This is a genomic window from Bacillus sp. JZ39 (assembly GCF_053903145.1).
The window spans coordinates 3,135,515-3,249,612 of sequence record NZ_CP096389.1 but is presented as its reverse complement, the minus strand read 5'-3'; the positions used below and the strand labels follow the sequence as shown (position 1 = coordinate 3,249,612).

The following is a 114,098-nucleotide window of genomic DNA, read 5'->3' as shown; positions in this document are numbered from 1 at the left end:
TTTTCCGCGATTCTTTCTATAAAATGGTCCTCGGCCTGTTCAATGATCGTTAACGGATCTTTCTCCAACGGTTTCATCCTTTCAGCTAACAATTCCGATGTCAATATACCACATTTTTGATACGGCGAAAATGCTGTCAAAAGAGAATTTGGCAGGAAATTGGAGCAATAAGGAGATCAACACACGTCAATGCGGGTAAATCAGCGTTTACACATACTTTATAAATAATATGAACAAATTGTAAACTTTTTATTTTATAAACTTTATTCTATAATGGGAAGCATTCAATTGTCTGAAAAATTAAATTTAAACTGAACAAATTGAATAAACTTAATTTTGGAGGTGCGATGTTTGCTGACATTAGAAAATGTCTCGAAAACATACAAGGGCGGCAAAAAAGCCGTGAACAACGTAAATCTTAAGATTGCAAAAGGCGAATTTATCTGCTTTATCGGGCCGAGCGGCTGCGGAAAAACGACAACAATGAAAATGATTAACCGATTAATTGAGCCTTCCGCCGGAAAGATTTTCATTGACGGCGAAAACATCATGGATCAGGATCCTGTAGAGCTCAGGCGCAAAATTGGCTATGTGATTCAGCAGATCGGCCTGTTTCCCCATATGACCATTCAGCAGAATATCTCACTCGTCCCAAAACTGCTGAAATGGCCGGAGCAGCAGCGTAAAGAACGGGCCCGTGAGCTTTTAAAATTGGTCGATATGGGGCCAGAATATGTAGACCGTTACCCTCATGAATTAAGCGGGGGGCAGCAGCAGCGAATTGGTGTATTACGGGCACTTGCCGCGGAGCCGCCGCTTATCTTAATGGATGAACCGTTTGGGGCACTCGACCCGATTACGAGGGATTCCCTCCAGGAAGAATTTAAAAAACTGCAAAAAACCTTACATAAAACCATCGTATTTGTTACCCACGATATGGATGAAGCGATTAAGCTGGCAGACCGGATTGTGATTTTAAAAGCGGGAGAAATCGTTCAAGTTGGAACGCCCGATGACATTTTAAGAAATCCGGCAGACGAATTTGTTGAGGAATTTATCGGCAAGGAGCGGCTGATTCAATCATCCAGCCCGGATGTTGAACGGGTTGACCAGATTATGAACACACAGCCTGTAACGATCACCGCGGATAAAACGCTTTCTGAGGCCATTCAGCTGATGAGGCAGGAACGGGTCGATTCATTGCTGGTCGTCGATGACAAGCACGTTCTGCAAGGCTATGTCGATGTTGAAATCATTGATCAATGCCGGAAAAAGGCCAATCTCATAGGTGAGGTTTTACATGAAGATATATACACAGTACTGGGCGGCACACTGCTGCGCGACACGGTCCGCAAAATTTTAAAACGGGGTGTCAAATATGTTCCCGTTGTGGATGAAGACCGACGCGTGATCGGAATTGTGACGAGGGCAAGTCTGGTCGACATCGTGTATGACTCCCTCTGGGGAGAAGAAAAGCAGCTCGCAGCATTGTCATAGGGAGGGGCGATAAGTCATGCATCATATTGTTCAATTTTTGCAAACCAATGGGGGCGAGCTTCTTTATAAAACATACGAGCATATTACGATATCGCTCATTGCTGTGATCTTAGGTGTGCTGGTTGCCGTCCCCCTCGGGGTTTTGCTTACCAGAATGAAAAAAGGAGCCGGCACCATTATCGGCATTGTCAATATCATTCAGACGCTGCCGAGTCTGGCCATCCTCGCTTTTTTTATCCCGCTCCTTGGTGTAGGAAAGGTTCCGGCCATTGTGGCTTTGTTTTTCTATTCCGTATTGCCGATTCTTCGCAACACGTATACCGGCATTCGCGGCGTCAACAAAAATCTGCTCGAGTCTGGCAAAGGCATCGGAATGACGCCGGCTGAACAAGTCCGCTTGGTGGAGCTGCCGCTTGCCGCGCCAGTGATCATGGCGGGAATCAGAACATCGACGATTTACTTAATCGGCTGGGCCACGCTTGCTTCCTTTATCGGAGGCGGCGGATTGGGTGATTACATTTTTATCGGACTGAATTTATATCAGCCGGAATATATCATCGGGGGCGCGGTACCTGTCACGATATTGGCAATTGTGATTGATTATGTGCTGGCAGTTGCTGAACGAAAACTGACACCTGCCGGCATGCAGAGATTGAAGGAATTGTCATAAGGAGGCGGCTCATGAAAAGAAAATATCTCAAATTAATGATAGGTTTAGCACTTGTGGCAACGCTGACGCTGAGCGGATGTTCGCTTCCTGGTCTCAGCGCTGCTGCAGACCAGACCATTAAAATCGGCGCGCAAAGCATGAGCGAATCAGAAATCATCGCCAGCATGCTTGGCCAGTTGATCGAACACCATACAGATCTCAAAACAACAACGATTAAAAATCTTGGCTCCAACGCGGTGCAGCAGCAGGCTTTAATGAACGGGGAAATCGACATTGCCGCCACAAGATATACGGGAGACGCGCTGACAGGCACGCTGAGAATGGAACCTGAAAAAGATCCGGACAAAGCGCTGGCGCTTACTCAGCGGGAGTTTAAAAAAAGATATGATTTAAAGTGGTATGACTCCTACGGGTTTGATAATACATATGCCTTTACAGTCAGCAAGGAGCTGGCCGACCAATACCATTTAGAGACCGTATCAGACGTTAAAAAATGGGCGCCGCAATTAAAGCTGGGCGTTGATAACTATTGGATGAAGCTCAAAGGAAACGGCTATCAGGATTTTACGAAAACCTACGGCATGACATTTGGCGGCACGTATCCGATGCAGATCGGCCTTGTGTACGACGCGGTGAAAAGCGGAAAAATGGACATTGTGCTTGCGTATTCAACCGATGGAAGAATCAAGTCCTATGGTCTCAAAATGCTAAAGGATGATAAACAATTTTTCCCGCCGTACGACTGTTCTCCGGTTGTTCCGGAAAAGGTGCTCAAAGAACATCCTGAGCTTGAAGGCATCATCAAGAAAATGCTCGGAAAAATCGACACAGCCACGATGCAGGAGCTTAACTATGAAGTCGACGGCAATCTCAAAGAACCGTCTGTCGTTGCCAAGGAATATTTAGAAAAACATCACTACTTCGAATCGTGAAAGGGGGAAGAGGTCAATGAACGTGCTTGAACAGTTAATGACGTATTACGCGCACAATGGCAGTTACGTCATGGATGAATTCGGCCGCCACTTTCTCATGTCGGCTTACGGCGTTTTATTTGCCGCTGTCGTCGGGGTTCCGGCCGGAATCCTCATCGCGCATTTTCGCCGTTTGTCAGCCTGGGTGTTTGCCGTAACAAACGTTATTCAAACAATCCCGGCGCTCGCTATGCTGGCCGTCTTAATGCTTGTTATGGGGCTCGGCGCAAATACCGTGATTCTATCATTATTTCTGTATTCCCTGCTGCCGATTATTCGAAACACGTACACAGGCATTATCAGTATTGAGCATGCCTACTTAGAATCGGGAAAAGCAATGGGCATGACGAAATTCCAAGTGCTCAGAATGGTTGAGCTCCCGCTCGCACTTTCTGTCATTATGGCGGGCCTTCGCACGGCTCTCGTCATTGCCATTGGAATTACAGCGATCGGCACATTTGTCGGTGCCGGAGGCCTTGGGGACATGATCGTCCGCGGCTCAAACGCGACAAACGGAACTGCGATTATTCTAGCCGGAGCGATACCAACTGCGGTGATGGCGGTAGGGGCGGATTTGCTCATGGCCTGGCTGGAGCGGGCATTAAGTCCGGTGAAGAAAAAAAGAACCGGGGCGAAACACGTTCCATCAGCTGCATAGAATAGAAAAAAGAGGCTGGAGTCCAGCCTCTTTTTTCTATTTAAATCGTAAACTGCCCCATCTTCTCATTAAGCTCCTTCGCCAGCTGCTCAAGCTCTTCAGCATTTTGAAGCACTTGATCCATCGAATGGGCGGATTGCTCGGTTATTGAAAATGTTTCTTCAATGCCGGCGGCCGACTCTTCGGATACAGAAGCGATATTTTCAATCGATTGATTGATAGTAATCGATTGGTTTGTTAACTGCTTCAGGCCATCCGTTACTTCCTTAATGCTGTCTGCAACATGAGTGACGGATTGCTTGATATGCCGCATAGCCTGTCCGGTGTCTGTCAGGTTTTCCGTTCCTTTTTCGACTTCTGTAAAGCTGCTTTCCAAGTACGTAATGACAGTGTGGATCTCCTGCTGTGTCCCGCCTACAATCCGGGTAATATCCTGCACGGAATCAGAAACGCCGTCAGCCAGCTTTCTGACCTCCTCTGCCACAACGGCGAAGCCTTTGCCGCTTTCTCCTGCGCGGGCAGCTTCAATCGCGGCGTTAAGGGACAGCAAATTCGTCTGCTCGGCAATCCCGTTGATGACTTGAACGAGCTTGTTGATATCCTGAGAATGCTGTTCCAGTGATCTCACTTTATGCACGGCTTCTTCAACAATATGATGGATGGTTTTCATTTGCTGTAATGACGTAGCCATATTTTCGTTTCCGCTTACCGCGAGTTCGAGAACGTTTTGAGACGTATCGCTGATGGTGATGCCGTGATTATAGGCTTTATCAATGCTTTCAGTGAACTCATTCATCGATTCGGCAATCGTCACGGCGTCTTGGGCCTGCTGTTCAGAGCCCTCAGCCATTTCGTTCATCGTCTCGGTAATATGTTTGCTGCCGGATCTTGTTTCATTCGTTGCGGTTGCAAGCACCTGTGAAGAAGAAAGAACCCGGCTTGATATGTCTTTAGAATATCCGACAATATCTCTCAGATTCCCTACCATTTTTTGCAGCGCTTCATTCAGATCACCTAGCTCGTCTTTTGAGTTGAGCGGCTCCATATCGTTCGACAGATCGCCTTCGGCAATATGATTGGCAGATTCCTTCATGCGAATGATAGGCTTTACAATGTTTCGCGTGATATAAAGCCAGATGAAAATGCTGATGAGGATCGATGCTGCCACAAGCAAAGCAGTGTAAATGAGCCCTTTATGATAGACGGCCTTCGTTTCTTTTACCGCTGTGTTGCTGCCTTCTTGATTTAAGTCAACAAGCTGAGTGATTGTTTTTTTCATATCCTCAAAGCTGGCCTCAGTCTGGACCAATAAACCTCTTGCTTTGTCCATGTCATTCGTGCGGCCGCTTTCGATAATTTGCGCATGAATATCCATATAGGTATTCACTTCAGTTTGAAGCTGCTCGAACAGTTTCTGCTCTTTATCAGTGGAGATCGTTTTTTCGTAGTTATCGAGCTTTTGGTTAATGTCTTCCATGATTTGATTCATTTCTTGATCAAGTGTATCCATTTTGCTTTTGTCTGTATAAATCAGAAAGTCCTTTTCTTTAGAAGACAGGTGCTCGGTTACATAATTAATTGAAGTGATTCCTTTGATGCCGTCAATCCATTTTGTGTTGATTTCATCTGTTTTTTGAATGATATGCTGCATATTAAGAACGCCTATTCCGCCTACAAGTAAATTGATCAGGATCAGTGTCAAAAATACCAGGCTGAATTTGCGGGAAATCGTCAGTCGCATATAGTGGTCTCCTTTAAAAACGTAATGTGTGGATGTACTATATATCGGCTGAGAAATCGTTTTTTTACCTGGAAAAAAATAAAAAACGGCTCTTTTCTCGTCTTTGAGATCAGAACCGTTTTAGCAATTAGTCAAGAAAGGAAGGGTCAATCCATTCAGTCGCCCATTTAGAAATCTCACCTAGAATGGGGGCGAGTGCCTTTCCTTTATCAGTCAATGAATATTCGATGCGAACCGGAGTTTCAGGGATGACATCCCGCTTCACTACTCCTTCAAGCTCAAGTTCTTTCAGCCGTTCTGACAGAACTCTGCCGCTTAGATTTGGAAGTGCTGCTTCAATTTCGCTAAATCGCTGCGACCCGTTCAAGAGCTGAAATACGATTAAAGCGACCCAGCGTTTACTTAAGATGTCGACTGCTTTTTCAAATCTAGGACACATTTCTGATTGGTTCATACTTTTCACCTCGTCTGTCACTATTATAACGCAAATAACGAGGGAGGGTATGCAAGCGTGATTGATAAAATATAGAAAGAGAAACAGGGGATTATGAGGAAGAGGCCCGTTTTTTTGCTTCTGAAGACAAAAAATCGAAGTATTTGCTGAGATTTTCAATATCCTGCTTTGAGAGATGTTCCCATTTTTGACTATTGAAAATCGGGAGGTGCTCCGCTCCGCGCGTGACAGCCGTCTGGTAAATTTCATAAACGGATTGATAGCTTTCAGATGCTTCGCGGATTTCTTCAGGAAAGGCCTGAATATGGCCTGCGGCGGCCATTAGGTTTTCGTACGGCACTTTCAGGACGGCTGCCAGTTTTTTAATCGTGGCGGGTTTTGGCGTCCCGCGTTTGCCGTTTTCAATTTTTGAAATGGTGGCAGAGCTGATGCCTGAGTACACCGCAAGCTGATTCACTGTCAGTTTGCGGGCGCGGCGCAGCTCCCGTAATTGCTGTCCGAACGGTGACATGGTCTATCGCCTCACATTTCTATCAAGAGTCAGTCATCAGCAGACCGTTTTTTGGCTTCGTCTGAAATAAACGAAAAATAATGATCCAGCATGAGCAAATCTTCTTTATTGAGATATTGCCATTTTTCGTTCTCAAGAAGCGCAAGGTTTTTCAGGTCATAGGCCTCCGCTTTTTCGAGCAGCTTGCACTTCGTTTCATAAGGAGCCTTGGCTTCATGCACTTCTTCGATGTAACCAGCCTTGTACATAAGCCCCTCATAAGGAATTTTTAAGGCCTCTGCCAGTTTTTTGATGGTGGCAGGTTTGGGAACGCCCCGTTTTCCGTTTTCGATTCTGGAGATGCCGGCCGCGCTTACGCCTGAATAAGTCGCCAGCTGGTTGACTGTTAACTTTCTCTCTTCACGCAATGCCCGTAATTGTTCGCCAAAGCTTTCCATATATCTCACCCCGTCCCTCACTGTTACTCATATTTTAGTATGTTTATTGACTAAAGGGAATAGGTAGACTGGAAATGTATTGACAAAAGTTAACATAAGCCGTAATGTAAAAGTATAGAAAAAAGTTTTTCAGGAATGGAAGGTGAGGAAAGTGCCAGTAGAAAAGATACAGATTAGACGTGATTATGTCTTGCAGTATATGGTTAATAACGATTATTCCCTTAATCAGCTTGCGCTGGAAATCGGAGTCTCACCCGCCACACTGAGCCGCGTGCTGAATGGAGAAAGACGGCCGGGGCAGCTTGTGATCGGTAAAATGCTTCACTATTTTAATTTGAAATTTGAGGATCTTTTTTACTATGACTTTATTGACAAAAGTCAATAAAGTAACAAAAAACGCAAGGAAGCCAAGCGTTTTCTATTCCTATGAATGATGTGTCAGCACAAACCCTGTCACCAGCTCATTGCACGTTTTCCATTGTTTTGTCGGCAATTGATGTCCCTGATATTCCAATCTGAAAAATTCGGCATGTCTGCACGATCTTCGGTAATAGCCTGCGTTTGTAAAGGTCCAGTCCCGCAGGCCGCCATACATAAACAGCATTGGCATGTCTAGGCGGGGCAGCTGTTCAATGCAGTTGTAGCCAAGCGAATCCAGATAATACTGATGCCAATGGGCCTGGTCTGCTTTTTTCATATGGTCTGTTAATATGCTGCGAAGCTGTCTGTCTTTTGTGTGGCTGCCAGCGAGGATTTTCATGAGCAAACCGGGGTTTTTTTCAAGCAGATACATTCCCAGTTTGTGCAGCTTCTGGCCGATTACGTTATGAACAGCTGGGTAGGCGCCGGACAGAATAAGGTGTGACACTTTGTCCGGGCGGTTAAAGCCGATATGCTGCGCGATTAAGCCTCCGGCAGAATACCCGAATAACACAGCTTTATCAATGTGCAAAGCGTCCATGAATTGCGCGATCTCGTTTGCGTAATAGGAAATAGACGCTGGCTGATCGATGTGATCACTATCACCGTGGCCGCTTAAATCGGGAAAAATCACCCTGAAATGCTTGGATAGAAGGCGCTGATAATAAAAAACCTTGCGTCCCATGCCCGGCGGGTGGATAAAAATGATAGGGATTCCCTGTCCATATTCTTCATAAAAAAGATGTTTCCTGCTGTCTATGCTGATAAGCGGCATCGCTTTTCTCCTTTGACCTTTTCATATGAATAGGGTAACCAAGATAAAACGTCTTATCCGGCCTTTTGGCGTCTGATACAGCGTGACATGCCAACCCTTTTCATGTAAAATAGAAGTAATGTAGCCAGTGAGTCTGGAGGTGTATGGGATGCACGCAGTTTTGATTACCTTGTTGGTTATCGTCAGCATTGCACTTATTATTGTCGTTTTGCTTCAATCCAGTAAAAGCGCCGGATTATCTGGTGCGATTTCAGGCGGAGCGGAGCAGCTCTTCGGGAAACAAAAAGCAAGAGGTCTTGATTTAATTTTGCACCGCATTACGGTAGTGCTGGCAGTCTTGTTTTTCGTGTTAACGATTGCGCTTGCTTATATCCTATAGGGCAATGTTTGTATAAGGTCTGATGTGAAGTCAGGCCTTTTTCACGTTTCTGGCTGATATTCAAAACGTTTTTTTCTGATTAAACTGTGGAAAACTATAATGATCGTGCAGATAGAAAGGGAGACATGAGCATGAAAGTTGTGACACCAAAACCATTTACATTTAAAGGCGGAGACAAAGCGGTGCTTTTGCTGCACGGCTTTACAGGCAATACAGCGGATGTAAGGATGCTGGGACGATATTTGAATGAACGCGGCTATACGTGCCACGCGCCTCAATATGAAGGACATGGCGTCCCGCCTGAAGAACTTGTACATACGGGGCCCGAAGACTGGTGGAAAAACGTAATGGATGGCTATGAATACTTAAAATCTGAAGGCTATGAGAGCATTGCTGCCTGCGGACTGTCGCTTGGCGGGGTTTTTTCGCTGAAATTGGGTTACACTGTACCCATAAAGGGAATTGTCCCAATGTGCGCACCGATGCATATTAAGAGTGAAGAGGTCATGTATCAAGGCGTTCTTTCATACGCTCGCAATTACAAAAAGTTTGAGGGGAAAAGCCCGGAGCAAATTGAAGAGGAAATGAAGGAATTCGAAAAAACGCCGATGAATACCCTCAAGGCGCTGCAAGACTTAATTGCTGATGTGCGGAATAATGTCGATATGATTTATTCACCGACATTTGTGGTGCAGGCCCGTCATGACCACATGATTAATACCGAAAGCGCCAATATTATTTACAACGAAGTGGAAACTGATGATAAACAGCTGAAATGGTACGAGGAATCAGGGCATGTCATTACACTCGACAAAGAACGTGACCTCGTCCATCAGGATGTGTATGAATTTTTAGAGAAGCTCGATTGGTAATCAACAGGAGGTCGGATAATGGAAAAAGAAGCATTTATGGAAAAGCTTCTCTCGTTTATGAAGGAAGAGGCGTACAAACCTCTGACCGTTCAGGAACTTGAGGAGATGTTAAATATTACGGAAGCCGAGGAGTTTAAAGAGCTCGTCAAAGCGTTAGTCGCCTTGGAAGAAAAAGGGCTTATCGTACGGACGAGAAGCGACCGCTACGGCATTCCGGAGAAGATGAATTTAATAAAAGGAAAGATTTCAGCCCATGCGAAAGGATTCGCCTTTTTGCTGCCTGAGGATTCGTCGTTAAGTGATGTGTTTATTCCGCCTAATGAGCTAAATACGGCAATGAACGGCGATATCGTCATGGTGCGTCTGAATTCACAGTCAAGCGGCTCCAGGCAGGAAGGAACCGTCATACGGATTTTAGAAAGAGCGATTCAGCGGGTTGTCGGCACGTATACAGAAACGAGAAACTTCGGCTTTGTCATTCCGGACGACAAAAAAATCACGAGTGACATCTTCATTCCGAAAAATGGGAAAAATGGAGCTGCGGAAGGGCATAAGGTTGTTGTCAAGCTGACGAGCTATCCTGAAGGCCGCATGAACGCAGAGGGTGAGGTTGAAACCATTCTCGGCCACAAAAACGACCCGGGCATTGATATTTTATCGGTCATTCATAAGCACGGCCTGCCGGGAGAATTTCCAGCTGACGCGATGGAACAGGCATCAAGTACGCCTGACACGATTGATGAAAAAGATCTGAAAGACCGCCGTGATCTCCGTGACCAGGTGATTGTCACCATTGATGGTGCGGATGCGAAGGATTTGGATGATGCAGTTACCGTGACGAAACTTGATGATGGAAGCTACAAGCTTGGCGTTCACATAGCTGATGTCAGCCATTACGTAACCGAAAACTCGCCGATTGACAAAGAAGCGCTTGAAAGAGGGACAAGTGTGTATCTGGTTGACCGTGTCATCCCGATGATTCCGCACAGATTGTCAAACGGCATCTGCTCCTTAAATCCAAAGGTTGACCGCCTGACGCTTTCTTGTGAAATGACAATTAACAGTCAGGGACAGGTGACAGAGCACGAGATCTTCCAAAGTGTCATCAAAACAACGGAAAGAATGACATATTCAGATGTGAATAAAATTCTTGTTGACGATGATGAAGAGCTGAAGCAAAAATACGAGCCTCTTGTTCCGATGTTCAAAGACATGGAGCGCCTGGCTCAAATTCTTCGCGATAAGCGGATGGACCGCGGCGCCGTTGACTTTGATTTCAAAGAAGCAAAGGTGCTTGTTGATGACGAAGGAGCGGTTAAAGACGTTGTGATCAGAGAACGCTCTGTCGCCGAGAAGCTGATTGAAGAATTTATGCTTGTAGCAAACGAAACAGTGGCAGAGCATTTCCATTGGATGAACGTCCCGTTTATATACCGGATTCACGAAGAGCCGAATGCTGAAAAGCTGCAAAAGTTTTTAGAATTTGTGACGACATTTGGCTATGTGGTGAAAGGAACGGCGGGGAATATTCATCCGCGCGCGCTGCAAAGCATTCTGGACGCTGTGCGTGACAGACCAGAGGAAACGGTTATATCTACTGTTATGCTCCGTTCGATGAAACAGGCGAAATACGACCCGCAAAGCTTGGGGCACTTCGGTCTGTCAACGGAATTCTATACGCATTTCACATCGCCGATCCGCCGTTATCCGGACTTAATCGTTCACCGCCTGATCCGAACGTATTTGATCAACGGCAAAGTCGATGAAGCGACTCAGGAAAAGTGGGCTGAACGCCTGCCGGATATCGCCGAACATACATCATCAATGGAGCGCCGTGCAGTTGACGCCGAGCGTGAGACGGATGATCTGAAAAAAGCGGAATACATGCTTGATAAAATCGGTGAAGAGTTTGACGGCATGATCAGCTCTGTGACAAACTTCGGAATGTTCGTCGAGCTGCCGAATACAATTGAAGGACTCGTCCACGTCAGCTTTATGACAGATGACTACTACCGCTTTGACGAACAGCATTTCGCAATGATCGGCGAGCGGACAGGCAACGTCTTCCGCATCGGGGATGAAATCACAGTCAAGGTTGTCGATGTCAATAAAGATGAGCGCAATATCGACTTTGAAATTGTCGGCATGAAGGGCACTCCGCGGCGTCCGAGAGAATTGGACAGCAGCCGGAGCAGAAAACGCGGAAAGCCTGCCAGAAAACGTGTTCAAAGCACCAATACACCTGTTTCTCCAGCTCCGTCTGAGGAAAAAGGGGAGTGGTTCACTAAGCCGAAGAAGAAAAAGAAAAAACGCGGCTTCCAGAATGCTCCGAAACAGAAACGGAAAAAGAAGAAATAGCAGCTCAACCAGCAAATAGGGCCGCAGCGCTCTATTTGCTTTCTTTCGGAAACAGCTTTTCATTGTAGCAGTACGTGACATTTGGTAAAATAGAGCGTATCGCAAAAGGTGGACAGTTTTTCCTTAGAGAGAGGAGGTTCTGGCATGCCAAAAGGGTCAGGAAAAGTATTATCTCAAAATAAGAAAGCCAATCACGATTATTTTATAGAAGAAACCTATGAAACAGGCATCGTTCTGCAAGGAACCGAAATCAAATCGATTCGCGCCGGCCGCGTAAACCTTAAGGATTCCTTCGCCAAAATCGAACGGGGAGAAGTGTTTCTCCACAATATGCACGTCAGCCCATATGAGCAGGGAAACCGCTATAACCATGATCCGCTTCGGACAAGAAAGCTGTTAATGCACCGCAAGGAGATTAATAAGCTGATCGGGTTAACAAAGGAAAAAGGCTATTCTCTCGTTCCGCTGAAGCTGTATTTAAAAAACGGCTTTGCCAAAGTGCTTCTCGGCCTTGGAAAAGGGAAGAAGAACTATGACAAACGGGAAGATCTGAAGCGCAAGGACGCGAAGCGGGAAATCGAAAGAGCGTTCAGAGACAGTCAAAAAGGCTTCTAAGGCATAGTGCTTGATTCGAAAATCAGGCCTGTGCTATACTGTGTTCACGATCAGATCACGACGCCATTCATTTGAAGGATTTGACAATTGAAAAGAGCCGTGATCATGTTATAATAAGACTATAGCCAGTTTGAGTGAGAGCTTGATATTTTCTCCCGTATTTCCCTTATACCAAGGGGACGTTACGGATTCGACAGGGATGGATCGAGCTTGAGCTGCGAGCCGAGAGGCGATCTCGTAAACACGCACTTAAATATAACTGGCAAAACTAACAGTTTTAACCAAAACGTAGCATTAGCTGCCTAATAAGCGCAGCGAGCTCTTCCTGACATTGCCTATGTGTCTGTGAAGAGCACATCCAAGTAGGCTACGCTTGCGTTCCTGTCTGAGAACGTAAGAAGAGATGAACAGACTAGCTCTCGGAAGGCCCGCCCGCAGGCAAGAAGATGAGTGAAACCATAAATATGCAGGCTACGCTCGTAGACGCTTAAGTAATCGATGTTTCTGGACGTGGGTTCGACTCCCACCGTCTCCATACATACTGACAATAAAGCAGAACCTCTTAAGAGGTTCTGCTTTATTTTTTCTCCAAACCACAGGCACCAAAAAGTGCGTACTTCCATTTCGATCCCAGCTGTTTCATACTGATTGCAGAGCAGATGTTTCACCAATCAGATTTCTGTCAATAAATAAGAGGAATCAAAAACGGAGGGATGAATAATGAAGCTGAATTTACAAGGAAAAACCGCACTGGTGACCGGTTCGACATCAGGGATCGGAAAAGCTATTGCCTCTTCGTTAGCTGAAGAAGGTGCGGCAGTGATCATTAACGGACGCCGGGAAGAGAAAGTGAATCAGACGATAGATGAACTGAAAACACAACATGCTGAAGCGGTTCTTTATCCGGCCGCATTTGATTTGGGAACTGAAGAAGGCTGCAATGAGCTGTTTCAGGCATATCCAGAGGTTGATATTTTGGTCAACAATTTAGGGATTTTTGAACCGGCGGAGTACTTTGATATTCCCGACGATGAATGGTTTCGTTTTTTTGAAGTGAATATTATGAGCGGTGTAAGGCTGACACGCAGGTATTTGCATAACATGATAGAGAAAAAAGAAGGGCGTGTGATTTTCATTGCCAGTGAAGCGGCGATTATGCCGTCACAGGAAATGGCCCATTACAGTGCGACAAAAACGATGCAACTGTCCATTTCCCGCAGTTTGGCGGAGCTGGCAACCGGCACGAATGTCACAGTCAACACCGTCATGCCGGGCTCTACCTTAACAGAGGGTGTGGAAACCATGCTGAACTCGCTGTATCCTGGTGAAAACCTGACTGTTCAAGAAGCTGAGGCACGTTTTATGAAAGAAAACCGGCCGACATCTATTATTCAAAGACTGATCCGTCCGGAAGAAATCGCCCACTTCGTTACATTTTTAAGCAGCCCGCTTTCCTCTGCGATCAATGGCGCGGCACTTCGGGCAGACGGCGGTTTGGTCCGCAGTGTCTTTTAAACCTCTCCCAACAGGAGAGGTTTTTTTATGTATTGTTGATTTCCATAAATTTCTGCCGTATAATATTGGTACCGAAATAGTTTTCTTGGTACCGAAAGCGGGGGATTAATATGGATAAAAGAATTCTGGCGGAAACTTTCCGGCTGATCAAGCAAAAAGGATTTTCATTTACGATGAATGATTTGGCTGCAGCGCTGGGAACGAGCAAACGGACGCTCTATGCATATTATTCATCTAAAGATCAGCTTGTTGAGGCGGTTGTCGAACAATTTTTAGCCGAAATGAAGCAAATGGAAAGAGACATCTATGAAAATGAAAGTTTAAATGTGCTTGAAAAGGTGAAAAAAATGCTGATCAGCCTTCCGCAGGGGATGGAACTGCTGAACATGGGATTATTAAATGAACTAAAGAAATACCATTACGATGCGTGGCTTACATTAGACACGTTTATTAAGGCAGAATGGGCCATTGTCCTAGAATTATTAAACGAGTGCAAACAGCAAAAGAGAATCAGAAACATCAATCCGGACCTGTTTATTCACATGTATATAGGGAGCATCAATCAAGTGTATGACCCTGAATATCCACTGAAACATCAGTTCACGACAGGAGAGGTTCTTGAATCAATTGTAGATGTTTTGTTTAACGGTATAACAGCTGATGAGGAGGCTGATGCCACGTGAATTGGGTGTTTCTATGCTTGGCGATTTTGTTTGAGGTTGCGGGAACGGTCAGCATGAAGCTATCGTCTGGTTTTACAAAGCTTATTCCCAGTTTGCTGTTGATTTTCTTTTATGGAGGGAGTCTTTTCTTTCTGACGCTTACGCTTAAATCCATTGATGTATCAGTTGCTTATGCTGTATGGTCAGGGATGGGAATTGTCCTGATTACAGTCGTTGGTTTTTTGTTTTTTCAAGAACATGTTAGTGTCATGAAAGTCATTTCAATTGGATTGATTATTGCCGGTGTTGTGTCTTTAAACCTGATCGAGCATGCTGCGGTGTCTGAGCCGGTACATAAAAGCGGGCAGTACAAATGAGATATATGAAGCTGTTTTTTCTCGTGACTGATATCGGTTTTATCTTGTACTGGTTGTCAGCCGGGTTTTCGCTCATACCGGAAAGCTGGGCTTTTAAACATCATGACCATCCGTTTATGATCGCTTGGAACTGGTCTTTTTTTCCGCTGGATATCCTGATTTCTGTCACAGGGTTGTACAGCTTGTACCTACAGCGGGTGAATCGTGCTGACTGGAAGCTGATGGCGCTGATTTCTCTTGTGCTGACCTGTTGTTCAGGTCTGCAGGCGCTATCATTCTGGACATTCAGCAGTGACTTTGATCTTGTGTGGTGGCTGTTTAATGGGTATCTATTGATTTATCCTTTATTTTTTATTCACCTGCTCTTGAAGGAAGGCAGAAGGACAAAACAGTCCTGACAGGTGCCGCTTTTATAATAAACTGATGTAATGAAGCAGAGACGGTATAAGTCTCTGTTTTTTTATCGGGCGCACCAATTGAGAAGCTAACCGCGTTTTTGGGCATACTAAAGCGAAGAAACGGGAAAAGTTCTACACATTCATTGAAAAGGATTTTGTCAAATGAACAAAACTGCTGCGAACAATCAAAGAATCATGCCTATCGTGAAGGATGCCTTTCGCATTCATGCAAATCCATTTCCTTGGAAAAAGGCTATCGGATCAGGTTTCGCTTCAGGGTTTCCTGTGCTGGTCGGTGCATTGGCAGGTCACACGGATTACGGATTAATTGCAAGTATCGGAGGCTTTGTTTATTTATATGCGGGCGGTGAAGCGTACAAAAAGCGCGCCATGAAGCTGCTCTTGGTTTCCTTTGGGATCGCCCTCTCATTTGGTTTAGGGACGCTTTTGTCCGGGACGCTTTGGATGATGTCGGCTGTTTTGGGGCTGATCGGTGCAGCGGCGATGTTTATTTTTAGCGCGCTCGGCATTCAAGGCCCTGCGCCAATGTTTTTTGTCCTTGCCTTTTTAGTCAGTTCCGGGCTGCCGGCCGATCCTTCACAAGCGCTGTTCAGAGCGGGACTGACGTTTCTCGGAGGCATTTTCGCCATGGGTATCGCTTTAATCGGCTGGTTATGGAACAAACATGGACCGGAGGAAGCGGTGCTGCAAAAAACATATCATCAGCTGGCTGCATGTCTTTCAGCCGTCGGAACGCCAGGTTTTCATAATGCACAGCATCAGACGGTGCTCATGCTTAGAACAGCTCGCCAAACGGTTCTTGGGAAAGGGAATAAACGGAAAAAATCGCGGCATGATGAACGATTTTTTCGCCTCCTTGAGAAAGCTGACGACATATTTATTGCCATTATTCATTTTTCAGCTGAAACGCCGGACAGAGAGACCGCGCAGATTGAAAAGGCACTTCGCCAAACCGGAGATATGCTTGCACATGCACGGGTTTCCTGTACGTATCAGATTAATGAGAACGAATATGAGCCTAGGCGGAAGCTGTTTGAAGAAATCAATGAGGTTTTGCATATCGCTTCAGGACGTTTTGATAAGCAGCTTGACGGGGAACCAAGCCGCCTGCCATCCTCTTTTTACTTTTTGAGAAATGCCTTTGACTGGAAGTCTCCGGTTTTGATTAGAGCGTTAAAGTACGGAATTGTTCTGTTTGCCGCCGATATGTTTGCCCTCGCATTCGGCTTTGCACGCTCCTATTGGATTCCGCTTTCGGCAGCAGCGGTCATGCTTGGCACTACTGTTGTTTTTACGCTTCACAGGGCTATTCAGCGTTCGGCCGGAACGGTGATCGGTGTTATGCTGGCAGGCGCAATCCTGTTTTTTAAGCCGGGCGGTGTTTATATTGCGTTATGTATTGCAGCGCTGCAATGTCTTCTTGAGATGCTGATTGTCCGCAATTATGCGCTGGCTGTTCCCTTTTTAACAGCAAACGCGCTTGTTATCACAGAAAGTATGCATGGCGGCGCGGGAGCCGGTTATTTTATGATAGCGAGGCTGACGGACGTAGCTGTCGGCAGCGTGATCGGGCTATTGGGAACAATGCTTTTGTGGCGGCGGTTTTCAACGAAGCGGCTGCCTGAACTGATGAGGAACGTCATCCGGTTGGAAGGGCAGTTTATGGAGAAACTGTTAACCGGGCAGAATGCCGACGAACACAAGTTAAGGGTGAGCCTTGTCAGGCTTCGGGATGCGTATGACAAGGCGCTTGGCGAGTTTCCTCATGCGAATGCGGATGCGCTCTGGCCTGCCATTTCCGGTGCTCAGCACTTAGGGTACTATTTGCTCTCGGCCCAAGCTCACCGCCGTCCGCCTGCTCCGTTTTCTGATGAAGAGATCAACCAGCTGCGGGCGTTTTTTGAACAGGCTCAGCAATCCTTTATCATGAAAAGGATGCCTGCGGATATTCAAGTGCCGCATGTTCCTCATTATCCTCGAATCAGTAAAGAATTGTCCGCGCTGTATTCAGGCTTGAGAACAGCTTTTGAAAAGTAAGCTGTTTGGAAAGTTAAATAATCTTTAATTCGAGATGTTTTACTTGAAAGTAAATTTCTTTGTCTCTATAATAAAGTCTAAGAGAGACAGAATAATCATTATGCATCTGTATGATAATAATTGGTGTGTGATTTTTAAAAACGAAAGGGCTGGTAAAAATGGCAAAAGTATTATATATCACTGCTCATCCGCATGACGAAGCAACTTCGTACAGTATGGCAACAGGTAAAGCATTTATCGAATCTTACAAAGAAGCAAATCCAAATGATGAAGTTGTACATATCGATTTGTACAAAGAAAACATCCCGCACATTGACGCAGATGTATTCAGCGGATGGGGAAAGCTTCAGTCAGGTACAGGCTTTGAAGAGCTTTCTGAAAGCGAAAAAGCGAAAGTAGGCCGTTTGGGAGAGCTTAGCGATCAATTTGCATCAGCTGATAAGTACGTATTTGTTACACCTTTATGGAACTTCTCATTCCCGCCAGTGATGAAAGCGTATCTTGATTCTGTTGCCGTTGCAGGAAAGTCATTCAAATACACAGAACAAGGTCCTGTCGGCTTGTTGACTGATAAAAAAGCAATTCATATCCAAGCTCGCGGCGGCTACTATTCAGAAGGCCCTGCGGCTGAGATGGAAATGGGACACCGCTACATCGGCATCATGATGAACTTCTTCGGCGTACCATCATTCGAAGGCATTTTCGTAGAGGGACATAATGCGGAGCCTGATAAAGCACAGCAAATCAAAGAAGACGCGATTGCGCGTGCGAAAGAAGCAGGAAAAACATTCTAATGAAAAAGCCTCCCCTTATTTGGGGAGGCTTTTGTTTTAGTGCTCCAGCATAATGGTTCGTTTCTCTTTACTGCTTTTCATCGCGGCTTCAATGATGCGGATGACATTAATACCTTCCTCAGCAGTGACTGGCAGCGCAGCACCTTCCCGTATGCTTTCCGCTATTTTGCGGTAATAAGTAAGGTAGGAGCCATTTACTGATGGGATCGTTTCTGTTTTTTTGTCGGAGCCACGAATGGTTGTAAGCTGTCCGTAAAACTCCGGATCATCTGCACCCCAGTTGTCATCCTCTGGTTTTCTTCCCGCTCTGAGTGCGTCTTCCTGTCCGTCAATTCCGTATTTGATAAAGCTGGAATCTTTTCCATGGATTTGATAACGAGGTCCGTTTGCCGGAACGATTGATCCTCCGTATAGAATGGCTTGAAGCTTGCCATAGTCCAGGGTTAAATGAAAATAGTCAACCGTTTCGGCATTTTCCCGCTGGGCCATCACGTTTGCAGTCACGGCTTTAGGCATCCCAAACAAATGCAGGGTTTGGTCTATGATGTGGGAGCCGAGATCATACAGCGTACCAGTGGCAATGCCTTCTTTTTCCCGCCACCGCGCTTGAACTTCAGGTCTGTAGCGGTCATAGGAAACTTGATATGTATTGATGTCTTCAAGAGATCCCTCAGAGATCAGCTTTTTAATCGTTAAAAAGTCGTTATCCCAGCGTCGGTTATGATATACGCTTAATAATACGCCTTTTTCATCGGCAGCCCTTTTTAATGTTTCCCCCTCTTCGGCCGTTGCTGTCATTGGTTTTTCCATCACAACATGTTTTCCGGCCTGTATGCATGCCATAGCATGCTCGTAATGAAGGGCGCTCGGGGTGGTGACAATGACAAGCTCAATGGCAGGGTCATTTGTGATTTCCTCAAGCTCATGTACAACCTCAGCATCTGGAAAGTCCCGTTTCACTTCTTCTGTCCGAGATGTCATGATTTTACTGATTTGATATTCATCCAGAACATCCAGCAGCGGCCCGTGAAAAACAGAACCGGACAATCCGTATCCTAATATTCCAACCTTGATCGTATCCACTTTTCTTCTCCCCTTTAAAAGCGTTATCAACAGAAGTATATACCCTCCTGATCAAATGGTAAAACCTAACTGATTCATTTTTTGCGTCGGCATGCTTAGACAACCGTTTGGACAATCAGTATAATGGGAATTAATATCATTAAACAGAGGTGTACGCATGGAAAAGCATAACGAACATAAAACATTAAACCATAAAAGCTCGAAAGAAAAAGATCAGATTACAAACCGGCTTAAGCGGATTGAGGGTCAAGTCCGAGGCATTCAAAACATGGTGGAAAACGACAGATATTGTGTAGATATTCTTGTGCAAATTTCAGCTGTTCAGGCGGCAATGAAAAATGTGGCGCTTCATTTGCTTGAGGATCATGCCCATCATTGTGTAGCAGATGCCATCAAAAGCGGAGACGGGGAACAGGCCATTTCTGAGCTTTTGGACGTATTTAAAAAGTTCACAAAATCATAAAGCGTTTTTTTATTGTAATACCCTACGGGGGTATGGTAGGATGAAAATAGAAAGAATAAACAGGAGGAATTGATTATGGAACAAAAAACATTGCAAGTTGAAGGAATGTCTTGTCAGCACTGCGTCAAAGCAGTAGAAACAAGCGTAGGAGAACTGGACGGCGTCAGTGCCGTTCATGTCAATCTGGAAGCGGGTAAAGTCGATGTTTCGTTTGATGCTGACAAAGTATCAGTCAAAGATATTGCGGATGCGATAGAAGATCAGGGCTATGACGTAGCTGAGTGATTCAAGGTATCGCGCCTTTAGGGAGGCGCGATATTTCTTTCATTTTTATATACCCCCCAGGTGTATATAAAGGAGTGAGTATGTTGAGTGAACAAAAGGAAATCGCGATGCAGGTCTCTGGTATGACCTGTGCGGCATGTGCTGCCAGAATTGAAAAAGGCCTGAAGCGGATGCCCGGTGTCACGGATGCAAATGTTAATCTGGCAACGGAAACATCAAATGTAATCTACGATCCTGCTGAAACAGGGACTGCAGCGATTCAAGAAAAAATAGAAAAGCTGGGCTATCACGTTGTTACAGAAAAAGCTGAATTCGATATTGAAGGCATGACCTGTGCGGCTTGCGCCAATCGGATTGAAAAACGGCTTAACAAAATAGAAGGCGTCGCAAATGCACCAGTAAACTTCGCTTTAGAAACAGTTACGGTCGAATACAATCCAAAAGAAGCGTCTGTCGGCGATTTGAAAGAAGCGGTAGATAAGCTTGGATATAAGCTAAAGTTGAAGGGGGAACAGGACAGTGAGGCTGCTGCTGCTAAAAAGAAAGAAGAACGGAAGCAAACAGCGAGACTGATTTTTTCAGCTGTCCTGTCATTTCCATTGCTTTGGGCGATGGTGAGCCATTTTACATTTACATCATTCATTTGGGTACCCGATATATTTCTCAATCCGTGGATGCAATTTGCGCTGGCGACACCAGTCCAATTTCTGATCGGCTGGCCGTTTTATGTGGGTGCGTATAAGGCGCTCAGAAATAAAAGCGCCAATATGGATGTATTGGTCGCCCTCGGTACGACGGCTGCTTACGCTTATAGCCTTTATCTTACTTTTCAAAGCCTTGGCTCTCACGGGCATACAGATGGCCTTTACTATGAAACAAGCGCGATTTTGCTGACGCTGATTTTATTAGGCAAGTTGTTTGAAACAAAAGCTAAAGGCCGTTCCTCGGATGCGATTAAAAAGCTGATGAAGCTTCAAGCGAAAACAGCGACTGTTGTAAGAGACGGACAGGAGCAAATCATCCCGATCGACGAAGTGCTTGTTAATGACATTGTTTACGTCAAACCTGGCGAACGAATTCCTGTCGACGGAGAAGTGGTTGAAGGCGGTTCAGCGGTTGACGAATCGATGATTACAGGAGAAAGTCTTCCTGTTGACAAAAATCCTGGTGACAGCGTGACAGGTTCAACCGTTAACGCAAACGGTTTCCTGAAAATTAAAGCTGTCAACGTCGGAAAGGATACTGCGCTTTCTCATATCATCAAAATTGTTGAGGAAGCACAAGGGTCAAAAGCGCCGATCCAGCGTCTCGCTGACCAGATTTCAGGCATTTTTGTGCCCATTGTATTGGGGATAGCCGTTCTCACTTTTCTCATTTGGTACCTTTGGGCGGCTCCTGGCGATTTTGCTGAAGCGATCAGCAAGTTCATTGCGGTTCTTGTCATTGCCTGTCCTTGCGCCCTCGGTCTTGCCACTCCGACAAGCATAATGGCTGGATCTGGACGCGCTGCTGAATTCGGGATTTTATTTAAAGGCGGCGAGCATTTAGAAAAAACACATCGTCTCGATACCATTGTTCTTGATAAAACCGGAACCGTGACAAACGGGAAGCCGCGTCTGACGGATGCCATTCCATTCGGCCGTTTTGAAGAAAAAGATTTGCTTCAATTTGCAGCGGCAGCCGAAACGGGATCAGAGCATCCGCTTGGCGAAGCGATTATTGCTGGCGTGAAAGATAAAGGGCTTGAGATACCGAAGCTTACCCGCTTTGAAGCAAAAGTCGGCGCAGGCATTTTGGCTGAAGCCGGAGGAAAAAGCATTCTCGTCGGCACAAGAAAATTAATGGAGAGCGAACAGGTTGAGCATGGTGCTCTTCTCGCCCAAATGGAAGAGCTAGAGGCCGAAGGGAAAACAGTTATGCTTGTATCCATTGATGGAGAAGCAACGGGGCTAGTAGCGGTTGCAGATACGATTAAGGATACGTCACGGAAGGCTGTTGCCCGTCTGAAAGAGTTGGGACTTGATGTCATCATGATGACAGGAGACAATCGCAGAACCGCAGAAGCCATCGCGAAGGAAGCGGGAATTACGAATATCATTGCGGAAGTCCTTCCTGAACAAAAGGCAGCAGAAATTGCCCGCTTGCAAAAAGAAGGCCGCCAGACAGCAATGGTAGGCGACGGAATTAACGATGCGCCGGCGCTTGCCACAGCTGACATCGGCATGGCGATTGGAACTGGCACGGACATTGCCATGGAAACAGCAGACATTACACTGATTCGCGGCGATCTGAACAGTATTGCCGACGCAATCCGCATGAGCAGATTGACAATGAAAAACATTAAACAAAATTTATTCTGGGCGCTTGGCTATAACAGCCTCGGCATCCCAATCGCAGCACTTGGATTTTTAGCACCGTGGATAGCAGGAGCAGCAATGGCATTCAGCTCCGTTTCCGTTGTTCTGAATGCTCTTCGTCTGCAAAAAGTAAAATGAAAAACCGGCTATATGCCGGTTTTTGTTTTTCATTGACACTTTCTTGGAAAACAACATATAATAGGTGTAACTTATATATGAGTATATGCTCATATATATTAAAATGAATGCAATACTCATTGATACGCTTTGAAAAGGGAACCCTAAATCGGAAGGTAAGGTGAGACTAGTGAAACAGGAATACGTTCTGGACGGTTTGGATTGCAGCAATTGTGCCCAAAAAATCGAAAATGGAGTCAAAGGCATAAAAGGCATTGACGGATGCGCGGTAAATTTTGCGGCAAGCACCTTAACTGTCTCAGCCGATGGGAAAGAAGAGCAATGGGTCACGAATAAAGTAGAGAAAAAAGTGAAATCAATTGATCCGCATGTAACGGTTCGCCAAAAGCATATAAAGAAATCAGCTGATGATGGCTATCGTAATCGAATGGTCAATATGCTGATCAGAATGGCGGCGGCTGTCATTCTCGGCGCAGCGGCATATTTGGTTCATTCGGGAACCATTGAACTTTTCCTTTTCCTCGCTGCTTATTTGATCATCGGCGGTGACATTATGATCCGCGCAGTCAAAAACATCATCCGCGGTCAGGTGTTTGATGAGCATTTCTTAATGGCTCTTGCTACAATCGGCGCCTTTCTGATTCAGCAATACCCTGAGGGCGTCGCCGTTATGTTGTTTTATCAAATCGGTGAGCTTTTTCAAGGTGCCGCGGTCAGCCGTTCCAGAAAATCAATTAGTGCGTTAATGGACATACGGCCTGATTACGCCAATCTCAAAACAAAGAACGGCATCGAACAGGTTTCCCCGGAGGACGTTCAGACAGGAGACATCATTGTGGTTAATCCGGGAGAAAGCATACCCCTGGACGGTAAGGTCGTGCAAGGGTCAGCGATGGTTGATACATCTGCTTTAACAGGTGAGTCCGTTCCGAGAAAAGCTGCGGTAGGACAAGATGTAATGTCAGGCTTTATCAATCAAAACGGCGTTCTGCATATTGAAGTCACAAAGAGCTATCAAGAATCAGCAGTATCAAAAATATTAGACTTGGTTCAGAATGCGAGCAGCCGTAAAGCCCGGACAGAAAACTTTATCACGAAGTTTGCCAAGTATTATACACCTGCTGTTGTGATCATCGCGGTATTGCTGGCCTTTGTTCCGCCGCTTGTTCTTTCTGGCGCCGCGCTTTCCGATTGGGTGTACCGCGCGCTTATCTTTTTAGTGATTTCTTGTCCTTGTGCGCTTGTTGTCTCCATTCCGCTCGGTTTCTTCGGCGGAATCGGAGCGGCCTCAAAGGCCGGAGTGCTTGTAAAGGGAAGCAATTATTTAGAAGCTTTGAATCAAGTCAAATACGCGGTGTTTGATAAAACGGGAACACTAACAAAAGGAAGCTTTGAAGTGACAGAAATCAAACCCGCGGAAGGTTTTACAAAGGATAGATTACTTGAAGCGGCGGCATACGCTGAGCTTCATTCACAGCATCCGATTGCTGAATCTGTGCGTAAAGCTTACGGGAAAATGCTTTCCTCCGATGAGATTGAGTCATACGAAGAAATCTCCGGTCACGGCATTTTTGCAAAGGTAAATGGAACTGAGATCCTTGCTGGGAATAAAAAGCTCATGGAAAGAGAACAAATTGAGGATGTCCCGGATGAAAATGCTGGAACAATCGTACACGTTGCTGTTGATCAAAGCTATGTCGGAGCAATCATCATAGCGGATGAAGTAAAGGAAGACGCAGCACAGGCGGTTGCTGATCTGAAGTCGCTTGGGATCAAACAGACAGCTATGCTGACGGGTGATTCGAAACAAACGGGAGAAGCCGTCGGAAAACAGCTTGGGATTGGTGAGGTATATGCAGAGCTGCTGCCGCAAGATAAAGTCGCGCAGGTCGAAGCATTAGAAGCTAAGCTTTTGCCTAGTGAAAAACTCATTTTTGTCGGTGACGGCATCAATGATACGCCGGTGCTTGCACGCGCAGATATAGGGGTTGCGATGGGAGGCCTTGGCTCAGACGCCGCGGTAGAAGCCGCAGACATCGTGCTGATGACAGATCAGCCGTCAAAAATAGCAGAAGCGATTCGGATTGCGAAACGGACACGGCGAATCGTGTGGCAAAACATCGGCTTTGCTTTAGGTGTGAAAGCGATCTTTCTCATTCTTGGTGCATTTGGAATTGCGACCATGTGGGAAGCGGTTTTCTCAGATGTCGGCGTTACACTGCTTGCTGTGGCGAACGCCATGCGCGTCATGCGTCTCAAAAACAAATAAATTGTCGGAGAGAATTCATTTTTTCGGGGTTTTCTTATCAGCGCTTGTCTTGTTAAAATAAAGAAGTGGGTCAATTGCGATCCGCTTCTTTTTTAATTTTAAAACGATGAGGTGTCGGAGTGAAAAAGAAACAGCAGTCTTCTGCGAAATTCGCGGTCATCCTTACGGTTGTGGTTGTTGTATTGCTAGCAGCCATTGTCATCATTAATAACAAAACGGAACAAGGTAATGATGCGGTGTCCGGGCAGCCGTCTATCAAAGGGCAGCCTGTGCTTGGCAAGGACGATGCACCGGTAACTGTAGTAGAATTCGGAGATTACAAATGTCCGTCTTGCAAGGTGTTTAACAGTGACATCTTTCCAAAAATACAAAAAGACTTTATTGATAAGGGCGATGTGAAATTTTCTTTCGTGAACGTCATGTTCCATGGAAAAGGTTCAAGGTTAGCGGCTCTTGCATCTGAAGAAGTATGGAAGGAAGACCCTGACTCTTTTTGGGATTTCCATGAAAAGCTGTTCGAAAAACAGCCGGATACGGAACAGGAATGGGTAACCCCAGGCCTCCTTGGTGATCTTGCAAAAAGCACCACAAAGATAAAACCTGAGACGCTCAAGGAAAATCTTGATAAGGAAACATTCGCTTCTCAAGTGGAAAAGGATTCTGACCTTAATCAAAAAATGAACATACAGGCAACACCGACGATTTACGTCAATGATAAAGTGATCAAAAATTTTGCGGATTATGATGAAATCAAAGAGACAATAGAAAAAGAGCTGAAAGGGAAGTAACGATATGAAAAATAGAATCGTATTTTTATATGCTTCCTGGGTTGTGGCTCTTATCGCTATGCTGGGCAGCCTGTATTTCAGTGAAATCAGAAAGTTTATTCCATGTGAACTGTGCTGGTACCAGCGTATCCTCATGTATCCGCTCGTCCTGATTTTAGGCATCGCCACCTTTCAAGGGGACACACGAGTGAAAAAATATGTGCTCCCGATGGCGATTATAGGGGCATTCATTTCGATCATGCATTACTTAGAGCAAAAAGTGCCCGGCTTTAGCGGCATTAAGCCATGTGTCAGCGGCGTGCCGTGCTCGGGCCAATATATTAACTGGTTTGGTTTTATTACGATTCCATTCTTGGCCCTGATTGCTTTTATCCTGATTATCATTTTTATGTGCCTGCTGAAAGGCGAAAAATCTGAATAACAAAAAAAGCGCCCGCGTATGCCGGGCGCTTTTTTAATTTCGCAAACTCATGCCATTCATCAATGCGGCATTCCCTCTAAATTTATCTTTTTTTCTCATAAAAATGTTATTGATTTTACGCTTGAGCGATTATAAAATCTAGAGGTCGTCAGAAAATTTAACAAACATAAAAGGGAGTCATCAGAATGGCTTGGGAGCTGCTCAGTGTGATTGGCATCATTGCGTTTGCAGTCAGCGGCGCAATTGTTGCGATGGAAGAGGAATATGATATTTTAGGAGTTTATATATTAGGGATTGTCACCGCTTTTGGAGGAGGAGCGATCCGCAATTTGCTGATCGGAGTTCCGGTGTCAGCGCTATGGGAGCAGGGAGCGTACTTTCAAATCGCGCTTTTATCTATTACAATTGTGTTTCTGTTTCCGAAGCTGCTGCTGAAGCATTGGAATAAGTGGGGCAATTTATCAGATGCGATCGGCCTCGCTGCCTTTGCTATCCAAGGCGCACTGTATGCTGTCAAAATGGGCCATCCGCTTAGTGCCGTGATCGTGGCTGCGGTGCTGACGGGAAGCGGGGGCGGAATCATCCGCGACCTTCTTGCCGGGCGCAAACCGCTTGTGCTGAAGGCAGAAATTTATGCAGTCTGGGCGGCTCTCGGCGGTTTAATCGTCGGCTTGGGCTGGCTGGGGAACTCGTTCGGCTTGTACGTTCTGTTTTTCGTGCTCGTTGTTTGCCGGGTTTGTTCCTATATGTTTAATTGGAAGCTGCCAAACCGTTCTTTTCGCTTAGATAGTCAGTAAAATAAAAGAAACCTCTCCGTCATGGAGAGGTTTCTTTTATGGTAGCCTGCCGGGATCAAATAAAAAGTCCTTTTCGAATGCTGACCGCGCAGAGCAAAGCTATTGAAAATTAATAGGTAGCCCAAAAGGTATAGCTGATGGTTTTTTTAGTTCCTGTGTTAGTGAATTTGAATCTGTATTTTGTTTTGTAGCTTTTAGAAGCTTGTTTGTAACTTAAATTTGTAGAGCCTTTTTTCGTTGCATAAAAAGTTTTAACATTTTTCCAGCCTTTATTTGTCTTTTGTTGCAGAGTTGCTGTAATTTTCCCGCTGCCTGATCCGTTTGCTGTCATGTTGGCCCAAGTTCCTCGTCCTGGATAATAAATCTGAAATGTTGGCGAGTAAGTATAGTTTTTAAATGAGCCCGAATGGTAATGAGTACTCCATATTTGACCTTTTTTAACCCAATCTTTAGCTTCCGCTTTGTTGTTTACTAGGTCAATTGCCGTAAAACTTGTTACGGCTACGACGAATGCCAGCAACATCATAGATAGCTTTTTCTTCACTGAGTATTTCCTCCTAACTAATTCTGGTTCTTTCTTCATGTTCTTATCATAAACCGAGAGAAATAATGTAACATCGTCCTATTCTCCCAAATGAAAAACTTCAATTTGTTGAAATATGTCGAAATTGGATGAAAAATGACTATTTTACTGCGACTATAGATACGATAGCAAGGATGTAGTTGCTTTATGGAAGATGACAATAACAGCCAGTTTAGTCATTCTTCACGTTAGATGAACAGACAAACACGGTAAAGCTCTGCGGTGTTTTTAAAATGAAAAAGAAATATTATATCGAAGATTGAATGGAATAAGGAATCGATACTGATGAAAGAGAAGATTCGCAACCTAAGAAAAGCACCTCCAACAGTGATCAATGTGAAATCATAAGAGAAAAAACCGATTTCGAGTTGAAATCGGTTTTTTCTGCATATAAATAACCCAAACCTTGATTGGTATTGGGTGAATGTGCTAAGATAAATTGTATTTGCCAGTTTCGTCATACAATCGATATATGTATCCAATTATATTTTACAGTATTTCATCTATGTTTGTCAACTATTTTCTGGAGGTGCCGTTCATGAATCAGCAGGATAAGGAATGGAAGGAAGAGCAGTCGAGAATAGATGAGGTGCTGCAGGAGCTCGAAAAAAAAGAGCGGTTTCTGGAAACGTCTGCGGGCGGGTTGAAGCATGATATCATCGGATTAAGAAAAAGCTTTTGGGAGGATGTTAAGGTTAATTTTGATGATGCCCATGAAGCGATTGAAACGATGGCAAGCATTAAGCAGCAGGCAGAGCTGCTGTCTGATCGGGAACACAATCATCGGTGCATGGATCAGCAGCTCAAACGAATTCATCAATTAAAAAAATCGCCTTATTTCGGCCGGATTGATTTTATTGAAAACGGCGAGGAGCAGGCAGAGCGAATTTATATCGGTTTAGCTTCCTGTTTGGATGAGAAGGAGGAACACTTTCTGATTTATGACTGGAGGGCGCCGATATCAAGTTTGTACTACAATTATTCCCCAGGTAAAGCGGAGTACGAGGTGCCCGGTGAAACGATAGAAGGGGAAATGGTGCTGAAACGCCAGTTTATGATCAAAAACGGCACTCTCAAGGCGATGTTTAATACCGATATGACGATTGGTGATGAAATGCTGCAAGAGGTATTAAGCCATCACTCCGATACCCAAATGAAAAACATCGTGTCTACGATTCAGAAAGAACAAAATCAGATTATCCGTAATGAAAAAAGCAAGATCCTGATCGTGCAGGGAGCGGCTGGCAGCGGGAAAACATCGGCTGCGCTTCAGCGTGTCGCTTATTTGTTATACAGGCACCGTGGCGTCATTGATGCCGGACAAATCGTTTTGTTTTCTCCCAACTTCTTATTTAACAGCTATGTCTCCTCTGTTTTGCCGGAGTTAGGAGAAGAGAATATGGAGCAGGCGACGTTTCAGGAATATATCGAGCATCGTCTTGGCCGCAGGTTCAAATGTGAAAGCCCCTTTGATCAGCTCGAATATTGCCTGACCGAAACAAAGGGAGGCGATTTTCCAACAAGGCTTGCGGGAATCACATGGAAGGCGGGTTTATCCTTTCAGCAATTCATTAATGAATACGTCACACGGCTTTCCTCTGACGGGATGATTTTTAAAAATATTATATTCCGCGGACAAAAGCTGATCACAAAGGAGCAAATTCAATCCTATTTTTACTCATTGGATCAAAATCACTCCATTCCGAATCGGATGGAGCAAACCGCGAAGTGGCTGCTGAGTGAGCTTAACAAGCTTGAGAAAAAGGAACGGCGAAAGGATTGGGTTGTTCATGAAGCTGAGCTGCTTGACAAAGAGGACTACCTGGACGTGTACAAAAAACTGCAGGAAAGGAAACGGTTCAGCGAGAGTACGTTTAACGATTATCAAAGAGAGCAGCAGCTGCTTGCCGCCATCATTGTGAAAAAAGCTTTCAAACCGCTCAAACAGGCAGTCAGGCTCCTTGCATTTCTTGATGTTACACAACTTTATTTGCAATTGTTTTCTGGCTGGGGAGGAAAATTTCAGCATGAGAAGATGGCCGCGATAGCTGAGCTGACCCGTTCGGCATTTTCGGATAATAAATTGCTCTATGAGGACGCGGCACCGTTTCTTTATATGCAGGATCTGATTGAGGGCAGAAAGAAAAATACGAAGATCAAACATCTATTTATTGACGAAGCCCAGGACTATTCACCGTTTCAGATGGCTTACATGAGAAGTATTTTTCCGGCTGCCAGCATGACAGTGCTCGGTGATATCAATCAGTCCATCTACGCGCATACCATACATGGGGATCAGCGTATGGATGCGTGCTTTGAGGATGAGCCTGCTGAGTATGTTCGTTTAAAGAGAACATACAGATCAACAAGGCAGATTGTCGAATTTACCAAAGCGATGCTTCAAGATGGAGCGGATATTGAGCCGTTTAATAGAAGCGGGGAAATGCCGCTCGTTGTCAAAACTGAAGGACATGAGAGCCTTTGCCAAAAGCTCGCGCAAGAAATTGGCCGGCTCAAGAAAAAAGGGCACGAAACAATAGCCGTCATCTGCAAGACAGCGCAGCAATGCATACAGGCACACGCCCACATGAGTGAATATACAGATGTTCGCCTGATTCATAAGGAAAATCAACCATTTCAAAAGGGTGTTTGCGTGATTCCGGTGTATTTAGCGAAGGGAATTGAATTTGACGCAGTGCTTGTCTATGATGCATCTGAAGAACACTATCATACAGAGCACGACCGCAGGCTTTTATATACTGCGTGCACCCGTGCGATGCACATGCTGGCGGTATTTTATACAGGTGAAGCCAGTCCGTTTGCAACCGCTGTGCCGCCTCACTTATATCAGATGGCTGAATGAAGAGAAGGGAGTCCTTCTCTTTTTTCTATTTACATGAAGCATAGCCGTTTTATCATTAGGATTCTTAATAGTTATCATCATGTAAATATATTTTACTTAAGCCTAGTATTCCGGTAAAGTTCAATTAGATGCAATTTTCGATCAGTTTATAACTTTGTGAGGTGGATACGTTGCAACTTCAGGTAATGAACAGTCCGTTTAATCAGGAGCAGGCAGAGCTCCTTAACCGCCTTCTGCCGACCTTGACCGAATCCCAGAAAATCTGGCTGAGCGGATATTTATCCGCTCAATCTGTTTCCGCCCAAGAAGCTGCGGGTGCGCCGGCGGCAGCTGTGTCTGCGGAAGCACCGGCACCGGCCGTTTCAAAAGAAGTGACCGTTCTTTATGGTTCACAGACGGGAAACGCACAGGGGCTTGCAGAAAATGCCGGCAAGCAGCTTGAACAGAGCGGTTTTCAAGTGACCGTCTCATCCATGAGCGATTTTAAGCCGAATCAGCTGAAGAAGGTAACCAATCTTTTAATCGTCGTCAGTACGCATGGAGAAGGCGAGCCGCCTGATAACGCGCTGTCGTTTCACGAATTTCTGCACGGAAGACGGGCGCCTAAGCTTGAAGACCTGCGCTTTTCCGTTTTGGCGCTTGGTGACAGTTCGTACGAGTTTTTCTGCCAGACAGGGAAAGAATTTGATCAGCGCTTAGAAGAACTCGGCGGAAAACGGATTTCTCCGCGCGTTGATTGCGATCTTGACTATGATGAACCGGCAGCCGAATGGCTTGAGGGTGTATTGAAGGGATTAAATGAAGCTGGGGTCGGAAGCGCCGCGCCTGCGCCGGCGGCTGCGTCACAAACCGGTGAGTCTTCGTATTCCAGAACAAACCCGTTTCGGGCTGAAGTGTTAGAAAATTTAAATTTAAACGGCAGAGGATCAAATAAAGAAACACGCCATGTGGAGCTGTCTCTTGAAGGATCTGGCCTGACTTACGAGCCTGGTGACAGCCTCGGCGTCTATCCGGAAAACGATCCGGAACTTGTCGAGCTGCTCCTAAAGGAAATGAATTGGGACCCGGAAGAAATTGTGACGCTTAATAAGCAAGGTGATGTCCGTCCGCTGAAAGAAGCGCTGATTTATCACTATGAGATTACCGTTCTCACAAAACCGCTTCTTGAACAGGCAGCCCAGCTGACAGGGAACGATGAGCTTAGAGAGCTTTTAGCCCCGGGAAATGAGGAGAATGTAAAAGCCTATATTGAAGGGCGCGATTTGCTTGATCTCGTCCGTGACTATGGCCCATTTAGTGTATCTGCGCAGGAGTTTGTCTCTATTTTGCGAAAAATGCCTGCCCGCCTTTATTCGATTGCAAGCAGTTTATCCGCAAATCCGGATGAAGTGCATTTAACAATCGGCGCAGTCCGCTACGATGCGCACGGCCGTGAACGAAAAGGCGTCTGCTCGATTTTGTGCGCGGAACGTCTGCAGCCGGGTGACACACTGCCGGTTTATGTACAGCACAATCAAAACTTTAAGCTTCCGAAAGACCCTGAAACACCGATTATCATGGTGGGCCCTGGGACAGGCGTCGCACCTTTCCGTTCCTTTATGCAGGAGCGTGAGGAGACGGGAGCGGAAGGAAAGGCATGGATGTTCTTTGGCGATCAGCACTTTGTCACGGATTTCCTTTACCAGACAGAGTGGCAGAATTGGCTCAAAGACGGTGTGCTGACAAAAATGGATGTGGCGTTCTCACGTGATACGGAAGAAAAAGTATATGTGCAGCACCGCATGCTTGAACATAGCGCAGAATTGTTTGAATGGCTTCAAGAAGGAGCGGCTGTTTATATTTGCGGAGATGAAAAGCATATGGCGCATGACGTCCATCACACATTACTTGAAATTATCGAAAAAGAAGGCAATATGAGCCGCGAAGAAGCGGAGGCTTATCTTGCCGATATGCAGCAGCAAAAACGCTATCAGCGTGATGTATATTGATTTGACTTGAAAGGAGTTTTTCAACATGGTGACCAAAATTCTAAAAGCACCGGACGGCTCTCCAAGTGATGTTGAACGCATTAAAAAAGAAAGTGATTATTTGCGCGGCACGCTGAAAGAAGTGATGCTCGATCGAATCAGTGCCGGAATTCCGGATGATGATAACCGCCTGATGAAACACCACGGCAGTTATTTGCAGGATGATCGGGACCTCCGAAATGAACGCCAAAAGCAGAAGCTTGAGCCCGCATATCAGTTTATGCTGCGCGTGCGTATGCCAGGGGGCGTCTCGACGCCTGAACAATGGCTTGTCATGGATGACCTGTCCCAGAAATACGGGAACGGCACATTAAAATTGACGACACGTGAAACGTTCCAAATGCACGGGATTCTGAAATGGAACATGAAGAAAACCATTCAGACGATCCACTCAGCACTTTTGGATACGATCGCAGCCTGCGGAGACGTAAACCGTAACGTCATGTGTGCATCAAACCCTTATCAATCTGAAATCCACTCAGAGGTATACGAGTGGTCTAAAAAGTTAAGTGATGATCTGCTGCCGCGGACGAGAGCATATCATGAAATTTGGCTTGATGAGGAAAAAGTTGCCGGCACGCCGGAGGAAGAAGTCGAGCCAATGTACGGACCGCTCTATCTGCCGCGGAAGTTTAAAATCGGTATTGCCGTTCCGCCGTCTAATGATATTGACGTCTTTTCACAAGATCTGGGATTCATTGCGATTGTCGAGGATGGCAAGCTGATCGGTTTTAACGTGGCAATCGGCGGCGGTATGGGAATGACGCATGGCGATACTGCGACATATCCGCAATTAGCCAAGGTGATCGGATTCTGCCGGCCTGAGCAAATGTATGACGTTGCTGAAAAAACGATTACGATTCAGCGTGATTACGGCAACCGTTCTGTCCGTAAAAATGCGCGGTTCAAATACACAGTTGACCGCCTCGGTTTAGAAAACGTAAAAGAAGAATTGGAAAACCGTCTCGGCTGGAGCCTGGAAGAAGCGAAGCCGTATCATTTCGATCATAACGGCGACCGTTACGGCTGGGTGGAAGGCATTGAGGATAAATGGCATTTTACGCTGTTTGTCGAAGGCGGCCGTGTAACAGATTACGATGACTATAAACTGATGACAGGCTTGCGGGAAATCGCCAAAGTTCATACAGGCGAGTTCCGGCTGACGGCCAATCAGAACTTAATGATTGCGAACGTTTCAAGCGATAAAAAAGAAGAAATCAGTGCTTTAATTGAACAATACGGATTAACTGACGGCAAGCATTATTCAGCGCTTCGCCGCAGCTCGATGGCATGCGTCGCTCTTCCGACCTGCGGATTGGCAATGGCCGAAGCAGAACGTTATTTGCCGACCCTGTTAGATAAGATTGAAGAGATTATTGACGAAAACGGCCTTCGTGATCAGGAAATCACCATTCGTATGACAGGGTGTCCGAACGGCTGTGCACGTCATGCACTCGGTGAGATCGGATTTATCGGAAAGGCGCCGGGCAAATATAATATGTATCTTGGCGCTGCGTTTGACGGAAGCCGTTTAAGCAAAATGTACCGTGAAAACATCGGTGAAGCAGACATTTTAAGCGAGCTGCGTGTCCTTCTTTCCCGCTATGCGAAAGAACGCGAGGAAGGCGAGCATTTCGGTGACTTTGTCATCCGTGCGGGCATTATTAAAGCAACAACTGACGGTACGAATTTTCATGATTGAGAAAACTAAGAAGAGAGACAGGGAATAGCTTCCTGTCTCTTTTTTCTGTAATTTGCTCTGCTGCAAAAAAGTTCACTATGAGCATATCATGAGAAAAAATACCCTAAAAAGGGTACTATAAAAGAAGACAAGTGTGGAGAGAACTCCTGCGAAACCACATAGCGTATGCAAGGCCACCCTAGCTCAAGGGCTTTTAGACAAACAGATTTTTTGGCTCATCATGCCGACACACAACAGACGAAGGAGGTCATGCATTTGGACATATTTTTAGTTGTGCTCGTATTATTAACGATTATTGCGATTTCTAATATCGTGAACCGGTTTATTCCGTTTATTCCGGTGCCGCTGATTCAAGTGGCTCTTGGGATTCTTGCCGCCTCATTTCCACAGGGACTTCATTTTGAATTAAACACCGAATTGTTTTTTGTTCTGTTTATCGCGCCTCTGCTATTTAATGATGGAAAGAGGACACCGCGGGCAGAGCTTTGGAATTTAAGGGCTCCGATTTTATTGCTTGCACTTGGCCTTGTATTTGCGACTGTGATTGTAGGCGGCTACACGATTCACTGGATGATTCCTGCTATTCCGCTGGCAGCGGCCTTTGGACTTGCGGCCATTCTTTCACCGACTGATGTCGTCGCTGTCAGCGCATTATCAGGAAGAGTGAAAATGCCAAAAGGGATTCTTCGCCTGCTGGAAGGTGAGGGGCTGATGAATGATGCATCAGGTCTGGTGGCCTTTAAGTTTGCGATTGCAGCGGCAGTGACTGGTGCATTTTCATTAGCGCAAGCGGCTGTCAGCTTTGTCTTTATTTCTCTCGGAGGCTTGCTGTGCGGGGTTGTCATTTCATTTTTGATTATTCGTTTTCGCCTATTTCTGCGCCGCCTTGGCATGCAGGATGTCACGATGCATATGCTGATTCAAATTCTGACGCCGTTTGTGATTTATTTAGCAGCTGAAGAAATCGGCGTTTCCGGCATTTTAGCTGTTGTGGCTGGCGGTATTACCCATGCGGTTGAACAGGATCGTCTGGAATCTACGATGATCAAGCTGCAAATCGTCTCCTCAAGTACGTGGAACATTATTTTATTTATTTTGAACGGCCTGGTCTTCGTTATTCTCGGCACGCAAATCCCTGATGTTATTTCTGTTATCTTTAACGACACTGCCATCAGCAACATGAAGGTGATCGGCTATATCCTAGTCATCACATTTACGTTAATGCTCCTGAGATTCCTGTGGGTGCTGTTCTTCTGGAACGGCAAATGGTTCTTTAATAAAGATCAGAACATCTATAAACCGGGTCTTCGTTCGACGCTGTTAATTTCGATTTCTGGTGTGCGTGGAGCAGTAACGCTTGCAGGTTCTTTTTCCATTCCGTATTTCCTGGAGGACGGCACGCCGTTTCCGGAAAGAAATCTGATTCTCTTTTTAGCAGCCGGCGTCATTTTATGCACGCTTGTCATTGCTACCGTTGTGCTGCCGATTCTGACTGAAAAAGAAGAAGAGGACGAGGAACGAAACAAGAAGCTCCTGACGGCGAGACGCAAATTGATCAAAACAGCCCTTCAAACGATTAAAGAGGACATGAATGAGACAAACAAAACGGCCTCTCTTGCGGTGATAGCTGAATACAATGAGAAAATGAAAAATCTTCGTTTTCAGCAATATACATCGTCTAATCGCATCAAAAAGCACGAGCGTAAAGTCCGTGCCCAAGGGGTTAAGGCAGAGCAAGAGGCGCTGATGAAGATGCTGGAGCGGGGAGACATCCCGGAAGAAACAGCAAATGTGCTGCAAGAACGATTTAACGAGTTGGAAATTTTGTATGCGAACCCGTTTAAAGTCGGATTATCAAAAACAAGGCTCAAGAGGCTGATGTATTGGATTTTCTTCGGTGAACATAAAAAGCCGGAGATGTCGATTTTAAATGAAGCGGGATTGATACGGGCAACAAGAGTGAAAACGGCAAAAGCAGCGATGGAATATCTGGAAAAACACAAGACGGAAGAGCATAAAGAAGTGTTTTTATCTGTCATTACATTCTATAAACAGTTAATTTTCAGGCTGGAGCACAGCCATCATGAGCTGAAATCAAGCGCCCATTTTGAAAATCAAAAGCTGGAAGTGAAGCTGAAGGCTGTACAGGCGATCAGAAATGAAATTCAAACACTTTTCGAGGAAAGAGAAATTTCCCGGGACATCTCCCATGAGCTTCGCCAATACATTAATGATGTCGAAGCCGCCATGCTTGAAGGCGGCGAATAAATGCAGCAAAAAAGCTGGCGTTAGAGCGCCAGCTTTTTTTATATTAAGGGCGATGAAATGCGACAGTGCTGCCATCCCGGTCGAACCAGCCTCTGAAGGCCCAGTTGATCCAGCCGCCATCGCCTTTGTTTGTAAAGGTTCCGTCTTCAAATACCCAAATGCCATACGTAATGCCGTCGTAAACGGCTGAGCCGTAAAATTGCACACCGTTCAAATGATCTTCATATTCCTGGCTTAAATTAAAGACCATGACGTTATATTTTTGGCCGGACGCGTAGAAGGAAGACTCCATGAGGTTTTTCACAAAGCCATCCCTATTCTGTGCGGATTTGATGGCATCAGCGATTTGGTTGGCAATTCCAAGTACATCCAGGTTGACGTTTAAACCTACATCAGCGGCAGTTGTTCCAGCAGTAGTTGTCTGCGACATCTTCGGAGCAGGATTTTCTTCAGCGGAAGCAAAGGACAAAGGGGCAATTGTCAAAGCGGCACCAAGAGCAAGTGTCATTGGGATACGAATACGTTTCAAGTTGTTTCCTCCTTTGTTTTCATTTGGTTACACTACACGCATACCCTGCTCAATGTATTTGTAATCTCAATATTGTTAAAATAGGAAAAAAATAGTGTTTGAATTTGCCTGTGCTGTGAAAAAAGAAGCAAAAAGAGGGTCTTAAGCGTATTATTGGTATCGGCTGAGAGGAATGTGAGATAATATAGACGCTTATATTTCAGTGAAAGGGTGGATGTTCAAGTGCCAACAAGTTTAAAAGATACTGTAAAGTTACATAACGGAGTTGAAATGCCTTGGTTCGGTCTGGGTGTTTTTAAAGTAGAAAATGGTAATGAAGCGACTGAATCAGTGAAAGCGGCAATTAAAAATGGCTATCGCAGTATTGATACAGCAGCGATCTACAAAAATGAAGAAGGCGTTGGCATCGGAATTAAAGAATCCGGTGTGGCAAGAGAAGAGCTCTTCATCACATCAAAAGTGTGGAATGAAGATCAAGGCTACGAAACAACGCTTGCTGCCTTTGAAAAAAGCCTGGAAAGATTACAGCTTGATTACTTAGATTTATATTTGATCCATTGGCCTGGCAAAGATAAATATAAAGATACATGGCGCGCGCTTGAAAAGCTGTACAAAGATGGCAAAATTCGCGCGATCGGCGTCAGCAACTTCCAAGTTCATCATTTAGAAGAGCTGTTGAAAGATGCTGAAATCAAACCGATGGTGAACCAAGTTGAATTTCACCCTCGTTTGACGCAAAAAGAATTAAGAGATTACTGCAAAGCGCAAGGCATTCAGCTGGAAGCGTGGTCTCCGCTCATGCAGGGACAGCTTTTGGATAACGAAGTGCTGACACAGATTGCTGAAAAACACAATAAATCTGTGGCTCAAGTGATTTTGCGCTGGGATCTGCAGCATGAAGTTGTAACCATTCCAAAATCCATTAAAGAACACCGTATCATCGAAAACGCTGATATTTTTGATTTCGAATTGTCTCAAGAAGACATGGACAAAATTGACGCATTAAATAAAGATGAGCGTGTCGGCCCAAATCCTGATGAGCTTCTGTTTTAATCAAAAAACTCCCCGTTATGGGGAGTTTTTTTAGTGCGTTTTTTTCTGTTGAATGAAAAACAGCATCAAAAAGGAAATGACAACAATACAGACGACCCACGCCCAAGCAAGGGTATTGTTGCCGGAATCCAATGCGACATATATCGCCGTCGGCAGTGTTTGCGTAACACCGGGGATGTTTCCTGCAAACATGAGTGTTGCGCCAAATTCTCCGAGCGCCCGCGCAAGGCTGAGGATGCTTCCGGTCAGTAACGAAGGATAGGCAAGCGGGACGGAGATATGGATAAACACTTTCCATCTGCTAGCGCCGTCTACCATTGCCGCACCTTGTATATCGGGATCAATGTCAGCAAATCCGGTTTTGGCTGATTGATACATAAGCGGAAAGGCTACAACAGCCGAGGCGATCACAGCGGCCCACCAGGTGAAAATGACAGGCTGCTGGAAAATCCACTCGATGGCTTGTCCGATGAAGCTGTGCTTTCCGAAAATGACGATCAAAATAAAACCGACAACAGTAGGCGGAAGAACGAGCGGAAGCATAAAACATGTTTCGAGTGCCGTTTTTCCGAAAAATGATGCCCGTGACATCCATGCTCCAGCAAGTGTTCCGAGAATAATGACAACAATTCCGGCAACTGCCGCCACCTGAAAGGAAAGCGCAACGGGTGTGAAAAATTCTGAAGCGCTTATGCTACTAGGCAGTAAAGCCATATTTCTCAAATACTTTCATTGCTTCATCAGATTGCAGGTATTCGTAAAATTCCTTCGCTTCCTTACGGTGTTTTGTATCTTTTACGATTCCTAACGGATAGACAATTGGGCTGTGTGTATCTGCTTCTGCCTCGTCAATAATGTTGACCTTTTTCGAGACCAGGGCATCTGTTTTATAAACAATACCTGCGTCTACATTGCCGGTTTCAACATAAGAAAGAACTTGGCGAACGTCTTTTCCATACACAATTTTATCCTTCACTTTTTCCCATAAAGACAGCTTTGTCAGTGATTCTTTCCCATAAGCTCCTGCCGGTACGGATTCCGGAGTGCCAAGGGCGATTTTTTCTGATTCAGCCAGATTGCTGAAGCTTGTCACAGGTGAATCTCCGTTTTTCGGTACGACCAGCACAATTTCATTACCGACTAAATCAGTGCTGTCTTTTTTTGCGATATCTCCATCATCCACCAGCTTTTTAAATTTATCCTCAGCAGCTGAGAAGAACAGATCTGCTCCTGCTCCTTGAGAAATCTGTTTTTGCAAGGCGCCGGATGAGCCATAGTTATCTTGGATGGTAATATTTTGATGCTCTTTTTCATAATTTTTTTGGATTTCCTCAAGTGCATCCTGCGCGCTGGCGGCAGCTGAGATGGTTAACGTTACTTTTTTCTCGCTGTCCGTTGAAGACTGGTTTGAAGAACAGCCTGCTGCAAGGAGAAAAGCAGTTAAGGCTGCGATGAAAATAGAATACTTCTTAAACATGATTGCACCCCTTATCATTAGATATAACTAATTATAACTGATTATGTTTGGTTTATGTGGGTTTTTTTACATTCGGCGAAAAGGTATAATAAAATAGGAGAGTGATGATGATGAATGAAACCTCTTCCTATACGATAGAAGAAGTTGCAGGTCTGCTGAAGGTATCAAAGCTGACCGTTTATGATTTGATTAAAAAAGGCGTGCTGCCTGCTTATCGTGTCGGAAGGCAGATGCGTGTGGATGAAGAAGATTTAAAGCAATATAAAACGAATATGAGAATGTCTCAGCCCATCGCTGCAACAGAAGCGCCGAAACAGGTGCAGGAGGCTGAGCCGGACGGCAGACGGAATGTCATGATCAGCGGACAGGACATTTCGATGGATCTTCTCAGCAAGCATTTGGAGAATGCCATTCAGGAGACGCCGCTCCGTAAATACAAAGGAAGCTTAAACAGCCTGATTGATATGTATCAAGGCAAGTGTGACATTGTCAGCCTCCATTTGTACGATGCTGAAACGGACCAGTATAACGCTCCTTATGTAAAACGGATTTTGACAGGTGAACCGTTTTGTCTCATCAATGTCGTTCTCCGCAAAGCAGGACTGTATGTGAAAAAAGGGAATCCGAAAAACATTCAAGGCTGGAAAGACTTGAAAAGAGCCGATATCCGGATCATCAACAGGGAAAAGGGTTCTGGCGCAAGGGTGCTCCTTGATGAACAGCTTGGCTTGCTTGGTGTGAATCCAGCTGATGTAGTGGGATATAGCGATATCGTGACTGATCATTACGCTGCCGCTTCACAAGTTTCAAGCGGACAGGCTGACGCGGGAATCGGGGCGCAGCACGCGGCACATATGGGCAGTGTTGATTTTATCCCGCTCATCGACGAACAATATGATATCGTTGTTTTGAAAAAACATGAGCAGCTGCTGAAAGCCGTGAAGGAGATTTTGAATTCTGAGGAATACAAGGCGAATTTGTCTCATTTAAACGGCTATGAAACGAAGCTGACTGGCAAGGTGATGTTGGAAACGTAAAAAATCCCTCTTGATAGAGGGATTTTTTTATTCGGAAAACCTGAGCAGGTCACCATTTAAAATTTTATCAGAGAGAGAAAGTTCTTCGTTTGCTTTCTCCTTGTAATGGAGGCACGCATCCTGATCTTCCAGCACTTTACCTGTTTTTTGGCTATAGCACGTGTTCTTTGTGTATATATAATCGTTCGTAATAAAGCTGCCGTTTCGCAGAACGGCGAATGGGGTGCGGTCGCTGGACAGTAAATCATTGCCGAATTGGATATCGCCTTTTGTCTCAACGCCGAGCAAATGCATCAGCGTCGGCCTGACGTCGACCTGTCCCCCGGCATCAGGGATGGTTTCCGGCTTTTGATCGGTGATTCCCGGGATATGTATGATAAACGGCACCCGCTGGAGCTGAACGTTGTCATATGGTGTGATTTCGTCTTTCCCTAAAAACTCAGCCATTGCCTCGTTATGGGCTTCAGAAATGCCGTAATGATCTCCCATAAATACGATCATCGAATTTTCGTATAAGCCTTCGTCCTTCAGTTTTTTGATAAAATGCTTCAATGCCTCATCCTCATAGCGAACCGTGGTCACATAGCGGTTTAACAGATCACTGCTTGAGTCGAATTCATCTATCAGCTGATCCTTTTCATCAATCTCAAACGGAAAATGATTCGTTAACGTGATAAAACTGCTGTAGAACGGCTGCGGCAGGCTTTTCAGCTTTTCGGCGGACTGCTCTAAAAATTCTTTGTCTTTTAAGCCCCAGCTTGTCGATGTCCCGGGAGTGACATGAAAATCATCAACATCAAAAAAGCGGTCAATGCCAAATGTATCGTACATGACATCTCTGTTCCAAAATGTTTTATGGTTAGCATGAAAGACGGCTGAATAATAATCGTGCTGCTTCAGCGATTTATACATCGTATGAAATTGATGGTCGCTTTTCGTGAAAAAGACGGCGCCGCTAAGGGAAGGATACAGTGAGTTAGCGACGATAAATTCTGAATCTGATGTTTTGCCTTGTTCTGTTTGCTGATAGAAATGATCAAAGGAATAGCTTTTTTTAATGAGATCATTCATAAATGGGGTAATTTCTTTTCCATTTACTTTTTCATTCAGAACAAAGCTTTGGGTCGATTCAAGTGTTACAAAGATGACATTGCGCCCCTTTGCAAGACCGAATTTGCTTTGATCAGGCTTGCTGTAATCAGCCTCTGTGTAGTTTTTAATGGCAGTTATACTGTCTTCATCGGCAAAAGCTTTCGCGCTGATATTAACAGTCTGAGAAATTGTATCGTAAATATGGAACTGAAACAGACCGATGCTTTTGACTAGCATTTCCCGGTCAAAAGAATGTGCCAAAAGCTTCGGCTGCTGTACTTCTGCAAGTGCCAGTGTGCATAAAAGCATGCCGCAGGAAGCTGCATAGTACCGTTTGATCGTGCGGGGAGCGGCTTTTGTCTGTGGGTGTTTGGTTTTTCTGGCGAACAGCAGCAGACAAACCAAATCCACAAACAGGGCGATAAACAGAGGATGGAACAATTCTTTTACACTGCTTCCCATATCGCTCATGTTGCTCGCCTGAAATAAAACCGGAATGGTAATAAAATCGATATAAAAGCCGTAAAAAATCGTATTAGAGATCAAGATAACAGTCAGAACCAAATTGGCAATCAGCAAAAAAGCCCGCTGCTTGTTTCCTTTCAGAAGCAGGCCGATCCCGAATAAAGGAAGAATAAAGCTGAGCGGGTTGACCAGCAGCATTAGCTCCTCCAACAGAGTATCGATTTGCAAATCAAAGCCGAGTTTATATATCACATACGTTTTGATCCACATAAATAAGATCGAAAAACATAAAAACCGCTGATTGTGAAAAAAGGTTCCTTTCATCAATATGACTCCTCACGTTTTCTTGATCATCTGCATGAAATGCTTCTTAAGTAAAACCTACTAAAAACAGCCGGTTCAGACAAGTCTCAGCACTCATGTGTTTAAAACATGCGCCCATGAAACAGCATATAAAAGTAGTAACATGAAGCAAGGGTCAGGCCGGCTAGCACGAGCTGCTCAGAAAAACTGCCTGTCTTCATATATAATGGAAGCCGAACGCGGATCGTTGAAGGGAATAATAATTTGATTCCGTTCACCGTCCAAGCGTCAAGAATCAAGTGGCTCGCCATTCCGATCATCAGGCCGGCTGATATGTTTTTATCTGGAATGTATGTAGAAGTGATAAAAAACATGATGAGCATAAACAGCAAGCTGTGTGTAAATGTACGATGGCCAAAAACGGAGCTGACCACTTTCGATAAAATAGGAAATTTTCTCCCGATTTTGCTTTGTGTGTGGCAGATATCGGGTATTAATGCTCCAACCGCGCCTGATGCAGCCATAAGCACTGGATCAAATCCATAATAATAAGCCGCTGCCGTACAAGAAGCGATGCCTCCCATGATGTGTGTTTTTCCTGTCATTTGCCGCTTCTCCTTTTATCTTTTGCAAAAAATCTCTGAATTACAAATATATCAAGAGAATGTATGTTTGATCAACAGGACTTTGGACGATAAAAAATATCCCGCATAATTTTTCAGGAAAGAGGTATCTTAAACATGTACCTATTTTTTAAAAGAGGTGATACGAATGGGTTTCTTTAATAAAGATAAAGGAAAACGTTCCGAAAAAGAAAAAAACGTAATCCAAGGAGCTCTTGAAGATGCTGGTTCAGCTCTAAAAGATGATCCGCTTCAAGAAGCTGTGCAAAAAAAGAAAAATAATCGATAACCACATGCGGATAGAGCTTGGCTCTATCCGTATTTTCCATCTGTTCCCTTTGACAGATCATCCTTTCTTTGATAACCTTCTGGGAGTAACTGAATAATTAAATCCTCACTCTTTCTCAGTGAGGTAGAGGTTGCGCGGATGATAAGTCACACATGCCAGGCTGACAGGAGCTGTTAAACATGTGTAAAAGGCATCAGCGCCGAAGTGTGGAGAAAGCCGATCCTTCTCTATGCTGGGACTGTATCTGAATAAGTGCAGGACTGCCGCGTGCTTTTTCGCGGAGGGCTATCCGGAGATCAAGGGTGTGTGTTTCTTTAAGCATGGACTTTTGTTCAGGCTTTTTTTGCGTTTATATGATCTCGGGGTCTGGTCCGTACAAAGAATCATGGAGGTACTGGAATGGAACAGACAAAAAAATGGGGTTTTTGGTTATTAACGGCGTTTGTCGTTGGAAATATGGTTGGATCAGGAATTTTCTCCTTGCCGAGCTCGCTTGCTTCAATTGCGAGTCCGTTTGGAGCTACGTCCGCCTGGCTTTTGACAGGTGCCGGCGTGCTGATGATTGCACTTGTGTTCGGACACTTGTCCATTCGCAAGCCTGAACTGACAGCGGGACCGCAAAGTTATGCAAGAGCGCTGTTTTCTGACCCGAAAAAAGGCAACGCTGCCGGTTTCACAATGGTGTGGGGCTACTGGGTGGCGAGCTGGATCAGTAACGTGGCGATCATCACAAGTCTCGCCGGTTACTTGACTTCGTTCTTCCCGATCTTGGTTGATAAACGTGAGATGTTTTCGATCGGCGGGCAAGAGGTGACACTCGGCCAATTACTGACGTTTGCCGTATGTACGATCTTGTTATGGGGAACGCACGCGATTCTTGTTGCCAGCATTAACGGCGCAAGTAAATTAAACTTTGTCACAACGCTTTCTAAAGTATTAGGTTTTGTCTTCTTTATCGTTGCTGGTTTATTTGTGTTTCAAACGACATTATTCGGTCATTTTTATTTCCCGGTTCAAGGAGAAAACGGCACAAGCATTGGAATTGGCGGCCAGGTTCATAACGCCGCGATTTCTACACTGTGGGCGTTTGTCGGAATTGAATCCGCGGTGATCCTGTCCGGCCGTGCGCGCTCTCAGCGTGATGTGAAACGTGCGACAATTACCGGCTTGCTGATTGCCTTGAGCATATATATTATTGTGACTTTAATTACGATGGGTGTTCTGCCGCATGATAAGCTTGTCGGCTCTGAAAAACCATTTGTTGATGTACTCTATGCGATTGTTGGAAACGCGGGAAGCGTGATTATGGCGCTTTTGGCTATCCTTTGTTTATTCGGAACGATGCTCGGCTGGATTTTGCTTGGCTCTGAGGTGCCATACCAAGCAGCTAAAGCGGGAGATTTCCCGGCATTTTTTGCAAAAACGAATAAAAAGGGAAGTCCGGTCATTGCACTCATTATTACAAACGTCATGTCACAGGTCTTCATTTTCTCGGTTATTTCCCGGACAATAAGTGACGCATTTACATTTTTAACGACAGCGGCTACACTCGCATATTTAATTCCGTATCTAGTATCTGCAATCTACAGCTTGAAGGTAGTCATCAAAGGTGAAACGTATGACCAGCTGAAAGGCTCCCGTGTAAGAGACGGATTGATCGCGATACTGGCGTGTGCATACTCCGTGTTTGTTATCGTAACAGGCACAGCAGATTTAACGACATTTATCCTCGGCATCGGTTTATTCTTTGTCGGCTTAATCGTTTATCCATTTGTGAGTAAAAAGTTCCAGAAAGAAAAACATGCATAATGAAAAGACACCTGATTTGCTCAGGTGTCTTTTTTTATAAAAAACGAATTTCTACTGATCGTTAACATAGTTGACAGGAAAGCTGGATTCAAAAAATTAAGGGGCAATCCAATATGCAACTTCCTGTGATTTGGCAAGAAAATATCCGATCAAATTGAACGATCCTTATAAATGAGACAGCCGCGGGCAGGCGGCTCTTTTGTTTATTTAGTCAAGCTTTCGGTAATAAACTTCAGTTGTCCTTCTAATGAAATCGGGTCAGAGAAATAGAAACCGATCGGATCCATCTTGTAGATATGCCCATTTTTAACGGCGCTAAGGTTTTTCCAAATGGAGCTGTCAAATACCCCGCCATCGTCACCGCCAGATTGCCATGGGCCTGCGAAAATATAATCTCCGGCGAAGTCAGGGAGCTTCTCTAATGAAATACTTGTATATCCAGGCCCCTGGTCAATGGCTTTTTCTTTTGTCAGCTTGGTCGCCTGCAGGCCGAGGTCTTTGTAAATGATGCTTCCGCCTCTTCCAAAGTCTTTACCGAATACGTAAATGTCTTTTCCGTTCGTTTGCATAATGGAAATGGTTTTGTCACCGACCGCTTTTTTGATTTTTGTTTTAGCGGCCGCAACTTTTTTATCCCACTTGGCCAGCCATTTTTCAGCTTTATCTTCAGTTCCCGTCATTTTTGCAAATTCTTTCAGTTGTTCGATGTTGTCGAGCTTATCGTATTTTACTGCGACAGTCGGCGCAATTTTTTCAAGCTTTTTAATATCAGCGCCCTGTGTTGTCCAGACGATAATCAGATCAGGGTTCAAATCAATGACCTTTTCAACCGAAGTGCCGTCTCCGATGTTTTCAACGCCATCGGTTTTTCCTTTGTAGTAAGGGTTTTTAAATACATTCTCAGGCGCACCGACAACGTTGATGCCGAGTGTTTTGAAGTAGCCGTAATAGCCGTCTGCCATGACAACCACCCGTTTAGGATGCTTCGGGATTTTTACATTTCCGTTTTCAGCCTTGTATGTAAAGGTTTCTGCGCCTTTTGAATCAGAGGCAGAACCTTTGCTTTCTGAGTTATTCCCGCAGGCTGCCAGCGCTGCAATCAATAACAGGGCAAAAAACGCGGCTCCGAGTTTCTTGTATATATGGGTCATATCTCATACCTTCTTTCTAAAAGATAGATGAAAAAGAGAATCATTATCATCTGTGATTATACCACTGCAAGTGCCGGTTGACACGATATTTTTGCAAATGCATTTTCATTTTTGTTCAAAACACTCTATTAAATCAGCTGAAAAAAGTGATATACTGAAACAGCAATTGATAATCATTATCAGTAACAGAAAGGAAGTACGGCAGTTGAGTCAACATAAAAATATACAGACTGCATCAGAAGAAATCCAATGGACGTCAAGGACATATGGCGCGGTCATCGTCCTTATTGCAGGTCTATGCCTGCTTTGCCTTGGCGCATTTTTATCCATATCCCTCGGTGCAGCGGATATTCATTTGCGCACTGTATGGGACGCCATTTTTCATTATCAGCCGACAAAGACATCTCATCAAATTATACATGATCTTCGGCTGCCGAGAACGGCGGCTGCCGCGCTTGTAGGCGCATTGTTGGCAGTGTCGGGAGCAATCATGCAGGGGATGACGAGAAACCCATTGGCAGAGCCTTCGATTATGGGTGTGACATCAGGCTCTGCGTTTGCGGTTTCGATTGCGTTTGCCTTTTTTCCCGGGCTTTCTGCAATGGGGCTTGTGCTATGGTCCTTTGCGGGAGCGGGGCTGGGGGCATCGACGGTAATGGGCATCGGCATGTTTTCAAGGGGCGGACTTACGCCTGTAAAGCTTGCTCTGGCGGGTACGGCAGTTACTTATTTCTTTACCGGCATTTCAACTGCCATTGCAATCCGCTTTGATGTCGCTCAGGATATCAGCTTTTGGTACGCAGGCGGGGTAGCGGGTGTGAAATGGCCGGGGGTCCAGCTTTTGCTTATTGCAGGGACTGTCGGTTTAACGCTCGCGTTTTTCATCGCCCGGTCTGTTACAGTGTTAAGTCTCGGTGACGATCTGGCAAAAGGGCTTGGACAATATACATCAGCGGTGAAACTGGTTGGCATGCTTATTGTAGTAATTCTGACCGGAGCTGCGGTTTCCATTGCCGGCACCATTGCATTTATCGGGCTGATCATTCCGCATATTACCCGTTTTTTGGTCGGTGTGGATTATCGGTGGATCATTCCTTGCTCGGCGGTGCTCGGTGCTGTTTTGCTTGTTTTTGCTGACATAGCGGCCAGACTCGTAAATGCGCCCTTTGAAACGCCTGTCGGCGCGCTGACTTCTCTTATCGGCGTTCCCTTTTTCTTTTATTTGGCACGTCGTGAAAGGAAAGGGCTGTAATGAAAACAAAAACAAACAAACCGCTCGTTGTAATGGCTGTGACCTTTTTGCTTATCGTGGTGGTCTTTTTTATCAGTCTCAATTTGGGCGTTATCAAAATTGCACCGCTTAAAACGCTTCAGGTCTTTTTCGGCCAAGGAACGGCGCGTGATGAACTTGTCTTATTTGAGTTCAGGCTGCCCAGGATCATCCTTTCTTTGCTTGTTGGAGCAGGGATCTCCGTAGCTGGAGCCATTTTGCAAAGCGTGTCTCAAAATGAACTTGCCGAGCCTGGTATTCTCGGAATTAACGCCGGCGGTTCACTTGCTGTAGTGCTTTTTATATACTTTTTTCAAGGGTCAGCTTCAGATCTCAGCTTTTTCGGAACATTTATGCTGCCGTTCAGTGCTTTGGCAGGAGCAATCCTCGCTGCGTTTCTCATTTATATTCTGGCATGGAAAAAAGGCGTGACACCGATTCGGCTGATTTTAGTCGGCATAGGGGTGAATGCCGGATTCAACGCCCTGTTGCTGATTTTTCAGCTCAAGATGGACCCTCATGATTTTATGCAAGCCGCGGTTTGGATATCCGGCTCAATATGGGGGGCGAACTGGAATATGATCTGGGCGATTCTCCCTTGGATTGTGATCTTGCTTCTGTTTACTTTATATAAGGCACGCTATTTGAACATTATGCAGCTCGGAGACCAATTGGCGACCGGACTGGGCACCGCTGTTGAAAAGGAAAGACGGATTCTTCTTCTGGCAGCGGTCACTCTTGCCGCTTCATGCGTGGCAGTTGCGGGGGGCATTGCGTTTCTCGGATTGATCGCGCCGCATGTGGCTAGAAGGCTGACCGGTCCACGTCACCAGACGCTGATACCGGTCTCCGCCTTCATCGGCTCATTCCTGTTTTTGCTTGCTGATACGCTGGCGAGAAATGTATTGGCACCATCAGAAATTCCGGTCGGACTTGTCATTTCCGTGCTAGGTGCGCCTTACTTTATTTATTTATTGATGAAAGCGAATTAGAGGAGGGGGCCGAATATGAATTCATTATCAACGGAACAGCTTGGAATCGGTTATGGCGACAGGGTGATTGTAGAGGATTTAAATATATCGATTCCTAAAGGGAAAATTACCACCTTAATTGGCCCGAACGGCTGCGGGAAATCAACGATTTTAAAAACAATGTCCAGAATTATGCGTTCACATGCAGGTGCCGTCTATTTAAACGGCAAAGCGATTCATAAAATGTCTACAAAGGACATTGCGAAAGATATGGCGATTCTTCCACAGACACCTGAAGCGCCGAGCGGCCTAACAGTGCACGAATTGGTGTCGTACGGCAGGTTTCCGCATCAATCAGGATTCGGCAGATTAAATGACGAAGACCGCCGGATTATAAAATGGGCGCTTGAAGAAACAGGCATGGCTGAATATGCTGAACGGCCGATTGAGGCATTGTCAGGCGGACAGCGTCAACGCGTGTGGATTGCCATGGCGCTTGCGCAAGGTACGGAACTGCTTCTGCTGGATGAACCTACAACGTATCTTGATCTTGCACATCAGCTTGAAATTCTGCAGCTGCTTGACAGACTCAACAAAGAGCAAGGGCGGACGATTTTAATGGTCATTCATGATCTTAACCATGCAGCTCGTTTTTCTCATTATATGATCGCGCTCAAAAAAGGCACGGTCATCAAGGAAGGAACTGCACTGGAGGTCATGACACCGGACATTTTGAAGCAGGTATTTCAGATTGATGCCGAAATCGTGACTGATCCCCGTACAAATAAACCTGTATGCTTGACCTATGACTTGATTAAAAATGAAAAAGAGCTAGTTACTGTATGAAAAAATCCCGGTTTGAAGCCGGGATTTTTTTTATTCGGCTTTGAAAATACAATTTTTCTATTTGATGCCGTCATTTCAATAAAAGGATTGCAAGTCTTTTTGAATTAATAGATAATATTGGTTAGAATGTTTCGAAAATATTACATAGTTTACAGAAAGAGGAGATCGTTGTGTCCAAGAAGAAAAAATGGCTTATTGGCGGTGCGATATGTGCCGGTGTGCTTGTATTGGCTGGGATCGGCGCTGGCGGTTTTTACTTTTTTACTCACATGAACCAAGTTGCCGTATCATCGGAGCCCTATGCTGAATCGGTCGCGGTATACATGGGAGGAGATTCAGAATCAGGCCAAACGTTTTCTGGAAAGGTTGAACCTGAGAAACAGCAGAAAGTATACATAGATTCAGAAAAAGGCAGCATTAAAAAAACATACGTCAAAGAAGGCGATCAGGTTAAAAAGGGCGATAAGCTTTTTGAGTATGAGGGCGAGGATCATTCTGATGAAGTGGAGCAAGCCAATTTGCAAATTGAAATGACAAATCTGCAAATCAACCGTTTGCAAAAATCAATAACGGAAACGGAAAAGAAGCTGAAAACGGCAGGAAAAGAAGAGAAAACCCAGCTTCAAGATGAACTTAATCAGGACAATTTCGATTTGAAAACAAGCCAGCTTGAACTGAAGCAGCATCAAAAAGAACTGGCTGGCCTGACGAAAAACAAAGGTTCCAATGTCATTACAAGCAAGCATGACGGAATCGTTCAAAGCGTCAATCAGGATATCGCTGACGGTGCAACAGGTGACCAGGCAACAGGCCCGTATATCCAGATTGTTTCGACAGGCAAATATCTGGTCAAAAGCCAAATCAATGAGCTGTTAATGGACACGATCAAAAAAGGCAGCAAAGTCAGGGTCACGCTGAAAACAGGCGGTGAGGGCGAGTGGAAAGGAAAGGTCACCTCGATCGGCAAGCTTCCAGCGGGAGCAGGCGAGGGTGAAGAATCAGAAAGCTTTGCTGATGAAGAAATGAACCCCCAGTCCTCTAACTATCCTTTCACCATTTTATTAGACAGCCATAAAGGTCTTGAAGTCGGCTATCATGTCAACATCGAAGTGATGAGTGATAATGCTGATGCGGATACGATCAAGCTGCCGTCCGACATGGTCATTCAGGATGACGGCGAACCGTATGTGTGGAAAGCTGATGAGAATCACAAAGCGGTTAAGCAGCCTGTTGAAATCGGAGAGACTGATGAAAATGACATGGTGAAAATTAAGAGCGGCCTGACGCCGGAAGATTATGTGATCTATCCTGATCCCGCGGTCAAGGAAGGAAAGCAGGTTACAGTCAATGCTGACACTGAATAATATTTCGAAGTCGTACAAGCTGGGAAAAGAAGAAGTTCCAATCTTGAAACATATCAATCTGACTGTTCAGGCGGGGGAGTTTTTAGCTATTATGGGGCCTTCGGGTTCTGGAAAGTCAACGTTAATGAATATTATCGGCTGTTTGGACAGGCCAACCTCAGGAACCTATACGCTTGACCAGATCGATATATTGAAAGGGAAAGACGGGGCTTTAGCCGAAATTCGCAATGAATCAATCGGGTTTGTGTTTCAAACTTTCCATTTGCTGCCGCGTCTCACCGCGCTGCAAAATGTCGAACTGCCGATGATCTACAATAAAGTGAAGAAAAAAGAGAGAAGGCAACGGGCATATGAAGCGCTGGAAAAGGTCGGATTAAAAGACAGGGTCTCCTACAAACCGCCTAAGCTGTCCGGCGGCCAAAAGCAGCGGGTGGCGATAGCGAGGGCCCTTGTCAATCAGCCGCGGTTTATTTTAGCTGATGAACCGACCGGGGCCCTTGATACCAAATCAAGTGAACAAATTTTGTCACTGTTTTCTGAACTGCATCGGGAAGGCAAGACCATTATTATGATAACCCACGACCCGGACGTCGCCAAAAAAGCTGACAGAACCGTTTTTATCAGAGACGGAGAGCTGGTATTAGATGAGAGAGGGGATATCAGCCATGCTTGAACATATTCGAATCTCCTTTCAGTCCATTTTCTCTCATAAATTAAGATCCATTCTGACAATGCTCGGCGTGATTATCGGCATAGCGGCAATCATCGCGATTGTTTCAATGCTGAAGGGCCAAAGTGAGCAATTAAAGCAAAGTATGATCGGCATGGGAAACAACGCCATCAATGTTGTCTACCAGCCGTCTGACGGAGAAGAGGAGAGCGGCGGCCCTCAGGTGTCGTATGCGTCCGCGCCGCCTGTAGCGGAAGAAACAGTAAAGGCGATCAAATCAGACCCGATGGTCAAAGGATTATCCTTATATTACTTGTCAGAAGGCGCGAGCGTTTTTCATTTAACAAACGTTTCGTATCCCCAAGTGTATGGAGTGGACGATGATTACTTCGACATGTTTCCAATCCGAATAACCGAAGGAAGAAAGCTGACGGAAAATGATTTAAACAGCACACACCAAGTGGTGATGATCAATGAAGCTGTCAGAGATGAACTGTTTCCGGACGGAGAAGCTCTGCATAAAAGCATTGAGATGAATGGTGTGCCGTTTAAGGTCGTCGGTGTTTTTAAAGAAAAAAATCAACAGGAAAGCATGTTTGAAGGCGACTACGCGAACCCGGTTTTGTACGTGCCGAAAAAAGTGTGGCCGCTTATTGAAGGGTTTGACGCGCCAACGCAGATTGCCGTGCAGGCTGATTCTTCTGAGCATATCCAAGAAGCGGGTGTAATGGCTGCAGATCTTTTAAATCAGGGACTGTCAGAAGCTGAGCTGGAAAAAGCAGAGTACAGTGTAATGGATCTTCAGGAGATCGCGCAGGAAGTGGAGTCCTTTAATCAGTCATTTGCATTGCTGCTTGGCGGAATCGCCAGTATTTCACTTTTGGTGGGCGGTATCGGCGTCATGAATATTATGCTCGTTTCCGTAACGGAGCGCACGAGGGAAATCGGAATTAAGAAAGCGCTCGGTGCTAAGCGGCGTGTGATTTTATTTCAATTTTTAACCGAGGCTGTTGTGCTGACAAGCATTGGCGGAATACTCGGTGTGCTGGCGGGCTTCGGCATCGCCAAGCTGCTGACGGTCATTTTTCCGATGCCTTTTATCGTCTCCATTCCAGCTGTTGTCGGAGCACTCATCTTTTCAATGGCAGTCGGCATTATCTTCGGCTTGCTTCCGTCTATCAAGGCTTCGAAGCTTCAGCCTGTAGACGCGCTTCGCTATGAATAAAAAGAACGCATCCAATTGGAATGCGTTTTTTTTTTTTTAGCTGGGAAGGGCCGAGTTGCATTTGTCTAAAATCAAAAAAACGGCTGCGACAATCATTTCTTCTGTGGTGGACAGCCAGATGTCGCTGATCAATTGGTCTGTTGTATGAGCAGTCATCCACAAAAACAGCAGCTGTACGATGCCGGCAAGGAGAATGAATAGACGTTTTCCTGTCTTGAAAAATGTAAAGCTATGTATCATCAGCCTTTCAAATGGTTCAAAGCATAATCCTAGAACAAGGAATACCACGGCAAAAAGCAGGACATGAGCTGCTGAGCGGTAGCTCGTTCCCGCTAAAGAAAACAATATATAGATGACAGCAAAATAGGTCAACACCACTGCTGCTGCGGCCAGCAAGTACTTTATGGAGAGCCGCAATAAGCGTTTTGAAGGGTTTTGATGTTTCACTGGTTCAGCTCCTTATGAAGGCTTGCAGAGAACGAGTGCTCTCTGCAAGCCGCAAGTCTCTTATTTACTGCATTTCTTTTTCACTACTGGGTGCTTTTCTTTTGAAAGCACATCAGTAAAGTCTTTGCCCAAGTCAAGGTGCGCTTGAACAAATGTTTCAGGAAGCATGGCAAGCCATTGGTTTAAAGATACATCAGCATAATGGTCGTCTTTGAAGATTTCTAAAAAGACAAGCGGTTCATCCCCGATGTTTTCAACGTAATGACCCATTGCAAATGGTACATACCCGACATCACCGGCTTGGTAATTAAACGTTCTGGCATGGCCGTCAGATGCAAAAACGGTCATTCTAGCTTTACCGGAGATGTAGTATTGCCATTCGTGGGTATTCGGATGCCAGTGCAGTTCTCTCATGGCGCCGGGTTCTACTGTTACGAGCGCTGATGCGATGGTTTTAGACACTTTGAAGTTTGTCGAATCTGCAATGTATACTTTTCCTCCCTCAGATTCGATCGGCTCTTGTTCAAGAAGGCGGTAAGTAAATGGATAAGGCACTTCGCCATTCGGCCCTTCCACAATATCATCTTTTAAACTGCCAGGAAGTTGGTTTTCAAATATATATTTTTCTTTGCCAGGTAAATTGGCAATCTCTTCTTTTGTCACGCCGAAGTTCGCAGCAATAACTTCTTTTGGAGTGTGGGCAAGCCAATCTGTCAGCTGGAACGTGCTGTTTTCAGAGAATGATCCATCGTCAAACACGAGCAGGAACTCAGCTCCCTCATCCAGCGCTTGGATGGAGTGCGGCAGGCCTGACGGGAAGTACCAAAGGTCTCCTTCACCTACATCGTCAATAAAGCTGCTCCCTTTTTCATCTACAATTGTGACTCTTGCACTTCCGTAAATCATATAAGCCCATTCAGCTTCTTTATGCCAGTGAAGCTCGCGAATGGCGCCCGGCTTCAGCCGCATATTTACGGATGCAAGGTTTTCTGAAATCGGCAATTCACGTACTGTCACTTCACGGGCATATCCGCCCTTTTCTAATCGGTTATGAGTATCAGAGAACGAAAACTTCATATTGCTGACGGTGCCATGATCGGTTTCAGGCGGAATGAGCATATCAGGGTTTTGCCGATCTCTTTCAATATTGCGCGGGATTTTTACCGTTGCTCCTTTGTCTCCTCTAATTGGCTGCGGAATGTCATTTTGTTTTTTCATGAAATATTTCCTCCTTACATTTAAATGTGATAGCAGAAAGAGAAGGTGAAAGGCCTTTCGTTTTCCCTTCTGTTTTGTTAAGTGAAAAAAACCAGTGAAAAGTCAACTTCGATTGAAAAATTATTTTTTTGCATGATCTTTCAGTTCTGTCATTAGTTCTATTAGTTGATCAAACTTCTTTTCGAATCGGGTCAGCAGATACATTGCAATCAGCGCGGGAAACCCCAAATTGCCGATTTGTTTTACGACTTCCTCTATAAAAACCTGATCCATAGGAAAATACCTCCCTTCTTTTTCTGCAGTCATGTATGTAAGTGAAGGAAATCCGATAAAACGTAAACTGCTGCAAAGTATTTTGCAAAACACTAGTCGGAAAGTAGTAGTTTACTTTTTTTTGCTTTCCTTCATTTAATTTAGTAGGGAGGCGGTTTGATGGACTATCAAAGTCTTTTACGGTCAAAATGTAAGGAGATAATGAAGCATCCCATCGTGAAGCATTTTTTGAGCAATCCTCAGCATTACCGTTTGTTCAAAAACGTAATGGAAAGCCCTAACGAAAAAGATGCAAAATCATTGGACGAGCTATTTAAGCAGTTTTATAAAGAAATCCGCATCGTCAAGTATATGAATTCAATGATTCGCATCTTTTCTATTGATTTTGATAAGCGGGTTCGCAAAAATCAAAAACGGTATCCGCTGACGGTTGATCATCCGGAGGCAGGAGATCGGCTTCCTTCCGAAACAGGAAGCGATGCATTTGAAGAATTTTTAGACAGACAGGATGATTTGAGCCAGCATGTTCAGGATTATCAGCTCTACCAAGCGATTCAGAATCTGACTGACAAACAAAAAAGTGTGCTGACGAAAGTGTATCTTCACGGTGCCACGATGCAGGAGATTGCAGATTCATTAGGGGAGTCCCGACAAAACATCTCCAACATTCATAAAAAGGGGCTGGAGAATATTAGAAAGCAGCTAGCGGCGCAAAAAAAGGGGGAAAAGTAAGCTGTGAACGGCCAGTTTGAACAAAAAAAGAAACAAAAAGACGAGACTTATGACATTGAGGACCTGATTGCATGCTTTTCACCGATGATCAGAAAAAAACTCAGCAATACGTCCTATCAAGAAAGAGAAGATTTAGAGCAAGAGCTGAAGATCAAAATGTTTGAAAAGGCTGATATGCTTTTATGTCAGGATGTACCGGGGTTTTGGGAGTTTATTTTGTACATGGTAGATGAGAACTCATAATATTTTCATATGAAAAAACATCAAAAGGGAGCGCTTGTTTGCTCCTTTTTTGCTGTTTTGATTTGCCAAGCTCCAATGTATTCAAAAATGTACCATAAATAAACGATATAATGATAAGATGAAAAAAACAGTGACAGAAAGGAACATAAAAGTGGAAAATGCGTCAATTTTAATCGTAGACGATGAGAAAGCGATTGTGGACATGATCAAACGCGTTCTCGAAAAAGAAGGTTATCGAAATATACTGGATGCGGCAAGCGCAGAAGAAGCGATTCCCGTTGTGAAGGCCAATAAGGTTGACTTGATTGTGCTGGATGTCATGATGGGCGGAATGTCCGGTTTTGAAGCCTGCACATTGATCAGAGAGTATTCAGACGCTCCGATTTTTTTCCTGACGGCAAGATCATCCGACGCGGACAAATTATCGGGCTTTGCGGTTGGAGCTGATGACTATATCACAAAACCATTTAATCCGCTGGAATTAGCGGCGCGGATCAGAGCGCATCTCAAGCGTACATATCAATCGAAAGAAACGAGTTCAAATCAAACCTACACATATGATTACTTTACTTTTTCTCCGCAAAATGCCGAGCTGATCGTAGGCGGGGAAGCCGTTGCCTGTTCAGCCCAGCTTCTGCAGCTTTTGCAGTATTTTTGTGAACACCCTAACGTGGTGCTTTCCAAAGATCAAATATATGAAAAAGTATGGGGCTATCCTTCCTACGGTGACAACAACACCGTCATGGTACATATTCGCAAGCTTAGGGAGAAGATTGAGCGCGATCCGAGCAATCCGGAGTATATTGTAACCGTTCGAGGTCTCGGCTATCGTTTTATCCCAAATCCTGAAGGCAAGCGGTCATGAGGTTAAGATGGAAGTTTTTGTTTCACTTTTTCGGCCAGATGCTGATTGTGATCCTGCTGCTTACGGTTATGCTTGTTGCGTCGTTTTTCTATTTAGACGCTCGTTTTAGCGATGCGGAATCCAATTCAGGGCTGACGAAGGCAACGACCGACACACTTGAGGCATATCTCGATGTAAACGAAGACGGGACATGGGAAGTGGATAATTTCCTGAAGAAATCTGTTGATAAACAGCACGGCTGGATGCAAATCATTGATTCGGAAGGAAACACTGATTATTCCTACGGCGTGCCAAAAGACGTGCCGGGCACCTATACCAAGAAAGAGCTTTTGTCTATTTATAAAACCAAAAAGCTTCATAACTATAAACTGAATTATTGGGCCATCAATATTGAAGATAAGTCGTATCTTCTATTGTCCGGCTGGAAATCAAAAAGTGAACAGCTCCTGACTTCCGTTGAAAAGCGCGAACAAAAGATAGACTCGCTAGCGCACTATAAGTCCAGTACCGTCGACTATATTAAACGGAAAAAAGGCGCCATTTACCTGTTAGACAGCAATGGAAAGATTCTCGACAGCATCAACAGCACAAAAAGCGAAAGAAAAACGATGAACCAGCTGGAGCTGCTTAAATACAGCTCTAAGCCTTGGAACTATAAGCGGGAAATTTCCGTTAAGATCCTCAATAAAGACAGATGGATGGTCGCTACGGTGCCAAACCCAGTCTATGTAACCGATCAGGAGTTTAACAAATCATTCCTGAAGGTTGTATTAAAAGCGATGTTTCTCGTGATGGCCGTTTTGTTCATGTATATCATTTGGATGACCGTTTGGTATATGTTCCGATTCGGGCTGCCGATTTTTCACACGATTAGATGGCTGGTCAATCTGTCAAAAGGGAAGCTTGAGGAGCCCAGAAACCGGGAAGGCCGTCCTGTCAGCAAAAATAAAAAGGGAAAAATCAAACAGCCGTACCGCTTCTTCGGTGAGATATTTGAATCAATGGATCAGCTGACTGAAACGCTGAGAAGGGATAAAAGAAACAGAGAAAAAATCCAGGCGACAAGGGAAGAATGGATTGCCGGTTTGTCACATGACTTAAAAACACCGCTCAGCAGCATTTACGGCTACAGCATGATGCTCGAGTCGAAGCAGTATGACTGGTCGCCGGAAGAAGTGAAAGAAATGGGGCAGGTTGTCAGAGAAAAATCTGAATACATGTCCAAGCTGATTGAAGACTTAAATTTAACGTATCGGCTGAAAAATGATGCTCTTCCTATTGAGAGAAATCTCACTAGCCTTATCCCGTTTTTTAAAAATGTCATTGAGGATTTTAAGAAAAATCCGTTTTCTGAAGGCTATGATATCTCGTTTGTATCCAAAGAAGAGCATATTGAATTTGCCCTTGATGAAGCGTGGTTCAGGCGCATATTAGAAAACCTCCTTGGGAATGCCGTGAAACACAACGGCAAAGGAACAGAGATTCAAGTCATTCTGGAGCAAACAAAAAATCATATATCTTTAAAGGTGAAGGACAATGGGAAAGGAATGGATGAAGAAACGATTACCCATTTGTTTAACCGTTACTACAGAGGGACGAACACAAAAGATTCAACTGCCGGAACGGGTCTCGGGCTCGCGATTGCCAAGGAGCTTGTCCATCTCCATAACGGAACGATCCATGTGAACAGCAGAATGAACATTGGAACGGTCATTACCATCCTTTTTAAAAAACAATAAACATCAAGTGGTTTGGACACCTCTTTGCCGGGAATAACAATATATAGACTGAAGCTAAAGAGGTGTAACACATGGATGCAGTATTGGAAGCAGACACTCGGGCAGTGATTGGAGAAGGCCCGTTATGGGATGAAGAAAACGGCCGCTTATATTGGGTTGATATCCTGGGGAGCGAGCTCCATATCTTTGACCCTGAAGAAAAAATCAACCGATCAATCAAATTCAAATCCTTTGTGACGGCGCTTGCGAAATATTCAAAGGATGAACTGATTATGACCATGAAGGACGGGTTTTACCTGTATCATCTTCGGGATGACAGCTTGGAAAAAATTAAACAGCCGAAGGACATGCATGAGAGCCTGAGATTTAATGATGCTAAATGTGACCCGTACGGAAGGCTTTGGGCGGGGACGACGAGCATGGAAGGCGAGCAAAAACAGGCGTCGCTGTACCGTTTGAATCTAGACGGCAGTCTTGTCAAAATCAAGGATCAAGTCTCCACCTCAAACGGTTTGGATTGGGACCGCGAGCGGAATTTGATGTATTACATCGACACGCCGACGCAGGAGATTGTGCGTTACAGCTATGATCCTCAAAGCGGAGATGTTTCGAATCCAGAACCTGTCTATCGTTTTGATCAGTCAGACGGATTACCGGACGGCATGACAATTGACCAAAATGGCATGCTGTGGGTGGCGCTGTTTGGCGGCAGCCGCGTTGTTCACATTGACCCGTTTCAGAAAAAAGAAATCAATTCAATCAGCGTGCCGGCTAAATATGTCACGTGCTGCGCGTTCGGCGGCAGAGACTTAAAAACCCTTTACATTACAACGGCAACAGAACAAATGACAGAAAAAGAGAGATACGAGCAGCCTCACGCTGGAGGGTTGTTTTCAGCACAACTGGAAACAGGCGGATATCAGCCGGTACCATTTGCTGGAGACGTATAAAAAAACGCATCCGAAACACGGATGCGTTTTTTATACTACAGAGAACGGATAATGCCGCCTTCCACACGCTGTGCCGTGCCGTTAATGGCGGATGCGGCGTCAGACGCGAGGAATACGATTGTGTTGGCGACTTCTTCTGCTGTCGCGTATCGCTGAATAAGTGAGGTTGGCTCATTGACCTTGAAATAGTCTTTGATAAATGTAGCTGTATCCTGGCCGGCTGCTTGTGCGGCACCTTCCATATAGGATGCCACGCCCTCTGTCCAAGTAGGTCCCGGGAGCACTGAGTTAACCGTCACATTTGTGCCTTTTGTCATTTCAGCCATTCCTCTTGAAAGGCTGATCAGCGCCGTTTTTGTCATTGAGTATGGAATCATCGTTGGCAGCGGTTTGACGCCTGCTTCACTTGCAATATTTAAAATGCGGCCGCTGTTTTTGGCAAGCATTTTTGGAAGGAAGTGACGGCTTGTCCGAACGGCGCTCATCACGTTCACTTCGAAATATTGATTCCACTCTTCATCTGTCACATCGGCGAAGTCTTTTACCTCGAAGAAACCAAGGTTGTTGACAAGGATATCGATATCACCGATTTCATTTACTTTTTCGATAAAAGCCGCTGCTTCATCTGTTTTTGACAAATCGGCAGCAGCACCGTGCACTGTTCCATAGCCAGAAAGCTCTTCAATGGTGCGATCGACAGTCTCCTGTTTGCGTCCGTTGACAATGACTGCCGCACCCTCTTGCAGAAAGCTTTTTGCGGCGGCTTTCCCGATACCGGACGTCGAGCCGGTGATTAAGACGAGTTTGTCTTTTAGCTGTAAATCCATAAGAATCATTCCTTTTGATTGATGATGGTATTAAGTATACAAGATCAAATTTAGTGTTTACGAGGATTTTGCTCCCATACACAATATGGGGAAAAGTCATTCAGGACACATATACAAGCCTGTCAGTCATATAGTATAATTACTCCGAAAAAAGGATACGAATGTCAAATAGGTGCCGGTCCGTTAACAACAGCCGGCTTAAAAGGGAAACCGGTAAAAGCCGGTGCGGTCCCGCCACTGTAATTGGCCAAGCGCCAAGAGCCAGGATACCTGCCTGTTTGATCAGCACGAATTCTGCGAGGACAGATGATGTGTAAACAATAGGCTTTTTTGTGTTGTTTACAGCATCTTTACCGTCGTAGAGATGCTTTTTTAGTTCGTTTAGGAGGAAAAGATTATGAAAAAACGAGCCGGGATATGGACTGCGCTCCTGTTGGCTGTTGTTATGCTGGCAGGCTGCGGCAATCCTGCGGATCAGAAGGATTCAAAGGCAAAACAAAAAACAGAAGCGTTTCCTGTCACCATTGATGATGCGTCAAATCAAGATGTAACCATCAAAAAAGAGCCAAAAAAGATTGTTTCATTAATGCCGAGCAACACAGAAATTACATACGCTCTCGGACTCGGTGACAAAGTGGTCGGTGTCACCACGAACGATACCTATCCAAAGGAAGTCAAAAAGGTTGAGAAAGTCGGAGATATGAATGTAAACGTTGAAAAAGTCATTTCTCTAAAACCAGATCTCGTTCTGGCCCATGAGTCTTCCATGTCAGCATCAGCAGATGCCATCAAACAGCTGAAGGACGCGGGCATTACAGTGCTGACTGTCAATGATGCACAATCATTCTCCGAGGTGTACAAATCAATCGAAATGATCGGAGAAGCTGGCGGGGCGGAGAAAAAAGCTGATCAGCTCGTGAAAAGCATGAAATCAGATCTAAAGGATATTCAAGAAAAAGCGAAAACCATTTCAAAAGACGAGGAGAAAAGCGTATTTATCGAGGTTTCTCCTGATCCTGACATTTATACAACCGGAAAAGATACGTTTATGAATGAAATGCTGAATGTCATCCATGCTAAAAACGCAGCTGCGGATCAGACAGGATGGGTGCAAATGACAGATGAGGCGATCGTAAAACTCAATCCTGATGCAATTGTTACAACGGACGGTGTGAAAGCGAAAGCTGTGGAAAAACGCGATGGCTGGAGCGAAATCAATGCTGTGAAACATCATCGTGTATATGATGTGGACCCTGATCTTGTGACACGTTCCGGTCCCCGTCTGATCGAAGGGGTCGAAGAACTTGCGGAAAGCATTTACCCGGATACATTTAAGGAATAATCGTTATGCCGCATATATCATTGGTTTCTCATTTTTAGCCGTGAGCATCATCTTAGGAATTTCTTGCGGCAGCCTGCATATTCCTATTCCCGCTGTTTTTCGTGTCTTTTGGCATCAAGGCTTCGGCGGCTCTATCGGTTCTGATGATCCGATGTACACTAATATTATGATGAATATCAGACTGCCGAGAGTTGTGCTGGCCGCCCTTGTGGGGGCGGCTCTTTCTATTGCAGGGGCTGCTTTTCAAGGATTGTTGAAAAATCCACTTGCTGATCCCTATACGCTAGGTGTGTCATCCGGTGCTTCAGTCGGAGCTGTTGTGACTCTGTTCTTAGGTCTGCACCTTCCTGTCATCGGAGGGTTTACACTCCCGGTTGTGAGTGTAGCCGCGGCACTTGCCACGATGGCGGCGGTCCTTTTCTTCAGCCGCCTCGTTCATGCTTCGATGTCTGTTTCCACCCTCATTTTGACCGGTGTCATCACCAACTCTTTTTTGGGCGCATTTATTTCTCTTATCATCGCCTTGACAGGAGACAACCTGCTTCCGATTGTGCATTGGCTGCTTGGCAGCGTCTCAATGAGGGGCTGGAGCTATGTTATTTTGTTTCTCCCGTTTTTTCTTTTGGGAACCATTTTATTGATTATAAACGGAAGGGAACTGAACGTGATGACATATGGAGAAGATAAAGCAAAGCTTCTTGGAGTCAGCGTTCAGCAGAGGAAGATGATGATTCTAATAGCCGGATCTCTTTTGACGGGAAGCGCTGTGGCAGTATCGGGTACGATTGGCTTTGTCGGCCTTGTGATTCCGCATATCACAAGGCTTTTGTGGGGAACGGACCATCGGCATTTACTGCCGCTGTCCGCCTTGCTCGGGGCAGGATTTCTCGTTTTAGCCGACCTGCTTTCCAGAACCATCATTGAGCCGATTGAACTGCCGATCGGGATCATTACGTCCTTGGCGGGAGCGCCTGTGTTCGCTCTTATTTTAATTCGGCAGCACCGCGGGAGGAGAAGCTTATGATGAAGGCAGAAGGGCTGTCGGGAGGATACGGCGACAGCCGCCTAATCAACAATGTCAGCTTAACAGTGGAGAAGGGAGAATTTCTCGGAATTCTTGGTCCTAATGGAAGCGGAAAAACCACGCTTTTGCACTTGTTGACAGGTACGCTGCCGGCCAAGGAAGGCAGGGTTTATCTGGCCGGAAAACTGCTGGCGGACTATAAACCGAAGGAACTGGCGCAAATCATGGCCGTCCTGCCGCAAAAAACGGATCAAGCCTTCACCTTTACCGTCGAAGAAACTGTAGCCTTTGGCAGATATCCATTCCAAACGGGAATGTTCAGACAGCAGACTGAAAAGGATAAAGCCATTGTACAGGAAGCAATGGAGCAAACAGGAGTGGCCAATTTTGCACAAAGGCCGATTCGCGAACTAAGCGGAGGGGAACAGCAGCGGGTGTATTTGGCACAAGCTTTGGCGCAGCAGCCGCGTATTTTATTTTTGGACGAGCCGACTAATTTTCTCGATCTGGCTTATCAAAAAGACCTGCTTGATCTGATCAAATGCCTGACGAGAGAAAGCGGATTGGCAGCTGTCAGCGTTTTTCATGATCTGAACACCGCAAGCCTGTACTGTGATGAGCTCATGTTTATGAAAAACGGTGCCGCTGGTCCTAAGCAAAAACCGGAATATGCTGTCACAGAACAAAGCATAAAGGCGGTGTACGATACAGATGTCACCGCCTTGGTACATCAAAGCTCACCTAAACCGATGATTGTGATTCAGCCTGAAAAAGATAGCGCGAAGCGGCAGTCTATCCCATTTGAAGCATTGCTCCAAGCGGGGCGTGATAACATTCTTCTGCAAACGGAAATCCCGCTTCGAACATTGTCCTCGACGCCTATCGGTGCAGGGTTTTCGTGGAGCAGGACGCTGATCCATAAACGGCTGCCAGATCAGCCAGATCCGATAGAAGGACTTACGGCCTGTCTTTCAGAAAGCGGTTTTCAACTGCAGGAGACGTGTGCGATGGCTTCTTCAGAAAGACTTGACCGTTTCGTGTATCGAACGTATGAAGACAGAGAGTTATCCGTTTTCATATGCGTTCAGACCGGCTTTTCGATTTGGATTTTGATAAACGGCTATGCGGCAGATCAATTCTTCATCAAAGCTCTTATGGCTGCCGAAGCAGAACGGACGAAAGTGCTGGGAGACGGAGGAGGCACAGGTGATATTCTCATCGCCGCGACTCAAACTCAGCAATCCGAAAACATAGAACAGCGGCTGAATCAATTGATAAAGAAAGGGACAGCTGAATGTATAAAAGAGGCTGCTGAGTTGTTTGAATAAGTCTGTAAAGGAGATTCAGGGTATGAAACTATATACAAAAACAGGCGATAAGGGACAAACGGGCTTAGTCGGGGGCAGAACGGACAAGGACAGCCTACGCGTCGAAAGCTACGGCACGATTGACGAGCTTAACAGCTTTATCGGGCTTACTTTGGCAGAGCTTTCCGGGCAGCCCGGCTTTGAAGATCTGACAGCCGAGCTGCTGACCATCCAGCATGAGCTGTTTGACTGCGGAGGCGATCTGGCAATCGTCACAGAAAGAAAAGACTACAAACTAACGGAAGAATCTGTTTCCTTTTTAGAAACGCGCATTGATGCCTATACAGCAGAAGCGCCGGAACTGAAGAAATTTATTCTTCCAGGCGGATCAAAGTGTGCTTCGCTTCTCCATATCGCACGCACCATTACAAGGCGGGCAGAACGAAGAGTGGTGGCGCTGATGAAATCGGAGGAGATTCATGAAACAGTGCTGCGTTATCTCAATCGTCTGTCCGATTATTTCTTTGCCGCCGCACGGGTTGTGAATGCAAGAAACGGTATTGGCGATGTAGAATATGAAAGAAGTGCCATTGTGTTTCGGGACCGAGACAGCAGTTAATCATAAAAAGTGAAAACGAAAGCCGGCGTGTTCAAATACATGCCGGCTTTTTGTTTTTCACTCTGTCAATTTCCCATTTTACGACAAAAAATGAACCTTATGAATTATTGACTGAAAAATGGAAAAATGAGATATTGTAATAAATAGATGTAAAAAATAGGCAACGGGGGGCTCTGATGGATGGTGAAATTGATTGAAAGTGATAGCATCTGGAAGAGAAATTTCAATTATCTGTTTTTCTCAAGAATAGTCAAGATATCCGGCGATATGTTCGCATTTAATTCAATATTATGGTTTTTAATTTATGACGGCAAAGGTGCGATCGGCACTGCTTTATTGATTGCTGTCACGTTTTTGCCGGAAGCCGTTCTGGCGCCTGTGACGGGGCCTTTTATGAAACAGACCACGCTGAAATTTTGGATGTACTTTTCAGATCTGACAAGGGCGGCGATTGTTTTGATTATCCCTCTATGTCATTTTGCGGGCTTCTCTCCGCTGTGGTTTGTCATGACGCTTATGATTGTGCATTCAGCTACTGGAGCTGCCTACAATCCCGCCTCTATCGCTTTGATTCCTCAAATCGTCAATGAACAGGGCATTCAAAAAGCAAACGCTGTGCTGCAATCCTCCGCTCAAATTGTCCGGCTTGGGGCTGTCACATTATGCGGCGCTTTTCTTACATTTATCAGTCCTTCTTATACCATGCTTATCGCACTCGTGCTCTATTTGGTGTCAGGTTTTCTCGTTCTTTTTATTAAGTACACTGCGGTTGAATCTCAATCAGAGTCTGCGGTTGTTACACAGAGAGGCACATATATCGGAAGACTGAAACGCGGCTTTAGGCTCGTCAGAAAACACCAGATTTTATATCCGCTCGCCATTTACTGTATCTTTATGAATTTCGCGGCTGCCCCATGGGAAGCGCTCTCTGCCGTATACGTAGCGGAAGATTTAAACGGCCAGCCGATCGTATACTCGCTTTTAAAGGCCACCACCGCCGCGGGCGCGTTTTTATTAGGGTTTGTGCTGGCGAAAGTCAAGGTAAACAGGTACGGCTTGTTATTCGTCACTGCCGGCATTATTGAAGGATTTGCTTTCTTTATTACCGGGATGAATACCTTTTTGCCGCTCGTCTTTTTCGCTGCTTTTACCTTTGGCGCCGCAGTCAGTGCTGTTAATGTTCCTGAGTACACGATTATCCAGACGTCTGTGGACAGTGAGGATCAGCCGCAGGTTTACGCCGTTATACATATGATCTCAAATATTTCGATCCCTGCCGGAGCTGTCATTTGCGGGTATGCCGCTAATGCTTTCGGCTCAGGAACAGTGATTGCTGCCGGCGGGATTGTCGAAATTATTGCGGGTATCGGAATCTTGCTGTTTACAAAACTGGCCAAAGCAGAAAGGTCCGACCTGATTAAAGAAAGGGAAGCAAGTGTTCATCTGTAAAGGGTTTTAAAACGCCATGCCTCGTGCATGGCGTTTTTTTGTGCCAATGGGTCCGGTGCGAGATACGACTCCGGTCTTATATAAAAATCAATCTCTGATTCGTTTTGCATATCTTCCAACTTGTATAAGATGAAGACAAGGAAAACGAAAGGAGGATCTGCATGAAGATCAACAAGAAAACAATAGGCGGATTCTTATTAATTGTATTTGGGATCTCTGTCTTTTTTGGAGGAGGAAGCTTCGGCTTTATCATCCCGCTCGCCATCGGGAGCTTGATGACATACGCAGGAATCAAAAGGTTTGCCGCGGGAAAAACCATTACGGGAATCATCGTGGGCGGTATCGGGGCCATTATGCTCATCTGCTCACTTCCGTTTGTCGTCGGAATCGCATTGGCGGCCGCTATGGTGTATTACGGCTGGAAGCTGATGAAAAACGGATCAGCTGATAACGGTGTATCATCTTTTGATCCTGAACCGGCTTCTGCTGCCTACCAATCTCACTTTGATGACGAATGGGAAGAATTTTTGAAGAAAAAATAATATCAATATATTAGGAGGAATTAGGTATGGTATTAAAAAGAATCAGAGATATGTTTGTTGCGTCAGTTCATGAAGGACTTGATAAAATGGAGAATCCAAAGGTGATGCTGAATCAATATGTACGCGATATGGAAAGCGACATCGCAAAAGCAAAGCAAACAATTGTGAAACAGCACACGATTGTCTATCAATTTAAGAAAAAATATGAAGAAGCCGCTGAAGTGGCTGGCAAACGGAAAAATCAGGCACAGCTCGCATTTGACGCAGGTGAAGAAGAACTGGCGAAAAAGGCGCTGACTGAAATGAAGTATTTAGAAGGAAAGGCGGCTGAGCATAAAGCTTCCTATGAACAGGCAAACAGTCAGCTGGCCGATCTGAAAGAGCAGCTGGCTGCACTTGAAACAAAGCTTCAGGACGTAAAGGATAAAAAACAGGCGCTGATTGCGCGGGCAAATGCGGCGAAAGCTAAAGAGCATATGAATACGACATTTGACAAAATTGACAGTGAAAGCGCGTATCGTGAATTTTTGCGTATTGAAAATCGTATTGAAGAAATGGAAATCCGCGCGAATTATTCAAAGTCAGCGGAAGCCGGCGCAGAACTTACACGTAAAGAATTCGCAGACGATGTGGAAGCAGAGATTGAAAAAATGCGGACACTTTCACTGCAAAAATCAGACCAGACACAAGCGGCAAATGAATAAGCGGAACGGGGAAGGATTTGCGGTCAAGTCCTTCCCTTCCGCACGTATCAATTCGCAAGCTTTTCCTTTATAATAGAATGAATGAGAAGGATGAAACCGAATGAAAAAAATGCTTGGCAAACTGTTGATCACTGCCGGTATTCTGGTTTTTTTCGCCGTCGTCGTAAAAGATGTGTTTGCTGCAGGCCTGGGTTTCATAAATGGCACAGAAGCCGATTCAGCCAGCGCATCGCCGCGGGACATTGACAGTATGGTCATTGAGTCGGATAGCAAGGATGTCCGGATTATAGCGGAAGAACGAAGTGACATATCGGCAGGCATTTCAGGAGACTCAGGAAAGTTATTTGTTACTGAAAACAAAAGAAAACTGGAGCTGACCGTAAAGGAAAAAGAATTTCAATTTTTGAATGGGTTTAACCGTTCAACTCTTATCGTCAGGCTTCCGTATGATTATAAAGGTGATCTGGCAGTACGAACCTCAAGCGGTGACGTGTCTGTGGCCGGGAATGACCATCTTGCGCTTTCCGGGCTGAACGCAGTATCTGCGAGCGGAAATACGAGCGTGACGGACGTCCGCATTCAAGACCTGAAAGTGAAGGCATCATCGGGGGATGTTTCCATTTCAAATACCGTCTCCAAAACAGCCGGCATTGATTTAGCTTCAGGGGACGCAAATCTGGTTCATGTATCAGGCTCTCTTGATGTGAAAATGACTTCAGGAGATTTTAATGCTGTATTGAAAAAGGTAACCGGTCCCGTATCTGTCACGCTGACAAGCGGTGATGCTAATGTAAGCCTTCCCCAAAACGGCAGCTTTGCAGTCAATGCTTTATCAGCAAGCGGTGACGTCAGTTCGCCGTATTCATTTGCTGACAAAGCACATAAAGAACAGCATCACATCACAGGCACGCAAGGAAGCGGCCAGCATCCAATCGACATCAAAACGGACAGCGGGGATCTAGCGATACGGTAGCACCAGGCAGAAGAAAGGAGGCGGACACCAGGAATGACAAAAAAACAGCTTCTCGGATTGATCATTGCTTTATTCGGCATCAGTATGTTTTTGCAAATTATCGGAATAGGCGATCTGCTGTTTTGGCCGCTCTTTTTTCTGATTGCCGGCTATTTCCTTAAAAAATATTCCCGTGATTGGCTTGGCTCCGTCATGTATATCTTTGCCGCGTTTCTATTTTTGAAAAACCTCTTCAGCATCACCTTTAATTTATTCGGCTATGCGTTTGCCGCATTTCTGATTTACGCCGGCTACAGGCTTGTCAAAGGGAAGCCGATATTCGAACCGAATGAGAAACAGGTCAACCTCAATAAAAAAGAACATCATGATCCGCCAAAAGATGTAAAACATCCCGACATGCGCAGCTTTTTTATCGGTGAGCTGCAAATGATGAAGCAGCCGTTTGACCTGAATGATTTAAATGTCTCTGGTTTTATCGGTGATATCAAAATCGATTTATCTAAAGCGATGATTCCCGAGGGAGAAAGTACAATCGTCATTAGCGGAGTCATTGGTAACGTTGATATTTATGTACCATCGGACCTTGAAGTGGCTGTCAGCTCAGCTGTTTTTATAGGTGACATCAATCTGATCGGCTCGAAGAAAAGCGGATTAAGCACGAAGGTATATGCCGCGTCAACCGATTTCAGCGAGTCAAAGCGCCGTGTCAAAGTGTCCGTTTCCTTATTTATCGGTGATGTGGATGTGAAGTACGTATGAGAAAAAAAATGCTTGCCAGCCTCCAATGGCGCGCCATCCGCATGACAACGGGAATCAGCCTGCTCCTTTTTGTTTGCCTGATTTCCTTTATGATGTTTTACTATCGGCTCGATCCGCTTGTTTTGCTGTCATCAAGCTGGTTCGGAATTCCGTTTATCCTGATTTTGCTTCTAATCAGCGTGACCGTCGGTTTCGCCTCAGGATATATGTACGGCAACCGGTTGAAGACAAGGATTGATACATTAATTGAATCCATTTTAACCTTTGAAAACGGCAATTTCGCTTATCGGATACCGCCGCTCGGTGATGATGAAATCGGCCTGGCCGCTGATCAGCTGAACGAAATGGCGAAGCGCGTGGAGCTTCAAGTCGCATCCCTGCAGAAACTTTCCAATGAACGTGCGGAATGGCAGGCTCAAATGAAGAAGTCGGTTATCTCAGAAGAACGCCAGCGATTGGCTAGAGATCTTCATGATGCGGTCAGCCAGCAGCTCTTTGCCATATCGATGATGACATCAGCCGTGCTGGAACATGTCAAGGATGCTGATGACAAAACAGTCAAGCGGATCAGGATGGTTGAGCATATGGCAGGCGAAGCCCAAAATGAGATGAGGGCGCTGCTGCTCCATTTACGGCCTGTTACCCTTGAAGGAAAAGGGCTGAAGGAGGGCCTTACGGAGCTTTTGGACGAGTTCCGAAAAAAGCAGCCGATTGATATTGAGTGGGATATACAGGACACAGCGATATCCAAGGGTGTTGAAGACCACTTGTTCAGAATCGTGCAGGAGGCCCTTTCAAACGTATTTAGACATTCAAAAGCGTCAAAAGTAACCGTGATTCTGGGCATAAAGAACAGCCAGCTCCGTCTGAAGGTGATTGATAATGGAAAAGGCTTTAAAATGGACCAGGTGAAAGCATCCTCATACGGCTTGAATTCTATGAAGGAACGTGCAAGTGAAATCGGCGGGGTCGCCGAAGTGATTTCAGTAGAAGGAAAAGGCACCCAAATTGAAGTGAAGGTCCCGATTTTCCCGGAAGAAAAAGGAGAGAACGAACGTGATTCGAGTATTATTGATTGATGATCATGAAATGGTCAGAATGGGGCTCGCGGCTTTTTTGGAGGCGCAGCCCGATATTGAAGTCATCGGCGAAGCATCGGACGGCAGCGAAGGTGTTCGGCTTGCTGCGGAACTGTCGCCGGATGTCATTTTAATGGACCTTGTCATGGAGGGCATGGATGGCATTGAAGCTACAAAGCAAATTTGCCGGGAGCTTTCCGACCCGAAAATTATTGTGCTCACTAGCTTCATTGATGATGACAAAGTGTACCCGGTTATTGAAGCTGGCGCGCTCAGCTATCTGTTGAAAACCTCAAAAGCGGCAGAAATCGCCGATGCCATCCGCGCCGCAAGCAAGGGAGAGCCGAAGCTGGAGTCAAAAGTGGCGGGAAAAGTATTATCCAGGCTGCGCCACTCAGGTGAAAACGCGCTCCCGCATGAATCGCTGACGAAACGGGAGCTCGAAATACTCTGCCTGATCGCAGAAGGTAAGACAAACAAAGAAATAGGCGAGGAACTGTTTATTACGATTAAAACAGTCAAAACACATATTACCAATATTTTATCAAAGCTGGATGTCAGTGACCGGACGCAGGCGGCGGTGTACGCGCATCGAAATCATCTCGTCAAATAGGCGGCTCCTATTTGTTTGCGCCTTTCGTTCCGAAGTCTCTGACAATCACATTGACCCGGTAGTCTATTTCCGCATTGCTGAAATAATCATCATCCCATTTTCTTGCGATCTTTTTCCACTTTTGAGGATAATGAATTCTGACTTGGTTTCCCAATCCGGTCACATCCGCTTTGATCTCTTTCTGCAGCTTCTCTGTAATAAATGTCGTTACTGTTTTGTGTATTCGTTTTTCGACTGCCTTTTCAATGCTTTTAATATATGAATCCTTAAACGAATCTTCACTGGGATTCCAGTCCTCAGATAGACGACCTTCAATAGTGCGGGTGACGGTGAATTTGAACTTTCCGTCCTTATAGGCCGTCTTGATCTTCCGATTGCTCGAATATACTTCATAAGAAAAGAGATGGCCATCGCGCTTCAAGTCAATGACGCCTCCCTCGACAGTGCCTGAAAATAAGTTAATATTTTGAACCTCAATCGGGGTGAGATCCCGGTGCCATAATTTATTTTTTATGATAGAGGCTCCGTTTATCGCGAGCTTGCCGTTTTCCTTACCGACATGAGGGATGAGGAATGAATCGTCAGAGGTTAAGTGTTCTGAGACCTCCCCCAATGTAACTGGCTCCATCATTCTGATCGTCACCTTATTATTCTCTGTCAGATCATATATCACGTTGGATGCGGGTTCGCCTTCATCATTCATGTTAAATATATCCTTAGTTCGGCCGTTGGTGATAAAGACATAGGAACTCCTCCTTGTTCCGTTGTCTCTGACAAACTGGTTAATGATCGCGTCCATTCCAATTTGATCCGCAATCACGCTTTTGGAAAGCAGAATGAGACGCAAATGCTGTGAAAACGTAGGATTATGCTTTAATGCAGAGGTTCTCATCATTTGATGGACAGTTTCACCCTTTGTGATAGAAAGCTGTGTCGGATCAGATGAAGAGCCCTCCTTGGCACTGATTTTTTTCGGCACGAGAATTTGCTGTGTCAGCTCTAAATTTTCATCGTCAGGCTTGTCTAGCCCTACTCCGATCACTAAGCTTAATTCCTCGATATTCTCACTGTCCCAGCATCCGGACAGCAATAGGGTGCATATAAACATACATAAAATCCGGATTTTCATTTTGCTGTAATCCTCCTCTTGAGAGCTACAATGAAAAAGAGAATGAAGGGAAGCAGAAACAGGGAGACAAAAATATAGCCAAGATAATCGCTATACACCATGACTTGATTGGCGTCATCCGGCCAGAGAGAAAAATAAAAGACCGTTATGCCGATAATCACCATGCTTGTTTTAGTCGATAATCCGAATGTCTTCTTTAGCCCGTTAGCGGCAAAGTATCCGTAAATGACAAATGTGGTGAAAAACTGGATGATCCAGACCACCAGTAAAAACGATTCAAACCGTTCAATAAATATGCCTTTAAGCTCAAAGGACTGAAAGAGAGAAATAGTCGGCCAAATCAGCGTTTTTACCTCGGGAGCGGTCAAAGCTCCGACAACGATAATATACGTAAGGATATATAAGATAATCGGAATCAGAAATCCTAGAGACGCATATCTGAACGTGTATTTCTTTTTCTTCATATGTTCAGGAAGAAACAGCATCACTTCCATTCCTAAAAAAGAGATGGAAACGACGGTAAGGGAGTTTGCAATGGGTCCAAGGCCTTCGCCTAAAACAGGACGCAAATTATTAATATCAAAAATTTTAAAACTGATCCCAAACACAACCAGCAAAATAATAATGGTTACCGTTAAATAAAAGGGAAACAGCCGCGACACATCACTTAAACCCCCGACGATTAAATAAATACCGCAGCAAATAAACGTTAAAATAATGACTTGAATTGGGGTTCTCTCCAGCAGGAAAAACTTCACCATTTCAGCCATTGCCCGTGTCTCGAAGCTGGCTACGCCGAGGAAATAGCCGCAGATCAAAAGGCCGATGATGCTGCCGATCCATTTCCCAAGCCCTTCCTTCAAATATTCAAAGAGTGAAGGGTATTGATGTTTTTTCTGAATGAGCGTGTTTAAATAAATGAAGAAAATAAAAATGAAACCTTCTAATATCAGCGTGATCCAGCCGTCAGGCGTATTAGCCTTAGTGGTCAGCGCTCGCGGCAATGTTAAAAGTCCGGCCCCAAGCATTGTATTTGCAACAATAGAAATACCTTGAAAGGTATTAAGTTTCAGTGGAGTCTGTTTTTGGCTCATTTGGATTATTCGCCTCTTTTGGTTTGTTTTTAATTGGGAGACGGATAATGGAGTCATCCGTATTTTTCAGGCTAAAGAATCCGTTTGGCGAAAAATACGGAGACCCAAAGCTCGTTTGTCTCGTTAAGTGCGTATAAACGACAAGCATAAATAAAATAATGCCGTACAGCCCTAAAATAGCGGCGGAAAACATCGAAATAAAACGCAGCACCCGGAAAGACAGACCCATTCCGTATTGAGGAACGGTAAAGGATGCCAGGGCAATGACACTGACGACAATGACCATAATCGAACTGACGAGATTCGCTTCTACAGCAGCCTGTCCGATGACTACGCCCCCAACGAGGCCGATCGTCTGTCCGAGCGGATTGGGGAGTCGCAGTCCGGCTTCCCTTAGCAGCTCGATGGTGACTTCCATCAGCAGGGCTTCAAATATCGGAGGGAACGGCACGTTTTCCCTGTTCGCCGAAATCGTGACGGCGAGTGCGGTCGGCAGCAGCCCCTGATGGAAGGAAACGAGTGCAATATAAATCGATGACAAAAACAATGTGATGAAGATAGAAGCAAAGCGCAGCGACCGGATAAGAGATGCTGAAATCCAGCGTTCATAGTAGTCATCCGGGGATTGCATCAGGATGCCGAGAGAAACCGGCACCAGCAGCACAAATGGTGAACTGTCGACCAAAATTGCCACACGGCCGTTAAACAGGGCTGAAGATACTTTGTCAGGTCTTTCCGTATTTTGAATCTGCGGAAATGGTGAATATTTATTATCTTCAATGAGTTCCTCGAGCGTTCCGCTGTCCTGGATATCTTCCAGCTGGATATTTTTAAGCCGCGCCTTCACTTCTTTTATGACGGACTTTTTTGCTTTACCTTCAATGTACATAATGGCTGCAGGCTTCAGCTTGTTTTCGCCGATCATGATTTTTTTAGTGATCAATTTCGGATGAGAGGTTCTTTGTCTAATCAGAGCGAGATTTGTATCGAGATCCTCTACAAACGCTACTTTTGGGCCGCGAACCACTTTTTCAGTTGTCGGCTCTGTCAGGCTTCTTGTTTTTTTCTTTCCTGTGGTCAGAATATAGGCTTTATCCAATCCGTTGATAAACACAGCACAATTGCCGTTGAGAATCGATTCAATCGTTTTTTTTGCGGTTTCAACAGGTCTTGCGTCAAGCTGGTCAAGGCGTTTTTTGACCTGGTCAAGCGTTAAGGTCTCCTCATCTTTAATCAAAGTTTTAATGGCTTCTGACACCTTATTCTCATCAGTCATTTCACTGAAATAGAGATAGTAAAAAACCAGTCCGTTCGCAAGCATTTTTTTGTTTTTCACCAGATCATCGTTTTCTTTTAATTTTGGCAGCACCAATGCTAAATTATCGTGTATATATTCCTTAAACTCTGTTTGTTCCAATGAGGTCACCTCTTATCCAAAACCTTAGTAGAGGTTATCTTTTCCTGTTAAAAAAATGATATACTGTGTTAGAGTATTTCATGGAATAAGTTTTTTTATGAAAGCGGAGGATACGAAGTGGCACAGGTAAGGCTAGCTGGTAAACAAGAAGAAATTGAACAGCTCATTAGATCATTTGAACAGCATTATGATGTCTCTTATACATCAAAGGAGTACGGAAGGACGAATCCAAAATACAAATATTCAAAGGATTCCCGCGTATATCTTGAATTAAAATTAAAATCTGCCAAGATCGAAAAATAAAAAGGATTTTTTGTGTCATTGGCGAATTATGATCTATTGAAGCAACCGTTATGGAGGGATACATAAATGGAATACAGAATTGAACGAGACACCATGGGAGAAGTAAAAGTTCCTGCTGATAAATTTTGGGGCGCCCAAACACAGCGAAGCAAGGAGAACTTTAAGATCGGTTCTGAAAAAATGCCGATGCGTGTTGTGAAGGCGTTTGCAATTTTAAAACGAAGCACTGCTTTAGCTAATAAACGCCTCGGCAATCTGGATGCTGAAAAAGCAGAAGCGATTGCAGCGGTTTGTGATGATGTGCTCAAAGGCAAGTACGATGACAACTTCCCGCTTGTCGTATGGCAGACCGGAAGCGGCACACAAAGCAATATGAACATGAACGAAGTGGTAGCCAACCGTGCGACTGCTTTATTAAAAGAGAAGAACTCTGATCAAACGATTCATCCAAATGATGACGTGAACCGAAGCCAAAGCTCAAACGACACATTCCCGACGGCGATGCATGTTGCCGCTGTTTTGGCTGTTTACGAGCAGCTTGTGCCGGCGCTTGATCAGCTTCGCAATACACTGGATGAAAAAGCAAAAGCATACAATGATATTGTCAAAATCGGACGCACGCATCTTCAGGATGCTACGCCACTGACCCTCGGACAGGAAATCAGCGGATGGGTTCACATGCTGGACCGTTCGAAGGAAATGATTTTGGAAGCGACAGATAAAATGCGTGCGCTTGCAATTGGTGGAACGGCTGTCGGAACGGGTATCAACGCCCACCCAGAGTTTGGAGAGCTTGTCTCAGAAGAGATCACTAAGCTGACCGGCCAAACGTTTAGCAGTTCACCGAATAAATTTCACGCGCTGACAAGCCATGACGAAATCACTTATGCGCATGGCGCATTAAAAGCGCTTGCGGCTGACTTAATGAAAATCGCGAACGATGTCAGATGGCTCGCAAGCGGACCTCGCTGCGGCATCGGGGAGATCGTCATTCCTGAAAATGAGCCGGGAAGCTCCATTATGCCTGGTAAAGTCAACCCGACACAAAGCGAAGCGTTAACAATGATCGCAGCGCAAATCATGGGGAACGATGCTACAATCGGCTTTGCTGCGAGTCAGGGAAACTTTGAACTGAACGTGTTTAAGCCTGTTATTATTTACAACTTCCTGCAATCTGTGCAGCTGCTCAGTGACGGCATGAATTCATTCCATGATAAATGTGCTGTCGGTATTGAGCCTAATAAAGAAACCATTCAGGAAAACCTGTCAAATTCATTAATGCTTGTTACGGCGCTGAACCCGCATATCGGTTATGAAAACGCGGCGAAAATCGCTAAGCTTGCCCATAAAGAGGGATTGACGCTCAAAGAAGCAGCTTTGAAGCTTGAATTGCTGACAGAGGAGCAATTTAACGAAATGGTTAAGCCGGAAGACATGGTAAAACCAAAGGCGTAATAGAAAGAAAGAACGGCTGCTTTTTAAGCAGCCGTTCTTCTAAATATGTTGCTGTTTTAATAAATATTTAAGCTGTTCCGCATCTTTGGCGAGAGCTTCAGACTCCGTCAGATTATGAATCATTCCTTTTATGATCGCCAGCTTCGGTGTTTTTTTCTTCATTTCTGCTTCAAGTATGTCCAAGCTCTCCGATAATTCAAGAGAGGAGTTTGTGTTTAAGCTGTTAATTTTGTCACGTAGGCTTTTCACAATCGATTCAGTCAGCGGGTCAGGCCGTCCGTGCGTAAGAGGCCCGAATAAAGAGCTCGCCTCTTCCAATGTGATGAAAGGCTTATCGTTTCGTTCAGACATGCCTTTTACCATATCATCAATTCGATTCATAATGATATCAGCTAATTGAGACGGCTTCACAGTGTACCCGAGCAAAATCATGCATTCCAGGTAAATCTGGCTGATGCCCTCTATTAAAAAACAAAGCTCAGCAGTGTACGGTTCCGCTTTTTTTCCATAGATGTTCAGCAGGCTGTCGATATGAAATTGAAGTGAGGACTGGCGGATTTTTTTTGCGCATTGCTCCACTTCTTCTGTGTAAGGCAGAGAACCCTCCTTCAACTGCATGCTGATAAAATCTTTGTGTTCAAGAATGTTTTCATAGAGGACGGTCAGCTGTTTACGGTAAGCCGTTCTGGGGCTGTCGCCCTTCGTTTTAATATTTAAAATTCGGGTAAACGTTTTATCATAATAGTAGTTCAGCATAGAGAGAAGAAGCGCTTCTTTCGAAGGAAAATAAATATAAAAAGCGCCTTTAGATATTTTGCATTCTTTTGCGATTTCCTGGACTGATGTTGAGTTGTATCCTTTTTGGGCAAATAGTTTTAAGGCTGTTTCAATAATCAGTTTTTCTTTTTCCTTCAATGGTTCCACCCTTTCGGAGCCCGGAGGCCTGCTAGGATATGACCATATAGTCACACCGTCTGTTATAAAATTAACCTTATTGTAACTTGTTTTTTTATCATGTATTATTTATATTATAAATTGAGATGACCGAATGGTCAAAGCTCAAGCGAAAGGGTGAATCTAGAATGAGAGAATTGGACGAAATGATCAGCCGCTTGCGAAACAGAGGAATCAAAGTGGAGAAAGTCAAATATCCGAAGCAGACCTTGTCAGAGAAAAAATGGGTTCATCAATGCAAACAGCCGCTCAAAACAAATTACAGAGATTTTAACGGCTATTCTTTCACATAAAAAAATAGACTGCAAAACATCTACAGTCTATTTTGGCACTGCTATGCGGTACGTTACACCCGTTTTGTCATTTTCAATTGAGATAGATGCCTTATGAAGAGTTAAAATTCGTTTTACGATGCTTAGACCAATGCCGAATTCGCCTTTCTTCCCTTTATTAAAAGGCTCATAGAGGCTGGAGAGCATCTCATCTTCAATATGCGGACCGTCATTTTTAATGGTGATCACGATATTTCGATCATCTTGTTTCATGCTGATTTCTATTTTTGTCTCAGCATAGCGGATTTGATTTTCCAGAATGTTTTCGAGGAGTTTGTTCCATTGCTCCGGATCGCCCGGCATCAAAATATCCTCTTCTACATCAATTTCCCACGATAGTTCTTTCCGCGCCCACTTCAATCGTTCGATGACTTCTTCTGTCACTTCCACAATACTGAACATGTCGTGCTGCACTTTTTGCTTCGCTAAATAATCCAGCTTCGTTAAATATAATAAATCCTTTATTTTTTTCTCCAGCTTAAGGGCTTCGCATTCAATAACATCTACAGTGTTTTCAAGGTCTCCTTTAGGAAAAATCCCGTCTTTAATTGATTGTGTATAGCCTCTGATGACCATGACCGGCGTTTTTAAATCATGGGAGATATTTTGCAATAGAGTTCTTTCTGTTTCATCCTTTTGCACAAGCTTTTGGCGCATCTCTTCGATGGTATGGCCCAATTTGCCGATTTCATCTTTCCGGTCCACTTTTACTGGGTCATCCCAATCCTGTTCAGAAATCCGTTTGACGTGTTTTTCAAATGATACAAGAGGCCTTGATAAATACTTTGCAAGCCAAATAGCCGGAATCCAGCTTAATAAAATGACGACAGCTATAATAAACAGAAGCTGTTTGAACAAGGTATAGGCCAAATCGTCCCGATAAGAATCAAGCGCGTAAGAGAGCATCATCGCTGATTGTCCATTGACGGAAAGTCCCTTTTTAATGACAAAAAACACTTTCTCTCCATTGACGTCGGCGCTGTAACGTTTCTTCTTAGCTTCCTGCTTATCAGCCAGCTTGTACACCTTGTGGATAAATGAAGATGACAGAATGCTTAAATCCTTGTCTGAAGAAGCCTCTTCATTTTCAGGAAGGAGCACGTGCTGGACGGAGCGGACAGTTGTCGGCGCCGTCGCTTCCTCGCTGTAATAGCGCCTTTCAATCGAACCTGGCAGGCGGTACTCTGTCAGAACATGCTGCTCATTTTCAATCGTCGTATACGTTTCATTAGTGAAAAAATCTCGCAGCGTGTTTGAAAATAACACAAGCAGTAAAATCGATATCGCTAACAGGATGCCGGATATGACAGCCCATATCTGAAACGCGAGCGGCTTGTTTTTCATGATGACATCATCCTGTAGCCGAAACCGTAAATCGTCTCCACCTTCAATTCAGGCATCTTTCTGCGCAGTCTCCGGACGAGATCATCAACGACCCGGTCTGTTCCGAAGTAGTCATGTCCCCACACTTTTAGGAGGATATCCTCACGAGAGTACGGATGCCCTTTATGATGGATAAATAATAGCAGCAGATCAAATTCCTTTGACGTCAAATTGATGATATTCCCGTTTTCGTCATAGACCTCGCGGGCGTCTTCAGCGACCCGATACGAGGAGACGGCAATTTCATTTTTCTGTACAGGAGGAGCTTCCTTATATACGAGCTGCAGCAGCTTTTGCACACGGATAATCAGCTCCCGCGGCAGAAACGGCTTGGAAATGTAGTCATTGCTGCCAAGCTCTAAGCCAAGCACTCTGTCAATATCCGCATCTCGGGCGGAAATAAAAATGACCGGCACGTCAGGATCTTTCGCCTTGATTTCTTTTATTAATGTATAGCCGTCGGTATCCGGCAGCATGATATCGAGAATCCATAGGTGGGGAGACGGTGTCATTTTCTTTCTGGCGTCTTCACCTTTCGTAAAAGATGTAATGTTCCAGCCCTCATTCTCTAAATACTTCGTCAGCAGTTCATTCAGGTTATCCTCATCTTCAACTAGATAAATGGTGTATGACAAGGCTCTTCACATCCTTTCAACGTCATTATAAACTAGTTTTAACATACGGCAGGCAATTTTCATAATTTCACATATTCTTTTCATTTTTATCCCACAATGTTTGTTTATGATATGTATAAGGGAAGAAAGGAAGAGAAAAAGAGCGAGGAAGATGTAGGATGATCAAACATATTCTATTTTGGTGCTTTGCTTTTCTCCTCATTATTGGGACAATTGAACTTGTACATTCGATGAATATGTAACGATAAATGAATAACCGTTAAAGGAGTGTAAGAACATGGATTATCGACGTGATGGCCAAAACGATCAACATCAAACTGAACCTTCACATACAGAACAGCAGAATACAGAAAACCATAAGCTGATTGGACATTCTGAACAAGAATTGCTTGACGCGCCTGTGTCGTATGAAGCGGGACGGCAGGAAACGGCTTCTGCTTTAGAAATGGAAAAGCAAGAAACGGCTGTGAAAAAAGAAAAGAAACGGAGAGCCGCATGGCTGAGCCCGATTTTAGGCGGTATTATCGGCGGGGGCCTCATGCTTGGCATCGCGCCTTATCTGCCGTCAGACCAAAATCAGGCGACCGAGACCGCTTCCGCAAATAAACAGGTGCAGTCTGATAATTTTACAACGGCGCCAATAACGAACGCATCAAACATCGCTGATATGGTAGAGGATTTAGAGCCTACGATTGTCGGAATCTCAAATATCCAAACCTCTCAAAATAACACATTCGGCACGGGAGGAGGCTCCAGCTCAGAAAGTGAAAGCGGAACCGGGTCAGGTGTTATTTTCAAAAAAGACAGTGATAAAGCGTATATCATTACAAACAACCATGTCGTTGAAGGCGCGAACAAGCTGACTGTTACGCTATACAACGGAGAAACGGAAACTGCCAAGCTTGTCGGCAGCGATACCATTACTGATTTGGCAGTTTTGGAAATCAGCGGCAAGAACGTCAAAAAAGTGGCGAGCTTTGGTGATTCTTCACAGCTGCGCACTGGCGAAAAGGTAATCGCTATCGGTAACCCGCTCGGACAGCAGTTTTCCGGTACGGTGACACAAGGCATCATTAGCGGACTGAACCGGACAATTGATGTGGATACAACACAAGGGACGGTGGAAATGAACGTGCTGCAAACCGATGCAGCGATCAATCCGGGGAACAGCGGAGGCCCATTAATCAATGCAAGCGGCCAGGTCATCGGCATCAACAGCTTGAAGGTGAGCGAAAGCGGCGTGGAATCACTTGGATTTGCGATCCCAAGCAATGATGTCGAGCCGATTGTTGACCAGCTGCTGCAAAACGGGAAGGTGGACCGTCCGTTTTTAGGCGTGCAGATGATTGACATGTCACAAGTTCCTGAAACCTATCAGGAAAATACGCTCGGCCTGTTTGGAGATCAATTGGGCAAAGGTGTTTATGTAAAAGAAGTTCAAGCAAATTCGCCGGCAGAAAAAGCAGGTATTAAATCTGAGGATGTCATTGTCAAACTAAACGGTAAAGACGTGGAAAGCAGTGCGGATATCCGTCAGATCCTTTACAAAGACTTAAAAGTCGGAGATAAAACAACAATCCAAGTGCTGCGAAAGGGAAAAACGAAAACGTTGAACGCGACACTGACCAAGCAGACAGAAAGCAGTTCAAGCTAAGAAAAAAACAAAAAGCTGAACCCAAATAGGGTTCAGCTTTTTTTATCCTAAGTAAGAGGAAAGCATCCACACTTGTTTTTCAACTTCTTCAATTAATCCGACAAACAAGTCCGCTGTCGCATTGTCTTGATTTTCTTCAGCCAGGCCGATCACGAATTTAGATTCGCTGCTGATTTGTTTGTAGTCGTTTACCAATGCTTGTACCATTTCTGAAGCTGATGTTTCGTTTCCGCCGTCTGTGATAGATGCATGCTCAGTGTATTCTTTCACTGTGGCAACAGGCTGTCCGCCAATCGCCAGCAGGCGCTCAGCGATGGTATCGACTGTTTCAGCCGCATGGTCATAAAGTTCTTCAAATTTCTCGTGCAATGTAAAGAAATGAGGCCCTTTCACATACCAATGGAAACGGTGGAGCTTAGAGTATAAAAGAAACCAGTTTGATAATTGTGTGTTCATTGAATTCTCAACTAATGTTTGATTTGTTTTTGCATTTTCAGTTTTCATAAGATAACGTCCTCCTTGTGATCTGTTGACTTAATTATATCATATACTAAATAAAAATCAATACTAAATTATAATAATTATAATTTAGATCAGCTGAATAGCTTTTTCTTCAGGATAGACTCCCACGCAGACCAAGGAAAAAGCGATCGGAACAGCAGGGTGAGCTTGATGCCCTTTCCGATCGGGTATCGCAATTTCTTGATATGCTGTTTTGTTGCCAATTGATAAATGAGGTCGGCAACCTCTTGGGGATCTCCGCTTTCTTCTCCGTTTTTTTCAACGTAGGAAAGGATCTTTTTATAGTATTGATGATAGGCTGAATCGTCAGCAGGCACCGACATAAAATTTGATAATGACGTTGACCAGATCGATGTCTTGTATGAGCCCGGCTCGATCAAAGCGGTTTCGATACCGAACGGAAGCAGCTCGATACGCAGGCTTTCAGAAAAACCTTCCAATGCATGCTTGGAAGAAACATATGGCGACAGCGCTGGGAATCCGGTCAGTCCGCTGATGCTGCTCACGTTTATAATCTTTGCGCCGCCATGCTTTCTTATGTAAGGGAGAACGGTTTTTGTCACATGGATCACACCGAAGACATTCGTTTCAAATTGTTCTCTGAAATGTTCCATCGGCACATCCTCAATAAATCCTCCATAAGCCGTTCCGGCGTTGTTAACGAGTAAGTCGATCGGGGCATAAGCACTAATGGTTTTTCCGAATGAGACTATAGATTGTTCCTCGGTGACATCAAGAGCTGTAATGAGAATGGAATCAGACACATTGTGTGCTGCAGCCAATTCTCGAAGCTGTTCCGCTTTTTCAGGCTGTCTTGATGTGGCTATCACGAAAAATGATCGGGCAAGCTTTACAGCTGCCAGCAGACCGAAGCCGCTGGACGCTCCTGTTACGATGGCTATTTTTTTATTCATCCTATACCTCCTATTAAACGGCTACAGCTATTGTACTATCCTGAACAGGAGATGACGCCTGTAAAAAGAAATTTTTATACAACAATTCAGAATTGTTCTATAATAGAACGAAAGAAGGAAAGGGGTTTTGTGATATGGCGCTGCAAGGGGTAGGCCAAAGATGGGATCTTGATTCATTTTTTAAGGGCGGGAGCCAATCGGAAGAATTCAAAGGTTATATTGAGAAGCTGTCACAAAGTCTGCGTGCATTTCAAGACAGGACTGATGCGTTTCAGGTGCCTGAATCGCCTGAAGAGGCTGAAGGGCTGACCGCGTTGCTTGATTTATTCGAACAGACATCCGTCAAGCTTCAGCAGGCCGGCGCGTTTGTTGCCTGCCTCCAGGCCCAGAATATCAATGATCAAAAGGCTATAGAGCATCAGGCACTCATGAACCGGCTTTCCGCAGATTTTCAATCGTCGCTCGTTACATTAGATCATAAACTTGTGGACATTAATCAAGACGTGTGGAATGAATTGTTAACAAAACCGGGATTGCGCGATGTTTCTTACATATTAAATGAAAGAAGACAGAGGGTTGCCGAAAAGCTTAGCCCCGGTAAAGAAAAACTGATCGGAAACCTTGCGGTGGACGGATATCACGCTTGGAGTGACTTATACAATATGGTTGTCGGGAAAATGACGATCCCGTATGGGGAAAATGGTGAAAACAAGCAATTGTCTGTCGGTCAGGCGGAGAATATGATGGACCATCAAGACCGTACTGTCAGAAAAACAGTATATGAACGTTTCCGCCAAGCTTGGGAGAGCAAGCAAGATATTTTCAGCAGCACGCTGAATCATTTGGCGGGATTCCGGCTCGAAACCTATAAAGCGCGCGGCTGGGAGAATGTCCTGAAGGAACCGCTGCAAATTAACAGGATGAAAAAAGAAACACTTGATACGATGTGGCAGGTCATCACTGAAAACAAGAAGCCGTTCGTTCAGTTTTTGAACCGGAAAGCATCCATGCTCGGCCTTGAAAAACTCAGCTGGTACGATGTCGAGGCACCGATCGGTTCTGACGGAAAGGTCTATTCGTATGATGAAGCCGCAAATATCATTACCAGCCAGTTTTCAACGTTTGGCAAAAAGCTGTCCTCATTCACTGAAAAAGCGTTTCGGGACGGCTGGATTGAGGCGGAAGACAGGAGCGGAAAAAGAGTCGGCGGCTTTTGCACCAGTTTTCCTGACAGCGGGGAATCCCGGATTTTCATGACATTTTCGGGCAGCGCCTCAAATGTCTCTACCCTTGCGCATGAACTCGGGCACGCGTTCCATCAGGAAGCAATGCTCAACGTCAGGCCGTTAAACCGCTCCTACGCCATGAACGTTGCAGAAACAGCTTCAACGTTTGCAGAGATGATAGTGGCGGACGCGACTGTCCAGCAGGCCGAGACCAAGGAAGAAAAGCTTGTTCTTCTGGAGGATAAAGTGCAAAGAAGTGTTGCGTTCTTCATGAACATTCACGCAAGATTTCTATTCGAAACGAGATTCTACGAGGAACGAAAGCGGGGAGTGGTACCGGCCAGCCGCTTGAATGAGCTGATGGAAGAGGCACAAAGAGAGGCATACTGCAATGCGTTAGAAGAATATCATCCGCTTTTTTGGGCATCAAAACTTCACTTTCACATCACGAGGGTGCCGTTTTACAATTTCCCTTATACATTCGGCTACCTGTTTTCTCTTGGCATTTACGCGCTGGCGCTTGAAGAAAAAAACGCATTCGAAGAGAAGTATATGGCGCTATTGCGCGATACGGCTTCTATGACAGTGGAGGATTTGGCGATGAAGCATTTGGGCGCTGACATCACGAAGCGCGATTTCTGGGAGAATGCCATCAAGCTGGCTGTGCGTGACGCCGAAACCTTTATACAAATGACCGAATCTTAAAGAAAAAGCCGTGGCGTTAAATGCCCCGGCTTTTTCAATTCTTCTCTGAATGAGGATTTCATTCTCTGGATATACCTAAAATAAATGGAATCCTACAGGGGGGAAACATATGCATTTGATCAGAGCAGCCGGGGCTGTAGGTCTCGCAGTGGTTCTGATTGCGGGCTGCCGTTTCAATGAAGACCAGCAGCAGGCAGAAGGAGAAAATACAGCCGTCACCCAGCTGAAGTCCGTTCCCTACAGTAATTTTTCGCTTCGTGTGAGCTACGGGGATGGTGAGCATAACCGTTATGAAGGAATCTATACAAAGAACGGAACTCAGGAAAAAGCGGAAATACAGGATAAGCTCTCCGGTGTCAATCAGGAGGGAGAAGAAGCATTGGATGAGATGAAAATGATTTTGAGCGAGCTTTCCGTAACAGACCAAATGGCTGAAACAGAAGTGATACACAGTGTGCTGGCAACATTTAATCTGGACAGTCATTATGATCATATCGATTTAAAATTGAAGCTGAAGGACGGCTCCATCAGAGAAATCAAGAAGTAATCTTGTGATAAAAAACCCATAAACGTCAATTATGTCCATAAAACTAATTGAAAATGATTTTCAAAGTCAGTGTTTTCTGCTACAATGAGGGATATATGACCATATCAAATGGCTGAATATCGGAATCACTTGCATTGATGATAATTGACTTAAAAGCATGTATATAGAAAACGTGCAATACATAGTGCTGCTAAAAAGCCAGCAAAAAGGAGCGGTTATGGGTATGAGTGCAATTTCTACAGAAACGCTGAGCTTAGGATACGGGGATGCCGTTATTATTGATGAGTTGAATTTAACAATTCCCAAAGGTGAAATTACCGTATTTATTGGCAGCAATGGCTGCGGAAAATCGACACTTTTACGTTCATTAGCGCGCCTGATGAAGCCGAGAGGCGGTTCAGTGCTGCTGGAAGGAAGAGCGATTGCCAAGCTTCCGACGAAGGAAGTCGCAAAAGAGCTCGCAATCCTGCCTCAAGGTCCTTCGGCTCCTGAGGGGCTGACGGTGCATCAGCTGGTGAAGCAAGGAAGATATCCTTACCAAAACTGGCTGAAGCAGTGGTCAAAAGAGGATGAGGAAGCAGTTGAAAGAGCGCTTAAAGCAACAAAGCTTGAGGACATGGCTGACCGCGCCGTTGATTCTTTGTCAGGCGGACAGCGCCAGCGGGCTTGGATTGCGATGACGCTTGCCCAGGAAACGGATATCATCCTTCTTGACGAGCCGACGACGTATTTAGACATGACGCATCAAATTGAAATTCTTGATTTGCTGTTTGAGCTGAATGAAAAGGAAGGCCGGACGATTGTTATGGTACTCCATGACTTAAACTTGGCGTGCCGCTATGCGCATCATCTTGTGGCCATAAAAGATAAACGGATTTATGCAGAAGGCCGTCCGGAAGAGGTCATCACTTGTGATCTTGTGCAAAATGTATTTTCTATGAACTGTCAGGTTACACAGGACCCGCTCTTCGGAACGCCTCTTTGCATTCCTCATGGCAGGGGTAGATGCATTGTCCAGGAAGCGGCTTTCACATCGCATGGATAAATAACGCAGCGAAGGAGCTTTCAATTGAGAAAGCTCCTTGCTGTTTTTTCGAAAGGAAGATGGCAAATGGAACAAAAACTTCAGGAGCAGCTGGATGGATTGCTGGAGAAGTATACTGAGCTTCTGCTTGGTGAGACAAACGATGAGCTAAAAGAAGAAGTGAAGCAATGGATTTTGTACACCCATATAGCCAAAAGCATGCCTCCGCTCGCTAAGCATTGGAATGCGACATACCCTCATGCAAAGCAGGGCATTAAAGAGATCATTCAGCATATTAAGGAATTAAATGAAGCGCATCGAAACAAACAATAGCCAAAAAGCAGTCTGTTCATTATTGCAGACTGCTTTTTTGTGATTCAGCCGTTTTATCTGGCGTAAAGGAATCCATAAAGGTTCTCAGCGCGCTGCTGATAAACGAATCTTTTCGAACAATAAACTCTGTTTTCATCTGGCTGAGCGCTTCAGGCAGCGGGTACAATCGAATTGATCCTTCTGCTTCATGTTTCTGCACAACCGTTCTTGGCAGCAACGAGATGCCAAGACCTGCTGTAACCCCGCCGATAATTGCTTCAAGCGTCCCAAATTCCATAATGACCGGCTGTGTGACACCGACGGAACGCAGCCATTTTTCAAGTGTTTCTCGATACGAACAGCCTGTGCTGTAAACGAGAATCGGCTTTGTGATGGCTTCCTCAACATCGGGCACGGAGGCAGCCGAAACAACTACTGGTTCTTCCTCAAACGCAGGATAGGATTCGAGCTCAGGATGATGGCATTCGCATCCGATAAACGCGCCATCCAATTCATAACGAAGAACTTTATCAAGGAGAAATTGCGTATGTCCTGTTGTTAAAGATAGCTGGACGTTTGGATGTTCTTCATAATAAGATGCCAGGAGCTTTGGAAGCCTTACCGCGGCGGTTGTCTGAGTGGAGCCGATCATAAGCGGCCCGCTTGGTTCTGCGGAGGATGAGAGCGCTTTAGACGCTTCATCAAGCAGGCCGATAATTTTATTTGCGTAGTCCAGCAGCAATTTTCCGCTTGCAGAAAGTGTCATGCCCCGATTATGGCGCAAAAACAGTGTGGTACCCAGCTCAGCTTCCAATTGCTGAATTCTGGCCGTGACATTCGATTGTACATAGCCAAGCTGCAGGGCTGCTTTCGTAATGGTTCCTTCATGAGCTACCATTTGAAACACACGTAAATCTCCGCTTTCCATTTTGAACTCCTCCGTTCGTTTGCTATCAATCTAAGTGATATCTAGTATCTTTAACAATCATTATACGTAACATCAAAGCTGGATTACAATGGAATCAGAAATATACTTTAGTCAACAGCAAGGAGTGGCGGCAATGAATGTCTTGAACAAAATAGCTCTCGTAACGGGGGGCGGCACAGGAATCGGAAAAGCAGCCAGTATGGAATTGGCAAAGCGCGGGGCGATTGTGGCGGTGAATTATTCACGCTCGCAATCAGAAGCGGAGGAAACAGTGGAAAAGATTCGAAAAGCTGGCGGGCAAGCCTTCGCCATCCAAGCAGATGTATCCAAAAACAGCGACGTGCAGGATATGGTTCAAACAATCGTGAAAACATACGGCCCGATTGATGTTTTAGTCAACAATGCCAGCATTACACGGCATATTCCAATGGATGATCTTGAGGCTGCGACAGAAGACGTCTGGGATGAGCTGTACGCCGTCAATGTGAAAGGGATGTTTTTCTGTGCGAGGGCAGTGGCTCCGTTCATGAAGAAAAGCAAGGCTGGAACGATCGTAAACGTCGGCAGCATTGCGGGGTTAAACGGTGCGGGCTCATCTATGCCTTACGCAGTATCAAAATCGGCGGTGCACGGTTTAACGAAATCATTGGCTCACGCCTTAGCGCCTGAAATCAGAGTGAGCGGTGTAGCACCAGGAGCTGTGGCAACGAGATGGTGGGCTGGCCGGGAAGAAAAAATGAAAAGCATGATTGGCTCTTTGCCGCTGCAGTGTATTGCTGAACCAGAGGAGGTTGCCAAATTGATTTGTTCATTAGTTGAACAGGAATCACTCACAGGCCAAATTATCACAATTGACAGCGGACAGACGCTGTAAAGAAAGGGGTGCAGGGAGATGCCATTTGTACAGATTCATTTACGGTCGGGAAGAAGCGAAGCGTGGCTTCAAAAACTGAGCAGGACTGTCCACCAATCGATGATTGAAGAAATCAATGTGCCGGAAGATGACTATTTTCAAGTCATCAGACAATATGAAAAAAGCGAATTTTTTTATGATCCATTTTATCTCCAAGTCGAGCGTACTGATGAACTGATATACATTCATTTTACACTGAAACAGTCAAGAACAACTGAACAGAAAAAAGCACTTTACCGCTCAATCGCGAGCCGGATTCATTCCGAGCTTGGTGTCAGAAAAGAAGATGTGTTTATCATGCTGGCCGGAAATCAGGCTGAGGATTGGTCTTTCGGAAATGGAAGAGCCCAGATGATTGAATAAAAAACCCCGCGGATTGATACCCGCGGGGTGCTCTATTAATGGGAAGGTGATTCAACGGCTTTTGCCGCCTTCTCTTTTTCTTGTTGGTCTTCCGCTTTCTTATTTGATAGCTTGATAGGTTTTAAGAACAAGGTGAATACGGCTCCGACTGCGATAAAGATCAGGCCCGTATAAAACACGCTGTGGAGCGAATCCATCAACGATGTTTTTAAAATCGGCACAATATGGGATGAGAAAGCCGCAGGGATTTGTTTGACCGCGTCCGGACTGAACAGTGATTGCAGCAGCCCTTGCGGATTTGTATCAATCATACCCTTTAGCTGGGCGGCAAACGAGCTTGCCTGTGCCGGAAGAGAGTCTAAATATGGAACCAATTTATCTGTTAATAGATTTCCTGATCTCGCATTCATTACGGCTCCCAGCATGGTAATGCCGAATGTTCCGCCGATAGAACGGAAGAATTGGCTGGATGAAGTGACAACTCCAAGCTCCTCCTTCGAAAAGCTTTCCTGTAAAGCCAATGTCAGAATCGGCATAACAAGACCCATTCCCAGACCAATAATCGCCATAAAAGATGTAGCGACAAGCTTGCTCGTGTCGAGATCCAATGTCGTTAACAGCAGGAATCCGCCGGCCATAACCAGCATGCCTGTAATGATTTGCGGTTTAATCCCGATTTTATAAACAAGCTGTCCGCCGATGATACTTGTGATAATCATAGAAATCATCATCGGTGTCATAATTGTACCCGATTCAGACGCACTTACACCGACAATTCCTTGCATAAAGAAAGGAACAAACGTAATGGCGCCAAACATACCGATACTCATAAAGAAGCCGATCAAGTTTAGAAATGTAAATGTTCTGTTTTTAAATAAATACATTGGCAGGATTGGCTCTTTTGCTTTTGATTCTACGATGATAAAGCTGACAATGCCGATCAGTGCGAGAGCGAACAACCCAAGAATCTGCCATGAATCCCATGCATAATCTTTTCCGCCAAAGCTTAAGGCGAGCAGGAGGCTGACCACACCCACAATCATTGTGAAAATACCAGCGATATCGAAGTTGATCGGCCCAGTCTGCTGGCGTCCCTGTAATCCCCTGGCAATAAAAATAACCGCAATAATTCCGACTGGCAGGTTAATATAGAAAACCCATTTCCAGTTTAACGAGTCTACAATCCAGCCGCCGATTTGCGGCCCAATCACTGAAGCCAGCCCGTAAATTGCGCCAAAGACACCTTGGAATTTAGCACGCTGTTTTCCTGTGAACAAGTCACCGATGACAATCATCGCCATTGGCATCATGATGCCTCCGCCGATTCCCTGCAGTCCACGGAAGATAATCAATTCCGTCATGTTGTTGGCCATTCCGCACAAAGCAGAAGCTGCCATGAAAATAATTAAACCTGATACATAGACAATGCGGCGTCCCAATAAATCAGCAAGTTTACCGGCAATTGGAACAATGGTTGTTGATGTTAACAAATATGCCGTTGTCAGCCAGGTCATCATGCTCAAACCGCCCAGATCACCGACAATTTTCGGCATGGCCGTTCCGACAATAGTACCGTCAAGGGCTGAAAAAAACATGGCAATAATTAAGCCTGTTATTAATAACGTTCGTTTTGATTGTTTGCCTTCTTTACTCATTTTCATCCGTTTCCTCTTTTCATGTTTTGCTTTTCATCCGTTTCTGCTGCTTGTGCGAGCTTTGCAGTAATATGCGCCGCCTGCAGCATTTCCTCCTCCGTCAAAAAGGAAAGGTAGCGCGCCATAATGGCCTTTCTGCCTGCCAAAATCTCCTCGAACTTTCTGTCTCCTTCGTCAGTAAGACTGAGATCAATCACTCGCCTGTCTTTTGTGTTGTGTGTTCTGGCGATAAGATTTTTTTGTTCAAGGCGATCTGCCATCAGCGTCACCGCGCTTGGCTTCACCTCCATACGCTCGGCAATTTCAGAAATTTTGAGGCTGCCGTGTTTCTTTAGGCTGGCCAGCACAAACAGCTGCGCTGGGGTGACACCTTGTTTCTCCATGCTTTCCAGCATTTCAGGCTGTATCTTTTGAAAGAGCGCCTGAAGCGATAATTGAATATCGGACATTAACTGATCCGCACTCTTCATATTCATTTCCCCTCTGTTACATACACTGTATATATATTTTAATGACAAAATAGTTAATGCTTATTAAATATAAATAAGCGTAAATGAAAAGTCAACTGATTTTACACAAAAAAAGGATAGATGCCCGAAAGAACATCGTATCCTTTTTACTAATGTTGTTATTGCTGATAAGGAGACTGCTGCTGAATGGTCTGCTGGAATTTTTGATAGGACTGCTGCAGCTTTTGTGCATCCTCCGCTTCAACAGAATACCATCCATATTGGAACATGAGATCATATAGTTTTCTTTGCGCTTTTTGTGACTCATCAAAAATGGATTGAATATCCTGATAAAGAGACTCGTGGCTGAATTCGTGCAAAGCAGTGCAATAAGCTGTTGTCATGTATTTTTCGGTTGTCAGCAATTCGTTGACGAAATCTCTGTCATTCATTTCCGATGTTGTCGGTACAGGTGTCTGCGGGTTGCTGATTTTTTGATTTTGCTGATTCATTCTGGCGCCTCCTTATTGGATGTAGCCGGACTGCTGCTGGCCTGGCTGCAGGTGCTTTAATATTCTTTGATAGTGATCATGATGCATGTGTCCGACGCGGTCGAGTTCTTGCTTTAACGTTTGATCCTGGCACTGCTGCGCCATGAAATGCGCTTTTTTCATCGCGAGCAAATTCCAGTTCAGCATGTCATTGAGATACAAATGATCCTTTGTCGAAATAACGGAAGGCGGCATTTGAGATTGCTGCTGATTATCCATTGTGATCCTCCTTTGGTTTCTGTTCATTTTATAGTTTCCTTCAGACTGGGAGTTATATACAGGGTTTTGAAGATGACGGCGGGAGGGAGTCGGATGTTGAGACATGTGTTTTTATTCTTATCTCAAAATAAAACACTTACCAAGTTCGCAAAAGCATACGGAACGCGGCTTGGAGCACGAAGGTTTGTCGCAGGGGATACGATTGAATCGGCGGTTAAGACCGTCAAAAGGCTAAACAGATCCGGTTTGTGTGCAACAATTGATTATTTAGGCGAGTATGCAGCTTCGGAAAAAGAAGCAAACCAAGTCGCAGAGGAATGCAAGAAAGCCATTCAAGCCATTGCCGAACATCAATTGGACTCAGAGCTTTCACTTAAGCTGACCTCAATCGGGCTCGATCTTTCAGAAGAACTTGCTCTTACTCATTTGCGCGCCATTCTTTCCGTTGCGAAGCAATATGATGTTGCTGTGACCATTGATATGGAAGACTATTCTCATTATGAACAGACACTTTCTATTTACAGGAAATGCAAACATGAATTTGAGAAGCTCGGCACGGTCATTCAGGCGTATCTGTACCGGGCGGCAGAAGATATCAGAAAGATGCGGGATTTAAAGCCGAATCTCAGACTTGTAAAAGGCGCTTATAAAGAATCTGCGGCTGTAGCGTTTCCTGACAAAAGAGGAACGGACCTTCATTTACAGAGCTTAATAAAGCTGCAGTTGTTAAGCGGGAACTACACGGCTGTCGCCACACATGACGATGACATCATTGCATTTACGAAACAGCTCGTCGCCGAACATCAAATCCCCGCGTCGCAATTTGAGTTTCAAATGCTATACGGCATCAGGCAGGAGCGTCAGAAGGAACTCGCCAAGGAAGGCTACAGAATGCGTGTGTATGTCCCATATGGAACGGACTGGTTCAGCTACTTTATGAGAAGAATTGCCGAACGGCCTGCCAATGCAGCGTTTGTGTTAAAAGGAATTTTGAAAAAGTGAAAGCAGCCGCGGGAAGCAGCTGCATTATGATTGTTCCATGTTATGTTTTTTATACTGCTGATTTTGACTTGTCCGTTTTCCGCCGCCGTAATGCTGAGTCGGACCGGCATCTCCCTTTACGCTCGCCGCGCTGACTGCCGCTGAAGACGGATTTTTTTTCTCTCGTACCATTCCCTTCACCTCCGGGCTTAAGTTGCCCGACTTTTATAGGCTTCATACAAAAAAATAACAAATTAGCTATTGAAGTCGAACCGGAAATCTTTTAAGATGAAAGAAGAAACGGGTTTCATTTTTTTTAGTCAAAAAATGAATGACTATTCATTCAATGTTCAAGGGGGATATCTCATGCACAAACACATTCGGAAGGCAGCCGTTTTAGGATCGGGGGTAATGGGTTCCGGGATTGCGGCGCATTTGGCTAACATCGGAATTCCTGTCCTGCTGCTAGATATTGTGCCGAACGATTTGACAAAGGAAGAGGAAAAAAGGGGGCTGACGAAGGACAGTCCGGAGGTGCGCAGCAGGCTGAGCCGGCAGGCGATGAAAAAACTGCTGAAACAAAAGCCCGCTCCCCTCACATCAGCGAAAAATACCTCCTATATTACACCTGGCAATCTGGAGGATGATGCAGAAAAACTGAAAGAAGCAGATTGGATTATTGAGGTCGTTGTCGAAAACCTTGAAGTCAAAAAGAAAATTTTCGCTCTTGTGGATGAACATCGAAAGACTGGAAGCATCGTCTCAAGCAACACATCCGGCATATCAGTGCAGGAAATGGCTGAAGGCCGGTCGGATGATTTTAAAGCCCATTTTCTCGGAACGCATTTTTTTAATCCCGCACGCTATTTAAAGCTGCTGGAGATCATTCCGATTAAGGAAACGGATCCTGATATTTTAAAGTTTATGACAGCTTTCGGAGAAAATGTCCTCGGGAAAGGCGTTGTTACAGCAAAGGACACACCGAACTTTATCGCAAACCGAATCGGGACATACGGGCTTCTCGTGACAGTCCAAGAAATGCTGAAAGGCGGTTATCAGGTCGGGGAGGTTGATTCGATCACAGGACCGCTGATCGGCAGGCCGAAAAGCGCCACCTTTAGAACGCTTGATGTGGTCGGCCTCGATACATTCGCCCACGTTGCCCGAAATGTGTATGACAAAGCTGATGGCGATGAAAAAGAAGTGTTTCGCCTTCCAAGCTTCATGAACGATATGCTGGAAAAAGGGTGGATCGGAAGCAAGGCCGGCCAAGGCTTTTATAAAAAAGAAGGAAAAACGATTTATGAGCTTGACCCAGTGACGCTTACTTACGGCGAGCGGACAAAAATGAAATCACCGGCACTTGAAGCGGCAAAACAGGCAAAAGGGACAAAAGTCAAAATGAAAGCGCTTATTTATTCGGATGACAGGGCCGGCCGTTTGCTGTGGAATATCACTTCTCAAACCCTGCTTTACTCAGCCGAGCTGCTTGGCGAGATTGCCGATGATATTCATGCGATTGACCAAGCCATGAAGTGGGGATTCGGCTGGGAACTGGGACCTTTTGAGATGTGGGACGCCATCGGCCTCAGGCAGTCAGCGGAAAAGCTCGAGCAGCTTGGAGCAGATATGCCTGGCTGGATAAAAGAGATGCTGGACAAAGGAAATGAAACCTTCTACATCAAAGAGAACGGAACGGTATTTTATTATGACCGCGGCGAATACAGAGCCGTGAAAGAAAACAAAAAACGAATTCATTTACAAGCACTTAAAGAAACAAAAGGCGTGATTGCGAAAAACAGCGGAGCAAGCTTAATTGACCTTGGAGATGATGTCGCCCTTCTTGAATTTCATTCGAAAAGCAATGCGATCGGCCTCGATATCATTCAAATGATCAACAAAGGATTAGAGGAAACAGAGCGGAATTACAAGGGCCTTGTCATCGGCAATCAAGGGAAAAATTTCTGCGTCGGCGCGAATCTCGCCATGATCTTAATGGAAGTCCAAGATGACAACTTTTTGGAAGTTGATTTTGTGATCCGCCGTTTTCAGGAGACGATGATGAAGATCAAATACAGTGCGAAACCGGTCGTCGCCGCGCCATTTGGCATGACGCTCGGCGGAGGAACGGAAGCATGCCTGCCTGCGGCGCGCATTCAAGCGGCAAGCGAAGCCTATATGGGCCTTGTTGAATCAGGTGTCGGCCTCATCCCTGGCGGAGGAGGTAACAAAGAGCTGTACATCAATCATCTACGCCGCGGCCTTGATCCGATGAATGCGGCAATGAAAACATTTGAAACGATTGCGATGGCGAAAGTGTCCGCTTCCGCTCAAGAGGCTCGTGAGATGAACATCTTAAAAGAAACGGATCACATCAGCGTGAATCAAGACCACCTGTTATACGATGCGAAGCAGCTGGCCGCATCTTTATACGATACCGGCTGGCGGCCGCCTGTAAAAGAAAAGGTCAAGGTGCCGGGAGAAACCGGTTATGCGGCACTATTGCTTGGCGCTGAGCAGATGAAGCTGTCCGGCTATATATCTGAGCATGATTTCAAGATCGCGAAAAAACTCGCTTATGTCATTGCGGGCGGAAAAGTGCCGTTTGGTACAGAGGTTGATGAAGAGTATTTATTGGAGATCGAAAGAGAAGCGTTTTTGAGTTTGGCAGGAGAGGCAAAATCTCAAGCGAGAATGCAGCATATGCTTGTGAAAGGTAAACCTTTACGGAATTAGGAGGGAGCTTATGAAAGAGGCAGTCATTGTGTCAGGTGCAAGAACACCGGTTGGAAAAGCAAAAAAAGGATCGTTGGCCACCGTTCGCCCGGATGATTTGGGAGCGATTTGTGTAAAAGAGACACTGAAACGTGCAGGCGGTTACGAAGGCAATATTGACGATTTGATTATTGGCTGTGCAACGCCTGAAGCGGAGCAGGGGCTTAATATGGCGAGAAATATCGGTGCGCTCGCGGGCCTGCCGTACACAGTTCCGGCGATTACAGTTAACCGTTATTGCTCTTCAGGCCTTCAGTCTATTGCATATGCAGCAGAAAAAATTATGCTCGGCGCCTACGATACAACGATCGCCGGCGGAGCGGAATCCATGTCGCAAGTACCGATGATGGGGCATGTTACCCGTCCGAACCTTGCTTTGGCAGAAAAGGCACCGGAATATTATATGAGCATGGGCCACACAGCCGAGCAAGTCGCGAAAAAATACGGCGTCTCCCGTGAGGATCAAGACGCGTTTGCCGTTCGCAGCCACCAAAACGCCGCTAAAGCCCTTGCAGAAGGAAAATTTAAAGATGAAATTGTACCCGTAGAAGTGACGGTGACAGAAATTGGAGAAAACCATAAGCCTCAGGAAAAACAATTTGTATTTTCTCAGGATGAAGGTGTTCGCCCGCAAACGACTGCAGACATCTTATCGACATTGCGCCCGGCCTTTTCCGTTGACGGGACGGTGACTGCGGGCAATTCCTCGCAGATAAGTGACGGAGCGGCGGCTGTCATGCTGATGGACCGGGAAAAAGCCGATGCTCTTGGCCTGGCGCCGCTTGTGAAATTCCGCTCCTTTGCCGTAGGCGGCGTGCCGCCGGAAGTGATGGGAATCGGACCGGTGGAAGCAATTCCGCGCGCTTTGAAGCTTGCCGGACTTCAGCTACAGGACATCGGCTTGTTTGAACTGAATGAAGCTTTTGCCTCACAGGCCATTCAAGTAATCAGGGAATTGGGAATTGATGAAGAAAAAGTGAATGTCAACGGGGGCGCAATCGCGCTTGGACACCCGCTTGGCTGTACGGGCACAAAGCTTACACTCTCACTCATCCATGAAATGAAACGGAGAAACGAGCAATTTGGAGTCGTGACCATGTGTATCGGCGGCGGGATGGGAGCGGCCGGTGTATTTGAATTATGCTAAAGGGGGAAAAACAAATGGCAAAAAAAGCGGCTGAAGTACAAAAAGGCGGCGGATTTTTAATCGAGGATGTCACATACGATCAAATGTATACACCGGAGGATTTCACTGACGAGCATAAAATGATTGCGAAAACAACAGAGGATTACATCGAGCAAGATGTTCTTCCTCATATAGATGATATCGAAAACCATCAATTCGAGCATTCTGTCAGACTGTTGAAGAAAGCGGGCGAACTAGGGCTGCTTGGCGCCGATGTGCCGGAAGAATACGGAGGACTCGGCCTAGATAAAATCAGCTCGGCACTCATCACTGAGAAATTTTCGCGTGCGGGAAGCTTTTCTCTTTCTTATGGCGCGCATGTCGGTATCGGTTCCTTGCCGATCGTCTTTTTCGGGTCAGAAGAACAAAAGAAAAAATATTTGCCTGGACTCGCTTCAGGCGAAAAGATCGCCGCTTATGCTCTGACTGAGCCTGGCTCTGGGTCTGATGCACTTGGAGCAAAAACAACAGCTGTGCTGAATGAAGCAGGAACCCATTATGTATTAACAGGGGAAAAACAGTGGATTACCAACTCTGCTTTTGCCGATGTATTTGTGGTTTATGCTAAGGTAGACGGCGACAAGTTTTCAGCCTTTATTGTAGAAAAAGAGTTCCCGGGTGTCTCCACGGGACCGGAAGAAAAGAAAATGGGAATCAAGGGATCATCGACAAGAACTCTCATTCTGGATCAAGCTGAAGTGCCAAAGGAAAACCTGCTCGGAGAAATCGGCAAAGGGCATGTCATCGCCTTTAATATTTTAAACATCGGCCGTTACAAACTGGCGGTTGGCACAATCGGCGCATCTAAACGCGTCATCGAGCTGTCTTCGGCATACGCAAATCAGCGCCGCCAATTTAAAACGCCGATTGCTGGTTTTTCATTAACACAGGAAAAAATCGGGACAATGGCCTCAAGGCTGTATGCGATGGAAAGCTCTGTATACAGAACCGTCGGGCTGTTTGAAGACAATATGAGCCAGTTCACGGCCGAAGATCTCAAGGACGGCCGGCAAATCGCCAAATCGATTGCGGAATACGCCATCGAATGCTCTCTGAATAAGGTATTCGGCTCTGAAACGCTTGATTATATCGTTGATGAAGGCGTGCAGATTCATGGAGGCTACGGCTTTATGCAGGAGTACGAAGTAGAAAGGGCCTATAGGGATTCAAGGATCAATCGGATTTTTGAAGGCACAAACGAAATCAACCGGTTAATCGTGCCAAGCACCTTCCTGAAAAAAGCGCTTAAAGGCGAACTGCCTCTATTTGAAAAAGCACAGTCACTGCAGGAAGAACTCATGCTGCTTATGCCTGAAGAGCCTGGAAGCGGCGTCTTAGAGCAGGAGAAATATATCGTCAAGCAAGCCAAAAAAATTGCGTTGTTTGCTGCCGGCCTAGCCGCGCAAAAATACGGAAAAGCGATCGATCGTGAGCAAGAAATTCTCGTGAACGTAGCGGATATCGTCAGCAATGTATACGCAATGGAATCAGCCGTGCTCAGAACGGAAAAGGCCATTGCCGCACAAGGCGCTGAAAAAGCAGCGCAAAAGGTGCTCTACACAGAAATTTTCGTTCAAGAGGCCTTAAACGAAATTGAAGCGCATGCGAAGGAATCCCTTATCGCAATGGAAGAAGGAGATTCACTCCGCATGATGCTTTCCGCTCTGCGCAAGCTGACACGCGTAACGCCTAAAAACGTGATTCAGAAAAAACGCGAGGCGGCGGCAGGCATTTTTGAGGCTGAGAAATATACTGTCTGATTGGCCAAGAGCTCCGCATGCGCGGAGCTCTTTTTTAAGAAGCACTGTTTTAGGTTTTTAAAACAAACTGTGTTAAAATAACCTCGATTATTTTATTGAGGGGGAAGAAGATGTCGTTAACTTTTTACTGGTACCCTAAATGCGGAACGTGCCGCAAAGCAAAGAAGTGGCTTGAAGAGCATGGAAAAGAAATAAACGAAATACATATTGCTGAGCAGCCGCCAAGCAAAGAAGAATTAAAAGCGCTTTATGAAAAAAGCGGGCTGGATCTCAAGAAGTTTTTCAACACGAGCGGCATGAAATACCGCGAACTCAATCTCAAGGAAAAGCTGTATCACATGTCAGAGGACGAACAGCTCGAGCTGCTGGCTTCAGATGGTATGCTGATCAAACGCCCGCTTACAACAGACGGCGAAAAAGTGACTGTCGGATTTAAAGAAGACCAATTTGAAGAAAACTGGGCTTAATGTAAATTTTTTTTGAAAAGTGTGGTATCTTCTTATTGTAGTGCTGTAAAAAATGGAGGGATTCAATTGAGCATACCAAAAGATTTGCGTTACTCAGGAGAACACGAGTGGGTAAAAGTTGAAGGAGAAAAAGCCAGAATCGGAATTACGCATTTTGCCCAGTCCGAACTAGGCGACATCGTGTTTGTCGAACTTCCTGAAGTGGGCGCTGAAATCAAAGCGGACGAGCCATTCGGCAGTGTTGAATCCGTTAAAACGGTATCTGAGCTTTATGCACCGATTAACGGAACGGTTGTGGAAGTAAACGAAGATCTTGATGACAGTCCGGAATTCGTCAACGAATCTCCGTACGAAAAAGCATGGATGATCGTCGTTGAGCCATCCGACGCTTCTGAAATTGAAAAACTGATGACAGCAGAGCAATACGAAGAGATGACACAAGAAGACTAAAACAGGATAGCCGTAAAAGCAATTGGACACGCTAACGTTATGGGAGGTGTCCAATATGGCTTTCGACAAACAAAAGCTCGATGTCACCAATGACGTGACAGGCCGCTTTCAAAATGGCCGGCTCTCGTTATATCATGATAACGAGATGATCGGCCAAATGACAAGCATGAATGAATATGAGCTTAAGTCCGGTTATTCCTTTGAAAATGAGAAATTTTATAAGACAGCCGATGTGGTCTCTGGAGACGACGCAAAATATGTAGATTGTGACTACGAAAACGGCTGGTGTTAATGTTGGCGGTGAATTTCACTGCCTTCTTTTACAATCTGAACGTTTCAAATTTGACGCGGCAGGTGAACAAGATGAAGATGGATGAGCTGGAAAAGGTTATGATTGTCGAGGGGAAATCAGATAAAGAGAAAATCGAAAGCGTCCTGAATGAACCGGTGCGCATTATCTGCACAAACGGAACAATCAGCCAGCTGAGGCTCGAGGAATTGGCTGACGAGCTTTATGATAAAGACGTCTATATATTAGTTGATGCTGATGAATCAGGTGAGAAATTGAGAAAACAGCTGAAGCGTGAATTTAATGAAGCCTGCCATCTCCATATCGACAGAGCCTATAAGGAAGTAGCGGCTGCGCCCAGGCACCATGTCGCCTCTGTATTGCTGCGTGCGAATCTGAATGTCCATACTATTTTTCTTGAAAGAAAGTCCCGAGGTGTATAGCATGAAAGAACTCCAAGAACACGAACTTGATCACATTGAAGATGATGTGTACCTTCTATATTTATATACTCCGTTTTGCGGCACCTGCCAGCTTGCAAGCAAAATGCTGACAGTGGTGAAAGAAATGCTGCCGGATGTCGCCTTCTATCAAAACAATGTCAATTACTCTCCGACATTCGCAAAAGCGTATCAAATTGAAAGCGTCCCTTGTTTTCTGCTGTTTAAAGGCGGAAAGTTGGTAGAAAGAGGATATGCATTTCATTCCGTTTCTTATTTATATGAGCTGATCAAACAAAAATCATCTTCCGCATCCCATTTATGACATATTTCTCAGCATATCCAATGAAATTGTCGTTCGTTTTATAAAGGGGTTCTTGCGACAAAGAGAGAAATGTGTATGTATGACCAACAAATAGGAGGTTGTACATATGGAGAAAGCGGAAGTTTTAGAGGATGAGTATCAGCATCTGTTTTTAAAACCCCTTTTGAATGCCTCAACATTGCTCATTACCTTCCAAGGAGAAGCAGAAGCCTTAACCGTCTCAATAAACGAACAGGGAGAAATGAAAAAAGTTTCTCCGCCCCAAACGTCCAACCTGACCTTTTACGGAAACCAAACGGAAATTATTGATTTATTGCACGGAGACATTTCCCTGCAGCACCTCATTCAGAGCGGAAGCCTCAAAGTAAAGGGGTCATTCAGGGCCCTGTTAAAACTGGAAGCCATTCTCTGGCTGACAAATGGATTTTTTCAGAGGATTTTAAAAAATTAAAAAATAATAAATTATTATAATAGTAAAAGTTGACATCATTTATTTTATTGACATTTAATCATTCGCCGTGCTATTCTACATTAAGAATTTCCGGACGAAAAAGACTATATATTTCTCTTATCAAGAGAGGTGGAGGGAAGTGCCCTATGAAGCCCGGCAACCATCAACACTGTTGAAATGGTGCCAATTCACACGAAGCGTTCAGCTTTGAAAGATGAGAGAAAGGCATTTTATATAAGCCTTTCTGCTCAAGTGTGCAGAAAGGCTTTTCTTTTGCAGAAAAAACCGGAAGATTTCTTAGAATAGTGTTAAGGCAGGTGATTGTTTTGATCAATCTTCAGGATGTTTCAAAAATTTACAAGTCGAAACATGGAGATGTCAATGCTGTCCAAAATGTCTCGCTTTCCATTAAAAAAGGTGAGATTTTTGGAATTATAGGATATAGCGGAGCTGGTAAGAGTTCCTTAATCCGTCTGCTGAACGGCCTTGAGAAACCAACCTCAGGAACCGTGGAAGTGGCGGGAACCAAGATTAATGAAGTAAATGGACGCGGTTTAAGAAAAGCACGCCATGAGATCAGTATGATTTTCCAGCATTTCAATTTGCTTTGGTCGCGGACTGTCAGAGATAATATCATGTTTCCTTTGGAAATTGCCGGAGTGAAAAAGAGCGAGCGGATCAAGCGCGCCAATGAACTGATTAAACTGGTAGGTTTAGAAGGAAAAGAAAAATCATATCCGTCCCAGCTGAGCGGCGGTCAGAAGCAGCGTGTGGGAATTGCCAGAGCGCTTGCAAACAATCCGAAGGTTCTTCTTTGTGACGAAGCGACATCAGCATTAGATCCGCAAACGACAGATTCAATTCTGGATCTATTGTCCGATATTAATGAAAGACTCGGTTTGACGATTGTGCTGATTACGCACGAAATGCATGTCATCCGCAAAATCTGCAACAGAGTCGCCGTCATGGAAAACGGCAAGGTGGTCGAAGAAGGCGAGGTTCTCGATGTCTTCAAAAATCCAAAGGAACAAATGACAAAACGATTTGTTCAGCAGGTGACAGAGCCGGAAGAAACGAAAGAGACGCTTCAGCACCTTCTTGATGATACAGCATCAGGAAAAATGGTTCAGCTCACATTTGTCGGTGAGTCAGCTGAACAGCCTCTGATTACAGAGATGATCAGAAACTTCAATGTCAGCGTCAATATTCTGCAAGGGAAAATTTCGCAGACGAAGGATGGGGCTTACGGTTCACTGTTCATCCACATTGACGGGGACGAGGAAGAAGTGCAAAACGTGATCCGATTCATTAATGACAAACAGGTGAAAGCAGAGGTGATCACGAATGTTTGAAAAATACTTCCCGAACGTTGATTTAACTGAATTATGGAACGCGACATATGAAACACTTTATATGACGCTGATTTCTTTACTGTTTGCTTTTGTCATCGGGGTCATCCTCGGCTTGCTGCTCTTTCTGACGAGCAAAGGAAGCCTCTGGCAGAATAAAGCGGTCAACTCTGTGATTGCGGCCGTTGTTAACATATTCAGATCGATTCCGTTCCTTATTTTAATTATTTTACTATTAGGTTTTACGAAATTTTTAGTCGGCACGATCTTAGGGCCAAACGCCGCATTGCCGGCGCTGGTAATCGGCTCGGCACCATTTTACGCGCGCCTTGTTGAAATCGCGCTGCGTGAGGTGGATAAAGGTGTGATTGAAGCCGCTAAATCAATGGGCGCGAAAACGTCTACGATTATTTTCAAAGTGCTGATTCCGGAATCAATGCCTGCTCTTATTTCTGGCATTACGGTTACTGCCATCGCTTTGATCGGCTCAACGGCAATTGCCGGAGCCATTGGTTCAGGAGGCCTTGGAAACCTTGCGTACGTAGAAGGATATCAGTCTAATAACGCTGATGTTACCTTCGTTGCTACTGTGTTTATTTTAATCATCGTGTTTATTATTCAAATCATCGGTGATCTAATAACAAATATTATAGACAAACGATAAGGGAGGATTTACATTGAAAAAGCTATTTTTGGGTGCATTACTGCTTGTATTTGCAGGAGTCATGGCTGCCTGCGGTTCGAATAACGGCGCTGAATCCGGCAAGAAAGAAATTGTCGTTGCGGCAACAAAAACACCGCATGCGGAAATTTTAAAAGAAGCTGAACCATTGCTGAAAGAAAAAGGCTATACGCTGAAAGTGAAAGTGCTTAGTGATTACAAAATGTACAATAAAGCTTTAGCTGATAAAGAAGTGGACGCGAACTACTTCCAGCACATTCCTTACCTTGAGCAAGAAATGAAAGAAAACACAGATTACAAACTTGTGAATGCCGGCGCTGTTCACTTAGAGCCATTCGGTATATACTCTAAAACATACAAATCACTGAAAGACCTTCCAGACGGTGCGACAATCATTCTGACAAACAACGTTGCTGAACAAGGACGTATGCTTGCAATGCTTGAAAACGCTGGATTAATCACTCTTGATTCTAAGGTAGAAACAATTGACGCAACACTGAAAGACATTAAGAAAAACCCGAAAAACCTTGAATTCAAAAAAGTGGCGCCTGAATTAACGGCAAAAGCATATGAAAACAAAGAAGGAGACGCGGCCTTCATCAATGTAAACTATGCGATCCAAAATAAATTAAATCCTAAAAAAGATGCAATTGAAGTAGAATCAACGAAAAACAACCCATACGCTAACATCATCGCAGTAAGAAAAGGCGAAGAAGATTCTGCAAAAATCAAAGCGCTGATGGAAGTTCTTCACTCTAAAAAGATCAAAGACTTCATCGAGAAAAAATACGACGGAGCTGTGCTTCCTGTATCTGAATAAGGCTGAAACCCCGGATGAGAAATCCGGGGTTTTTTTCGCGTATTTTCCTAAAAGCTGTTCATAATAAAAAGGAATGTTAAACAGATGGAGGGATTTTCTTTGAATCAAGACAGAGGAAGCATGCAGGACGCGTTAAAACAATATAAACATGGTTTAGGTACATTTGAACAAAAGATGCCGCTGATGGGAAGGAAATTTAACGAATTTACTGAACAGTGCTTTGCCGGGAATTCTCTGACTGAAAGAGAAAAACAGCTGATCGCCCTCGGAATTGCCATCAATGCTCAGGACGAATATTGCATGATCTATCATACAAAAGGCTGTCTCGATCAGGGAGCGACAGAAGAAAACATTCTCGAAGCCGTCAGTGTGGCAGCGGCATTTGGAGGCGGCGCAGCTTTCAGCCAAGGCGTGACAGTTGTTCAACAGTGCATTGAGGAATTCGGAAACACCACGCATTAAGAGAAGGAATATTCCGAAAAACCATTCTCATTTGTTCTGAAAGGATGCTTTCGTCTCATCTGCCGCTATTTCACGCCAAATCGTTTTTGCGGCATCCAACGCAGCACTGGTACAATAAAAAGCAAATATATGAAGGGATTGATTCATTATTTGCAGCAGCCAGGACAGACTGAACCTCGATTATACGTCAGAAATGGAAAAAGCGATGCAGCTGTCACACGGAATTGGATACGAGGAATATGGACGCCGGCTGGAAACAAGAATGAAGGTAGAGCGGCAGAGAGAGCTTGATTATGAAAAAAGCAAGCGGATTTCTGCGGGAGCTTATTGAGAAAATCAATCTTTTAAAAAAGGGTGGGAATCCACTCTTTTTCTTTTTCAATCGCTTTAATAAAGTGCTGATCTTTGTTAAACTTGAGGAATGTGCAAGGCACGATAAAAAGTTGTATTTACTTTTCATTTGTTATAAAATTAGAATGAGAATAAAATGAGAATAATGATTATATATTTTTGGAGGTATAGATATGGCTGCTTCAACATTAACGATCAAAGATCTTCACGTTGAAATCGAAGGGAAAGAGATCTTAAAGGGTGTAAACCTTGAAATAAAAGGTGGAGAATTCCACGCAGTAATGGGCCCGAATGGAACTGGTAAATCCACATTATCAGCTGCTATTATGGGGCATCCTAAATATGAAGTAACAAAAGGCAGCATCACGCTTGACGGCAAAGATGTACTGGAGATGGAAGTGGACGAGCGTGCGCAGGCAGGCTTATTCCTTGCGATGCAGTACCCAAGTGAAATCAGCGGTGTGACAAATGCCGACTTCCTTCGCTCAGCAATCAACGCGCGCAGAGAAGAAGGCGATGAAATTTCTCTCATGAAATTCATCCGCAAAATGGACGAAAACATGGAGTTCCTTGAAATGGACCCTGAAATGGCTCAGCGCTATCTTAACGAAGGCTTCTCAGGCGGGGAGAAAAAACGCAACGAAATCCTTCAATTAATGATGATTGAACCGAAAATTGCCATCCTTGATGAAATCGACTCAGGTCTTGATATTGACGCTTTGAAAGTTGTATCAAAAGGGATCAACAAAATGCGCAGCGAAAGCTTCGGCTGCCTGATGATCACTCACTATCAGCGCCTGTTAAACTACATCACTCCGGATGTTGTTCACGTTATGATGCAAGGCCGCGTTGTAAAATCCGGCGGTGCAGAGCTTGCTCAGCGTCTTGAAGCAGAAGGTTATGACTGGATCAAACAAGAACTTGGCATTGAAGACGAAACTGTTGGCCAAGAAGCGTAAGCGTTAGGGGGATTAATATGACACTAGGTACAAAACTATCCGTAGATCAGGAGTATCTCAAAAGCTTTTCCGAAAAGCACCAAGAACCTGCCTGGCTGAAGAACCTGCGCTTACAGGCTCTTGAACAAGCTGAGGATCTGCCGATGCCGAAACCTGACAAAACAAAAATCACAAACTGGAACTTCACGAATTTCACGAAGCATACAGTGGATAACGAACCGCTTTCTTCATTAGAAGATTTGACTGATGAAGTAAAAGCGCTGATCGACGTTGAAAACGAAGATAAAACATTATACGTACAGCGTGACCAGACGCCGGCATATCTTTCTCTTTCTCAAGAATTGAAAGACAAAGGCGTCATCTTCACTGATATTCTGACTGCTGCACGTGAGCACAGCGACTTGGTGGAGAAATACTTTATGAAGGACGGCGTGAAAGTTGACGAACATAAGTTAACTGCACTTCACGCGGCTCTTGTTAACGGAGGAGCATTCCTTTATGTTCCGAAAAATGTTCAGGTGGAGACGCCGGTTCAGGCTGTTTATGTCCACGAAAGCAATGATACAGCTCTATTCAACCACGTGCTGATTGTGGCTGAAGACCACAGCTCTGTAACATATGTAGAAAACTACATCAGCACTGTAAACCCGAAAGACGCTGTCTTCAATATTATCAGTGAGGTCATCACAGGTGATAATGCCAGCGTGACATACGGTGCGGTGGATAATCTGTCAAGCGGTGTGACAACTTATGTGAACCGCCGCGGTGCTGCGCGCGGACGCGACAGCAAAATCGAGTGGGCTCTTGGCCTGATGAACGACGGCGACACGATTTCCGAAAATACAACAAACCTTTACGGTGACGGCACATACGGCGATACGAAAACGGTTGTTGTCGGAAGAGGAGAGCAAACAGAAAACTTCACAACACAAATCATCCATTTCGGTAAAGCTTCTGAAGGCTATATCTTGAAGCACGGTGTGATGAAGGATTCCGCTTCTTCTATCTTTAACGGAATCGGCAAAATCGAACATGGCGCTTCTAAAGCGAATGCGGAGCAAGAATCACGCGTGCTGATGCTTAGCGAAAAAGCACGCGGAGACGCAAACCCTATTCTTTTAATTGACGAAGACGATGTAACTGCAGGACATGCGGCATCTGTCGGCCGTGTGGACCCTATTCAGCTTTACTACCTGATGAGCCGCGGAATTCCGAAAGAAGAAGCAGAACGCTTAGTCATTTACGGATTCCTTGCACCGGTAGTAAATGAACTTCCGATTGAAGGCGTTAAGAAACAATTAGTTTCTGTTATCGAAAGGAAAGTGAAGTAATGAATATCACAGATATTCGTGAACAGTTCCCGATCCTTCATCAGCAAGTGAACGGACATGATCTCGTTTATCTCGACAGCGCGGCGACTTCCCAGAAGCCGCGTGCTGTCATTGAAACACTGGATAAGTATTATAACCAATACAATTCCAATGTTCACCGGGGCGTCCATACACTTGGAACCAGAGCGACAGATGGTTATGAAGGAGCGCGTGAAAAAGTCCGCAAGTTTATTAACGCGAAGTCAATGGCTGAGATTATTTTCACAAAAGGCACGACCACATCACTGAATATGGTGGCGTTAAGCTATGCACGCGCCAACCTGGAACCTGGTGATGAAGTGGTCATCACCTACATGGAGCATCATGCGAATATCATTCCGTGGCAGCAGGCTGTAAAAGCAACTGGCGCCACATTAAAATATATTCCGCTGCAGGAAGACGGAACGATTTCTTTAGAAGACGTCAGAGAAACGGTCACAAGCAACACAAAAATTGTTGCGGTGTCTCATGTATCTAATGTCCTCGGCACGGTCAACCCGATTAAAGAAATGGCGAAAATCGCTCATGACAATGGGGCTGTCATTGTGGTGGACGGTGCACAAAGCACGCCTCACATGAAAATTGACGTGCAGGATCTCGATTGCGACTTCTTTGCGCTTTCTTCCCATAAAATGTGCGGACCTACCGGTGTTGGTGTGCTGTACGGAAAGAAAGCCCTGCTGGAAAACATGGAGCCTGCCGAATTCGGTGGTGAAATGATCGACTTTGTCGGGCTTTATGAATCAACTTGGAAAGAGCTTCCGTGGAAATTCGAAGCGGGTACGCCGATTATTGCAGGAGCAATCGGTCTAGGTGCAGCCATTGATTTTCTCGAAGAAATCGGTCTTGATGAGATTTCCCGCCATGAGCACAAGCTTGCAGCTTATGCGCTTGAACGCTTCCGCCAGCTTGACGGCGTAACGGTTTACGGGCCGGAAGAGCGTGCCGGGCTTGTTACATTTAACCTTGATGATGTTCATCCGCACGATGTGGCGACTGTGCTTGATGCGGAGGGAATCGCAGTCAGAGCCGGCCACCATTGCGCGCAGCCGCTGATGAAATGGCTGGATGTAACTGCTACTGCAAGAGCAAGCTTTTATCTGTATAATACAGAGGAAGAGATTGATAAGCTTGTGGAAGCTCTTCAAAAGACAAAGGAGTATTTTACAAATGTCTTTTAATGCAAACTTAGATACATTGTACAGACAGGTGATTATGGATCATTACAAAAACCCGCGCAATAAAGGGGTTTTGAATGACAGCATCGTCGTGGATATGAACAATCCGACATGCGGCGACCGCATCAGACTGACAATGAAGCTTGACGGAGACATCGTGGAAGATGCGAAATTTGAAGGGGAAGGCTGTTCCATTTCAATGGCATCCGCTTCGATGATGACTCAGGCGATTAAAGGGAAAGATATTGAAACTGCCCTTTCCATGTCTAAGATTTTCTCGGATATGATGCAAGGGAAAGAGTATGATGATTCTATAGATCTCGGGGATATTGAAGCCCTTCAAGGCGTTTCAAAATTCCCGGCCCGTATCAAATGTGCAACCCTGTCATGGAAAGCACTTGAAAAAGGAGTCGCGAAAGAAGAAGGCGGCAATTAAAAGGATTGGAGTGAAAATGGATGGCTAAAAAAATGCCTGATATTGGTGAATACAAGTATGGTTTTCACGACAAGGACGTTTCCATTTTCCGTTCAGAGCGCGGATTGACAAAAGAAATCGTAGAAGAAATTTCTCGCATGAAAGAAGAGCCTCAATGGATGCTTGACTTCCGCTTGAAATCACTTGAGCATTTCTACAACATGCCGATGCCTCAATGGGGCGGAGATTTAAACTCACTGAACTTTGACGAAATTACGTACTACGTAAAACCGTCTGAGCGTTCAGAGCGTTCTTGGGATGAAGTTCCTGAAGAAATTAAGCAAACATTCGACAAGCTCGGTATTCCTGAAGCTGAACAAAAATACCTTGCGGGTGTTTCTGCTCAGTACGAATCTGAGGTTGTATACCACAACATGAAAGAAGATCTTGAAGCGCAAGGCATCGTCTTTAAAGACACTGACAGCGCGCTGAAAGAGAATGAAGATATTTTCCGTGAGCACTGGGCAAAAGTAATCCCGCCGACTGATAACAAGTTTGCGGCGCTTAACTCAGCTGTTTGGTCCGGCGGATCTTTCATCTACGTGCCTAAAGGCGTGAAGGTTGAAACACCGCTTCAAGCTTACTTCCGTATCAACTCTGAGAACATGGGTCAGTTCGAACGTACACTGATCATTGTTGACGAAGAAGCAAGCGTTCATTATGTTGAAGGCTGTACGGCGCCTGTTTACACAACAAACTCACTTCACAGTGCGGTCGTTGAGATCATCGTGAAAAAAGGCGGCTACTGCCGTTATACAACGATCCAAAACTGGGCGAACAACGTTTACAACCTTGTAACAAAGCGTACAGTCTGTGAAGAAAACGCAACAATGGAATGGATCGACGGCAACATCGGTTCTAAGCTGACAATGAAATATCCGGCTTGTATCCTAAAAGGCGAAGGCGCGCGCGGTATGACGCTTTCTATCGCTCTTGCGGGTAAAGGCCAGCATCAGGATGCAGGTGCGAAAATGATTCACCTTGCACCAAACACATCATCTACAATCGTATCAAAATCGATTTCAAAACAGGGCGGAAAAGTAACGTACCGCGGAATCGTCCACTTCGGACGCAAAGCGGAAGGCGCCCGCTCTAACATCGAGTGCGATACGCTCATTATGGATAACAAATCAACTTCAGACACAATTCCTTACAATGAAATCTTAAATGATAACATTTCATTGGAGCACGAAGCGAAAGTGTCTAAAGTATCTGAAGAGCAGCTCTTCTACTTGATGAGCCGCGGTATTTCTGAAGAAGAAGCAACTGAAATGATCGTAATGGGCTTTATCGAGCCATTCACAAAAGAGCTTCCAATGGAATACGCAGTTGAAATGAACCGTTTGATTAAGTTCGAAATGGAAGGTTCTATCGGTTAATGATGAAAACTCCTTTGTTTATCAAGGGGTTTAGAGATAGTTTTTAAAATGGCCGGCGTGCCGAATTTGATTGTAGAAGACGAACTTTTGAAGTTCGTCTTCTTTTATTTTTCAGAGACATATCCACTGTTATTTTAATGGTTTTAATTCCTTATCGATTAGAACATTTCAGACCTGCGCCGGATAGGTTCAGTTCCGATATCACGCAACCATACAGTTGCTTATGCTTGACATGCAACTAATGAGTTGCTTATACTCAATATATGAATTGGAACAAAGACGCTATATTCAAAGCACTCGGCGATTCGACTCGGCGGCTTATATTAGACGAATTATCTGAACGCAACGAGCTGACGTTGTATGAACTTACGATACGTCTTATTACAAAGTACGACCTTTCTATTACGCGACAGGCGATAGCTAAACACCTTTCTGTACTGGAGGATGCAGGACTCGTAACATCAAAACGAAAGGGAAAATATCGAGTACTTATATTCAACAACGAACCGCTTAAAAATTTGCTGAAAGGATGGATAGAGTAATTTTATAAAACCAGCACTGACTTTCTGTAAAATATTGGTTTGTTTTGCTTGAAGCCGGATTGTTTGCACAGTACCATACACCATAAATATCAAAGGAGGAAACAACAATATGAAAATCATTGTGACTAGTATATTCGTGCAAGATCAAGACAAGGCACTGAAGTTCTATACAGAAAAACTGGGGTTTGTAAAAAAGGAGGATGTTCCCATGGGGAAATTCAGGTGGATAACGCTTGTTTCTCCAGATGATCAAGACGGAACCGAGCTTTTACTCGAACCGAATGAACATCCTGCCGCCAAGGAGTATCAAAAGAAGATATTCTCCGAAGGCTTACCGGCCACAATGTTTGGCGTTGCAGATATTCAAAAAGAGTACAACCGATTAAAGGAAAAAGGCGTGACGTTTACGATGGAACCGACAAAAATGGGCGAAGTCACAATTGCTGTCTTCGATGATACATGCGGTAACCTTATTCAAATTGTACAGAAGTAACCGATTCAGTCGCGTCCTTTTTGTATGCAGAAGAAAAACCGCTGGCCGAGGGGCCGCGGTTTTTTACTCTTCTTCTGTCTCTTGATTGATAATTTGCTTTACAGATGATCTGCTGTTATTTTCTCTGTTCATCTCTCGCAATTGAGTATAAGCCATATCGAATTCCTCTTTTGTCATCTGCTTTGCGGCTAATGCAGAGCATAATATAGCAAAAGCAATTGGCATTGTATCAATGTGAATGTCGATATGGACCTCTGAGTTGCCGCTGTTTTTGATAACAGATTCAGTAGTGGGTATCTCTTGAGTATGTCTGTTGAGAGGAATGATGTTTTCGTTCATTAGTCTTCTCCGTCTTGTGACTGCGCCTGTGCCTGATCCTGATCTGTATTCACGTTGACCACGACTTTTGCATTACCGCTGTTTTGGACTTTTGCGACTGCCGCATCGCGTCTGTTTTCTTCATTTTCATGACGATTTTCGCTCATGGTATCATCCTTTCTCTATTGATAGTGACAGGATATTCGATAGGAGAGTAAAGAGATTGGACGAACTTCGCGGTTTTTCCACATTAGGGCAAAAGGTCGAAGGAAAGCATTCTATTTGGTAAAATGAATAGACATTATAATAGAAAAGGTGTTTGCATATGAATTCGTACATCATCGTCGGCGCAGGGATTCTGGGTGCGTCGACGGCTTATCATCTCGCAAAATCAGGCGCTCGCGTTACTGTCATTGATCGGAAAGAGCCGGGACAAGCGACTGATGCGGCGGCGGGGATCGTCTGTCCATGGCTCTCGCAACGCCGTAATCAGGATTGGTACCAGCTTGCTAAGGGGGGAGCGCGGTACTATAAGGATTTAATCCATCAATTGGAAAAAGACGGTGAATCGGATACAGGATACAAACGTGTCGGTGCCATCAGCATTCATACTGACGCGTCTAAACTCGATAAAATGGAGGAAAGGGCGTATAAGAGACGGGAGGATGCGCCGGAAATCGGCGACATTACCCGCTTGTCTGTAAGTGAAACGAAAAAGCTGTTTCCGATTTTAGCTGACGGCTATGAATCGGTTCATATCAGCGGTGCCGCCCGTGTGAACGGAAGAGCGCTGTGCCGGTCGCTTTTAAGCGCTGCAGAGAAACGCGGCGCAACGGTCATCAAAGGAAATGCGTCTTTGCTTTTTGAAAACGGAACAGTCACCGGCGTGCAAACAGATACAAAGCAGTTTGCGGCTGACGCGGTCATTGTGACGGCGGGAGCATGGGCCAATGAGATATTGAAGCCTCTTGGCATTCATTTTCAAGTGTCATTTCAAAAAGCGCAGATTATGCATTTTGAAATGACAGATGCAGATACAGGATCGTGGCCGGTTGTAATGCCGCCGAGTGATCAGTACATTCTGTCGTTTGATAACGGCAGAATTGTAGCCGGCGCCACACACGAAAACGATGCCGGTCTTGATGATCTTCGTGTGACAGCCGGAGGCCAGCACGAAGTATTGAGCAAAGCGTTAGCCGTTGCACCGGGTCTTGCTGATGCGGCTGCTGTTGAAACAAGAGTGGGCTTCAGGCCGTTTACACCGGGATTTCTGCCGGTCGTAGGGGCCGTGCCGAATGTTCAAGGCTTATATGCTGCAAACGGTTTGGGTGCTTCTGGACTGACGATGGGGCCGTTCTTGGGTGCAGAGCTCGCAAAGCTAGTTCTTGGAAAGCAGACAGAATTAGACCTTAGTCCTTATCATCCAGCCGGAGCACTTGCATAATAAGTAAGAGCATAACAAACAAATATAATAAAGCTGTTCTAGCTTTTCTTTTCTGTATGTGTTAGCATTTATCTTTAATGAAAAAGAGGACGTGAACTGATTTTGATAAAAATTGATATACCCGCACCGAATGTCACCATCACTGAACGACAGCAGTCAGCTAATGATAACGAGCCGAAGATAAAACCGATTCACGGATTCATCGACTTTCACCAGATCCCAAGGGACAAAGGCGGCATTTTTATGTTTTACAACATTCATGACGAGCTGCTGTTTGTCGGGAAAGCCAGAAAGTTAAGACAGAGAATTAAGAAGCATTTCGAAGACACTGTTTCACCAATCAAACATCACAGAGATGAAGTTTATAAAATTGAGGTATGTGTAGTTGATGATCCAATGGAAAGAGAGATTTACGAAACATATATCATCAATACACAGCACTCGAAGTACAATATAGACAAGGTATTTTTTAAATAAGACGTCAGTCTGCGGATTGAACAGCGAAGCCAGAGCTTAAGTCAAGTTCTGGCTTTTGATTTGGGCATTTTTTCGCTTATAGACCCTTTGTCTATCTTTCGAATAAATTATTGAGAAATTTCAGAAAATAATATTGACAATCCTACCCGCGGACTTTAATATAACAATATATAATGTTATATAACGTTATATAATAAAAACGGGGAGTGAAGGATTTGAGTCAGGCCACAGCAAAAGTAAATCGTGAGGTTCAAGCTTTCTTGCAGGATTTGAAAGGGAAAACCATTGATCATGTATTCTTTGTCGCATGCGGAGGGTCTTCTGCCATTATGTATCCGAGTAAGTATGTGTTTGACAGAGAGTCAAAATCAATAAACTCCGACCTCTACAGCGCCAACGAATTTATTCAGCGCAATCCTGTTCAGCTTGGTGAAAAGTCTCTTGTTATTTTGTGCTCGCATTCGGGAAATACCCCGGAGACAGTCAAAGCTGCTGCGTTTGCAAGGGGCAAGGGCGCACTTACGATTGCGATGACGTTTAAACCGGAGTCTCCTTTAGCGCAGGAAGCGCAATATGTTGCCCAGTACGATTGGGGTGATGAGGCGCTTGCGATCAATACAAACTATGGCGTTTTGTATCAAATCGTTTTTGGAACCCTGCAAGTATTAGAAAACAATACGAAATTCCAACAAGCAATTGAAGGCTTAGATCAATTGCAGGCTGTATATGAAAAAGCCCTTAAGCAGGAAGCTGACAACGCCAAGCAATTTGCAAAAGCCCATGAAAAAGAAAGCATTATTTATACCATGGCAAGTGGTGCAAACTACGGTGTCGCTTACTCCTACAGCATCTGCATTCTCATGGAAATGCAATGGATTCATTCCCACGCCATTCATGCCGGAGAATATTTTCACGGACCGTTTGAAATTATTGATGAATCCGTGCCGTTTATCATCCTGCTCGGTTTAGATGAAACAAGACCTCTTGAAGAGCGGGCGCTTACCTTCTCGAAAAAGTATGGCAAAAAGCTCACTGTGCTTGATGCTGCATCTTACGACTTCACTGCAATTGACGATTCAGTTAAAGGCTACCTTGCTCCGCTTGTTCTCAATCGTGTGCTGAGAAGCTATGCAGACGAGCTGGCAGAGGCGAGAAATCATCCTTTATCTCATAGAAGATACATGTGGAAAGTTGAGTATTGATCTGAAAATGAAGAACCATTATGCATTAGACTATAATGTTATATAACATTATAGTCTAATGTCCAGAGGAGGCCAACCCTTTGAAGAAAATGTTGTTGTTCTTGATCATTGCAGCTGTCAGTATGCTCACCATCGCAGGCTGTTCGAGCCAAAGCAGTTCAGCGGACGGAAAGGTGACATTGAAATTTTTCCACAGATGGCCAAAGGAGCCGGAAAAAAGTTATTTTGAAGAGGTTGTTAAGGAATTTGAAAAAGAACATCCGGATATCGACATTCAAATTGAAGCCGTTTTAAATGACTCCTATAAAGATAAAATTAAGGTCATGCTGGGAACCACCAGCCCTCCTGACATTTACTTCTCTTGGAGCGATGAGTTTGCTTTTAAATTTATCAGAGGCAATAAAGCACTTGATCTCTCGTCCTACTACAAAAATGACACCGATTGGTCATCACAGCTCGTTCAATCGCAAATTACACCATTTACTTATGAAAACAAGCAATATGGCGTGCCGTGGCAAATGGACGCTAAATCATTCTTCTATAATAAAGACATTTTCCAAAAGCTGAATCTTGATCCCCCGAAGACGTGGGATGAATTAATCGATGTGTCAAAAAAGCTGAAAGAACATGGCTACACACCGATCAGCTTCGGAACAAAGGCGACTTGGACAATCTCGCACTATATCGGCACGCTTAATCAGCGG

Annotated in this window: 122 protein-coding genes, 1 other RNA gene and 3 riboswitches (2 of these 126 running past the window's edge); of the genes, 89 read left to right on the top strand and 34 right to left on the bottom strand. The window is 44.9% G+C overall.

Annotated elements, in window-relative coordinates:
• Positions 1-68, bottom strand: partial view of a GbsR/MarR family transcriptional regulator gene (locus tag M1D65_RS16725; protein WP_014478002.1) — the 5' end (the start) only. The gene continues 466 nt to the left of window position 1, outside the view; 68 of the gene's 534 nt are visible here — the first part of the coding sequence; the start codon lies at positions 66-68; its stop codon lies beyond the left edge, outside the window.
• A 283-nt stretch (positions 69-351) separates the two neighbouring features.
• On the opposite strand from M1D65_RS16725, the gene opuBA reads away from it, so the two are divergent.
• From opuBA to opuBD, 4 genes are read left to right on the top strand one after another with little or no spacing between them, the layout of a single operon-like run.
• Positions 352-1,497 (top strand): choline ABC transporter ATP-binding protein OpuBA, encoded by a 1,146-nt coding sequence (opuBA, locus tag M1D65_RS16720; protein WP_064671586.1) that lies wholly within the window; start codon positions 352-354, stop codon positions 1,495-1,497.
• Positions 1,498-1,513: 16 nt separating this feature from the next.
• A complete protein-coding gene (opuBB, locus tag M1D65_RS16715) occupies positions 1,514-2,167 on the top strand; it encodes a choline ABC transporter permease OpuBB (protein WP_064671587.1) in 654 nt (217 codons plus the stop codon).
• Between the two features lie 11 nt (positions 2,168-2,178).
• Positions 2,179-3,099, top strand: a complete 921-nt coding sequence (opuBC, locus tag M1D65_RS16710) for a choline ABC transporter substrate-binding lipoprotein OpuBC (protein WP_021480617.1) — start codon at positions 2,179-2,181, stop codon at positions 3,097-3,099.
• Positions 3,100-3,115: 16 nt separating this feature from the next.
• A complete protein-coding gene (gene opuBD, locus M1D65_RS16705; RefSeq protein ID WP_124072720.1) occupies positions 3,116-3,796 on the top strand; it encodes a choline ABC transporter permease OpuBD in 681 nt (226 codons plus the stop codon).
• Between the two features lie 40 nt (positions 3,797-3,836).
• On the opposite strand, the gene M1D65_RS16700 is transcribed toward opuBD, so the two are convergent.
• The 4 genes from M1D65_RS16700 to rghR all read right to left on the bottom strand — a co-directional run bounded on the left by M1D65_RS16700 (position 3,837) and on the right by rghR (position 6,939).
• Positions 3,837-5,537: a methyl-accepting chemotaxis protein gene (locus M1D65_RS16700; RefSeq protein ID WP_021480615.1), complete on the bottom strand. Its 1,701-nt coding sequence runs from the start codon at positions 5,535-5,537 to the stop codon at positions 3,837-3,839.
• A gap of 127 nt (positions 5,538-5,664) precedes the next feature.
• Positions 5,665-5,991, bottom strand: coding sequence for a catDE operon transcriptional regulator CatR (gene catR, locus M1D65_RS16695; protein ID WP_003242888.1), 327 nt, complete (start codon positions 5,989-5,991; stop codon positions 5,665-5,667).
• Between the two features lie 91 nt (positions 5,992-6,082).
• Positions 6,083-6,502 (bottom strand): helix-turn-helix domain-containing protein, encoded by a 420-nt coding sequence (locus M1D65_RS16690; protein ID WP_014480905.1) that lies wholly within the window; start codon positions 6,500-6,502, stop codon positions 6,083-6,085.
• A 29-nt stretch (positions 6,503-6,531) separates the two neighbouring features.
• Positions 6,532-6,939 (bottom strand): transcriptional repressor RghR, encoded by a 408-nt coding sequence (gene rghR / locus M1D65_RS16685; RefSeq protein WP_014665397.1) that lies wholly within the window; start codon positions 6,937-6,939, stop codon positions 6,532-6,534.
• A gap of 151 nt (positions 6,940-7,090) precedes the next feature.
• Here rghR and M1D65_RS16680 point away from each other — a divergent pair, with 151 nt between their 5' ends.
• Positions 7,091-7,324, top strand: coding sequence for a helix-turn-helix domain-containing protein (locus M1D65_RS16680; protein WP_003220031.1), 234 nt, complete (start codon positions 7,091-7,093; stop codon positions 7,322-7,324).
• A 39-nt stretch (positions 7,325-7,363) separates the two neighbouring features.
• Here the strand turns inward: M1D65_RS16680 and M1D65_RS16675 are convergent, their stop codons facing one another.
• Positions 7,364-8,134, bottom strand: a complete 771-nt coding sequence (locus tag M1D65_RS16675; protein WP_049139742.1) for an alpha/beta fold hydrolase — start codon at positions 8,132-8,134, stop codon at positions 7,364-7,366.
• Positions 8,135-8,282: 148 nt separating this feature from the next.
• On the opposite strand from M1D65_RS16675, the gene secG reads away from it, so the two are divergent.
• The 11 genes from secG (at position 8,283) to azoRB (ending at position 18,162) form a co-directional block, all read left to right on the top strand.
• Entirely contained in the window at positions 8,283-8,513 is a 231-nt protein-coding gene (secG, locus tag M1D65_RS16670; RefSeq protein WP_003220028.1) for a preprotein translocase subunit SecG, read from the top strand.
• Positions 8,514-8,644: 131 nt separating this feature from the next.
• Positions 8,645-9,385 carry an alpha/beta hydrolase gene (locus tag M1D65_RS16665; protein WP_003242610.1) on the top strand — a complete coding sequence of 247 codons (741 nt, stop codon included), beginning with the start codon at positions 8,645-8,647 and terminating at the stop codon, positions 9,383-9,385.
• Between the two features lie 18 nt (positions 9,386-9,403).
• Entirely contained in the window at positions 9,404-11,743 is a 2,340-nt protein-coding gene (gene rnr, locus M1D65_RS16660; RefSeq protein ID WP_021480613.1) for a ribonuclease R, read from the top strand.
• Between the two features lie 144 nt (positions 11,744-11,887).
• Complete coding sequence (gene smpB / locus M1D65_RS16655; RefSeq protein ID WP_003220025.1) at positions 11,888-12,358, top strand: SsrA-binding protein; 471 nt, start codon at positions 11,888-11,890, stop codon at positions 12,356-12,358.
• Between the two features lie 175 nt (positions 12,359-12,533).
• Positions 12,534-12,896, top strand: a transfer-messenger RNA (tmRNA) gene (gene ssrA, locus M1D65_RS16650).
• 182 nt (positions 12,897-13,078) lie between these two features.
• Entirely contained in the window at positions 13,079-13,873 is a 795-nt protein-coding gene (locus tag M1D65_RS16645; RefSeq protein WP_003228388.1) for an SDR family NAD(P)-dependent oxidoreductase, read from the top strand.
• 110 nt (positions 13,874-13,983) lie between these two features.
• Complete coding sequence (locus M1D65_RS16640; RefSeq protein ID WP_032722523.1) at positions 13,984-14,556, top strand: TetR/AcrR family transcriptional regulator; 573 nt, start codon at positions 13,984-13,986, stop codon at positions 14,554-14,556.
• Complete coding sequence (locus M1D65_RS16635; protein WP_003228392.1) at positions 14,553-14,912, top strand: DMT family transporter; 360 nt, start codon at positions 14,553-14,555, stop codon at positions 14,910-14,912. Before M1D65_RS16640 ends, M1D65_RS16635 begins: the two co-directional genes overlap by 4 nt.
• On the top strand, positions 14,909-15,310 hold the full coding sequence (locus M1D65_RS16630) for a YvaD family protein (protein ID WP_003242541.1): 402 nt from the start codon (positions 14,909-14,911) through the stop codon (positions 15,308-15,310). Before M1D65_RS16635 ends, M1D65_RS16630 begins: the two co-directional genes overlap by 4 nt.
• 162 nt (positions 15,311-15,472) lie before the next feature.
• Entirely contained in the window at positions 15,473-17,368 is a 1,896-nt protein-coding gene (locus M1D65_RS16625) for an FUSC family protein (RefSeq protein ID WP_032726853.1), read from the top strand.
• Positions 17,369-17,526: 158 nt separating this feature from the next.
• The gene (gene azoRB, locus M1D65_RS16620; protein ID WP_003228400.1) at positions 17,527-18,162 is read left to right on the top strand and encodes an FMN-dependent NADH-azoreductase AzoRB; all 636 of its coding nucleotides are present in this window, start codon (positions 17,527-17,529) and stop codon (positions 18,160-18,162) included.
• 36 nt (positions 18,163-18,198) lie between these two features.
• On the opposite strand, the gene iolW is transcribed toward azoRB, so the two are convergent.
• Entirely contained in the window at positions 18,199-19,275 is a 1,077-nt protein-coding gene (gene iolW, locus M1D65_RS16615; RefSeq protein WP_032726852.1) for a scyllo-inositol 2-dehydrogenase, read from the bottom strand.
• Between the two features lie 127 nt (positions 19,276-19,402).
• Here iolW and csoR point away from each other — a divergent pair, with 127 nt between their 5' ends.
• From csoR to M1D65_RS16580, 7 genes are all read left to right on the top strand, one after another.
• Positions 19,403-19,708, top strand: a complete 306-nt coding sequence (gene csoR / locus M1D65_RS16610) for a copper-sensing transcriptional repressor CsoR (protein ID WP_003228404.1) — start codon at positions 19,403-19,405, stop codon at positions 19,706-19,708.
• Positions 19,709-19,783: 75 nt separating this feature from the next.
• Complete coding sequence (copZ, locus tag M1D65_RS16605; RefSeq protein WP_003228406.1) at positions 19,784-19,993, top strand: copper chaperone CopZ; 210 nt, start codon at positions 19,784-19,786, stop codon at positions 19,991-19,993.
• Between the two features lie 83 nt (positions 19,994-20,076).
• On the top strand, positions 20,077-22,488 hold the full coding sequence (gene copA / locus M1D65_RS16600) for a copper-exporting P-type ATPase CopA (protein WP_456270871.1): 2,412 nt from the start codon (positions 20,077-20,079) through the stop codon (positions 22,486-22,488).
• Between the two features lie 160 nt (positions 22,489-22,648).
• Entirely contained in the window at positions 22,649-24,757 is a 2,109-nt protein-coding gene (locus tag M1D65_RS16595; protein ID WP_446014657.1) for a heavy metal translocating P-type ATPase, read from the top strand.
• Positions 24,758-24,876: 119 nt separating this feature from the next.
• Positions 24,877-25,545, top strand: a complete 669-nt coding sequence (gene bdbD / locus M1D65_RS16590; RefSeq protein ID WP_003228414.1) for a disulfide bond formation protein BdbD — start codon at positions 24,877-24,879, stop codon at positions 25,543-25,545.
• Between the two features lie 4 nt (positions 25,546-25,549).
• Positions 25,550-25,966: a disulfide oxidoreductase gene (locus tag M1D65_RS16585; RefSeq protein WP_003228417.1), complete on the top strand. Its 417-nt coding sequence runs from the start codon at positions 25,550-25,552 to the stop codon at positions 25,964-25,966.
• Positions 25,967-26,151: 185 nt separating this feature from the next.
• Entirely contained in the window at positions 26,152-26,763 is a 612-nt protein-coding gene (locus tag M1D65_RS16580) for a trimeric intracellular cation channel family protein (RefSeq protein WP_003228419.1), read from the top strand.
• 109 nt (positions 26,764-26,872) lie between these two features.
• Here the strand turns inward: M1D65_RS16580 and M1D65_RS16575 are convergent, their stop codons facing one another.
• Positions 26,873-27,307: a hypothetical protein gene (locus tag M1D65_RS16575; protein WP_014477979.1), complete on the bottom strand. Its 435-nt coding sequence runs from the start codon at positions 27,305-27,307 to the stop codon at positions 26,873-26,875.
• Between the two features lie 577 nt (positions 27,308-27,884).
• On the opposite strand from M1D65_RS16575, the gene helD reads away from it, so the two are divergent.
• The 4 genes from helD to M1D65_RS16555 all read left to right on the top strand — a co-directional run bounded on the left by helD (position 27,885) and on the right by M1D65_RS16555 (position 36,206).
• On the top strand, positions 27,885-30,209 hold the full coding sequence (gene helD / locus M1D65_RS16570) for a DNA helicase IV (protein WP_446014658.1): 2,325 nt from the start codon (positions 27,885-27,887) through the stop codon (positions 30,207-30,209).
• Between the two features lie 170 nt (positions 30,210-30,379).
• Entirely contained in the window at positions 30,380-32,197 is a 1,818-nt protein-coding gene (locus tag M1D65_RS16565; protein ID WP_064671595.1) for an assimilatory sulfite reductase (NADPH) flavoprotein subunit, read from the top strand.
• A 25-nt stretch (positions 32,198-32,222) separates the two neighbouring features.
• A complete protein-coding gene (gene cysI / locus M1D65_RS16560) occupies positions 32,223-33,938 on the top strand; it encodes an assimilatory sulfite reductase (NADPH) hemoprotein subunit (protein WP_041850542.1) in 1,716 nt (571 codons plus the stop codon).
• Between the two features lie 255 nt (positions 33,939-34,193).
• Positions 34,194-36,206: a Na+/H+ antiporter gene (locus M1D65_RS16555; protein WP_124047931.1), complete on the top strand. Its 2,013-nt coding sequence runs from the start codon at positions 34,194-34,196 to the stop codon at positions 36,204-36,206.
• Between the two features lie 43 nt (positions 36,207-36,249).
• On the opposite strand, the gene yvgO is transcribed toward M1D65_RS16555, so the two are convergent.
• Positions 36,250-36,735, bottom strand: a complete 486-nt coding sequence (yvgO, locus tag M1D65_RS16550; RefSeq protein WP_003243913.1) for a stress response protein YvgO — start codon at positions 36,733-36,735, stop codon at positions 36,250-36,252.
• A 222-nt stretch (positions 36,736-36,957) separates the two neighbouring features.
• Here yvgO and pgoN point away from each other — a divergent pair, with 222 nt between their 5' ends.
• Positions 36,958-37,788: a glyoxal/methylglyoxal reductase gene (pgoN, locus tag M1D65_RS16545; protein ID WP_015483687.1), complete on the top strand. Its 831-nt coding sequence runs from the start codon at positions 36,958-36,960 to the stop codon at positions 37,786-37,788.
• 30 nt (positions 37,789-37,818) lie between these two features.
• On the opposite strand, the gene modB is transcribed toward pgoN, so the two are convergent.
• Positions 37,819-38,511 (bottom strand): molybdate ABC transporter permease subunit, encoded by a 693-nt coding sequence (gene modB / locus M1D65_RS16540; RefSeq protein WP_121517036.1) that lies wholly within the window; start codon positions 38,509-38,511, stop codon positions 37,819-37,821.
• Positions 38,486-39,265 carry a molybdate ABC transporter substrate-binding protein gene (gene modA, locus M1D65_RS16535; RefSeq protein ID WP_456270638.1) on the bottom strand — a complete coding sequence of 260 codons (780 nt, stop codon included), beginning with the start codon at positions 39,263-39,265 and terminating at the stop codon, positions 38,486-38,488. Before modA ends, modB begins: the two co-directional genes overlap by 26 nt.
• A 110-nt stretch (positions 39,266-39,375) precedes the next feature.
• Between modA and M1D65_RS16530 the strand changes: the two genes are divergently transcribed.
• Positions 39,376-40,302 (top strand): substrate-binding domain-containing protein, encoded by a 927-nt coding sequence (locus tag M1D65_RS16530; RefSeq protein WP_032727098.1) that lies wholly within the window; start codon positions 39,376-39,378, stop codon positions 40,300-40,302.
• Between the two features lie 27 nt (positions 40,303-40,329).
• On the opposite strand, the gene M1D65_RS16525 is transcribed toward M1D65_RS16530, so the two are convergent.
• A complete protein-coding gene (locus M1D65_RS16525) occupies positions 40,330-42,183 on the bottom strand; it encodes an LTA synthase family protein (RefSeq protein ID WP_456270637.1) in 1,854 nt (617 codons plus the stop codon).
• 101 nt (positions 42,184-42,284) lie between these two features.
• Positions 42,285-42,767, bottom strand: coding sequence for a metal-dependent hydrolase (locus M1D65_RS16520; RefSeq protein WP_003228444.1), 483 nt, complete (start codon positions 42,765-42,767; stop codon positions 42,285-42,287).
• 166 nt (positions 42,768-42,933) lie between these two features.
• Here M1D65_RS16520 and sspJ point away from each other — a divergent pair, with 166 nt between their 5' ends.
• The gene (gene sspJ / locus M1D65_RS16515; RefSeq protein WP_003221612.1) at positions 42,934-43,074 is read left to right on the top strand and encodes a small acid-soluble spore protein SspJ; all 141 of its coding nucleotides are present in this window, start codon (positions 42,934-42,936) and stop codon (positions 43,072-43,074) included.
• A gap of 116 nt (positions 43,075-43,190) precedes the next feature.
• A riboswitch (Lysine riboswitch) is annotated at positions 43,191-43,370 on the top strand.
• Positions 43,371-43,473: 103 nt separating this feature from the next.
• Positions 43,474-44,883 carry an amino acid permease gene (locus tag M1D65_RS16510; RefSeq protein ID WP_029318410.1) on the top strand — a complete coding sequence of 470 codons (1,410 nt, stop codon included), beginning with the start codon at positions 43,474-43,476 and terminating at the stop codon, positions 44,881-44,883.
• 203 nt (positions 44,884-45,086) lie between these two features.
• On the opposite strand, the gene M1D65_RS16505 is transcribed toward M1D65_RS16510, so the two are convergent.
• Positions 45,087-46,034, bottom strand: coding sequence for an iron-hydroxamate ABC transporter substrate-binding protein (locus M1D65_RS16505; RefSeq protein WP_446014662.1), 948 nt, complete (start codon positions 46,032-46,034; stop codon positions 45,087-45,089).
• 205 nt (positions 46,035-46,239) lie between these two features.
• On the opposite strand from M1D65_RS16505, the gene M1D65_RS16500 reads away from it, so the two are divergent.
• The 6 genes from M1D65_RS16500 to M1D65_RS16475 all read left to right on the top strand — a co-directional run bounded on the left by M1D65_RS16500 (position 46,240) and on the right by M1D65_RS16475 (position 52,380).
• The gene (locus M1D65_RS16500) at positions 46,240-47,286 is read left to right on the top strand and encodes a FecCD family ABC transporter permease (RefSeq protein ID WP_446014664.1); all 1,047 of its coding nucleotides are present in this window, start codon (positions 46,240-46,242) and stop codon (positions 47,284-47,286) included.
• Positions 47,286-48,296 carry a FecCD family ABC transporter permease gene (locus tag M1D65_RS16495; protein ID WP_160245530.1) on the top strand — a complete coding sequence of 337 codons (1,011 nt, stop codon included), beginning with the start codon at positions 47,286-47,288 and terminating at the stop codon, positions 48,294-48,296. Before M1D65_RS16500 ends, M1D65_RS16495 begins: the two co-directional genes overlap by 1 nt.
• Positions 48,297-48,311: 15 nt before the next feature.
• On the top strand, positions 48,312-49,121 hold the full coding sequence (locus M1D65_RS16490) for an ABC transporter ATP-binding protein (protein ID WP_003243882.1): 810 nt from the start codon (positions 48,312-48,314) through the stop codon (positions 49,119-49,121).
• A gap of 170 nt (positions 49,122-49,291) precedes the next feature.
• Complete coding sequence (locus tag M1D65_RS16485) at positions 49,292-50,485, top strand: efflux RND transporter periplasmic adaptor subunit (protein WP_456270636.1); 1,194 nt, start codon at positions 49,292-49,294, stop codon at positions 50,483-50,485.
• A complete protein-coding gene (locus tag M1D65_RS16480; protein WP_014480848.1) occupies positions 50,469-51,158 on the top strand; it encodes an ABC transporter ATP-binding protein in 690 nt (229 codons plus the stop codon). The genes M1D65_RS16485 and M1D65_RS16480 overlap by 17 nt, the downstream gene beginning before the upstream one ends.
• Positions 51,151-52,380: an ABC transporter permease gene (locus M1D65_RS16475; RefSeq protein WP_087614705.1), complete on the top strand. Its 1,230-nt coding sequence runs from the start codon at positions 51,151-51,153 to the stop codon at positions 52,378-52,380. Before M1D65_RS16480 ends, M1D65_RS16475 begins: the two co-directional genes overlap by 8 nt.
• A 36-nt stretch (positions 52,381-52,416) precedes the next feature.
• On the opposite strand, the gene rsiO is transcribed toward M1D65_RS16475, so the two are convergent.
• The 3 genes from rsiO to M1D65_RS16460 all read right to left on the bottom strand — a co-directional run bounded on the left by rsiO (position 52,417) and on the right by M1D65_RS16460 (position 54,318).
• Positions 52,417-52,827 carry an acid stress-sensitive anti sigma factor RsiO gene (rsiO, locus tag M1D65_RS16470; RefSeq protein ID WP_003243579.1) on the bottom strand — a complete coding sequence of 137 codons (411 nt, stop codon included), beginning with the start codon at positions 52,825-52,827 and terminating at the stop codon, positions 52,417-52,419.
• A 60-nt stretch (positions 52,828-52,887) separates the two neighbouring features.
• Positions 52,888-54,045, bottom strand: coding sequence for an oxalate decarboxylase (gene oxdC, locus M1D65_RS16465; protein WP_456270635.1), 1,158 nt, complete (start codon positions 54,043-54,045; stop codon positions 52,888-52,890).
• A gap of 120 nt (positions 54,046-54,165) precedes the next feature.
• Positions 54,166-54,318 carry a YvrJ family protein gene (locus tag M1D65_RS16460; protein ID WP_003244090.1) on the bottom strand — a complete coding sequence of 51 codons (153 nt, stop codon included), beginning with the start codon at positions 54,316-54,318 and terminating at the stop codon, positions 54,166-54,168.
• A 201-nt stretch (positions 54,319-54,519) separates the two neighbouring features.
• Here M1D65_RS16460 and sigO point away from each other — a divergent pair, with 201 nt between their 5' ends.
• From sigO to M1D65_RS16435, 5 genes are all read left to right on the top strand, one after another.
• On the top strand, positions 54,520-55,050 hold the full coding sequence (sigO, locus tag M1D65_RS16455) for an RNA polymerase sigma factor SigO (RefSeq protein ID WP_003228469.1): 531 nt from the start codon (positions 54,520-54,522) through the stop codon (positions 55,048-55,050).
• A 3-nt stretch (positions 55,051-55,053) separates the two neighbouring features.
• Entirely contained in the window at positions 55,054-55,293 is a 240-nt protein-coding gene (gene rsoA, locus M1D65_RS16450) for a sigma-O factor regulator RsoA (protein WP_032726841.1), read from the top strand.
• A 151-nt stretch (positions 55,294-55,444) separates the two neighbouring features.
• Entirely contained in the window at positions 55,445-56,158 is a 714-nt protein-coding gene (gene yvrH, locus M1D65_RS16445; protein ID WP_003243545.1) for a two-component system response regulator YvrH, read from the top strand.
• Complete coding sequence (gene yvrG, locus M1D65_RS16440; RefSeq protein WP_268555055.1) at positions 56,155-57,897, top strand: two-component system sensor histidine kinase YvrG; 1,743 nt, start codon at positions 56,155-56,157, stop codon at positions 57,895-57,897. The genes yvrH and yvrG overlap by 4 nt, the downstream gene beginning before the upstream one ends.
• 71 nt (positions 57,898-57,968) lie before the next feature.
• On the top strand, positions 57,969-58,847 hold the full coding sequence (locus tag M1D65_RS16435; protein WP_003228493.1) for an SMP-30/gluconolactonase/LRE family protein: 879 nt from the start codon (positions 57,969-57,971) through the stop codon (positions 58,845-58,847).
• Between the two features lie 35 nt (positions 58,848-58,882).
• On the opposite strand, the gene M1D65_RS16430 is transcribed toward M1D65_RS16435, so the two are convergent.
• Entirely contained in the window at positions 58,883-59,674 is a 792-nt protein-coding gene (locus M1D65_RS16430) for an SDR family NAD(P)-dependent oxidoreductase (protein WP_456270634.1), read from the bottom strand.
• A gap of 153 nt (positions 59,675-59,827) precedes the next feature.
• A riboswitch (cobalamin riboswitch) is annotated at positions 59,828-59,966 on the top strand.
• A gap of 105 nt (positions 59,967-60,071) precedes the next feature.
• Here M1D65_RS16430 and M1D65_RS16425 point away from each other — a divergent pair.
• The 11 genes from M1D65_RS16425 (at position 60,072) to liaR (ending at position 70,085) form a co-directional block, all read left to right on the top strand.
• A complete protein-coding gene (locus tag M1D65_RS16425) occupies positions 60,072-61,016 on the top strand; it encodes an ABC transporter substrate-binding protein (RefSeq protein ID WP_003228496.1) in 945 nt (314 codons plus the stop codon).
• Positions 60,979-62,040, top strand: a complete 1,062-nt coding sequence (locus M1D65_RS16420) for a FecCD family ABC transporter permease (protein WP_125121143.1) — start codon at positions 60,979-60,981, stop codon at positions 62,038-62,040. The genes M1D65_RS16425 and M1D65_RS16420 overlap by 38 nt, the downstream gene beginning before the upstream one ends.
• Positions 62,040-63,368 (top strand): ABC transporter ATP-binding protein, encoded by a 1,329-nt coding sequence (locus M1D65_RS16415; RefSeq protein WP_342412765.1) that lies wholly within the window; start codon positions 62,040-62,042, stop codon positions 63,366-63,368. Before M1D65_RS16420 ends, M1D65_RS16415 begins: the two co-directional genes overlap by 1 nt.
• 22 nt (positions 63,369-63,390) lie before the next feature.
• Positions 63,391-63,966, top strand: coding sequence for a cob(I)yrinic acid a,c-diamide adenosyltransferase (locus M1D65_RS16410; protein ID WP_019712957.1), 576 nt, complete (start codon positions 63,391-63,393; stop codon positions 63,964-63,966).
• A 180-nt stretch (positions 63,967-64,146) separates the two neighbouring features.
• Positions 64,147-65,415, top strand: a complete 1,269-nt coding sequence (locus M1D65_RS16405; protein WP_038427906.1) for an MFS transporter — start codon at positions 64,147-64,149, stop codon at positions 65,413-65,415.
• 161 nt (positions 65,416-65,576) lie between these two features.
• A complete protein-coding gene (gene liaI, locus M1D65_RS16400) occupies positions 65,577-65,957 on the top strand; it encodes a cell envelope stress-induced membrane anchor protein LiaI (RefSeq protein WP_003243447.1) in 381 nt (126 codons plus the stop codon).
• 26 nt (positions 65,958-65,983) lie between these two features.
• Positions 65,984-66,661, top strand: coding sequence for a stress responsive protein LiaH (gene liaH, locus M1D65_RS16395; protein ID WP_072173517.1), 678 nt, complete (start codon positions 65,984-65,986; stop codon positions 66,659-66,661).
• A gap of 100 nt (positions 66,662-66,761) precedes the next feature.
• Positions 66,762-67,634 (top strand): LiaG family protein, encoded by an 873-nt coding sequence (gene liaG, locus M1D65_RS16390; RefSeq protein WP_032726837.1) that lies wholly within the window; start codon positions 66,762-66,764, stop codon positions 67,632-67,634.
• Positions 67,635-67,667: 33 nt separating this feature from the next.
• Complete coding sequence (liaF, locus tag M1D65_RS16385; RefSeq protein WP_003228510.1) at positions 67,668-68,393, top strand: LiaRS two-component regulatory system accessory protein LiaF; 726 nt, start codon at positions 67,668-67,670, stop codon at positions 68,391-68,393.
• The gene (gene liaS / locus M1D65_RS16380) at positions 68,390-69,472 is read left to right on the top strand and encodes a two-component system sensor histidine kinase LiaS (RefSeq protein ID WP_003244464.1); all 1,083 of its coding nucleotides are present in this window, start codon (positions 68,390-68,392) and stop codon (positions 69,470-69,472) included. The genes liaF and liaS overlap by 4 nt, the downstream gene beginning before the upstream one ends.
• Positions 69,450-70,085, top strand: a complete 636-nt coding sequence (gene liaR, locus M1D65_RS16375) for a two-component system response regulator LiaR (protein ID WP_021480575.1) — start codon at positions 69,450-69,452, stop codon at positions 70,083-70,085. Before liaS ends, liaR begins: the two co-directional genes overlap by 23 nt.
• Before the next feature lie 7 nt (positions 70,086-70,092).
• On the opposite strand, the gene gerAC is transcribed toward liaR, so the two are convergent.
• From gerAC to gerAA, 3 genes are read right to left on the bottom strand one after another with little or no spacing between them, the layout of a single operon-like run.
• Positions 70,093-71,214, bottom strand: a complete 1,122-nt coding sequence (gene gerAC / locus M1D65_RS16370; protein WP_456270633.1) for a spore germination receptor protein GerAC — start codon at positions 71,212-71,214, stop codon at positions 70,093-70,095.
• Positions 71,211-72,308: a spore germination receptor protein GerAB gene (gene gerAB, locus M1D65_RS16365; protein WP_021480573.1), complete on the bottom strand. Its 1,098-nt coding sequence runs from the start codon at positions 72,306-72,308 to the stop codon at positions 71,211-71,213. The genes gerAC and gerAB overlap by 4 nt, the downstream gene beginning before the upstream one ends.
• The gene (gerAA, locus tag M1D65_RS16360; RefSeq protein WP_021480572.1) at positions 72,277-73,725 is read right to left on the bottom strand and encodes a spore germination receptor protein GerAA; all 1,449 of its coding nucleotides are present in this window, start codon (positions 73,723-73,725) and stop codon (positions 72,277-72,279) included. The genes gerAB and gerAA overlap by 32 nt, the downstream gene beginning before the upstream one ends.
• A 117-nt stretch (positions 73,726-73,842) precedes the next feature.
• On the opposite strand from gerAA, the gene M1D65_RS16355 reads away from it, so the two are divergent.
• Together M1D65_RS16355 and fumC are read left to right on the top strand one after the other, a co-directional pair.
• A complete protein-coding gene (locus M1D65_RS16355) occupies positions 73,843-74,028 on the top strand; it encodes a YvzF family protein (protein ID WP_003244599.1) in 186 nt (61 codons plus the stop codon).
• A gap of 66 nt (positions 74,029-74,094) precedes the next feature.
• Positions 74,095-75,483 carry a class II fumarate hydratase gene (gene fumC / locus M1D65_RS16350; protein ID WP_003228523.1) on the top strand — a complete coding sequence of 463 codons (1,389 nt, stop codon included), beginning with the start codon at positions 74,095-74,097 and terminating at the stop codon, positions 75,481-75,483.
• Between the two features lie 39 nt (positions 75,484-75,522).
• Here fumC and M1D65_RS16345 read toward each other — a convergent pair whose 3' ends face one another.
• Entirely contained in the window at positions 75,523-76,398 is an 876-nt protein-coding gene (locus M1D65_RS16345) for a TetR/AcrR family transcriptional regulator (protein WP_003243192.1), read from the bottom strand.
• A 167-nt stretch (positions 76,399-76,565) separates the two neighbouring features.
• On the opposite strand from M1D65_RS16345, the gene spxO reads away from it, so the two are divergent.
• Positions 76,566-76,730, top strand: a complete 165-nt coding sequence (gene spxO, locus M1D65_RS16340) for an anti-adapter protein SpxO (protein ID WP_003221681.1) — start codon at positions 76,566-76,568, stop codon at positions 76,728-76,730.
• Between the two features lie 27 nt (positions 76,731-76,757).
• Here the strand turns inward: spxO and cssS are convergent, their stop codons facing one another.
• Positions 76,758-78,113 carry a secretion stress-responsive two-component system sensor histidine kinase CssS gene (gene cssS, locus M1D65_RS16335; protein WP_124047941.1) on the bottom strand — a complete coding sequence of 452 codons (1,356 nt, stop codon included), beginning with the start codon at positions 78,111-78,113 and terminating at the stop codon, positions 76,758-76,760.
• A complete protein-coding gene (cssR, locus tag M1D65_RS16330; protein ID WP_003228529.1) occupies positions 78,110-78,787 on the bottom strand; it encodes a secretion stress-responsive two-component system response regulator CssR in 678 nt (225 codons plus the stop codon). Before cssR ends, cssS begins: the two co-directional genes overlap by 4 nt.
• Positions 78,788-79,064: 277 nt before the next feature.
• On the opposite strand from cssR, the gene htrB reads away from it, so the two are divergent.
• The gene (gene htrB, locus M1D65_RS16325) at positions 79,065-80,441 is read left to right on the top strand and encodes a serine protease Do-like protein HtrB (RefSeq protein ID WP_456270632.1); all 1,377 of its coding nucleotides are present in this window, start codon (positions 79,065-79,067) and stop codon (positions 80,439-80,441) included.
• A 42-nt stretch (positions 80,442-80,483) separates the two neighbouring features.
• On the opposite strand, the gene mrgA is transcribed toward htrB, so the two are convergent.
• Positions 80,484-80,945 carry a metalloregulation DNA-binding stress protein MgrA gene (mrgA, locus tag M1D65_RS16320; protein ID WP_014477938.1) on the bottom strand — a complete coding sequence of 154 codons (462 nt, stop codon included), beginning with the start codon at positions 80,943-80,945 and terminating at the stop codon, positions 80,484-80,486.
• Between the two features lie 89 nt (positions 80,946-81,034).
• Complete coding sequence (locus tag M1D65_RS16315) at positions 81,035-81,877, bottom strand: oxidoreductase (RefSeq protein WP_302897055.1); 843 nt, start codon at positions 81,875-81,877, stop codon at positions 81,035-81,037.
• 134 nt (positions 81,878-82,011) lie between these two features.
• Here M1D65_RS16315 and M1D65_RS16310 point away from each other — a divergent pair, with 134 nt between their 5' ends.
• The 4 genes from M1D65_RS16310 to M1D65_RS16295 all read left to right on the top strand — a co-directional run bounded on the left by M1D65_RS16310 (position 82,012) and on the right by M1D65_RS16295 (position 85,712).
• Positions 82,012-83,808, top strand: a complete 1,797-nt coding sequence (locus tag M1D65_RS16310; protein ID WP_153257021.1) for a M3 family oligoendopeptidase — start codon at positions 82,012-82,014, stop codon at positions 83,806-83,808.
• Between the two features lie 109 nt (positions 83,809-83,917).
• On the top strand, positions 83,918-84,355 hold the full coding sequence (locus M1D65_RS16305) for a YusW family protein (protein ID WP_456270631.1): 438 nt from the start codon (positions 83,918-83,920) through the stop codon (positions 84,353-84,355).
• Between the two features lie 217 nt (positions 84,356-84,572).
• Positions 84,573-85,400, top strand: coding sequence for an ABC transporter ATP-binding protein (locus M1D65_RS16300; RefSeq protein ID WP_080265401.1), 828 nt, complete (start codon positions 84,573-84,575; stop codon positions 85,398-85,400).
• A 24-nt stretch (positions 85,401-85,424) separates the two neighbouring features.
• On the top strand, positions 85,425-85,712 hold the full coding sequence (locus tag M1D65_RS16295; RefSeq protein WP_446014677.1) for a YusU family protein: 288 nt from the start codon (positions 85,425-85,427) through the stop codon (positions 85,710-85,712).
• Positions 85,713-85,731: 19 nt separating this feature from the next.
• Here the strand turns inward: M1D65_RS16295 and M1D65_RS16290 are convergent, their stop codons facing one another.
• The gene (locus M1D65_RS16290) at positions 85,732-86,619 is read right to left on the bottom strand and encodes a LysR family transcriptional regulator (protein WP_456270630.1); all 888 of its coding nucleotides are present in this window, start codon (positions 86,617-86,619) and stop codon (positions 85,732-85,734) included.
• Positions 86,620-86,752: 133 nt separating this feature from the next.
• On the opposite strand from M1D65_RS16290, the gene M1D65_RS16285 reads away from it, so the two are divergent.
• Together M1D65_RS16285 and M1D65_RS16280 are read left to right on the top strand one after the other, a co-directional pair.
• A complete protein-coding gene (locus M1D65_RS16285; RefSeq protein WP_128422399.1) occupies positions 86,753-87,493 on the top strand; it encodes an SDR family NAD(P)-dependent oxidoreductase in 741 nt (246 codons plus the stop codon).
• A gap of 18 nt (positions 87,494-87,511) precedes the next feature.
• On the top strand, positions 87,512-87,895 hold the full coding sequence (locus tag M1D65_RS16280) for a tautomerase family protein (protein ID WP_015251261.1): 384 nt from the start codon (positions 87,512-87,514) through the stop codon (positions 87,893-87,895).
• Positions 87,896-87,930: 35 nt separating this feature from the next.
• Here the strand turns inward: M1D65_RS16280 and mdtP are convergent, their stop codons facing one another.
• The 4 genes from mdtP to M1D65_RS16260 form a co-directional block, all read right to left on the bottom strand.
• Positions 87,931-89,556, bottom strand: a complete 1,626-nt coding sequence (mdtP, locus tag M1D65_RS16275) for a multidrug efflux MFS transporter MdtP (RefSeq protein WP_003228559.1) — start codon at positions 89,554-89,556, stop codon at positions 87,931-87,933.
• On the bottom strand, positions 89,553-90,020 hold the full coding sequence (gene mdtR, locus M1D65_RS16270) for a MarR family transcriptional regulator MdtR (protein WP_042974696.1): 468 nt from the start codon (positions 90,018-90,020) through the stop codon (positions 89,553-89,555). Before mdtR ends, mdtP begins: the two co-directional genes overlap by 4 nt.
• 158 nt (positions 90,021-90,178) lie before the next feature.
• Positions 90,179-90,511 carry a spore coat protein gene (locus M1D65_RS16265; protein ID WP_003222766.1) on the bottom strand — a complete coding sequence of 111 codons (333 nt, stop codon included), beginning with the start codon at positions 90,509-90,511 and terminating at the stop codon, positions 90,179-90,181.
• 12 nt (positions 90,512-90,523) lie between these two features.
• Positions 90,524-90,769, bottom strand: coding sequence for a hypothetical protein (locus M1D65_RS16260; RefSeq protein ID WP_003228567.1), 246 nt, complete (start codon positions 90,767-90,769; stop codon positions 90,524-90,526).
• A 93-nt stretch (positions 90,770-90,862) separates the two neighbouring features.
• Here M1D65_RS16260 and M1D65_RS16255 point away from each other — a divergent pair, with 93 nt between their 5' ends.
• Entirely contained in the window at positions 90,863-91,771 is a 909-nt protein-coding gene (locus M1D65_RS16255; RefSeq protein ID WP_049139653.1) for a proline dehydrogenase family protein, read from the top strand.
• Positions 91,772-91,795: 24 nt separating this feature from the next.
• On the opposite strand, the gene M1D65_RS16250 is transcribed toward M1D65_RS16255, so the two are convergent.
• Positions 91,796-91,942 carry a YuzL family protein gene (locus tag M1D65_RS16250; RefSeq protein WP_003240817.1) on the bottom strand — a complete coding sequence of 49 codons (147 nt, stop codon included), beginning with the start codon at positions 91,940-91,942 and terminating at the stop codon, positions 91,796-91,798.
• A 174-nt stretch (positions 91,943-92,116) separates the two neighbouring features.
• On the opposite strand from M1D65_RS16250, the gene M1D65_RS16245 reads away from it, so the two are divergent.
• From M1D65_RS16245 to glxB, 21 genes are all read left to right on the top strand, one after another.
• Entirely contained in the window at positions 92,117-94,486 is a 2,370-nt protein-coding gene (locus tag M1D65_RS16245) for a 3-hydroxyacyl-CoA dehydrogenase NAD-binding domain-containing protein (RefSeq protein ID WP_446014678.1), read from the top strand.
• A gap of 10 nt (positions 94,487-94,496) precedes the next feature.
• On the top strand, positions 94,497-95,672 hold the full coding sequence (locus tag M1D65_RS16240) for an acetyl-CoA C-acetyltransferase (protein WP_446014679.1): 1,176 nt from the start codon (positions 94,497-94,499) through the stop codon (positions 95,670-95,672).
• A 14-nt stretch (positions 95,673-95,686) separates the two neighbouring features.
• Positions 95,687-97,471: an acyl-CoA dehydrogenase FadE gene (gene fadE / locus M1D65_RS16235; RefSeq protein ID WP_446014681.1), complete on the top strand. Its 1,785-nt coding sequence runs from the start codon at positions 95,687-95,689 to the stop codon at positions 97,469-97,471.
• 110 nt (positions 97,472-97,581) lie between these two features.
• The gene (locus tag M1D65_RS16230; RefSeq protein WP_003222779.1) at positions 97,582-97,938 is read left to right on the top strand and encodes an arsenate reductase family protein; all 357 of its coding nucleotides are present in this window, start codon (positions 97,582-97,584) and stop codon (positions 97,936-97,938) included.
• 66 nt (positions 97,939-98,004) lie between these two features.
• Positions 98,005-98,388: a glycine cleavage system protein GcvH gene (gcvH, locus tag M1D65_RS16225; RefSeq protein WP_003222781.1), complete on the top strand. Its 384-nt coding sequence runs from the start codon at positions 98,005-98,007 to the stop codon at positions 98,386-98,388.
• Positions 98,389-98,443: 55 nt separating this feature from the next.
• On the top strand, positions 98,444-98,680 hold the full coding sequence (locus M1D65_RS16220) for a YusG family protein (RefSeq protein ID WP_003228581.1): 237 nt from the start codon (positions 98,444-98,446) through the stop codon (positions 98,678-98,680).
• Positions 98,681-98,757: 77 nt separating this feature from the next.
• Entirely contained in the window at positions 98,758-99,120 is a 363-nt protein-coding gene (locus M1D65_RS16215; RefSeq protein ID WP_015483668.1) for a toprim domain-containing protein, read from the top strand.
• A gap of 1 nt (position 99,121) precedes the next feature.
• Positions 99,122-99,442 (top strand): thioredoxin family protein, encoded by a 321-nt coding sequence (locus tag M1D65_RS16210; RefSeq protein WP_072173524.1) that lies wholly within the window; start codon positions 99,122-99,124, stop codon positions 99,440-99,442.
• Positions 99,443-99,548: 106 nt separating this feature from the next.
• On the top strand, positions 99,549-99,893 hold the full coding sequence (locus tag M1D65_RS16205; protein ID WP_003228587.1) for an SCP2 sterol-binding domain-containing protein: 345 nt from the start codon (positions 99,549-99,551) through the stop codon (positions 99,891-99,893).
• Between the two features lie 114 nt (positions 99,894-100,007).
• A riboswitch (SAM riboswitch) is annotated at positions 100,008-100,114 on the top strand.
• A 105-nt stretch (positions 100,115-100,219) separates the two neighbouring features.
• Positions 100,220-101,245: a methionine ABC transporter ATP-binding protein MetN gene (gene metN / locus M1D65_RS16200; RefSeq protein ID WP_085185820.1), complete on the top strand. Its 1,026-nt coding sequence runs from the start codon at positions 100,220-100,222 to the stop codon at positions 101,243-101,245.
• Complete coding sequence (gene metP, locus M1D65_RS16195) at positions 101,238-101,906, top strand: methionine ABC transporter permease MetP (RefSeq protein ID WP_003228593.1); 669 nt, start codon at positions 101,238-101,240, stop codon at positions 101,904-101,906. The genes metN and metP overlap by 8 nt, the downstream gene beginning before the upstream one ends.
• Positions 101,907-101,919: 13 nt before the next feature.
• Positions 101,920-102,744, top strand: coding sequence for a methionine ABC transporter substrate-binding lipoprotein MetQ (gene metQ / locus M1D65_RS16190; RefSeq protein ID WP_021480560.1), 825 nt, complete (start codon positions 101,920-101,922; stop codon positions 102,742-102,744).
• Between the two features lie 84 nt (positions 102,745-102,828).
• On the top strand, positions 102,829-103,206 hold the full coding sequence (locus M1D65_RS16185; protein WP_014477920.1) for a carboxymuconolactone decarboxylase family protein: 378 nt from the start codon (positions 102,829-102,831) through the stop codon (positions 103,204-103,206).
• Between the two features lie 193 nt (positions 103,207-103,399).
• Positions 103,400-103,537 (top strand): hypothetical protein, encoded by a 138-nt coding sequence (locus M1D65_RS16180; RefSeq protein ID WP_003228600.1) that lies wholly within the window; start codon positions 103,400-103,402, stop codon positions 103,535-103,537.
• 193 nt (positions 103,538-103,730) lie between these two features.
• The gene (sufC, locus tag M1D65_RS16175; protein WP_014477918.1) at positions 103,731-104,516 is read left to right on the top strand and encodes a Fe-S cluster assembly ATPase SufC; all 786 of its coding nucleotides are present in this window, start codon (positions 103,731-103,733) and stop codon (positions 104,514-104,516) included.
• A gap of 17 nt (positions 104,517-104,533) precedes the next feature.
• On the top strand, positions 104,534-105,847 hold the full coding sequence (gene sufD / locus M1D65_RS16170) for a Fe-S cluster assembly protein SufD (protein WP_015714669.1): 1,314 nt from the start codon (positions 104,534-104,536) through the stop codon (positions 105,845-105,847).
• On the top strand, positions 105,847-107,067 hold the full coding sequence (gene sufS, locus M1D65_RS16165; RefSeq protein ID WP_015714668.1) for a cysteine desulfurase SufS: 1,221 nt from the start codon (positions 105,847-105,849) through the stop codon (positions 107,065-107,067). Before sufD ends, sufS begins: the two co-directional genes overlap by 1 nt.
• The gene (sufU, locus tag M1D65_RS16160) at positions 107,057-107,500 is read left to right on the top strand and encodes a Fe-S cluster assembly sulfur transfer protein SufU (protein ID WP_003222809.1); all 444 of its coding nucleotides are present in this window, start codon (positions 107,057-107,059) and stop codon (positions 107,498-107,500) included. The genes sufS and sufU overlap by 11 nt, the downstream gene beginning before the upstream one ends.
• 20 nt (positions 107,501-107,520) lie before the next feature.
• Positions 107,521-108,918, top strand: coding sequence for a Fe-S cluster assembly protein SufB (gene sufB, locus M1D65_RS16155; protein WP_003228608.1), 1,398 nt, complete (start codon positions 107,521-107,523; stop codon positions 108,916-108,918).
• Between the two features lie 263 nt (positions 108,919-109,181).
• On the top strand, positions 109,182-109,460 hold the full coding sequence (locus tag M1D65_RS16150) for an ArsR/SmtB family transcription factor (protein ID WP_015251274.1): 279 nt from the start codon (positions 109,182-109,184) through the stop codon (positions 109,458-109,460).
• 109 nt (positions 109,461-109,569) lie between these two features.
• On the top strand, positions 109,570-109,953 hold the full coding sequence (gene glxB / locus M1D65_RS16145) for a methylglyoxalase (RefSeq protein ID WP_063334628.1): 384 nt from the start codon (positions 109,570-109,572) through the stop codon (positions 109,951-109,953).
• 63 nt (positions 109,954-110,016) lie between these two features.
• Here the strand turns inward: glxB and M1D65_RS16140 are convergent, their stop codons facing one another.
• Together M1D65_RS16140 and sspG are read right to left on the bottom strand one after the other, a co-directional pair.
• On the bottom strand, positions 110,017-110,292 hold the full coding sequence (locus M1D65_RS16140; RefSeq protein WP_003243521.1) for a hypothetical protein: 276 nt from the start codon (positions 110,290-110,292) through the stop codon (positions 110,017-110,019).
• Entirely contained in the window at positions 110,292-110,438 is a 147-nt protein-coding gene (gene sspG, locus M1D65_RS16135; protein WP_015384584.1) for an acid-soluble spore protein SspG, read from the bottom strand. The genes M1D65_RS16140 and sspG overlap by 1 nt, the downstream gene beginning before the upstream one ends.
• A gap of 158 nt (positions 110,439-110,596) precedes the next feature.
• Between sspG and M1D65_RS16130 the strand changes: the two genes are divergently transcribed.
• The 4 genes from M1D65_RS16130 to M1D65_RS16115 form a co-directional block, all read left to right on the top strand.
• Complete coding sequence (locus M1D65_RS16130) at positions 110,597-111,715, top strand: NAD(P)/FAD-dependent oxidoreductase (protein WP_128441827.1); 1,119 nt, start codon at positions 110,597-110,599, stop codon at positions 111,713-111,715.
• 102 nt (positions 111,716-111,817) lie between these two features.
• Entirely contained in the window at positions 111,818-112,192 is a 375-nt protein-coding gene (locus tag M1D65_RS16125; protein WP_003228617.1) for a nucleotide excision repair endonuclease, read from the top strand.
• Positions 112,193-112,407: 215 nt separating this feature from the next.
• A complete protein-coding gene (gene frlB, locus M1D65_RS16120; protein ID WP_015251278.1) occupies positions 112,408-113,394 on the top strand; it encodes a fructosamine deglycase FrlB in 987 nt (328 codons plus the stop codon).
• 80 nt (positions 113,395-113,474) lie between these two features.
• Positions 113,475-114,098 carry the 5' portion of an ABC transporter substrate-binding protein gene (locus M1D65_RS16115; protein WP_021480554.1) on the top strand. It continues 645 nt past the right edge of the window, so only the first 624 of its 1,269 coding nucleotides appear in the window; it begins with the start codon at positions 113,475-113,477; its stop codon lies beyond the right edge, outside the window.

Excerpts from the sequence above, each read along its gene's own strand:
- M1D65_RS16185 (WP_014477920.1), top strand. The coding sequence starts at position 102,829 with ATGGAGGGATTTTCTTTGAATCAAGACAGAGGAAGCATGCAGGACGCG.
- sufU (WP_003222809.1), top strand. The coding sequence starts at position 107,057 with ATGTCTTTTAATGCAAACTTAGATACATTGTACAGACAGGTGATTATG.
- sufC (WP_014477918.1), top strand. The coding sequence starts at position 103,731 with ATGGCTGCTTCAACATTAACGATCAAAGATCTTCACGTTGAAATCGAA.
- mdtP (WP_003228559.1), bottom strand. The coding sequence starts at position 89,556 with ATGAAAATGAGTAAAGAAGGCAAACAATCAAAACGAACGTTATTAATA.
- M1D65_RS16245 (WP_446014678.1), top strand. The coding sequence starts at position 92,117 with ATGCACAAACACATTCGGAAGGCAGCCGTTTTAGGATCGGGGGTAATG.
- glxB (WP_063334628.1), top strand. The coding sequence starts at position 109,570 with ATGAAAATCATTGTGACTAGTATATTCGTGCAAGATCAAGACAAGGCA.
- M1D65_RS16700 (WP_021480615.1), bottom strand. The coding sequence starts at position 5,537 with ATGCGACTGACGATTTCCCGCAAATTCAGCCTGGTATTTTTGACACTG.
- M1D65_RS16315 (WP_302897055.1), bottom strand. The coding sequence starts at position 81,877 with ATGAATAAAAAAATAGCCATCGTAACAGGAGCGTCCAGCGGCTTCGGT.
- spxO (WP_003221681.1), top strand. The coding sequence starts at position 76,566 with ATGAGAGAATTGGACGAAATGATCAGCCGCTTGCGAAACAGAGGAATC.
- metP (WP_003228593.1), top strand. The coding sequence starts at position 101,238 with ATGTTTGAAAAATACTTCCCGAACGTTGATTTAACTGAATTATGGAAC.
- fumC (WP_003228523.1), top strand. The coding sequence starts at position 74,095 with ATGGAATACAGAATTGAACGAGACACCATGGGAGAAGTAAAAGTTCCT.
- M1D65_RS16405 (WP_038427906.1), top strand. The coding sequence starts at position 64,147 with ATGGTGAAATTGATTGAAAGTGATAGCATCTGGAAGAGAAATTTCAAT.
- M1D65_RS16520 (WP_003228444.1), bottom strand. The coding sequence starts at position 42,767 with ATGACAGGAAAAACACACATCATGGGAGGCATCGCTTCTTGTACGGCA.
- mdtR (WP_042974696.1), bottom strand. The coding sequence starts at position 90,020 with ATGAAGAGTGCGGATCAGTTAATGTCCGATATTCAATTATCGCTTCAG.
- M1D65_RS16285 (WP_128422399.1), top strand. The coding sequence starts at position 86,753 with ATGAATGTCTTGAACAAAATAGCTCTCGTAACGGGGGGCGGCACAGGA.
- M1D65_RS16425 (WP_003228496.1), top strand. The coding sequence starts at position 60,072 with ATGAAAAAACGAGCCGGGATATGGACTGCGCTCCTGTTGGCTGTTGTT.
- M1D65_RS16255 (WP_049139653.1), top strand. The coding sequence starts at position 90,863 with ATGTTGAGACATGTGTTTTTATTCTTATCTCAAAATAAAACACTTACC.
- azoRB (WP_003228400.1), top strand. The coding sequence starts at position 17,527 with ATGGCAAAAGTATTATATATCACTGCTCATCCGCATGACGAAGCAACT.
- M1D65_RS16645 (WP_003228388.1), top strand. The coding sequence starts at position 13,079 with ATGAAGCTGAATTTACAAGGAAAAACCGCACTGGTGACCGGTTCGACA.
- mrgA (WP_014477938.1), bottom strand. The coding sequence starts at position 80,945 with ATGAAAACTGAAAATGCAAAAACAAATCAAACATTAGTTGAGAATTCA.
- rnr (WP_021480613.1), top strand. The coding sequence starts at position 9,404 with ATGGAAAAAGAAGCATTTATGGAAAAGCTTCTCTCGTTTATGAAGGAA.
- M1D65_RS16140 (WP_003243521.1), bottom strand. The coding sequence starts at position 110,292 with ATGAACGAAAACATCATTCCTCTCAACAGACATACTCAAGAGATACCC.
- helD (WP_446014658.1), top strand. The coding sequence starts at position 27,885 with ATGAATCAGCAGGATAAGGAATGGAAGGAAGAGCAGTCGAGAATAGAT.
- M1D65_RS16280 (WP_015251261.1), top strand. The coding sequence starts at position 87,512 with ATGCCATTTGTACAGATTCATTTACGGTCGGGAAGAAGCGAAGCGTGG.
- M1D65_RS16690 (WP_014480905.1), bottom strand. The coding sequence starts at position 6,502 with ATGTCACCGTTCGGACAGCAATTACGGGAGCTGCGCCGCGCCCGCAAA.
- sspJ (WP_003221612.1), top strand. The coding sequence starts at position 42,934 with ATGGGTTTCTTTAATAAAGATAAAGGAAAACGTTCCGAAAAAGAAAAA.
- secG (WP_003220028.1), top strand. The coding sequence starts at position 8,283 with ATGCACGCAGTTTTGATTACCTTGTTGGTTATCGTCAGCATTGCACTT.
- M1D65_RS16475 (WP_087614705.1), top strand. The coding sequence starts at position 51,151 with ATGCTTGAACATATTCGAATCTCCTTTCAGTCCATTTTCTCTCATAAA.
- fadE (WP_446014681.1), top strand. The coding sequence starts at position 95,687 with ATGGCAAAAAAAGCGGCTGAAGTACAAAAAGGCGGCGGATTTTTAATC.
- catR (WP_003242888.1), bottom strand. The coding sequence starts at position 5,991 with ATGAACCAATCAGAAATGTGTCCTAGATTTGAAAAAGCAGTCGACATC.
- M1D65_RS16230 (WP_003222779.1), top strand. The coding sequence starts at position 97,582 with ATGTCGTTAACTTTTTACTGGTACCCTAAATGCGGAACGTGCCGCAAA.
- M1D65_RS16505 (WP_446014662.1), bottom strand. The coding sequence starts at position 46,034 with ATGACCCATATATACAAGAAACTCGGAGCCGCGTTTTTTGCCCTGTTA.
- M1D65_RS16310 (WP_153257021.1), top strand. The coding sequence starts at position 82,012 with ATGGCGCTGCAAGGGGTAGGCCAAAGATGGGATCTTGATTCATTTTTT.
- M1D65_RS16665 (WP_003242610.1), top strand. The coding sequence starts at position 8,645 with ATGAAAGTTGTGACACCAAAACCATTTACATTTAAAGGCGGAGACAAA.
- sufB (WP_003228608.1), top strand. The coding sequence starts at position 107,521 with ATGGCTAAAAAAATGCCTGATATTGGTGAATACAAGTATGGTTTTCAC.
- M1D65_RS16625 (WP_032726853.1), top strand. The coding sequence starts at position 15,473 with ATGAACAAAACTGCTGCGAACAATCAAAGAATCATGCCTATCGTGAAG.
- M1D65_RS16490 (WP_003243882.1), top strand. The coding sequence starts at position 48,312 with ATGAATTCATTATCAACGGAACAGCTTGGAATCGGTTATGGCGACAGG.
- liaS (WP_003244464.1), top strand. The coding sequence starts at position 68,390 with ATGAGAAAAAAAATGCTTGCCAGCCTCCAATGGCGCGCCATCCGCATG.
- M1D65_RS16410 (WP_019712957.1), top strand. The coding sequence starts at position 63,391 with ATGAAACTATATACAAAAACAGGCGATAAGGGACAAACGGGCTTAGTC.
- oxdC (WP_456270635.1), bottom strand. The coding sequence starts at position 54,045 with ATGAAAAAACAAAATGACATTCCGCAGCCAATTAGAGGAGACAAAGGA.
- M1D65_RS16250 (WP_003240817.1), bottom strand. The coding sequence starts at position 91,942 with ATGGTACGAGAGAAAAAAAATCCGTCTTCAGCGGCAGTCAGCGCGGCG.
- gerAC (WP_456270633.1), bottom strand. The coding sequence starts at position 71,214 with ATGAAAATCCGGATTTTATGTATGTTTATATGCACCCTATTGCTGTCC.
- sspG (WP_015384584.1), bottom strand. The coding sequence starts at position 110,438 with ATGAGCGAAAATCGTCATGAAAATGAAGAAAACAGACGCGATGCGGCA.
- yvrG (WP_268555055.1), top strand. The coding sequence starts at position 56,155 with ATGAGGTTAAGATGGAAGTTTTTGTTTCACTTTTTCGGCCAGATGCTG.
- M1D65_RS16180 (WP_003228600.1), top strand. The coding sequence starts at position 103,400 with ATGGAAAAAGCGATGCAGCTGTCACACGGAATTGGATACGAGGAATAT.
- M1D65_RS16215 (WP_015483668.1), top strand. The coding sequence starts at position 98,758 with ATGGATGAGCTGGAAAAGGTTATGATTGTCGAGGGGAAATCAGATAAA.
- M1D65_RS16290 (WP_456270630.1), bottom strand. The coding sequence starts at position 86,619 with ATGGAAAGCGGAGATTTACGTGTGTTTCAAATGGTAGCTCATGAAGGA.
- M1D65_RS16205 (WP_003228587.1), top strand. The coding sequence starts at position 99,549 with ATGGAGAAAGCGGAAGTTTTAGAGGATGAGTATCAGCATCTGTTTTTA.
- M1D65_RS16510 (WP_029318410.1), top strand. The coding sequence starts at position 43,474 with ATGGAACAGACAAAAAAATGGGGTTTTTGGTTATTAACGGCGTTTGTC.
- opuBB (WP_064671587.1), top strand. The coding sequence starts at position 1,514 with ATGCATCATATTGTTCAATTTTTGCAAACCAATGGGGGCGAGCTTCTT.
- sigO (WP_003228469.1), top strand. The coding sequence starts at position 54,520 with ATGAAGCATCCCATCGTGAAGCATTTTTTGAGCAATCCTCAGCATTAC.
- M1D65_RS16240 (WP_446014679.1), top strand. The coding sequence starts at position 94,497 with ATGAAAGAGGCAGTCATTGTGTCAGGTGCAAGAACACCGGTTGGAAAA.
- M1D65_RS16580 (WP_003228419.1), top strand. The coding sequence starts at position 26,152 with ATGGCTTGGGAGCTGCTCAGTGTGATTGGCATCATTGCGTTTGCAGTC.
- copZ (WP_003228406.1), top strand. The coding sequence starts at position 19,784 with ATGGAACAAAAAACATTGCAAGTTGAAGGAATGTCTTGTCAGCACTGC.
- htrB (WP_456270632.1), top strand. The coding sequence starts at position 79,065 with ATGGATTATCGACGTGATGGCCAAAACGATCAACATCAAACTGAACCT.
- liaH (WP_072173517.1), top strand. The coding sequence starts at position 65,984 with ATGGTATTAAAAAGAATCAGAGATATGTTTGTTGCGTCAGTTCATGAA.
- sufD (WP_015714669.1), top strand. The coding sequence starts at position 104,534 with ATGACACTAGGTACAAAACTATCCGTAGATCAGGAGTATCTCAAAAGC.
- M1D65_RS16585 (WP_003228417.1), top strand. The coding sequence starts at position 25,550 with ATGAAAAATAGAATCGTATTTTTATATGCTTCCTGGGTTGTGGCTCTT.
- cysI (WP_041850542.1), top strand. The coding sequence starts at position 32,223 with ATGGTGACCAAAATTCTAAAAGCACCGGACGGCTCTCCAAGTGATGTT.
- M1D65_RS16305 (WP_456270631.1), top strand. The coding sequence starts at position 83,918 with ATGCATTTGATCAGAGCAGCCGGGGCTGTAGGTCTCGCAGTGGTTCTG.
- M1D65_RS16210 (WP_072173524.1), top strand. The coding sequence starts at position 99,122 with ATGAAAGAACTCCAAGAACACGAACTTGATCACATTGAAGATGATGTG.
- M1D65_RS16435 (WP_003228493.1), top strand. The coding sequence starts at position 57,969 with ATGGATGCAGTATTGGAAGCAGACACTCGGGCAGTGATTGGAGAAGGC.
- M1D65_RS16150 (WP_015251274.1), top strand. The coding sequence starts at position 109,182 with ATGAATTGGAACAAAGACGCTATATTCAAAGCACTCGGCGATTCGACT.
- modA (WP_456270638.1), bottom strand. The coding sequence starts at position 39,265 with ATGTTTAAGAAGTATTCTATTTTCATCGCAGCCTTAACTGCTTTTCTC.
- M1D65_RS16630 (WP_003242541.1), top strand. The coding sequence starts at position 14,909 with ATGAGATATATGAAGCTGTTTTTTCTCGTGACTGATATCGGTTTTATC.
- M1D65_RS16415 (WP_342412765.1), top strand. The coding sequence starts at position 62,040 with ATGAAGGCAGAAGGGCTGTCGGGAGGATACGGCGACAGCCGCCTAATC.
- gerAB (WP_021480573.1), bottom strand. The coding sequence starts at position 72,308 with ATGAGCCAAAAACAGACTCCACTGAAACTTAATACCTTTCAAGGTATT.
- M1D65_RS16130 (WP_128441827.1), top strand. The coding sequence starts at position 110,597 with ATGAATTCGTACATCATCGTCGGCGCAGGGATTCTGGGTGCGTCGACG.
- M1D65_RS16220 (WP_003228581.1), top strand. The coding sequence starts at position 98,444 with ATGGCTTTCGACAAACAAAAGCTCGATGTCACCAATGACGTGACAGGC.
- M1D65_RS16480 (WP_014480848.1), top strand. The coding sequence starts at position 50,469 with ATGCTGACACTGAATAATATTTCGAAGTCGTACAAGCTGGGAAAAGAA.
- cssS (WP_124047941.1), bottom strand. The coding sequence starts at position 78,113 with ATGAAAAACAAGCCGCTCGCGTTTCAGATATGGGCTGTCATATCCGGC.
- csoR (WP_003228404.1), top strand. The coding sequence starts at position 19,403 with ATGGAAAAGCATAACGAACATAAAACATTAAACCATAAAAGCTCGAAA.
- M1D65_RS16300 (WP_080265401.1), top strand. The coding sequence starts at position 84,573 with ATGGGTATGAGTGCAATTTCTACAGAAACGCTGAGCTTAGGATACGGG.
- M1D65_RS16530 (WP_032727098.1), top strand. The coding sequence starts at position 39,376 with ATGAATGAAACCTCTTCCTATACGATAGAAGAAGTTGCAGGTCTGCTG.
- M1D65_RS16675 (WP_049139742.1), bottom strand. The coding sequence starts at position 8,134 with ATGCCGCTTATCAGCATAGACAGCAGGAAACATCTTTTTTATGAAGAA.
- liaI (WP_003243447.1), top strand. The coding sequence starts at position 65,577 with ATGAAGATCAACAAGAAAACAATAGGCGGATTCTTATTAATTGTATTT.
- M1D65_RS16430 (WP_456270634.1), bottom strand. The coding sequence starts at position 59,674 with ATGGATTTACAGCTAAAAGACAAACTCGTCTTAATCACCGGCTCGACG.
- M1D65_RS16525 (WP_456270637.1), bottom strand. The coding sequence starts at position 42,183 with ATGAAAGGAACCTTTTTTCACAATCAGCGGTTTTTATGTTTTTCGATC.
- liaF (WP_003228510.1), top strand. The coding sequence starts at position 67,668 with ATGACAAAAAAACAGCTTCTCGGATTGATCATTGCTTTATTCGGCATC.
- M1D65_RS16460 (WP_003244090.1), bottom strand. The coding sequence starts at position 54,318 with ATGGATCAGGTTTTTATAGAGGAAGTCGTAAAACAAATCGGCAATTTG.
- M1D65_RS16640 (WP_032722523.1), top strand. The coding sequence starts at position 13,984 with ATGGATAAAAGAATTCTGGCGGAAACTTTCCGGCTGATCAAGCAAAAA.
- M1D65_RS16495 (WP_160245530.1), top strand. The coding sequence starts at position 47,286 with ATGAAAACAAAAACAAACAAACCGCTCGTTGTAATGGCTGTGACCTTT.
- M1D65_RS16265 (WP_003222766.1), bottom strand. The coding sequence starts at position 90,511 with ATGAATCAGCAAAATCAAAAAATCAGCAACCCGCAGACACCTGTACCG.
- opuBD (WP_124072720.1), top strand. The coding sequence starts at position 3,116 with ATGAACGTGCTTGAACAGTTAATGACGTATTACGCGCACAATGGCAGT.
- rghR (WP_014665397.1), bottom strand. The coding sequence starts at position 6,939 with ATGGAAAGCTTTGGCGAACAATTACGGGCATTGCGTGAAGAGAGAAAG.
- smpB (WP_003220025.1), top strand. The coding sequence starts at position 11,888 with ATGCCAAAAGGGTCAGGAAAAGTATTATCTCAAAATAAGAAAGCCAAT.
- opuBC (WP_021480617.1), top strand. The coding sequence starts at position 2,179 with ATGAAAAGAAAATATCTCAAATTAATGATAGGTTTAGCACTTGTGGCA.
- liaG (WP_032726837.1), top strand. The coding sequence starts at position 66,762 with ATGAAAAAAATGCTTGGCAAACTGTTGATCACTGCCGGTATTCTGGTT.
- M1D65_RS16260 (WP_003228567.1), bottom strand. The coding sequence starts at position 90,769 with ATGGATAATCAGCAGCAATCTCAAATGCCGCCTTCCGTTATTTCGACA.
- sufS (WP_015714668.1), top strand. The coding sequence starts at position 105,847 with ATGAATATCACAGATATTCGTGAACAGTTCCCGATCCTTCATCAGCAA.